At 71.7% G+C, this 110,340-nt stretch carries 108 protein-coding genes and 5 pseudogenes (2 of these 113 running past the window's edge); 51 read left to right on the top strand and 62 right to left on the bottom strand.

What is annotated here, in order from left to right; translation table 11 throughout:
- Positions 1-301, bottom strand: partial view of a TIGR02452 family protein gene (locus tag KV381_RS33805; RefSeq protein WP_218786995.1) — the 5' portion only. The gene continues 521 nt to the left of window position 1, outside the view; the window shows 301 of its 822 coding nt (coding positions 1-301); the start codon lies at positions 299-301; the stop codon falls past the left edge of the window.
- Between the two features lie 146 nt (positions 302-447).
- Between KV381_RS33805 and egtA the strand changes: the two genes are divergently transcribed.
- From egtA to egtD, 4 genes are read left to right on the top strand one after another with little or no spacing between them, the layout of a single operon-like run.
- Entirely contained in the window at positions 448-1,836 is a 1,389-nt protein-coding gene (gene egtA, locus KV381_RS33800) for an ergothioneine biosynthesis glutamate--cysteine ligase EgtA (protein ID WP_030622867.1), read from the top strand.
- Positions 1,833-3,242: an ergothioneine biosynthesis protein EgtB gene (gene egtB / locus KV381_RS33795; protein WP_030622868.1), complete on the top strand. Its 1,410-nt coding sequence runs from the start codon at positions 1,833-1,835 to the stop codon at positions 3,240-3,242. Before egtA ends, egtB begins: the two co-directional genes overlap by 4 nt.
- Positions 3,242-3,997 (top strand): ergothioneine biosynthesis protein EgtC, encoded by a 756-nt coding sequence (gene egtC, locus KV381_RS33790; RefSeq protein WP_218786994.1) that lies wholly within the window; start codon positions 3,242-3,244, stop codon positions 3,995-3,997. The genes egtB and egtC overlap by 1 nt, the downstream gene beginning before the upstream one ends.
- Positions 3,994-4,956 (top strand): L-histidine N(alpha)-methyltransferase, encoded by a 963-nt coding sequence (gene egtD, locus KV381_RS33785; protein WP_030081626.1) that lies wholly within the window; start codon positions 3,994-3,996, stop codon positions 4,954-4,956. The genes egtC and egtD overlap by 4 nt, the downstream gene beginning before the upstream one ends.
- Here egtD and KV381_RS33780 read toward each other — a convergent pair.
- The 3 genes from KV381_RS33780 to KV381_RS33770 form a co-directional block, all read right to left on the bottom strand.
- Positions 4,899-5,798 (bottom strand): 1-acyl-sn-glycerol-3-phosphate acyltransferase, encoded by a 900-nt coding sequence (locus tag KV381_RS33780; protein ID WP_030622871.1) that lies wholly within the window; start codon positions 5,796-5,798, stop codon positions 4,899-4,901. The genes egtD and KV381_RS33780 overlap by 58 nt on opposite strands.
- Positions 5,795-6,640 carry a GNAT family N-acetyltransferase gene (locus KV381_RS33775; RefSeq protein ID WP_218786993.1) on the bottom strand — a complete coding sequence of 282 codons (846 nt, stop codon included), beginning with the start codon at positions 6,638-6,640 and terminating at the stop codon, positions 5,795-5,797. The genes KV381_RS33780 and KV381_RS33775 overlap by 4 nt, the downstream gene beginning before the upstream one ends.
- A 368-nt stretch (positions 6,641-7,008) precedes the next feature.
- A complete protein-coding gene (locus KV381_RS33770; RefSeq protein ID WP_030081620.1) occupies positions 7,009-8,265 on the bottom strand; it encodes an extracellular solute-binding protein in 1,257 nt (418 codons plus the stop codon).
- Positions 8,266-8,468: 203 nt separating this feature from the next.
- Between KV381_RS33770 and KV381_RS33765 the strand changes: the two genes are divergently transcribed.
- Positions 8,469-8,684, top strand: coding sequence for a dodecin (locus KV381_RS33765; RefSeq protein WP_030081618.1), 216 nt, complete (start codon positions 8,469-8,471; stop codon positions 8,682-8,684).
- A gap of 18 nt (positions 8,685-8,702) precedes the next feature.
- Here the strand turns inward: KV381_RS33765 and KV381_RS33760 are convergent, their stop codons facing one another.
- Positions 8,703-9,191: a hypothetical protein gene (locus tag KV381_RS33760; RefSeq protein ID WP_098026502.1), complete on the bottom strand. Its 489-nt coding sequence runs from the start codon at positions 9,189-9,191 to the stop codon at positions 8,703-8,705.
- 77 nt (positions 9,192-9,268) lie between these two features.
- On the opposite strand from KV381_RS33760, the gene KV381_RS33755 reads away from it, so the two are divergent.
- The 3 genes from KV381_RS33755 (at position 9,269) to uvrA (ending at position 13,316) form a co-directional block, all read left to right on the top strand.
- Positions 9,269-10,300 carry an MsnO8 family LLM class oxidoreductase gene (locus KV381_RS33755; RefSeq protein ID WP_030081614.1) on the top strand — a complete coding sequence of 344 codons (1,032 nt, stop codon included), beginning with the start codon at positions 9,269-9,271 and terminating at the stop codon, positions 10,298-10,300.
- Between the two features lie 40 nt (positions 10,301-10,340).
- Entirely contained in the window at positions 10,341-10,775 is a 435-nt protein-coding gene (locus tag KV381_RS33750; protein ID WP_030622878.1) for a nuclear transport factor 2 family protein, read from the top strand.
- 102 nt (positions 10,776-10,877) lie between these two features.
- Complete coding sequence (gene uvrA / locus KV381_RS33745) at positions 10,878-13,316, top strand: excinuclease ABC subunit UvrA (RefSeq protein WP_218786992.1); 2,439 nt, start codon at positions 10,878-10,880, stop codon at positions 13,314-13,316.
- Between the two features lie 74 nt (positions 13,317-13,390).
- On the opposite strand, the gene KV381_RS33740 is transcribed toward uvrA, so the two are convergent.
- Genes KV381_RS33740 through KV381_RS33730 form a run of 3 tightly spaced genes read right to left on the bottom strand, consistent with a single transcriptional unit; the run spans position 13,391 to position 16,789 of the window.
- The gene (locus KV381_RS33740; RefSeq protein ID WP_030081608.1) at positions 13,391-14,137 is read right to left on the bottom strand and encodes a succinate dehydrogenase/fumarate reductase iron-sulfur subunit; all 747 of its coding nucleotides are present in this window, start codon (positions 14,135-14,137) and stop codon (positions 13,391-13,393) included.
- The gene (locus KV381_RS33735; protein WP_086779305.1) at positions 14,134-16,083 is read right to left on the bottom strand and encodes a fumarate reductase/succinate dehydrogenase flavoprotein subunit; all 1,950 of its coding nucleotides are present in this window, start codon (positions 16,081-16,083) and stop codon (positions 14,134-14,136) included. The genes KV381_RS33740 and KV381_RS33735 overlap by 4 nt, the downstream gene beginning before the upstream one ends.
- A 1-nt stretch (position 16,084) precedes the next feature.
- A complete protein-coding gene (locus KV381_RS33730; RefSeq protein ID WP_078611157.1) occupies positions 16,085-16,789 on the bottom strand; it encodes a succinate dehydrogenase cytochrome b subunit in 705 nt (234 codons plus the stop codon).
- Positions 16,790-16,886: 97 nt separating this feature from the next.
- Here KV381_RS33730 and KV381_RS33725 point away from each other — a divergent pair, with 97 nt between their 5' ends.
- Positions 16,887-17,783, top strand: a complete 897-nt coding sequence (locus tag KV381_RS33725) for a LysR family transcriptional regulator (protein ID WP_030081602.1) — start codon at positions 16,887-16,889, stop codon at positions 17,781-17,783.
- 139 nt (positions 17,784-17,922) lie between these two features.
- Here KV381_RS33725 and KV381_RS33720 read toward each other — a convergent pair whose 3' ends face one another.
- The 3 genes from KV381_RS33720 to KV381_RS33710 all read right to left on the bottom strand — a co-directional run bounded on the left by KV381_RS33720 (position 17,923) and on the right by KV381_RS33710 (position 22,133).
- Positions 17,923-20,097: a bifunctional diguanylate cyclase/phosphodiesterase gene (locus KV381_RS33720; protein WP_030081600.1), complete on the bottom strand. Its 2,175-nt coding sequence runs from the start codon at positions 20,095-20,097 to the stop codon at positions 17,923-17,925.
- Positions 20,094-20,912 carry an SAM-dependent methyltransferase gene (locus KV381_RS33715; RefSeq protein WP_030081598.1) on the bottom strand — a complete coding sequence of 273 codons (819 nt, stop codon included), beginning with the start codon at positions 20,910-20,912 and terminating at the stop codon, positions 20,094-20,096. Before KV381_RS33715 ends, KV381_RS33720 begins: the two co-directional genes overlap by 4 nt.
- A 255-nt stretch (positions 20,913-21,167) precedes the next feature.
- Positions 21,168-22,133 (bottom strand): SCO0930 family lipoprotein, encoded by a 966-nt coding sequence (locus KV381_RS33710; RefSeq protein WP_030081596.1) that lies wholly within the window; start codon positions 22,131-22,133, stop codon positions 21,168-21,170.
- 812 nt (positions 22,134-22,945) lie between these two features.
- On the opposite strand from KV381_RS33710, the gene KV381_RS33705 reads away from it, so the two are divergent.
- Positions 22,946-23,710 (top strand): DUF4239 domain-containing protein, encoded by a 765-nt coding sequence (locus KV381_RS33705; protein ID WP_030088965.1) that lies wholly within the window; start codon positions 22,946-22,948, stop codon positions 23,708-23,710.
- A gap of 184 nt (positions 23,711-23,894) precedes the next feature.
- Positions 23,895-24,458: a hypothetical protein gene (locus tag KV381_RS33700; protein ID WP_030088966.1), complete on the top strand. Its 564-nt coding sequence runs from the start codon at positions 23,895-23,897 to the stop codon at positions 24,456-24,458.
- 91 nt (positions 24,459-24,549) lie between these two features.
- Here the strand turns inward: KV381_RS33700 and KV381_RS33695 are convergent, their stop codons facing one another.
- On the bottom strand, positions 24,550-25,032 hold the full coding sequence (locus KV381_RS33695; RefSeq protein WP_030088967.1) for a hypothetical protein: 483 nt from the start codon (positions 25,030-25,032) through the stop codon (positions 24,550-24,552).
- Between the two features lie 326 nt (positions 25,033-25,358).
- Here KV381_RS33695 and KV381_RS33690 point away from each other — a divergent pair, with 326 nt between their 5' ends.
- The gene (locus tag KV381_RS33690; RefSeq protein ID WP_030088968.1) at positions 25,359-26,021 is read left to right on the top strand and encodes a class F sortase; all 663 of its coding nucleotides are present in this window, start codon (positions 25,359-25,361) and stop codon (positions 26,019-26,021) included.
- A 75-nt stretch (positions 26,022-26,096) separates the two neighbouring features.
- Here the strand turns inward: KV381_RS33690 and KV381_RS33685 are convergent, their stop codons facing one another.
- Positions 26,097-26,948: a polysaccharide deacetylase family protein gene (locus tag KV381_RS33685; RefSeq protein WP_030088970.1), complete on the bottom strand. Its 852-nt coding sequence runs from the start codon at positions 26,946-26,948 to the stop codon at positions 26,097-26,099.
- A 163-nt stretch (positions 26,949-27,111) separates the two neighbouring features.
- On the opposite strand from KV381_RS33685, the gene KV381_RS33680 reads away from it, so the two are divergent.
- Entirely contained in the window at positions 27,112-27,573 is a 462-nt protein-coding gene (locus KV381_RS33680; protein WP_030088972.1) for a universal stress protein, read from the top strand.
- Between the two features lie 16 nt (positions 27,574-27,589).
- On the opposite strand, the gene KV381_RS33675 is transcribed toward KV381_RS33680, so the two are convergent.
- Positions 27,590-28,798, bottom strand: coding sequence for a CapA family protein (locus tag KV381_RS33675; protein WP_030088974.1), 1,209 nt, complete (start codon positions 28,796-28,798; stop codon positions 27,590-27,592).
- A gap of 267 nt (positions 28,799-29,065) precedes the next feature.
- Here KV381_RS33675 and KV381_RS33670 point away from each other — a divergent pair, with 267 nt between their 5' ends.
- Positions 29,066-29,638: a sigma-70 family RNA polymerase sigma factor gene (locus KV381_RS33670; protein ID WP_030088976.1), complete on the top strand. Its 573-nt coding sequence runs from the start codon at positions 29,066-29,068 to the stop codon at positions 29,636-29,638.
- Here the strand turns inward: KV381_RS33670 and KV381_RS33665 are convergent.
- Positions 29,572-29,769 carry a zf-HC2 domain-containing protein gene (locus KV381_RS33665; protein WP_030088978.1) on the bottom strand — a complete coding sequence of 66 codons (198 nt, stop codon included), beginning with the start codon at positions 29,767-29,769 and terminating at the stop codon, positions 29,572-29,574. The genes KV381_RS33670 and KV381_RS33665 overlap by 67 nt on opposite strands.
- Positions 29,770-29,881: 112 nt before the next feature.
- Here KV381_RS33665 and KV381_RS33660 point away from each other — a divergent pair, with 112 nt between their 5' ends.
- The gene (locus KV381_RS33660) at positions 29,882-30,397 is read left to right on the top strand and encodes a hypothetical protein (RefSeq protein WP_030088980.1); all 516 of its coding nucleotides are present in this window, start codon (positions 29,882-29,884) and stop codon (positions 30,395-30,397) included.
- A gap of 33 nt (positions 30,398-30,430) precedes the next feature.
- Here KV381_RS33660 and KV381_RS33655 read toward each other — a convergent pair whose 3' ends face one another.
- From KV381_RS33655 to KV381_RS33640, 4 genes are all read right to left on the bottom strand, one after another.
- Entirely contained in the window at positions 30,431-31,621 is a 1,191-nt protein-coding gene (locus KV381_RS33655) for a sensor histidine kinase (RefSeq protein WP_030088982.1), read from the bottom strand.
- Positions 31,618-33,120 carry a cation acetate symporter gene (locus KV381_RS33650; protein WP_030622896.1) on the bottom strand — a complete coding sequence of 501 codons (1,503 nt, stop codon included), beginning with the start codon at positions 33,118-33,120 and terminating at the stop codon, positions 31,618-31,620. Before KV381_RS33650 ends, KV381_RS33655 begins: the two co-directional genes overlap by 4 nt.
- The gene (locus KV381_RS33645) at positions 33,117-33,479 is read right to left on the bottom strand and encodes a hypothetical protein (RefSeq protein ID WP_030622898.1); all 363 of its coding nucleotides are present in this window, start codon (positions 33,477-33,479) and stop codon (positions 33,117-33,119) included. Before KV381_RS33645 ends, KV381_RS33650 begins: the two co-directional genes overlap by 4 nt.
- Before the next feature lie 109 nt (positions 33,480-33,588).
- On the bottom strand, positions 33,589-34,341 hold the full coding sequence (locus KV381_RS33640) for a LytTR family DNA-binding domain-containing protein (protein WP_030088986.1): 753 nt from the start codon (positions 34,339-34,341) through the stop codon (positions 33,589-33,591).
- A gap of 71 nt (positions 34,342-34,412) precedes the next feature.
- Here KV381_RS33640 and KV381_RS33635 point away from each other — a divergent pair, with 71 nt between their 5' ends.
- On the top strand, positions 34,413-35,048 hold the full coding sequence (locus tag KV381_RS33635; RefSeq protein ID WP_030088988.1) for a zf-HC2 domain-containing protein: 636 nt from the start codon (positions 34,413-34,415) through the stop codon (positions 35,046-35,048).
- A 28-nt stretch (positions 35,049-35,076) separates the two neighbouring features.
- Here the strand turns inward: KV381_RS33635 and KV381_RS33630 are convergent, their stop codons facing one another.
- From KV381_RS33630 to KV381_RS33615, 4 genes are all read right to left on the bottom strand, one after another.
- Positions 35,077-35,937, bottom strand: a complete 861-nt coding sequence (locus KV381_RS33630; protein WP_030088990.1) for an Fpg/Nei family DNA glycosylase — start codon at positions 35,935-35,937, stop codon at positions 35,077-35,079.
- 36 nt (positions 35,938-35,973) lie between these two features.
- Positions 35,974-37,341: a wax ester/triacylglycerol synthase family O-acyltransferase gene (locus tag KV381_RS33625; RefSeq protein ID WP_030088992.1), complete on the bottom strand. Its 1,368-nt coding sequence runs from the start codon at positions 37,339-37,341 to the stop codon at positions 35,974-35,976.
- 124 nt (positions 37,342-37,465) lie between these two features.
- The gene (locus tag KV381_RS33620; protein WP_030622910.1) at positions 37,466-39,529 is read right to left on the bottom strand and encodes a SpoIIE family protein phosphatase; all 2,064 of its coding nucleotides are present in this window, start codon (positions 39,527-39,529) and stop codon (positions 37,466-37,468) included.
- A 56-nt stretch (positions 39,530-39,585) separates the two neighbouring features.
- Positions 39,586-40,692, bottom strand: coding sequence for a DUF6777 domain-containing protein (locus KV381_RS33615; protein ID WP_218786991.1), 1,107 nt, complete (start codon positions 40,690-40,692; stop codon positions 39,586-39,588).
- A gap of 171 nt (positions 40,693-40,863) precedes the next feature.
- Between KV381_RS33615 and KV381_RS33610 the strand changes: the two genes are divergently transcribed.
- From KV381_RS33610 to KV381_RS33600, 3 genes are read left to right on the top strand one after another with little or no spacing between them, the layout of a single operon-like run.
- Positions 40,864-41,733, top strand: a complete 870-nt coding sequence (locus KV381_RS33610; protein ID WP_218786990.1) for a YndJ family protein — start codon at positions 40,864-40,866, stop codon at positions 41,731-41,733.
- Positions 41,730-42,242, top strand: a complete 513-nt coding sequence (locus KV381_RS33605) for a DUF1990 family protein (protein ID WP_218786989.1) — start codon at positions 41,730-41,732, stop codon at positions 42,240-42,242. The genes KV381_RS33610 and KV381_RS33605 overlap by 4 nt, the downstream gene beginning before the upstream one ends.
- 22 nt (positions 42,243-42,264) lie before the next feature.
- Positions 42,265-43,716: a lipase maturation factor family protein gene (locus KV381_RS33600; RefSeq protein WP_218786988.1), complete on the top strand. Its 1,452-nt coding sequence runs from the start codon at positions 42,265-42,267 to the stop codon at positions 43,714-43,716.
- A 14-nt stretch (positions 43,717-43,730) separates the two neighbouring features.
- Here the strand turns inward: KV381_RS33600 and KV381_RS33595 are convergent, their stop codons facing one another.
- Together KV381_RS33595 and KV381_RS33590 are read right to left on the bottom strand one after the other, a co-directional pair.
- Positions 43,731-43,907: a hypothetical protein gene (locus KV381_RS33595; RefSeq protein ID WP_218786987.1), complete on the bottom strand. Its 177-nt coding sequence runs from the start codon at positions 43,905-43,907 to the stop codon at positions 43,731-43,733.
- A 360-nt stretch (positions 43,908-44,267) separates the two neighbouring features.
- The gene (locus KV381_RS33590) at positions 44,268-45,752 is read right to left on the bottom strand and encodes an SDR family NAD(P)-dependent oxidoreductase (protein WP_098025782.1); all 1,485 of its coding nucleotides are present in this window, start codon (positions 45,750-45,752) and stop codon (positions 44,268-44,270) included.
- A 245-nt stretch (positions 45,753-45,997) separates the two neighbouring features.
- Between KV381_RS33590 and KV381_RS33585 the strand changes: the two genes are divergently transcribed.
- From KV381_RS33585 to KV381_RS33565, 5 genes are all read left to right on the top strand, one after another.
- Complete coding sequence (locus tag KV381_RS33585) at positions 45,998-46,894, top strand: RNA polymerase sigma factor SigF (RefSeq protein ID WP_030622920.1); 897 nt, start codon at positions 45,998-46,000, stop codon at positions 46,892-46,894.
- Positions 46,895-47,011: 117 nt separating this feature from the next.
- Positions 47,012-48,247, top strand: a complete 1,236-nt coding sequence (locus KV381_RS33580; protein ID WP_373307605.1) for a PP2C family protein-serine/threonine phosphatase — start codon at positions 47,012-47,014, stop codon at positions 48,245-48,247.
- The gene (locus KV381_RS33575; protein WP_218786986.1) at positions 48,237-49,868 is read left to right on the top strand and encodes a CHASE3 domain-containing protein; all 1,632 of its coding nucleotides are present in this window, start codon (positions 48,237-48,239) and stop codon (positions 49,866-49,868) included. The genes KV381_RS33580 and KV381_RS33575 overlap by 11 nt, the downstream gene beginning before the upstream one ends.
- Positions 49,865-50,308 carry a response regulator gene (locus tag KV381_RS33570; RefSeq protein ID WP_030089012.1) on the top strand — a complete coding sequence of 148 codons (444 nt, stop codon included), beginning with the start codon at positions 49,865-49,867 and terminating at the stop codon, positions 50,306-50,308. Before KV381_RS33575 ends, KV381_RS33570 begins: the two co-directional genes overlap by 4 nt.
- A gap of 96 nt (positions 50,309-50,404) precedes the next feature.
- Positions 50,405-50,857 (top strand): ATP-binding protein, encoded by a 453-nt coding sequence (locus KV381_RS33565; protein WP_030089014.1) that lies wholly within the window; start codon positions 50,405-50,407, stop codon positions 50,855-50,857.
- A gap of 16 nt (positions 50,858-50,873) precedes the next feature.
- On the opposite strand, the gene KV381_RS33560 is transcribed toward KV381_RS33565, so the two are convergent.
- On the bottom strand, positions 50,874-51,284 hold the full coding sequence (locus tag KV381_RS33560; protein ID WP_030622926.1) for a RidA family protein: 411 nt from the start codon (positions 51,282-51,284) through the stop codon (positions 50,874-50,876).
- A 142-nt stretch (positions 51,285-51,426) separates the two neighbouring features.
- Here KV381_RS33560 and KV381_RS33555 point away from each other — a divergent pair, with 142 nt between their 5' ends.
- On the top strand, positions 51,427-51,813 hold the full coding sequence (locus tag KV381_RS33555) for a helix-turn-helix domain-containing protein (RefSeq protein WP_030622928.1): 387 nt from the start codon (positions 51,427-51,429) through the stop codon (positions 51,811-51,813).
- Here the strand turns inward: KV381_RS33555 and KV381_RS33550 are convergent.
- On the bottom strand, positions 51,810-53,015 hold the full coding sequence (locus KV381_RS33550; protein ID WP_030622930.1) for a PP2C family protein-serine/threonine phosphatase: 1,206 nt from the start codon (positions 53,013-53,015) through the stop codon (positions 51,810-51,812). The two genes, KV381_RS33555 and KV381_RS33550, sit on opposite strands and share 4 nt — an antisense overlap.
- Before the next feature lie 86 nt (positions 53,016-53,101).
- Between KV381_RS33550 and KV381_RS33545 the strand changes: the two genes are divergently transcribed.
- Positions 53,102-53,617 (top strand): MarR family winged helix-turn-helix transcriptional regulator, encoded by a 516-nt coding sequence (locus KV381_RS33545; protein ID WP_030622932.1) that lies wholly within the window; start codon positions 53,102-53,104, stop codon positions 53,615-53,617.
- A 223-nt stretch (positions 53,618-53,840) separates the two neighbouring features.
- A complete protein-coding gene (locus tag KV381_RS33540; protein WP_030089023.1) occupies positions 53,841-54,203 on the top strand; it encodes an STAS domain-containing protein in 363 nt (120 codons plus the stop codon).
- A 34-nt stretch (positions 54,204-54,237) separates the two neighbouring features.
- On the opposite strand, the gene KV381_RS33535 is transcribed toward KV381_RS33540, so the two are convergent.
- The gene (locus KV381_RS33535; RefSeq protein WP_218786985.1) at positions 54,238-54,942 is read right to left on the bottom strand and encodes a (2Fe-2S)-binding protein; all 705 of its coding nucleotides are present in this window, start codon (positions 54,940-54,942) and stop codon (positions 54,238-54,240) included.
- Between the two features lie 244 nt (positions 54,943-55,186).
- On the opposite strand from KV381_RS33535, the gene KV381_RS33530 reads away from it, so the two are divergent.
- On the top strand, positions 55,187-56,365 hold the full coding sequence (locus KV381_RS33530) for a DMT family transporter (protein ID WP_218786984.1): 1,179 nt from the start codon (positions 55,187-55,189) through the stop codon (positions 56,363-56,365).
- On the opposite strand, the gene KV381_RS33525 is transcribed toward KV381_RS33530, so the two are convergent.
- Both KV381_RS33525 and KV381_RS33520 read right to left on the bottom strand, forming a co-directional pair.
- A complete protein-coding gene (locus KV381_RS33525) occupies positions 56,335-57,678 on the bottom strand; it encodes a transglycosylase family protein (RefSeq protein ID WP_218786983.1) in 1,344 nt (447 codons plus the stop codon). The two genes, KV381_RS33530 and KV381_RS33525, sit on opposite strands and share 31 nt — an antisense overlap.
- Before the next feature lie 223 nt (positions 57,679-57,901).
- Complete coding sequence (locus tag KV381_RS33520) at positions 57,902-58,513, bottom strand: TetR/AcrR family transcriptional regulator (protein WP_218786982.1); 612 nt, start codon at positions 58,511-58,513, stop codon at positions 57,902-57,904.
- Positions 58,514-58,595: 82 nt separating this feature from the next.
- Between KV381_RS33520 and KV381_RS33515 the strand changes: the two genes are divergently transcribed.
- Together KV381_RS33515 and KV381_RS33510 are read left to right on the top strand one after the other, a co-directional pair.
- On the top strand, positions 58,596-59,348 hold the full coding sequence (locus KV381_RS33515) for an SDR family oxidoreductase (RefSeq protein WP_030089032.1): 753 nt from the start codon (positions 58,596-58,598) through the stop codon (positions 59,346-59,348).
- Positions 59,349-59,427: 79 nt separating this feature from the next.
- The gene (locus KV381_RS33510) at positions 59,428-60,531 is read left to right on the top strand and encodes a LacI family DNA-binding transcriptional regulator (RefSeq protein ID WP_098024525.1); all 1,104 of its coding nucleotides are present in this window, start codon (positions 59,428-59,430) and stop codon (positions 60,529-60,531) included.
- An 86-nt stretch (positions 60,532-60,617) separates the two neighbouring features.
- Here the strand turns inward: KV381_RS33510 and KV381_RS33505 are convergent, their stop codons facing one another.
- Together KV381_RS33505 and KV381_RS33500 are read right to left on the bottom strand one after the other, a co-directional pair.
- A complete protein-coding gene (locus KV381_RS33505) occupies positions 60,618-60,962 on the bottom strand; it encodes a hypothetical protein (protein WP_218786981.1) in 345 nt (114 codons plus the stop codon).
- Between the two features lie 260 nt (positions 60,963-61,222).
- Positions 61,223-62,563 carry an ROK family protein gene (locus KV381_RS33500; protein ID WP_030622943.1) on the bottom strand — a complete coding sequence of 447 codons (1,341 nt, stop codon included), beginning with the start codon at positions 62,561-62,563 and terminating at the stop codon, positions 61,223-61,225.
- Between the two features lie 142 nt (positions 62,564-62,705).
- On the opposite strand from KV381_RS33500, the gene KV381_RS33495 reads away from it, so the two are divergent.
- The 5 genes from KV381_RS33495 (at position 62,706) to KV381_RS33475 (ending at position 68,380) form a co-directional block, all read left to right on the top strand.
- Entirely contained in the window at positions 62,706-64,016 is a 1,311-nt protein-coding gene (locus KV381_RS33495) for an ABC transporter substrate-binding protein (protein ID WP_030089039.1), read from the top strand.
- A gap of 11 nt (positions 64,017-64,027) precedes the next feature.
- Entirely contained in the window at positions 64,028-65,041 is a 1,014-nt protein-coding gene (locus tag KV381_RS33490) for a carbohydrate ABC transporter permease (RefSeq protein ID WP_218786980.1), read from the top strand.
- Entirely contained in the window at positions 65,034-65,927 is an 894-nt protein-coding gene (locus KV381_RS33485; protein WP_030089042.1) for a carbohydrate ABC transporter permease, read from the top strand. The genes KV381_RS33490 and KV381_RS33485 overlap by 8 nt, the downstream gene beginning before the upstream one ends.
- Positions 65,928-65,947: 20 nt before the next feature.
- On the top strand, positions 65,948-67,309 hold the full coding sequence (locus KV381_RS33480; protein WP_030089044.1) for a GH1 family beta-glucosidase: 1,362 nt from the start codon (positions 65,948-65,950) through the stop codon (positions 67,307-67,309).
- A 180-nt stretch (positions 67,310-67,489) separates the two neighbouring features.
- Positions 67,490-68,380 carry a hypothetical protein gene (locus KV381_RS33475; protein WP_230543518.1) on the top strand — a complete coding sequence of 297 codons (891 nt, stop codon included), beginning with the start codon at positions 67,490-67,492 and terminating at the stop codon, positions 68,378-68,380.
- A 53-nt stretch (positions 68,381-68,433) separates the two neighbouring features.
- Here the strand turns inward: KV381_RS33475 and KV381_RS33470 are convergent, their stop codons facing one another.
- Positions 68,434-68,889, bottom strand: a complete 456-nt coding sequence (locus KV381_RS33470; protein WP_030622952.1) for a hypothetical protein — start codon at positions 68,887-68,889, stop codon at positions 68,434-68,436.
- 215 nt (positions 68,890-69,104) lie between these two features.
- Here KV381_RS33470 and KV381_RS33465 point away from each other — a divergent pair, with 215 nt between their 5' ends.
- Positions 69,105-69,440, top strand: a complete 336-nt coding sequence (locus tag KV381_RS33465; RefSeq protein ID WP_030622955.1) for a hypothetical protein — start codon at positions 69,105-69,107, stop codon at positions 69,438-69,440.
- A gap of 35 nt (positions 69,441-69,475) precedes the next feature.
- Here KV381_RS33465 and KV381_RS33460 read toward each other — a convergent pair.
- From KV381_RS33460 to KV381_RS33440, 5 genes and pseudogenes are all read right to left on the bottom strand, one after another.
- Positions 69,476-70,688 (bottom strand): annotated as a pseudogene (locus tag KV381_RS33460) (IS110 family transposase).
- Positions 70,689-71,026: 338 nt separating this feature from the next.
- The gene (locus KV381_RS33455) at positions 71,027-71,788 is read right to left on the bottom strand and encodes an isocitrate lyase/phosphoenolpyruvate mutase family protein (RefSeq protein WP_030622959.1); all 762 of its coding nucleotides are present in this window, start codon (positions 71,786-71,788) and stop codon (positions 71,027-71,029) included.
- A gap of 138 nt (positions 71,789-71,926) precedes the next feature.
- Positions 71,927-73,693: a discoidin domain-containing protein gene (locus KV381_RS33450; protein WP_218786979.1), complete on the bottom strand. Its 1,767-nt coding sequence runs from the start codon at positions 73,691-73,693 to the stop codon at positions 71,927-71,929.
- 139 nt (positions 73,694-73,832) lie between these two features.
- The gene (locus KV381_RS33445; RefSeq protein WP_218786978.1) at positions 73,833-74,948 is read right to left on the bottom strand and encodes a DUF1996 domain-containing protein; all 1,116 of its coding nucleotides are present in this window, start codon (positions 74,946-74,948) and stop codon (positions 73,833-73,835) included.
- A gap of 328 nt (positions 74,949-75,276) precedes the next feature.
- Entirely contained in the window at positions 75,277-76,419 is a 1,143-nt protein-coding gene (locus KV381_RS33440; RefSeq protein ID WP_030089053.1) for a S1 family peptidase, read from the bottom strand.
- Between the two features lie 287 nt (positions 76,420-76,706).
- On the opposite strand from KV381_RS33440, the gene KV381_RS33435 reads away from it, so the two are divergent.
- Positions 76,707-77,747 (top strand): SCO7460 family lipoprotein, encoded by a 1,041-nt coding sequence (locus KV381_RS33435; RefSeq protein ID WP_030089055.1) that lies wholly within the window; start codon positions 76,707-76,709, stop codon positions 77,745-77,747.
- Between the two features lie 288 nt (positions 77,748-78,035).
- Positions 78,036-78,614: a GNAT family N-acetyltransferase gene (locus tag KV381_RS33430; RefSeq protein WP_086778468.1), complete on the top strand. Its 579-nt coding sequence runs from the start codon at positions 78,036-78,038 to the stop codon at positions 78,612-78,614.
- Here the strand turns inward: KV381_RS33430 and sigJ are convergent, their stop codons facing one another.
- Positions 78,615-79,553: an RNA polymerase sigma factor SigJ gene (sigJ, locus tag KV381_RS33425; protein WP_218786977.1), complete on the bottom strand. Its 939-nt coding sequence runs from the start codon at positions 79,551-79,553 to the stop codon at positions 78,615-78,617.
- A gap of 99 nt (positions 79,554-79,652) precedes the next feature.
- Here sigJ and KV381_RS33420 point away from each other — a divergent pair, with 99 nt between their 5' ends.
- Together KV381_RS33420 and KV381_RS33415 are read left to right on the top strand one after the other, a co-directional pair.
- Positions 79,653-80,033, top strand: a complete 381-nt coding sequence (locus KV381_RS33420) for a hypothetical protein (RefSeq protein ID WP_030622969.1) — start codon at positions 79,653-79,655, stop codon at positions 80,031-80,033.
- A 112-nt stretch (positions 80,034-80,145) separates the two neighbouring features.
- Positions 80,146-80,964, top strand: coding sequence for an ABC transporter ATP-binding protein (locus KV381_RS33415; protein WP_098026386.1), 819 nt, complete (start codon positions 80,146-80,148; stop codon positions 80,962-80,964).
- Between the two features lie 77 nt (positions 80,965-81,041).
- Here the strand turns inward: KV381_RS33415 and KV381_RS33410 are convergent, their stop codons facing one another.
- From KV381_RS33410 to KV381_RS33395, 4 genes are all read right to left on the bottom strand, one after another.
- Positions 81,042-82,643 carry a carboxylesterase/lipase family protein gene (locus KV381_RS33410; protein ID WP_218786976.1) on the bottom strand — a complete coding sequence of 534 codons (1,602 nt, stop codon included), beginning with the start codon at positions 82,641-82,643 and terminating at the stop codon, positions 81,042-81,044.
- A gap of 97 nt (positions 82,644-82,740) precedes the next feature.
- Entirely contained in the window at positions 82,741-84,216 is a 1,476-nt protein-coding gene (locus KV381_RS33405; protein WP_030089065.1) for a UDP-N-acetylmuramoyl-L-alanyl-D-glutamate--2,6-diaminopimelate ligase, read from the bottom strand.
- Positions 84,217-84,524: 308 nt separating this feature from the next.
- Positions 84,525-84,668 (bottom strand): hypothetical protein, encoded by a 144-nt coding sequence (locus KV381_RS33400; protein WP_158688339.1) that lies wholly within the window; start codon positions 84,666-84,668, stop codon positions 84,525-84,527.
- A 156-nt stretch (positions 84,669-84,824) separates the two neighbouring features.
- Positions 84,825-85,859: a hypothetical protein gene (locus KV381_RS33395; protein ID WP_030089066.1), complete on the bottom strand. Its 1,035-nt coding sequence runs from the start codon at positions 85,857-85,859 to the stop codon at positions 84,825-84,827.
- Positions 85,860-86,096: 237 nt separating this feature from the next.
- Here KV381_RS33395 and KV381_RS33390 point away from each other — a divergent pair, with 237 nt between their 5' ends.
- A complete protein-coding gene (locus KV381_RS33390; RefSeq protein WP_030089068.1) occupies positions 86,097-86,639 on the top strand; it encodes a DUF5709 domain-containing protein in 543 nt (180 codons plus the stop codon).
- Between the two features lie 155 nt (positions 86,640-86,794).
- Entirely contained in the window at positions 86,795-88,234 is a 1,440-nt protein-coding gene (gene gndA, locus KV381_RS33385) for an NADP-dependent phosphogluconate dehydrogenase (RefSeq protein WP_030089070.1), read from the top strand.
- Between the two features lie 30 nt (positions 88,235-88,264).
- On the opposite strand, the gene KV381_RS33380 is transcribed toward gndA, so the two are convergent.
- Positions 88,265-88,681, bottom strand: a complete 417-nt coding sequence (locus tag KV381_RS33380) for a peptidoglycan-binding protein (protein ID WP_218786975.1) — start codon at positions 88,679-88,681, stop codon at positions 88,265-88,267.
- Between the two features lie 270 nt (positions 88,682-88,951).
- Between KV381_RS33380 and KV381_RS33375 the strand changes: the two genes are divergently transcribed.
- From KV381_RS33375 to KV381_RS33365, 3 genes are read left to right on the top strand one after another with little or no spacing between them, the layout of a single operon-like run.
- A complete protein-coding gene (locus KV381_RS33375; RefSeq protein ID WP_218786974.1) occupies positions 88,952-90,058 on the top strand; it encodes a Dyp-type peroxidase in 1,107 nt (368 codons plus the stop codon).
- Positions 90,058-90,855, top strand: coding sequence for a family 1 encapsulin nanocompartment shell protein (locus KV381_RS33370; RefSeq protein ID WP_030089076.1), 798 nt, complete (start codon positions 90,058-90,060; stop codon positions 90,853-90,855). Before KV381_RS33375 ends, KV381_RS33370 begins: the two co-directional genes overlap by 1 nt.
- Positions 90,856-90,887: 32 nt before the next feature.
- Complete coding sequence (locus tag KV381_RS33365; RefSeq protein ID WP_218786973.1) at positions 90,888-92,264, top strand: diaminopimelate decarboxylase; 1,377 nt, start codon at positions 90,888-90,890, stop codon at positions 92,262-92,264.
- A gap of 190 nt (positions 92,265-92,454) precedes the next feature.
- On the opposite strand, the gene KV381_RS33360 is transcribed toward KV381_RS33365, so the two are convergent.
- Positions 92,455-92,661 (bottom strand): hypothetical protein, encoded by a 207-nt coding sequence (locus KV381_RS33360; protein WP_078611318.1) that lies wholly within the window; start codon positions 92,659-92,661, stop codon positions 92,455-92,457.
- 214 nt (positions 92,662-92,875) lie between these two features.
- Here KV381_RS33360 and KV381_RS33355 point away from each other — a divergent pair.
- Positions 92,876-93,642: pseudogene (locus KV381_RS33355) on the top strand (PIG-L deacetylase family protein).
- A gap of 27 nt (positions 93,643-93,669) precedes the next feature.
- On the opposite strand, the gene KV381_RS33350 reads toward KV381_RS33355, so the two are convergent.
- Both KV381_RS33350 and panD read right to left on the bottom strand, forming a co-directional pair.
- Positions 93,670-94,023 carry a GNAT family N-acetyltransferase gene (locus KV381_RS33350; RefSeq protein WP_030622985.1) on the bottom strand — a complete coding sequence of 118 codons (354 nt, stop codon included), beginning with the start codon at positions 94,021-94,023 and terminating at the stop codon, positions 93,670-93,672.
- A gap of 66 nt (positions 94,024-94,089) precedes the next feature.
- Positions 94,090-94,515 carry an aspartate 1-decarboxylase gene (gene panD / locus KV381_RS33345; RefSeq protein WP_030622987.1) on the bottom strand — a complete coding sequence of 142 codons (426 nt, stop codon included), beginning with the start codon at positions 94,513-94,515 and terminating at the stop codon, positions 94,090-94,092.
- A gap of 170 nt (positions 94,516-94,685) precedes the next feature.
- Between panD and KV381_RS33340 the strand changes: the two are divergent.
- Positions 94,686-95,530 (top strand): annotated as a pseudogene (locus tag KV381_RS33340) (IS5 family transposase).
- Between the two features lie 172 nt (positions 95,531-95,702).
- Here the strand turns inward: KV381_RS33340 and KV381_RS33335 are convergent.
- From KV381_RS33335 to KV381_RS33325, 3 genes and pseudogenes are all read right to left on the bottom strand, one after another.
- Positions 95,703-96,300 (bottom strand): annotated as a pseudogene (locus tag KV381_RS33335) (MFS transporter); the annotation flags it as partial.
- A 60-nt stretch (positions 96,301-96,360) separates the two neighbouring features.
- On the bottom strand, positions 96,361-96,825 hold the full coding sequence (locus KV381_RS33330) for an ArsI/CadI family heavy metal resistance metalloenzyme (RefSeq protein WP_218786972.1): 465 nt from the start codon (positions 96,823-96,825) through the stop codon (positions 96,361-96,363).
- Between the two features lie 46 nt (positions 96,826-96,871).
- Positions 96,872-98,239, bottom strand: coding sequence for an NAD(P)-binding domain-containing protein (locus tag KV381_RS33325; RefSeq protein WP_256995208.1), 1,368 nt, complete (start codon positions 98,237-98,239; stop codon positions 96,872-96,874).
- A 238-nt stretch (positions 98,240-98,477) separates the two neighbouring features.
- On the opposite strand from KV381_RS33325, the gene KV381_RS33320 reads away from it, so the two are divergent.
- On the top strand, positions 98,478-98,840 hold the full coding sequence (locus tag KV381_RS33320; RefSeq protein ID WP_103536960.1) for a helix-turn-helix transcriptional regulator: 363 nt from the start codon (positions 98,478-98,480) through the stop codon (positions 98,838-98,840).
- 214 nt (positions 98,841-99,054) lie between these two features.
- Here KV381_RS33320 and KV381_RS33315 read toward each other — a convergent pair whose 3' ends face one another.
- Together KV381_RS33315 and KV381_RS33310 are read right to left on the bottom strand one after the other, a co-directional pair.
- Positions 99,055-99,444, bottom strand: a complete 390-nt coding sequence (locus tag KV381_RS33315; protein WP_218787349.1) for a helix-turn-helix transcriptional regulator — start codon at positions 99,442-99,444, stop codon at positions 99,055-99,057.
- Positions 99,445-99,461: 17 nt separating this feature from the next.
- Positions 99,462-99,791 carry a metalloregulator ArsR/SmtB family transcription factor gene (locus KV381_RS33310; RefSeq protein ID WP_229832930.1) on the bottom strand — a complete coding sequence of 110 codons (330 nt, stop codon included), beginning with the start codon at positions 99,789-99,791 and terminating at the stop codon, positions 99,462-99,464.
- Positions 99,792-100,178: 387 nt separating this feature from the next.
- On the opposite strand from KV381_RS33310, the gene KV381_RS33305 reads away from it, so the two are divergent.
- Together KV381_RS33305 and KV381_RS33300 are read left to right on the top strand one after the other, a co-directional pair.
- On the top strand, positions 100,179-101,300 hold the full coding sequence (locus KV381_RS33305; RefSeq protein ID WP_218786970.1) for a permease: 1,122 nt from the start codon (positions 100,179-100,181) through the stop codon (positions 101,298-101,300).
- Positions 101,301-101,432: 132 nt separating this feature from the next.
- Complete coding sequence (locus KV381_RS33300) at positions 101,433-101,951, top strand: GNAT family N-acetyltransferase (protein ID WP_218786969.1); 519 nt, start codon at positions 101,433-101,435, stop codon at positions 101,949-101,951.
- Positions 101,952-102,031: 80 nt separating this feature from the next.
- Here the strand turns inward: KV381_RS33300 and KV381_RS33295 are convergent, their stop codons facing one another.
- The 7 genes from KV381_RS33295 to KV381_RS33270 form a co-directional block, all read right to left on the bottom strand.
- Positions 102,032-102,853 carry an S-methyl-5'-thioadenosine phosphorylase gene (locus KV381_RS33295; protein WP_218786968.1) on the bottom strand — a complete coding sequence of 274 codons (822 nt, stop codon included), beginning with the start codon at positions 102,851-102,853 and terminating at the stop codon, positions 102,032-102,034.
- Positions 102,846-103,628 (bottom strand): acireductone synthase, encoded by a 783-nt coding sequence (gene mtnC, locus KV381_RS33290; protein ID WP_086777501.1) that lies wholly within the window; start codon positions 103,626-103,628, stop codon positions 102,846-102,848. Before mtnC ends, KV381_RS33295 begins: the two co-directional genes overlap by 8 nt.
- Positions 103,628-104,203: an acireductone dioxygenase gene (locus tag KV381_RS33285; RefSeq protein ID WP_218786967.1), complete on the bottom strand. Its 576-nt coding sequence runs from the start codon at positions 104,201-104,203 to the stop codon at positions 103,628-103,630. Before KV381_RS33285 ends, mtnC begins: the two co-directional genes overlap by 1 nt.
- Before the next feature lie 24 nt (positions 104,204-104,227).
- A complete protein-coding gene (gene mtnB / locus KV381_RS36785; protein WP_256995207.1) occupies positions 104,228-104,890 on the bottom strand; it encodes a methylthioribulose 1-phosphate dehydratase in 663 nt (220 codons plus the stop codon).
- Positions 104,887-105,912 carry an S-methyl-5-thioribose-1-phosphate isomerase gene (mtnA, locus tag KV381_RS36780; protein ID WP_256995206.1) on the bottom strand — a complete coding sequence of 342 codons (1,026 nt, stop codon included), beginning with the start codon at positions 105,910-105,912 and terminating at the stop codon, positions 104,887-104,889. The genes mtnB and mtnA overlap by 4 nt, the downstream gene beginning before the upstream one ends.
- Before the next feature lie 37 nt (positions 105,913-105,949).
- Positions 105,950-107,212 carry an ATP-grasp domain-containing protein gene (locus tag KV381_RS33275; RefSeq protein ID WP_086777499.1) on the bottom strand — a complete coding sequence of 421 codons (1,263 nt, stop codon included), beginning with the start codon at positions 107,210-107,212 and terminating at the stop codon, positions 105,950-105,952.
- A 581-nt stretch (positions 107,213-107,793) separates the two neighbouring features.
- The gene (locus tag KV381_RS33270) at positions 107,794-108,102 is read right to left on the bottom strand and encodes a helix-turn-helix transcriptional regulator (RefSeq protein WP_030622998.1); all 309 of its coding nucleotides are present in this window, start codon (positions 108,100-108,102) and stop codon (positions 107,794-107,796) included.
- A gap of 96 nt (positions 108,103-108,198) precedes the next feature.
- Here KV381_RS33270 and KV381_RS33265 point away from each other — a divergent pair.
- A pseudogene (locus KV381_RS33265) lies at positions 108,199-108,614 on the top strand (arsenate reductase ArsC).
- Here the strand turns inward: KV381_RS33265 and KV381_RS33260 are convergent.
- The 3 genes from KV381_RS33260 to arsB all read right to left on the bottom strand — a co-directional run.
- Positions 108,615-108,995, bottom strand: a complete 381-nt coding sequence (locus KV381_RS33260; RefSeq protein WP_050504725.1) for a helix-turn-helix transcriptional regulator — start codon at positions 108,993-108,995, stop codon at positions 108,615-108,617. It lies immediately after the preceding pseudogene.
- Between the two features lie 88 nt (positions 108,996-109,083).
- Entirely contained in the window at positions 109,084-110,142 is a 1,059-nt protein-coding gene (locus KV381_RS33255; protein ID WP_218786966.1) for an ArsO family NAD(P)H-dependent flavin-containing monooxygenase, read from the bottom strand.
- A gap of 79 nt (positions 110,143-110,221) precedes the next feature.
- Positions 110,222-110,340 carry the end of an ACR3 family arsenite efflux transporter gene (gene arsB / locus KV381_RS33250; RefSeq protein ID WP_030076696.1) on the bottom strand. It continues 964 nt past the right edge of the window, so only the last 119 of its 1,083 coding nucleotides appear in the window; its start codon lies beyond the right edge, outside the window — the gene reads right to left on this strand; it ends in the stop codon at positions 110,222-110,224.

Below are 110,340 nucleotides of genomic sequence, written 5' to 3'. Positions count from 1 at the left end.
GGTAGCCGCCGCCGGGGTTGCGGGCCGAGGCGTAGCTGAGGACGGCGACCCGACCGGGGGCCTCGCCGGTCATCCGGCGGGCCGCGGCGAGGCTGCTCTCGCCGGTGACCTCGAAGTGCGGTGTGCGGTCGGTGTCGAGCGCGGCGACGGGCACCGGGTCCGGTCCGTAGAGCCTGGTGCCGGACAGCGCGGCGGTCACGGCCCGCTCGATGGACACGTCCTGACCTGCCGCGTTGCGATATCGCCCGGCCTCGACGACCGCTTCCGTATCGCGCGCGATGCCGCGCAGCCGCGCGCTCACCGGCGCTCCCCCGTGTGGTGCATACGGGGCATGCTGACGGGGAACGCGGCCTGGGCGCAACCGGATTTTCTTGGCCCGGGGGCACCCTTGTGCGATCTCCGGGTACGGGTTTGGCTGGTAGGTACGCAGCTGCGAAGGAGGCCCTCATGGGCTTGGACATTCCCGGCGCGACCGGCTCGCGCCCGGACGCCGCCCCCCTCGACGAGAGCGGGGCAGAGGATTTACTGCGCGGCATATGTTTCAAGACGGGTCCTCCCCGAACGGTCGGGGTGGAACTCGAATGGCTCATCCACGACCGGGAACATCCGCACCTTCCGGTCGGCCAGGAGCGCCTCGACAGCGCCGTAGAGGCGGTCCGCGCGCTGCCGCTGAGCGCCGCGCTGACGTTCGAGCCCGGTGGCCAGCTGGAGCTCAGTTCGCAGCCGGCCGGCTCGTTGACGGAGTGCGTCGAGACGACCGCGGCCGATCTGGCGGCGGTCCGTGCCACGCTCGGCGCGGCCGGGCTGGCGCCGGTCGGGCTCGGCGTCGACCCGTGGCAGTCGCCGCGCCGCCGGCTGCGCGAGCCCCGTTACGACGCGATGGAGGCCGCGCTGGACCGCGCGGGGCCGGCCGGGCGGGCGATGATGTGCACCTCCGCGTCGGTCCAGGTGTGTCTGGACGCGGGCGAGGAGGAGCCGGGGCCGCTCGGTTTCGGACGGCGCTGGCAGCTCGCGCATCTGCTGGGCGCGGTGCTGGTGGCGGCGTTCGCGAACTCGCCGTTCCAGCGGGGCCGCCGGACCGGCTGGCGCTCCACCCGGCAGTCGCTGTGGGCCGACCTCGATCCGGGCCGGACGCTCGCTCCGGGCTCCGGGCGCGCCCCGCGCGAGGCGTGGGCCGCGCATGTGCTGGACACCACCGTGCTGTGCATCCGGTGCGAGGACGGTCCGTGGGACGTGCCGGAGGGACTCACCTTCCGCGAGTGGATCCGCACCGGGTCGCCGCGCCCTCCGGTACAGGCGGATCTCGACTACCACCTCACCACGCTGTTCCCGCCCGTCCGGCCGCGTGGCCATCTGGAGCTGCGCATGATCGACGCGCAGAGCGGGCCCGACGGGTGGCTGGTGCCGCTCGCCGTCGCCACGGCCCTGTTCGACGATCCGGAGGCCGCCGAGACCGTGTACCGCACCGTGAAGCCGCTGGCCGAGACGGCGGGCGCACCGGCCGCACCGCGCAATCCGCTGTGGACGGCGGCCGCCCGCGACGGCCTCGCGGATCCGGAGCTGCGGGCCGCGGCCACCGTCTGCTTCGGGGCGGCGCTGCCCGCGCTGGAGCGGATGGGCGCGAGCCGGGCGGTGCGCGACACCGTGGCCGCCTTCACCGACCGCTATGTCGCCCGGGGCCGATGTCCGGCCGACGACCTGCCCGATCCGGACGCCCTCACCGATCTCGGCCTGCTGACCGGTTCGAGCATGCCGGTGGGGCCCGACGTGCACGAGGGCCCGCTCCCCGGCCGGCCGACGATCCCGCCGCATCCCGGAAAGGCGGCCTCCGCATGACCGAGCACCGTGAAGACGCCGAGCGCCGCGAGCTCTCCGACGCTTTCGATCCGGCGCAGGCCTCCGGCCCCGCCGCCACCGGTTTCCCCGTCGCTCCCGGCATCGACCCCGAGGCCCTGCGGCGACGTGCCCTCGACGCGCTGCTGGCCGCGCGCGACCGCACCGCGCTGCTCACCGACAGTGTCGACGACGGTGAACTCACCGCCCAGCACTCTCCGTTGATGTCGCCGCTGGTCTGGGACCTGGCACACATCGGCAATCAGGAGGAGCAGTGGCTGCTGCGGGCGGTCGGCGGCCGGGAGGCGCTGCGGCCGGAGATCGACGGGCTGTACAACGCCTTCGAGCACTCGCGCGCCTCGCGTCCCACCCTGCCGCTGCTGGCCCCCGCCGAGGCACGGACGTACGCCTCCGACGTACGGGGGCGGGCGCTGGACCTGCTGGAGAGCGCACCGCTGCACGAGGGCGGACGCCCGCTGGAGCGTGCCGGGTTCGCCTTCGGCATGATCGCCCAGCACGAACAGCAGCACGACGAGACGATGCTGATCACCCATCAGCTGCGGTCGGGCCCGGCAGCGCTCACCGCTCCCGCCCCGCCCGCGCCCGACGACGCCGGGACGCTCCCGGACGAAGTCCTGGTCCCCGGCGGCCCGTTCACCATGGGGACCTCCGCCGAGCCGTGGGCCCTGGACAACGAACGGCCCGCGCACCGGCGCGAGGTGGCGGCGTTCCACCTGGACACCTCACCGGTCACCTGTGGCGCGTACCGCCGCTTCATCGAGGACGGCGGATACGGGGACGCCCGCTGGTGGGCGCCCGAGGGCTGGGCCATGATCCGGGAACACGACCTGGAGGCACCGCTGTTCTGGCGCCGGGACGCGGGGCAGTGGCTGCGCCGGCGGTTCGGGGTGACCGAGCCGGTGCCGGACGACGAACCGGTGCTCCACGTCAGCTGGTACGAGGCGGACGCGTACGCCCGCTGGGCGGGGCGGCGGCTGCCCACGGAGAGCGAGTGGGAGAAGGCCGCCCGGCACGATCCGGCCTCCGGCCGCTCCCGGCGCTACCCGTGGGGCGATGAGGATCCGACGCCGGAGCGGGCCAATCTGGGGCAGCGCCATCTGCGCCCGGCGCGGGCCGGGGCGTATCCGCAGGGGCGTTCGCCCTCCGGGGCGGGGCAGTTGATCGGCGATGTCTGGGAGTGGACCGCCAGCGACTTCCTGCCCTACCCGGGATTCGTGGCGTTTCCCTACCGCGAGTACTCGGAGGTCTTCTTCGGCCCCGGGCACAAGGTGCTGCGGGGCGGCTCGTTCGCCGTGGACCAGGTCGCCTGCCGGGGCACGTTCCGCAACTGGGACCTTCCGGTGCGGCGGCAGATCTTCTCCGGCTTCCGCACGGCGAGGGATGCCTGATGTGCCGTCATATCGCCTATGTGGGCGAGCCGGTGGCGCTCGGCGAGCTTCTGCTGCGACCCTCGCACTCCTTGGTCCGGCAGTCCTGGGCGCCGCGCCGACAGCGCTACGGCACGGTCAACGCGGACGGTTTCGGCGTCGGTTGGTACGCGGACGGCGACCCGGCGCCCGGACGCTACCGCCGCCAGGGCCCCGTCTGGGGCGACGAGACCTTCGCCGATCTGGCCCGGGTGGTCCGCAGCACCGCGCTGCTGGCCGCCGTACGCGACGCCACCGAGGCGGGGGCGGACGGGGAGGCCGCGGCCGCGCCGTACGCCGCCGGGAGGCTGCTGTTCAGCCACAACGGGGCGGTGAAGGGCTGGCCCGGATCGCTCGGCCCGCTCGCCGCCGCCCTGCCCGCCGAGAAGCTGCTGTCGCTGGCCGCCCGTAACGACTCGGCGCTCGTCTGGGCGCTGATCCGGCACCGGACCGACGCCGGGGACGATGTGCCGCGCGCCGTCGCGGAGACCGTCCGCGAGGTCGCGGCCGCCGCGCCCGGCTCCCGGCTGAATCTGCTCCTCACCGACGGGGAGACGATCACGGCGACCGCCTGGGGCGACACCCTCTGGTACCTCACCACTCCGGGCCGCCGCACCGCGGTCGCCTCGGAGCCCTACGACGACGACCCGCTCTGGCGCGAGGTCCCCGACCGCACCCTGCTGGTCGCGACCGCCTCGGACGTCCTGCTCACCCCGCTCAAGGAGCCCACCGCGTGAGTCCCTTCCTGCTGACCCGCACCCTGCCGGTGGACGCGACGGACGCGGCGCTGCGCGCCGACGTCCTCAACGGCCTGACCCGGCACCCCAAGACGCTGCCGCCGAAGTGGTTCTACGACGCCCGCGGCAGCGAGCTGTTCGAGGAGATCACCCGGCTGCCGGAGTACTACCCGACCCGCGCGGAGCGGGAGATCCTGGAGGCGCGTGCCGAGGAGATCGCGGCGGCCTCGGGGGCCCGGACCGTGATCGAGCTGGGCTCGGGGTCGTCCGAGAAGACCCGCCATCTGCTGGACGCCCTCCCGGAGTTGCACAGCTACGTACCGGTGGACGTGAGCGAGAGCGCACTGACCGGCGCGGCCGAGTCGCTGCTAGCCGAGCGCCCCGAGCTGTCCGTCCACGCGCTGATCGCGGACTTCACCGGCGGTCTGGCGCTGCCGGGGACGCCGGGGCCGCGGCTCGTGGTGTTCCTGGGCGGCACGATCGGCAATCTGCTGCCGGAGGAGCGGGCGGCGTTCCTGCGGTCGGTGCGCTCGCTGCTCTCGCCCGGGGACGCGCTGCTGCTGGGCACGGATCTGGTGAAGGAGGAGGAGACGCTGGTGGCCGCGTACGACGACGCGGCCGGGGTGACGGCGGCCTTCAACAAGAACGTCCTGAACGTCGTCAACCGTGAGCTGGGGGCCGATTTCCCGCTCGCCGAGTTCGAGCATCGCGCGGTGTGGAATCCGGCGGACCGGTGGATCGAGATGCGGCTGCGGGCCCGTCGGGCGCTGAGCGTCAAGATCCGCGAGCTGGACCTCGTGGTGCCGTTCGAGGCCGGTGAGGAGCTGCGTACGGAGGTGTCGGCGAAGTTCCGTCAGGAGGACGTCCGCGAGGAGCTGGCCGCCGCCGGTATGCGGCTGGCTCAGTGGTGGACGGATGCGGCGGGGCGGTTCGCCCTGTCGCTGGCCACGGCGGTCTGACGGGGCCGCAGCGGATCCTCGGGTCCGAGGACGGCCGCTCGCGCCCTGCGGGCCAGGGCACGGCGGCCGTCCTCGCCGGGTACGGGGACCGGCGCGAGGACGTCGACCCGGGCGGTGAGCCCGGCCGCGCGCACCACACGCCAGAGCGAGGCGGCGAGCGGATCGTCCCCGACGAACGCCACGGCTCCGGCGGCCTGCCCCCTCGCGTCGGCGGCGGTGGCGGTGGGCCGGGTGGCGCGGTAGGCGATGCGGACCGGCCGGACCGTCGCGCCGGCGTCGATCGCCGCCTGGAACACGGCGGGCCGGAACGCGCCGCCGCCCCGCCCGCACCAGGTGCTGCCCTCGGGGAAGACCACGACCCGGGAGCCGGAGCGCAGGGCCGCCGTGACGGTCCGTACCGCGGCGGGCAGGGTGCGCAGCCGGTCGCGGTCGATGAACAGGGTGCCGCCGAGCGCGGCGAGCGGGCCGAGCAGCGGCCAGTGCCGGATCTCGCGCTTGGCGAGCATCCGGCCGGGCAGCACGGAGGCGATCAGCGGGATGTCGAGCCAGGAGATGTGGTTGGCGACGACGAGTTCGCCGCCGGCGGCGGGTTCCGGCGCGTGCCGCCGGACCGTGACGCGTACGCCGAAGGCCCGGGGAACCGCCCGCGCCCAGCGCCGGACCAGCCGCTCCCGGCGGGTGGCCCCGAGCAGCCGGACCAGCGGCACGCAGGCCACCCCGAGCAGGACCAGGGTGCAGCCGGTCAGCAGCAGGAGCGCGGCGGGCAGCGGGGCGCGTACGGCTCCCGCGTGCCGGGCACAGCCGTCCGGGGTGCACGGGGCGACGGGCAGCCAGGTGCTCATGCCAGCGGGGCCAGGGAGAGGAAGTGGCGCAGGTAGCGCGGGTCCGTGCGGCGCAGCGAGAGCAGCACGTACAGGTCGGCGACGTTGAAGTCGGGGTCGTACGCGGGGGCTCCGCAGATCTGGGCGCCGAGCCGGAGGTAGCCGCGCAGCAGGGGCGGGAGGTCCGCCCGGGAGCCGGCTTCCGGGCCGTGCGCGGAGGAGTCCCAGAGGCGGTGCGGGGTGACCCAGTACTCCTGCGGAGCGAGGTGTCCCGCGCGTACGGTGTTCCAGCTGCGGGCGGCCTGTGCGCCGCCGTCGGCCAGCGGGAGGGAGCAGCAGCCCGCGATCCAGGTGTGGCCGGTGCGCTCCATGTAGCGGGCGAGTCCGGCCCAGACGAGGGCGATGACCGCACCGTCGCGGTGGGCGGGGTGGACACAGGAGCGGCCGACCTCGACGAGGTCGTCGCGGATCGGGGCGAGCCGGGTGAGGTCGAACTCGCTCTCCGCGTAGAGGCGTCCGGCGGCACGGGCCCGGTCCGGCGGCAGCAGCCGGTAGGTGGCGACGACCTCTCCGGTGGCGGTCTCGCGGACCAGCAGGTGGTCGCAGTAGGCGTCGAACGCGTCGCTGTCCAGGCCGGGTTCGGGCCCGTCCAGGCGGGCTCCGAGCTCCCCGGCGAACACCAGGTGGCGCAGGCGCTGGGCCGCGCGTATGTCTTCCTGGCAGGTGGCGAGCGAGACCCGGTAGGCCGGTTCCGGCGCGGCGGCCGGACCGGGGGCCGCGGAACGGGCGGGGATGGTGGCGGGGGCCGGAACGGATGCGGCGGGGGCGGTGGCGGGGAGCGGGGCGACGGGCAGCACGGTCATGGCGGTCTCCGGGGACGGAAGCGGCAGGGTCGCTGCCGGGGCGTCGCGGGAGTGCGACGGCCCGGCCCCTTACTTCTTCCGTCGCCGGCTGGATTCGACGTGACCGCTGTGGGGAGCGGGGATGTGCGACGGCTGAATCCCCAGGGCCGCCCGGCCCCGGGGAGCCGCCGGACCGGGGCAGCCGAGCCTGGGGCCGCCGTCGGCCCGGGGCCGCCGAACCTCTGCGCGGCGTGCACCGGGACGCGGCGCCGCCGGGGCCGCCGTGCCTGCACCGGGCCACCGGGCCTTCGCGGGGCGTGCGCCGAGCCTCGCGGGGCGTGCGCCGGGACGCGGTGCCGCCGCGTCCCCGGCCCGCCGTCCGGGAGGGGTCAGCCGCTGCCGGTGAGCATGGCGGTGATCCGCTCGGAGGCGGCCTTGGCCTCACGGGCCGGGTCGCCGCCCTCCAGCACGGCCGTCATGTAGGGCTTGATCGGGTTCTCCGCCTCGACCCGGGCCCACTGGGACGAGTTGGGGGTGGCGCGGCCCCGGGTGGCGCCTTCCGCCATCGCCGCGGTGCCCTCGTCGCCCTCGATGACATGGGCGAGGCTCGGCTTGTTGGGCACGTAGCTCATGCCCCGGGCGAGCTCCGTCTGCCATTTCTCGCTCGCCAGCGCCTTGACGACGGCGATGCCGGCGCTGCGCTCGTCGGCGTTCTTCGGGACGATGAGGTCGGAGCCGCCGGTGAATACCGAGCCGGGGGCTTTCGCGGTCTTACCGGGAATGGGGAAGTAGCCGAGTTTTCCCTTGAGTTCGGGATTCTTCTGCTCGATGAGCGCGGCGCTGCCCGGCACCGAGATGATCTGCGCGACGTCGCCCTTGGCGAATACGTCGGTCTGCGGGGGCTTCTCCTCGTCGGCGTCCGTCGGGCCGTCGCCGAGCGCCTGGAGTTTCTGGTAGAACTCCATGCCCGCCAGGGCCTCCGGAGTGTCCAGGGCGCCCTGCCAGTCGCCGCCGTTCTCGTCGGCGAGCTCGCCGCCCTCGTCCCAGATGAATCCGGCGAGTACGTACCAGTTCTGACCGGCCAGGTAAATGCCTTGGTTCCCGGCGCTGTTGAGCTTCTCGGAGTCGGCGATCCACTCGGCGCGCGTCTTCGGGACGGAGTCGATGCCCGCCTTCTCGAAGATCTCCTTGTTGTAGATCACCACGCGGTTGGCCGCGTACCAGGGGATGCCGTACTGCACGCCGTTGATGCTGCCGGGCTGGGCCAGACCGGGCAGCCAGTCCTCGCTGCCCAGGTCGCGCATCGACTCCAGGGTCAGATCGCGCAGGCCGCCGCTCTCCGCGTACTGCGCGACCTGCGTGTTCCCGACCTCGATCACGTCCGGGGCGTCGTCTCCCTCCAGTGCGGAGATGACCTTGGGGCCGATACCGCTCCACTCCTGGATCTTGAAGTCCAGCTCGATCGAGGGGTTCTCCTCCTCGTACGAGCGGGTGAACTTGTCCAGGAAGCCGGGCGAGACGCTGTCCTTCATCAGCCAGATCGTCACCGTGCGGTCACCGCTGCCCGAGCCCGATATGTAGCCGCATCCGCCGAGGGCGACGGTTGAGACAAGCGCGATGGCTCCGGCCAGTATGCGGTTCTTCACGTGGTCACCTTCTGCGAAACGGCACGACGAAATCGGGACCCGGTGTGGGGGGATTGCGGGCGGCGCTCGCACGGGTGGTTGGCTGAATTTTGGTATGGACCAATCAGTAGGTCAAGGCGGGCGCCCGTCCCGATGCGCCCCACCCGCCCCCTCGCGGGACCTCACGGATTGGGGCAACGTGGTCACAGGAAAGGAGACAAACAATGGCGAACCACACCTATCGGGTCACCGAGATCGTAGGAACCTCCGAGGAGGGCATCGACGCGGCGATCCGGAACGGCGTCGCAAGAGCGGCGGAAACGTTGCACAATCTCGATTGGTTCGAGATTAATCAAGTTCGTGGCCATATCGAAGATGGCCGAATCGCGCACTATCAGGTCGGCCTGAAGGTGGGCTTCAGGCTCGACGAAAACACCTGATCCGCTTGATCGACCTGATCAGGTGCGCCCCTCGCGTTCCTGCGCGTCCTTCAGCGCCTCCGACGGGTCGGCCCAGCGGGCCCGCACCACGGTAAATCCGGCCACTTCGGCCGCATCGCAGACCAACGCGTCGTCGTCCACGAGCATGCGCACCTGCCCCGTCCGCCCCAGCCGCCGGAGGATGTCCAGCTTCGTCCGGCGTGCGGGGCGCCGGTCGTCGTTGCGCCGCATGAACAGCGTGCCCTCGGGCAGCCCCTGACGGCTCAGCCAGCGCACGGTGTCACGACGGCACCGCTCGGGCCGGCCGGTCAGATAGACGATCTCGCACTCCTCGGCGCTCGCGAGGACCATCCGTACGCCCTCCGGGAGCGGCGGGTCGGCCGGGGCCGCGGCGAAGAATCCGGCCCAGTCGCGTGTGGCGCCCTCCAGGAAGTGCTGCCGGTGGGCGGTGTCGGCAAGGGTGCCGTCCAGGTCGAAAACGGCCAGCGGCCGTGCGTCGTCGTTCACTCCCCCAGCTTAGGAAGCAGTTCGAAGCACCTCGGGAATCCCTGCGGACCGAGCGCGTTGAACAGAGCGTGAGCTCTGTGATCGCCTCGACCCGCTTCTCCGTCCTGGACCGCTCGCGCACCCGTGAGGGGCACGACGCGCCCCGGGCGCTGCGCGACACCGTCGACCTGGCGCGGGAGGCGGAGGCGCTCGGCTTCCACCGCTTCTGGGTCTCCGAGCACCACGGTGTGCCCGGGGTCGCGGGGTCCGCGCCGACGGTGCTGGCGGCCGCCGTCGCCGCCGCGACCTCCACCATCCGGGTCGGCACCGGCGGGGTGATGCTGCCCAACCACCGGCCGCTGGTCGTCGCCGAGCAGTTCGGGGTGCTCGCCTCGCTCTTCCCCGGCCGGATCGACATGGGGCTCGGCCGCTCCGTGGGGTTCACCGACGGCGTGCGCCGGGCGCTCGGCCACGGCAAGGAGGACGCCGAGGACTTCCCCGGACGGCTCACCGAACTGCTCGGCTGGATCGACGGCACGCAACAGGCCCACCCCCGGGTCCACGCCCATCCGGCGGAGGGCCTGCACATCCCCGCGTACGTCCTGGCGATCGGGGAGGGCGCGGCCGTCGCCGCGGCCGCCGGGCTCCCGCTCGTCATCGGCGATCTGCGCGGCCGGGAGAAGGTGCTGCGCGCGATCGAGGTCTACCGCCGCGACTTCCGCCCCTCCGCGCGCGCCGAGCGGCCCGAGGTGATCGTCGCGGGCTCGGTGGCCGTCGCCGGCACCGAGGAGGCGGCCCGCCGGCTGCTCGTACCGGAGGCGTGGGCCATGGCCTACTCCCGTACGCACGGGGACTTTCCGCCGCTGGCCCCGGCCGAACGCGTCGAGGCCCTCACCATGACGGCCAAGGAGCGGAGGCTGTACGAGCAGGGGCTCGACGGCCATGTCCACGGCACCGAGGACCAGGTGGCCGAGCAATTGGAGAAGGCGATCACGGAGACCGGGGCGGACGAGGTGCTCGTCACCACCAGCACGTACGACCGCGAGGCGCTGACGGACTCGCTGCGGCGGCTCGCCCGGATCGCCCGGATCGACGAGCGGGTGCGGCAACGAGGCCTCGACGTCCGATAACCGCCGGACCCGGCCACGAGGAGCGGGAACGCTGGGAGGCATGACCCACTCACCGACGACGGATTCCCGGGCGGTCCTCACCGCCATGTACACAGCCGAAGCCCGCTATCTGGCGGCCGGCGGACCCGGCACCGCCTCTTTCGACCTCCTCGCGCCCTGCTTCGCGCCCGACGTGGTCCTGCACCAGGCGGCCGCGCTCCCGTACGGCGGGGTCTGGCGCGGACACCGGGGGATGGAGCGGTTCTTCCTGGCGATGAGCGACATCTGGGCCATGTTCGAGCTGGTGGAGCAAGACTTCCTGGCCACCGGTGAAATCTCGGTGGTGCACACGATCGTCCGCGCCAGGTCCCGGGCAACCAGGCGGGAGCTGACATTCCCCGTCCTCCAGACCCTCACCGTCCGGGACGGCCTGATCTCCGAGATGCGGCCGTTCTACTGGGACACCGACGCGGTCGTCCGCGCCTGCGCCCCGTGAGGCACGCCGCCGGATCCCGGGCGGCCTCCGTCGGCGCCGACGCCTAGAATCGAACTGTTTGTCCCAAGGCGTCAGAACCCCACCCGTACGGAGCCGAGCCCCATGCCCTCCCCCCACGATCCGTACGTCCGCGTGCGCGGCGCCCGCGAGCACAACCTCAAGGACGTCCAGGTCGACATCCCGCGCGACACCCTGACGGTCTTCACGGGCGTGTCGGGCTCGGGGAAGTCCTCGCTGGCCTTCGGGACGCTCTACGCGGAGGCCCAGCGCCGCTACTTCGAGTCCGTCGCGCCGTACGCGCGGCGGCTGATCCATCAGGTGGGCGCACCGGCGGTCGGGGAGATCACCGGGCTGCCGCCCGCCGTCTCGCTGGAGCAGCGGCGCTCCGCGCCGGGGGCCCGGTCGTCCGTCGGGACGGTCACCACCCTCTCCAACTCGCTGCGGATGCTCTTCTCCCGGGCCGGGGACTATCCACCGGGGGCCGAGCGGCTGGACTCCGACTCCTTCTCCCCCAACACCGCCGTCGGCGCGTGCCCGGAGTGCCACGGGCTGGGGCGGATCCACCGGACGGACGAGGAGCTGCTGGTCCCGGACCCGGCGTTGTCGATCCGGGACGGGGCGATCGCCGCGTGGCCGGGGGCCTGGCAGGGCAAGAATCTGCGGGATGTGCTGGACGCGCTGGGGTACGACGTCGACCGGCCGTGGCGGGAGCTGGATCCGAAGGACCGCGAGTGGATCCTGTTCACCGACGAGCAGCCGGTGGTGACGGTCCATCCGGTACGGGACGCCGGCCGGATCCAACGCCCGTACCAGGGTACGTACATGAGCGCGCGCCGCTATGTGCTGCACACCTTCGCCGACACCAAGAGCCGTTCCCTGCGGGCGAAGGCGGAGCGTTTCCTGACCAGTGCCCCGTGTCCGGTGTGCGGTGGGAGCCGGCTGCGGGCCGAGGCGATGGCGGTGACCTTCGCCGGGCGGACCATCGCGGAGCTGGCCGGGCTGCCGCTGTCCGATCTGGCCGAGGTGCTGTCGGGTGCCGGGGCCGGCGGTGCGGGCGCGGGCGGTGAGGAGACGGCCCGGGTGCTGACGGGCGATCTGCTGGCGCGGATCGGGACGGTGACGGAGCTGGGGCTCGGCTATCTGAGCCTGGACCGGACGGCCCCGACCCTGTCCTCCGGTGAGCTGCAACGGCTGCGGCTGGCCACGCAGTTGCGGTCGGGACTGTTCGGCGTGGTCTATGTGCTGGACGAGCCGTCGGCCGGGCTGCACCCGGCGGACACCGAGGCGCTGCTCGGGGTGCTGGGGCGGCTGAAGGAGGCCGGGAACTCGGTCTTCGTGGTGGAGCACCAGATGGATGTGGTGCGGCGGGCGGACTGGCTGGTGGACGTGGGCCCGCTGGCCGGGGAGCACGGCGGGCGGGTGCTGCACAGCGGACCGCCGGAAGGGCTCGCCCAGGTCCCGGAGTCGGCGACGCGCCGCTTCCTGTTCCCGGAGGGCGGACAGGGGGCCGGGCCGGTACGCCGGGCGCGTACGCCGTCCGGGTGGCTCCGGCTCGGCGGTGTGGAGCGGCACAATGTGCGGGGCGTCGACGCGGCGTTCCCGCTCGGGGTGTTCACGGCGGTGACCGGGGTGTCCGGCTCGGGCAAGTCGACCCTGGTCGGCCAGGTGCTCGCCGGAGTGCTGGCGGACCGGCAGGCGGGCGAGGAGCCCGGTGTGGCCGAGCGGTACTGCGCGGAGGCCACCGGCCTGGAGGCGGTGGACCGGCTCGTCCAGGTCGACCAGAAGCCCATCGGCCGGACGCCCCGGTCCAATCTGGCCACGTACACCGGCCTGTTCGACGCGGTACGCAAGCTCTTCGCGCGGACGGAGAAGGCGCGGGAGCGCGGCTACGGCGCGGGGCGGTTCTCGTTCAACGTGAGCGGCGGGCGGTGCGAGACCTGCCAGGGCGAGGGCTTCGTCTCGGTGGAGCTGCTGTTCCTCCCGAGCACCTACGCGCCCTGCCCGGACTGTCACGGTGCGCGCTACAACCCGGAGACGCTGGAGGTCACCCTCGACGGTCTGACGATCGCTCAGGCCCTGGACCTCACCGTGGAGTCGGCGGCCTCGTTCTTCGCCGGGACGCCGGCCGCCGAGCGTGCGCTGACCACTTTGCTGGACGTCGGGCTCGGATATCTGCGGCTCGGCCAGCCCGCCACGGAGCTGTCCGGCGGCGAGGCGCAGCGCATCAAGCTGGCGGCCGAGCTCCAGCGCACCCGGCGCGGGCACACGCTGTATCTGCTGGACGAGCCGACGACGGGGCTGCATCCGGCCGATGTGGAGGTGTTGATGCGGCAGTTGCACGCGCTGGTCGACGGCGGGAGCACGGTGGTGGTCGTGGAGCACGACATGGCCGTGGTGGCGGGCGCGGACCATGTCATCGACCTGGGGCCCGAGGGCGGGGACCGGGGCGGGCGGATCGTGGCGACCGGCACTCCGGCGGAGGTGGCGCGTGCCGCCGCGAGCCGCACGGCGCCGTATCTGGCCAAGGCACTGCGGCGCTAGGGCGCAGGGGGCGCTGCGGAGCTGATCCCGTACCGCTCCCGGGAGTTCGGAGCCGTACGGGATCAACTCCTCCGTCAGCGGCGGACTTTACGGGTGGCCCGCAGCCACTCCTTGTTCATCGCGGCGATCGAGGGCAGCGGGATGCCCTTGGGGCAGGCCGTGGCGCACTCGCCTGCCAGGGTGCAACCGCCGAACCCCTCGTCGTCCATCTGGGCCACCATGTCCAGGACGCGGGTCTCGCGTTCGGGGGCGCCCTGCGGCAGGACGCCCAGGTGGTTGACCTTCGCCGAGGTGAACAGCATCGCCGAGCCGTTCGGGCAGGCGGCGACGCAGGCTCCGCAGCCGATGCACTCGGCGTGCTCGAAGGCGAAGTCGGCGTCCGGCTTGGGCACCGGGGTGGCGTGGGCGTCCGGGGCGGTGCCGGTGGGGGCGGAGATGTAGCCGCCGGACTGGATGATCCGGTCGAAGGAGGAGCGGTCGACGACCAGGTCCTTGATGACCGGGAAGGCGGAGGCCCGCCAGGGCTCGATGTCGATCGTGTCGCCGTCGGCGAAGGACCGCATGTGGAGCTGGCAGGTGGTGGTGCGCTCCGGGCCATGGGCGTCGCCGTTGATGACGAGGCTGCACGCGCCGCAGATGCCCTCGCGGCAGTCGTGGTCGAAGGCGACGGGCTCGTCCCCGGCGAGGGTGAGTTCCTCGTTGAGGGTGTCGAGCATCTCCAGGAACGACATGTCGGCGGAGATGTTGTCGACTTCGTAGGTGGCCATGGCGCCGGGCTCTTCGGCGTTGCGCTGACGCCAGACGCGCAGGGTGAGCTTCATGCGTAGCTCCGCTGGGTGGGGTGGACGTACTCGAAGACGAGGTCTTCCTTGTGCAGGACGGGGGCGCCGCCGGTGACGGTGAACTCCCAGGCGGCGGCGTAGGAGAACTCCTCGTCGCGCCGTTCGGCCTCGCCGTCCGGGGTCTGGGACTCCTCGCGGAAGTGGCCGCCGCAGGACTCGGCGCGGTGCAGTGCGTCGAGGCACATGAGCTCGGCGAGCTCCAGGTAGTCGACGATGCGATTCGCCCTCTCCAGCGACTGGTTGAACTGTTCGCCGGTGCCGGGGACCTTGATCCGCCGCCAGAACTCCTCGCGGATCTCCGGGATTCTGGCGAGCGCCTTGCGCAGACCGTCCTCGGTGCGCGCCATCCCGCAGTACTCCCACATGAGTTCACCGATCTCCCGGTGGAAGGAGTCGGGGGTGCGGTCGCCGTCGACGGAGAGCAGCAGGTTGATGCGGTCCTCGGTCTCCGCCACCACCTCGGCGACGGCGGGGTGTTCGGCGTCGACGTCCTCGGTGTGCGGGTTGCGGGCGAGGTAGTCGTTGATGGTGGAGGGCAGGACGAAGTAGCCGTCGGCGAGGCCCTGCATCAGGGCGGAGGCCCCGAGCCGGTTGGCCCCGTGGTCGGAGAAGTTGGCCTCGCCGATGGCGAAGAGGCCCGGGATGGTGGTCTGGAGGTCGTAGTCGACCCAGAGGCCGCCCATCGTGTAGTGCACGGCGGGGTAGATCCGCATCGGGACCGTGTAGGGGTCCTCGTCGGTGATCCGCTGGTACATGTCGAAGAGGTTGCCGTATTTGGCCTCGACGGCCTTGCGGCCCATGCGCTGGATGGCTTCGGCGAAGTCCAGGTAGACCCCTTGCCCGCCGGGGCCGACGCCGCGCCCCTCGTCGCAGACGTTCTTGGCGGCGCGGGAGGCGATGTCGCGGGGCACCAGGTTCCCGAAGGCGGGGTAGATGCGCTCCAGGTAGTAGTCGCGCTCGTCCTCGGGGATCTGGTTGGCCGGGCGGGTGTCGCCCTCGGCCTTGGGCACCCAGATGCGGCCGTCGTTGCGCAGCGACTCGCTCATCAGCGTCAGCTTGGACTGGTGGTCGCCGGTGCGCGGAATGCAGGTGGGGTGGATCTGGGTGAAGCAGGGGTTGGCCATGTAGGCGCCGCGCCGGTGGGCCCGCCAGATCGCGGTGGCGTTGGAGTTCATGGCGTTGGTCGACAGGTAGAAGACGTTGCCGTAGCCGCCGGTGGCCAGGACGACCGCGTCGGCGAAGTAGGTGTCGATCTTCCCGGTGACGAGGTCGCGGGCGACGATCCCGCGCGCCTTTCCGTCCACCACGATCAGGTCCAGCATCTCGGTACGGGCGTGGAGTTCGACGCCGCCGGTGGCGATCTGCCGGGACAGCGCCTGGTAGGCGCCGAGGAGAAGCTGCTGTCCGGTCTGGCCGCGCGCGTAGAACGTGCGGGAGACCTGGACACCGCCGAAGGAGCGGTTGTCGAGGAGGCCGCCGTACTCGCGGGCGAAGGGCACGCCCTGGGCGACGCACTGGTCGATGATCTCCACCGAGATCTGCGCCAGCCGGTGGACGTTGGACTCCCGGGCGCGGAAGTCACCGCCCTTGACGGTGTCGTAGAAGAGCCGGTGGATGGAGTCGCCGTCGTTGCGGTAGTTCTTCGCCGCGTTGATGCCGCCCTGGGCGGCCACCGAGTGGGCGCGCCGGGGCGAGTCCTGGAAGCAGAACTGGACGACGTGGTAGCCCTGTTCGGCGAGGGTGGCGCCGGCCGCGCCGCCGGCCAGACCGGTGCCGACGACGATGACGGTGTGTTTGCGCCGGTTGGCGGGGTTCACGAGTTTCGCTTGGAAGCGGCGGGTGTCCCAGCGTTCGTTGACGGGGCCCTCGGGGGCCTTGGTGTCGACGGCGGGCTCGCCCGTGCGGTACTGCGTGTAGTCGGGCATGTCAGCTCACCACTCCGGTCATGACGGCGACGGGTACGGAGATGAAGCCCAGGGTCAGCACTGCCGCGAGGAGGTTGGCGAGGGTCTTCAGGATGCGGTCGCGGGTCGCGTTGCCGACGCCCAGGGTCTGCGCGGCGCTCCAGAAGCCGTGCTGGACGTGCAGACCGACGGCGAGCACCGCGACGATGTAGATGACGTTGCCGTACCAGGTCGAGAAGGTGTCGATGACGTTCTGGTACGGGTGCCCGGCCTCGAAGCTGGTGTGGACGGTGCCGGTCGTCAGGTCGAGGATGTGCCAGACGATGAAGAGCGCGAGGATGATCCCGCCCCAGCGCATGGTCCGGGTGGCGTAACTGGCCCGTGGCCTCTTGTGGACGTACTTGGCCGGGCGCGCCTTGATGTCGCGCCGGCTCAGCTGGTACGCGGAGACGCCGTGCAGCACGACGGCGGCGACCAGCCCCACCCGGACGATCCAGAGCGCCCACTCGTAGTGCAGGATCGGTTCACCCATGGTGCGCAGCCAGTGGGCGTAGCCGTCGAACTCACCGGGTCCGAAGAAGATCTTCAGGTTTCCCACCATGTGGGCGACGAGATACCCGAGCATGATCAGACCGCTCACGGCCATGATCGTTTTCTTGCCGACGGTCGAGTCCCAGAGCGTACGCGTCATCGACGGCCGTCGGTCCGTCCGCGTTGCCAATGCCATGAACCTGACGGTAGGGGCGAAGGGTCCGATCAGTCCAAGACATGGCCCGGCTGATCTCCATAGGCACTGGCTATCGACAGAGGTTATCGTCGGGCTCATGCACTTCCAGCAGCTCACCTACTTCGTGGCCGTCGCCGAGGCCCGGCACTTCACCCGGGCCGCCGAGGCGGTGCATGTCTCACAGCCCTCGCTCTCCCAGCAGATCCGCGCGCTGGAGACGGAGTTGGGCGCGGATCTGTTCAGCCGGGCCCGGGGCAACATCGCCCTCACCGACGCGGGCGAGGCGTTGCTGCCGCTGGCCCGGCGGATCCTCGCGGACGCCGAGACGGCTCGGCAGGAGGTCCAGGAGCTGGTCTCGCTGCGCAGCGGCCGGGTGCGGCTGGGGGCGACGCCGAGCCTGTGCACCGGGCTGCTGCCGGATGTGCTGCGGGCCTTCCACGACCGGCATCCGGGGGTGCGGCTGCTGCTGGAGGAGGGCGGCTCGCACGACCTCGTACGTCAGCTGGCGCGCGGAACGCTGGATCTGGCGCTGGTGGTGCTGCCGCTGCCGGCCGCCTCCCCCGCGCTGACCACGGTGGAGCTGCTGCACGAGGACCTGGTGGTGGTGTCCTCGGCGGCGGAGCCGGCGCCGGGGCGGGGCGGCCGGGTCCGGGTCGCGGATCTGGAGGGGGCGCCGCTGGTGATGTTCCGGCACGGGTACAACCTGCGGGAGCTGACGCTCGCCGCCTGCCGCGCGGAGGGCTTCGAGCCCTCGTTCACCGTCGAGGGCGGCGAGATGGACGCGGTGCTCGGTTTCGTCCGGGCGGGGCTCGGCATCGCCGTGGTGCCGAGCATGGCGGCCCGGCGCGCGGGACCCGACCTGCGCAGGACTCCGCTGGCCGGTGCCGGGCTGCGGCGCACGATCGCGCTGGCGCACCGCAGCGACGTGGCCCCGCCCCGGGCCGCGCGGGAACTCCAGCGGATGCTGCTGGAGCACGGCCCGGACACCGGCTGACCGGGCGGCACGCCGGGCGCGACGGGCCGGATACGTACACGTTCCGCCGGGCGGACGGTCCGGCGGACGGCTCACCGGGCGGGCGAACCGCTGTACGCGGTCCGCCGGGCGGCCTGTCCCCGCCCGGCGACGGCGAAGGTCAGACCGCGTCCGCCAGCAGCAGCGAGTGGATGCGGTCCGGGGCCCCGGGGCGGGCGTAGTACCAGCCCTGGGCGGTGTCGCAGCCGAGCCGTCGCAGCTGCTCGGCCTGGGCGCCCGTCTCCACGCCCTCCACCGTGACGGCCAGCTCCAGACTGTGGGCCAGCGACACGATGCCCTCGACGATCTTCAGGTCGACCGGGTCCGCCGGGTGCTGCTGCATGCCCCGGGTGAAGGAACGGTCCAGCTTGAGCACGCTCACCGGCAGCCGCCGCAGGTTCGCCAGGTTCGAGTAGCCGGTGCCGAAGTCGTCGAGCGCGATGTCGACGCCCATCTCCGCGAGCTGCCGCAGCGGCTTGAGGAGGTCGTCGTCGGCCCCGATCAGCGCGGACTCGGTCACCTCCAGGCAGAGCGCTCCCGGCTCCAGACCGGACCGCTCCAGGACATCGACCGTCTCGGCGACCAGGCGCGGGTGGTGCAGCTGGGTCGGCGAGAGGTTGACGTTGATCCGCAGCGGGCCTCCGTCGCTGTGCCGCTCCTGCCAGAAGTTCGCCTGCCGTACGGACTCCTCCAGCACCCAGCGTCCGAGCGGCACGATGAGCCCGGTGTGCTCGGCGAGCGGGATGAACCGGTCGGGGCCGAGCACGCCGTGCTGCGGATGGCACCACCGTACGAGCGCCTCGGCGCCGTGCACGGTGCCGTCGCCCAGGTGCACCAGCGGCTGGTACTCGATGAAGAACTCGCCCCGGTCCAGGGCGGCCGGCAGCGCGGTGGTCAGCCCGTGCCGGGTGATGGCACGCGCGTCGGCCTCCGCGTCGGCGAGCTGGAAGCGGTTGCCGCCCGCCGCCTTGGCCCGGTACATCGTGATGTCGGCGCTGCGCAGCACCTCGGCGGCGCTGCGCTCCCCGGAGGGCCCCTCGACGACGCCGATCGAGCCGCGGACCGTCAGTTCACGGCCGTCGAGGCGGATGGGGGTGGCGAGCGCGTTCAGGATGCGGCCGGCCAGTTCGTCCACCTGGTCGGCGGTGTCCGGTCCGGTGGTGAGGGCGACGAACTCGTCGCCGCCGAGCCGGGCGACCATCTCGCCGGGCGCCGGCGCACAGCTCTGCAGCCGGTCCGCGACCTCGACCAGGAGCCGGTCGCCGGCCGCGTGGCCGAGGCTGTCGTTGATGGCCTTGAAGCCGTCGAGGTCCAGGTAGCAGAGGCCGAAGCGGATGCCTTCCTGAGCGGCGAGGGCCTTCTCCAGACGTTCGAAGAACAGGGTCCGGTTGGGCAGTCCGGTGAGCGCGTCGTGGGTGGCCTCGTAGCGCAGCCGCAGATTCAGCAGCCGCCGCTCGGTGGTGTCCTCCATCAGCGCGAGCTGGTACTCGGGACGCCCTTCGGAGTCCCGCAGCAGCGAAACGGTGAGGTTGGTCCACAGGACGGTGCCGTCGTTGCGGTAGTACGCCTTCTCGACCCGGTAGTGGTCGCGTTCGCCGCGTACCAGCTCGTCGTAGTACTTCCACACCTGCGGCGAGTCCTCGGGGTGGACCCACTCGTTCACCTTGTGGCTGCGGACGTGGTGCTCGAGACCGCCGAACATCTTGGTGAGGGTGTCGTTGATCTCCAGGATGTTGCCGTCCAGGTCGGCGATGCCGATGCCGATGGCCGCGTCCTTGAAGACCGCGCGGAAGCGTGCCTCGGTGGCGTGCAGGGCCTCTTCGGCGTGCGAGCGGGCGGTCAGCGCCGAGCGGGCGATGGCCTCCTGCTCGGCGAGCGTGCGCTCGCGCAGGGCCGACGTGAAGCCGGCGGCCAGCGTGTGCTGGATCCGGGCGCAGCGGGCCCGGCCGTCCTCGGTGGAGAGCGGTTCCGGTCCGTTGCCGCCGCAGTACAGCACGAGGTAGGAGTCGACGACGCCGAGCGTGGAGCTGAGGGCGTCCGGGTCGGTGCAGTGCGCGTCGATCAGGGCCGCGCCGATCCGCTGGGCGGGCGAGGCGTCGAAGGGGCGGGCGTGCAGGATGCCGTTCAGCTCGCGTGCCAGGGGCAGCAGATGCTCTTCGAACTCCGGCCGGGTGAGGGAGGTGGCGGTCAGGGGGAAGATGGCCCGGCTCCAGATCCTGGCGAATCTCCGGAGCCGGCCTTCCGGGCCGTCTGGTTCCGCGTCCGGTTCCCCGGACGCCTGGGCGGGAATGCTCACGCCTTGCGCCCAACCCCTGCGAAGCCCGAGAAGGCGTACGGGTCCTCCTGCTCGGGCGCCTGCGGGTTGTCGGGCCGCCAGGCGGGCATCGACACGAGCCCCGGCTCGACCATCTCGTAGCCCTCGAAGAACTGACCGATCTCCTCGTGCGAGCGCATGATCAGCGGGTTGCGGATGTTCCGGTAGACGCCGACCGTGCCGGCCGCCTCCTCCTTGGGCATCGGGATGCCCTCGTACGAGGCGTGGGTCAGGACGATCAGGCTGCCGGGGGCCAGCCCCTCGCGCAGTTCGGCGACCGCGGCACGCGGGTCGTCGGCGTCCTCGATGAAGTGGAGCACCGCGACGAGCAGCAGGGCCACCGGGCGGTCCAGGTCGAGCAGTCCGGTGACCTGCGGGTTCGCCAGGATCTCCTTGGGGTTGCGCAGGTCGGCGGCGGCGATCACCGCACGGTCGTTGCCCTCCAGCACCGCCTGGCTGTGGGCGACGGCGACCGGGTCGTGGTCGACGTACGCCACCTTGGCCGCGGGGTCGGCGGCCTGGGCGACCTCGTGGACGTTGCCGAAGGTCGGGATGCCGGAGCCGATGTCCAGGAACTGGTCGATGCCCGAGGCGATGGCGTAGCGGACGGCGCGGCGCATAAAGGCTCGATTGGCCTGCATGATCTTGGGAAGGCCCGGGAGGAACTCCATGGCCTTGCGCGCGGCTTCCCGGTCCACCTCGAAATTGTGCGATCCGCCCAGATAGAAGTCGTACATGCGAGACACGCTCGGCACCGAAATGTCAATGCCCTGCGGTGCCCAGGCGGGACGCTCCATCGATGTCTCCAACAAGTCGCCACGGCGATCCGGCCATGTTCATGGTCAGTGTTGACCAGAGGCTACTGATCGACCGCCAAGAGAGCGAGTGGAAACGGAAATTAGCGATCCGTTATTGGTCACACTCCGCTGGCAACAACGGCCGATCCGTCGCTGCGCGTATGCGGACAGCGACGGACCGGCACTCCGGTCACCGTTTCCCGGTGATTCGGGGCTACTTGGGGCTCCTGGGTGCTTGTTCGGCGGGGCCCGTGATTACTTGGGAGCGCCGACGAGTTTGGAATCGGGAGAAACGGCATACCAGGTGCCGCCGACGCCCTGTCCGTTGGTGTCGCCGGGCTTGGCGTCGCCCGCGAAGGTGTAGATGGGCCAGCAGTCGATGGTCTGCTGCTTGATGCCGTCGGGACGGTCGAAGGTGACGAATCCCTTCGTCGTCACACCGTCCACCGCATTTTTGGCCATGGGGGCCACTACCGGCCACTTCTTGAGGCACTCGCCCGTGCACGCGGTCTTCATCGGCCAGGCGGAGTCCTTGGTGAAGCGGTAAACCGTCATCCCGCGGCCGTCCACCACGATGTCGCCGAGTTCCGGGTCCTTGCGGACCGAAAGACCGGCGGGATCGGCGGGTTCGGCCGCGCCCTCGCTGTCGGCGTTCTTCGCCGCCTTCTTGCCGTCGGGGGCCGCGGCGAACCAGGTGCCGCCGACGCCCTGTCCGTTGACCTGGCCCGGGGCGGTGTCCTTCGCGTACCGGTACATCGGCCAGCCGTCGACGGTGAGTTGACTGGTGCCGTCGGCGCGGCTGACCTCTCCGAGCAGGTCGGCGTCGGTACCGGCCGCGGCGGTGGCGTTGCCCGCGGCGACCACCGGCCAGACCTTGGCGCACTCGCCCTCGCAGGCGGACTTCGGCGGGTTGGCGGTGTCCTTGTCGAAGCGGTAGAGCGTGAAGCCCTCGCTGTCGGTGAGAACCTTTCCGAGCTTCTTGCTGTCCTGGACGGCGAGTTGACCGGCTTCCTTCGGTTCCGTCGCCTCCGCGTCGGCCCCGGAGCCGTATCCCCCGCCGGCCGATCCGTAGCCGCTGTCGGCCGGCTGCTGGGCCGGGGCCGCGTTGCCCACCGCCTGGCCGTTGGGCGATGCGTCTCCCTGCTCCTGACCGCACGCCGTCGTGAGCGTCAACAGAGCCGCGGCGGTGACCGCGAGCGAGGCGTTGCGCCAGGTGTTCATGTCGACTCCCGTGGTGCTTCGTCGTATCGCTTCCGATGACGGCGCGGGACCGCGCCGTTCATGGCCCTAGGTACGGGGCGTCGACAGGGTCGCGTTCAAAGGAGAACCGAGAAGAATTTCGGCGGCCGAAGATCGCGGGGCGAACACGGAAGCGAGCACGGGCGCAAACACGAATGGCCGATTATCCCCACGATCAGGCGAATCATCCGGCGGAACCGCGTGTACCGCAGCGGTGTGGATCATGCTCCCGATCGTGTACGGATCACGCATCGCGCGGCTCACGACGGTCGCCGCACTCCTCTGGCTGACAGCCGTACCGCTGCCCGCGTCCGCCGACAACTGCGCGGTGGCCTCGATCGGGCAGGGCGACGGCGGCTCCTCGGTCGCCGTGGCGGGCGACGGGGGCTGTGTCGCGGTCTCCGAGCCGGAGCCACCTCCGCCACCGCCCCCACCGAAGCCACCGCCCCCGCCTCCACCACCTCCCCCGCCACCTCCGCCTCCGCCACCGCCTCCGCCACCGCCACCGCCACCGCCACCGGTGGTCGAGGAGCCGCCGCCTCCGCCGCCTCCGCCACCCCCGCCGCCTCCGGCGCCCGCACCGCCACCGAAGCCCTCGCCCACGCCGAAGCCCCCGGCACGGACCGAGCCTCCGCAACCCCGGGCCGTCGCCCTGCCGACGTACCGCAAACCGACCCGCAAGCAGCCGAGGAGCGGGCCCTCACTGGTGTCCCTGACGTTGCTCATCACCGCCCCGGCGGTGTTCGCCGTCGCCGTACTGCGGCCGCGGTCAACCCGCTGACCAGGAGAGATGCATGTCCGAATGGCTCGTACTGAGCATTGCCATGGCGTCCGCCTGCGCGGTCGTCCTCACCATCGCCGTCCTGAACAACCGGCGTGTCGGGGATGACGACGACCCGTCCGAGACGCCCGACGTCATCGAGTACATGACGATGATGATCGGCGTGGTCTACGCGATCGTCCTGGGGCTCGCCATCGCCGGGGTCTGGGAGGGCCGCAGCGCCGCCCAGGAGTCCGTACGCATCGAGGCGCAGGCGTTGCACGAGGTGCAGGCGCGGGCCTCCGTCTACCCGGCCGAGGTCCGCGACCGTATCCGGGCGGACGTCGACGCCTATGTCAGCCATGTCGTCCACGACGAGTGGAAGGTGATGTCGGAGCGGAACACGCTCACCGAGCGCGGTACGCAGTTGCTGGACAGGGTGCGGGCCGACGTCACCGACTACGAACCGAAGACCGACCACGAGGGACAGGCGTACCAGCCGTTGGTCGACCAGGTGGCGGCGGCCGACGACGCGCGAAGCTCACGGGGGCAGAACGCCGGGGCGACGATGCCCGGGGTGGTCTGGTTCGGGCTGATCATCGGGGCGCTGGTGACCGTGGGGCTGATCTTCACCCTCCAGATCCGCAGAACCTTCCGCGAACTGCTCCTGGCGGGCCTGTTCAGCGCGCTGATCGCCTTTCTGCTCTTCCTGATCTGGGACTTCGACGCGCCCTTCGGCCGGGGCATCTCGGCCACCGCCGAACCGTTCCTCGACATGTTCCCGGGGGCCGTCCGCTGACCGCCCGCTCCCCCGGCCGGTGAGGCGGTCCGTGAGCCGGCCGGGGGACAGACTGACCCATTCGCCGGACCCCGATCGCGGGCCGGGGGGACCGCTCCTAGCGTGTCGGGCATCGAGGTGCATTTTTCCTGCTATGTGGAAATTGGTTCCGCAGCTGCCCCTCGGGGAACCCGGAGGATCCACCATGCGCGCGATACGTGTCGCACCGCTCGCCCTGCTCGGCGCCAGTGCCCTGACGCTGCTGGCCCCGTCCGCCGCCTTCGCCGCGCCGGACGGGGCCTCCAGCACGTTCAATCCGACGATCAGCCCGTCGGTCATCGCACCGGGCGGCCGCGTCACCCTCGGCGCCGGTGGCTGCACGGGCGAGACGACCGTCAGCTCGGGCATCTTCGACACCGTCACCATCCCGAGCGGCAGCACGACGGCCACCGCCACCGTCGACACGGACGCCCGCCGGGGCGCCGTCTACGCGGTGACGTTCGCCTGCGGCTCCACGGGCACCTCCCGGAACGTCAACCTGACTATCACCGGCGGCGCCACGAACACCCCCACCCCCACGCCGACCCCCACCACGGTCCCGACCGCCAGCTCGACGGCCCTCGTGCCGGGCGGCGTACGCGGTGGCCTCGGCGGAAGCTCCGGCACCACCGACACGGTGGAGGTCGCCGCCGGTGCGGCCCTGGTGGTCACGGCGGCCTCGGGCGCCCTCTACTTCGCACGCCGCCGCTCCGCCGACCGCCGCCACTGACCGCGAGCATGCGGCGCACGACAGTCGCCCCGGGTCCTGATCCAGGACTCGGGGCGACGGGCGTATCGGGCCGGGCGGGAGGTTCGACGCCTTAGAACGCCGCATGGCTCGTCCGCCGGCGCCGGACCAGGAAGACCGCGCCGCCGACGGCCGCCGCGGCCACCAGACCGCCGCCGACCTGCATCTCCACGGAGCTCGGGCCCATCGTGCCGCCGAGCCCGCCCTGCGCGCCGTTGCCGGCGAGCACGGTGAACTTGTGCGTGGCGATCCGGTCGTTGTCGCTGCACTTCACCGAGAGGTGGTACTGCCCCGGCGTGGTGTTGTCACGGACCCGGGCGTGGGCGTAGTTGGTGCCGTCACCCGCGGAGAGGGTGGTCGTCGGGAACGCGTTCGACCAGACCTTGCCGCCGTGACCGCAGCCCTGCGCGGTGATCTTCACCGTGCCGCCCTGGTGGACGGCCTGAGGGTTGACGGCGACGTTGACCGGACCATTGGTGGCTACGGCCATGGGGGCCGCGAGCCCGACGGCCGCGAAAGCGGTCGCGGTGACCGCGAGAGCGCGTGAAGCACGCATCGTGTGAACCTCCAGCGGGAAACGCCCCCGGGGGCTTGTCCCCCGGGCTGGATCGACGAGAACGTCTCCCATGACGAACACTCACCAGACGATCGTCGGCTCGCACTTCGGCACTGCTCCACCCTGGTGACGCGACACGCCGTACGAAAACCCTCGAACCTGACGGATCCGCAGGTCACAGACCGTCAGAACTTTTATCTGCTCATTACTCCGATGGGCAGTCATCCGGTGGACCCCCGGTACCGCCGCCACCCGTTCGCCCCTCTCTGATCGCCGCCCGGACCCGGCGCCCTTAGCGTTCACAGCGTCGCGACGAAGGGAGAACCATGGGCCGGGACTACGCTGGCGCCGAGCGGACCAGACGTGTGCCATGGGGTGCGATCGCCCTGGTGCTGCTCAGCGGCCTCGCCCTCATGCGCAACGGCACGGAGTTCGGGGAGGCGGGCCCGCCGCAGCCCGCCGCGGCCGCCTCGCTGGACCTGGGCAAGGACACGGCGGGACCGCCGGTGGAGGGCGAGCCGGTGCAGCCGCTGCCGTACGCCCCGGCCTCGCGCGTGAAGATCGGCTCCATCGACGTGGACGCTCCGGTCATCGACGTCAATCTGGACGCCAACGGGTGGATCGACGCCCCGCCCGCCGAGGACCCCAACCTCGCCGGCTGGTACCAGAACGGCATCGCCCCCGGCCAGAAGGGCACCGCCGTGGTCGTCGGCCATGTCGACAACATGTCCGGGCCCGCGGTCTTCTACGGCCTCGGCTCGCTCCAGAAGGGCCACCGCGTCGAGGTCTCCCGCTACGACGGCCGGGTCGGGATCTTCGAGGTGTACGGGGTGGAGGTCTTCGCCAAGAACGACTTCCCCGGCGCCCGGGTCTACGGCGACACCGGCCACGCCGAGCTGCGGGTCATCACCTGCGGCGGCGGCTACTCCAAGGCCGGCGGCTACGACGGCAACGTGGTGGTGTTCGCCCGGCTGGTCGACACCCGCTGACCCGGAGCGCCCCAGTGGCTGTACCCCCGGCGGTCCGCCGGGGGCACAGCCGTGTGCGCGCGGGTGCTCCCGGGCTCAGACGCGGTGCGGCACCGTGATGCGGTACCCGGAGTCCAGCAGCCGGGGCAGATAGCGGCGCAGGGCCGCGACGCTCTGCGAACGGTCGCCGCCCGCGTCGTGCGAGAGGACGACGACGCCGGGCGCCGCACCGTCCAGCACCCGGCGGACGATCGTGCCGGTCCCCGGTGTCTTCCAGTCGAGCGTGTCCACGGTCCAGGCCATCGGCTCCATGCCCAACTCGGCCCCGATCTCGAAGGAGTTGCGGTTCCACGCACCGTACGGGGCGCGGTACCACAGCGGCGCGGTCCCGAGCGCCCGTTCCACCACCTCGCTGGTCCGTCCCAGCTCGTCGCGGATCGCGGAGCGCGAGAGCTTCGGGATCAGCGGGTGGGACCAGGAGTGGTTGCCCACCACATGACCGTCGTCGGCCATCTCGCGCAGCAGGTCCGCGTTGCCTTCGGCCATCTCGCCGCAGACGAAGAACATCGCGCGGACCGCGTGCTCGCGCAGGGTCGCCAGGATGCCCGGGGTGTAGCGCGGGTCGGGGCCGTCGTCGAAGGTGAGGACCATCGAGTGCCCGAGTTCGGGAAGGTGCTCGAAGGGCCGGGTGCGCACGGGCGGCCGGGCCGGTCTGTACCGGGGCGGGGTGTTCGCGGTCATGGGGTCGAGCCGGTACGGGGAGGGCCGGCCGCGCACCTGTCCCGGAGGTCCCGCGGCCGCGGCGGGCGGAGTGCCCGCGGTCCGTGCGGGGCGGCTGGGCGTCGACGCCGGATCGGCGGCGATCAGATGCACGGCGGTGGCGGCGCCGAGGCCGAGGGCGACCCTCAGCAGGGTGCGGCGCTCGGGTCCGGTGTGATCACTTCTCATGGCCAACTGCTCGCACGGCCGGACGTCCGCTCCGGCCGTCGACACGGAGCCCGACACGGACGCCGACCGTTTTGTACCCGATCGACGCAGTATGTTCATCTTCCCCGGAGCCCGTCGCCGTCCCGGATCGGCGCCTTCCGGGCGAGCCGATAGCCTCGGTGCCGTGACAGAGCAGCAGCCTCATCAGTTCGAACGCGGTACGGACGGCCCCAAGGTGATCGTCGCGGGGCTCGACGGCTCCGATTCGTCGATGCGCGCGGCGGCCTACGCCGCCGGACTCGCCCGACGGCAGAACGCCATGCTGGCGCTGGTGTACGTCCAGCCGGTCCTGACGGCGGGCGCCGCGCTCGGCGCGCCGGTGGGCGACACCACGGGCGAGGTCGCGGAGGATCTGGCCGCCGAGATCCGCGCGGCGACGGAGCGCTTCAGTGACGCGTGGGACATGCGCTGGGAGTTCCACACCTTCCGGGGCGACCCCTACAACGGCCTGGTGACGGCGGCCGACGAGTTGAAGGCGGACGCGGTGGTGGTCGGGGCCTCGGAGTCGGCCGGGCACCGCTTCATCGGTTCGGTGGCCGTACGCCTGGTGAAGGCGGGGCGCTGGCCGGTCACCGTGGTGCCGTAGGCCCCGCCGCCGACCGCTACTCGCCCATGACGAGCCCGTCGCCCTCCGCTCCCCGGCCGAGCACCACGGTGCGGATGCGGTCGCGGATCTCGCGGAGGTGCTCGGCCCCTTCGCCGAAGGAGTCGAGGGAGGCGTTGAGGTTGACGGCGCGTCCGGTGGCGGTGTCGTACCACTGCGGCACGAACTCCGCCTTCTTCACGGTCCAGCGCTCACCGGGTTTCGCGGGCGGCGCGAAGGTGAAGCGGCCCATCGAGCTCTGGTTGCCGCGCGGGTCCTGGGCCCCCTCGTAGTTGATCATCGCTCCGGCGATCTGGTCGCCCATGCCGTAGACGACCCAGGTGCCGTTGACCTTCTCGTACGCCTGCGGCACATGGGCGTGGGTGCCGATGATCAGGTCGATGTCGGGGCGGCCCCGGTCGGTGGAGGCGGTGAGCCGCCGGGCCAGCTCCTGCTGTTGCGCGTCGGGTTCGTCCTGCCATTCGGTGCCCCAGTGGGCGGAGAGGACGACGACATCGGCGCCGGCGCGCCGGGCCGCCCGGGCCTCCTCGATGATTCTGTGCTCGTCGGTGACGTTGACCGTCCAGGGCCGGCCGGCGGGCAGCGGGATGTCGTTGGTGCCGTAGGTGTACGCGAGGTGGGCGACCTTGGCCGCGCCCTTGCCCGGCCCGGCGGGCAGGATCGTGGGCCGGGCAGCCTCGGCGGCCGTACGGGCGGAGCCCGCGTGCCGGATGCCCGCCTGATCCAGCGCTCCGAGGGTGCGCGAGACGCCCTCGGCCCCGTCGTCGAGCGTGTGGTTGGAGGCGGTGGAGCAGGAGTCGAACCCGGTGGTGCGCAGGGCGGCGGCGACCTCGGGCGGCGACTTGAAGCTCGGGTAGCCGGTGTAGGGGCCGCCCTCCTTCCCGTACACCGTCTCCATATGGCAGAACGCCAGGTCCGCGCCGGAGACGACCGGGGCGACGCCCGCCAGCATCGGGGCGAAGTCGTAACCGGCTCCGTCCGCGTCGGCGGCGGCTTGGTCGATGACGGAGGAGTGCGGCAGGACGTCGCCCGCGGCCAGCAGCGTGAACGGGCGCGGCCCGTCGGCGTCCTGGCCGCCCGCGCCCCGGGCGGCGGCGGGCGGTCCGCTCGGCGCGGGGGCCGGGGGCTGCTGCCCGGTGCAGCCGGTGGCCGCGGCGAGCAGAAGGGCGAGGGCGGCCAGGGCGCCCGGTCGGATGCGCTGCGTCATCTGCTCGACTCCATGTTCGGATGATTACGACCATCCGACTACACAGATCTTCATACCGGATAAGCAACAAGCATTGCCGCATACCTAGCTGAACTGGTCGTACCGGCCGACCCCGACGGCCCTTCGACCGTTCACCGCACCATTCGCCGCACTGAGCGACCGCTCGTCGCACGCCTCGGCGCACCGCCTGTTCCCGCGCCGCCGAATGCGTTCGGATACGCCCGTCGGCAACGAGGCCGTCAGGGGCCTCGGCGGGAGAGGACGTTCATGAACACCACGACGACGACCGACGAGCGGACCCTCGCTGAGTTGCAGCGGGAACACGGCCCCGCCCTGTTCCGCTTCCTCCTCGGCCTGACCTTCGGGGACCGGCAGCGGGCCGAGGACCTGGTGCAGGAGACCCTCGTCCGCGCCTGGCAGCATCCCGAGGCCTTCGACGCGCCCTACGACTCGATGCGGCCGTGGCTGTTCACCGTCGGACGCCGTCTCGCCATCGACGCGCGGCGCTCCCGCCAGGCCCGCCCGGTCGAGGTCAGCGACACGGTGCTGGAGAGCACCCCGGACGCCCTGGACACCGCCGACCGTGCCGTGCGCGCCCTGGACGTCCGCGAGGCGGTCCGCACCCTCAGCCCCGAGCACCGCGCGGTGCTGGTGCAGATCTACTTCCGCGGGCTGAGCGTCGGCGAGACGGCCACGGTGCTCGGCATCCCCGCCGGGACCGTCAAGTCCCGTTCGTACTACGCCCTGCGGGTCCTCTCCCGTACCCTGCCCGGCTACTCCCGCAGGTCCTCGGCCCGGAGCAGCGCCAGCAGGGCGGAGGCCTCGGCCACCTCCACATAGACCCGGGCACAGGCGTCGCAGCCCTGGAGGTGGCGGGCGACCCGGCAGGCCTCATCGGCGTCCAGGGCGTCCAGGACGTACGCGCCCAGCAGCAGGCGCACATGCGGGTCGTCGCCGGGGTCGGCACTCATTCACAGCCTCGTATCTCCTGGGCGATCCTCCCCTTCTGCCCACGCGGGGCGCCCGCCCCCGGTTCAATGCTGCGTGAAGCCCGGTACCGAGCACGGAAAGAGGCGAGACGGGATGCGTCCCGAGGATACGGATGGGACCGGCGGGAACGGGCTCCAGGTACCGATGACCTGGCTGTCCACCGAGTACATCGCCGACGATCTGTTACGGACCGGCGATCTGATGGAACCGTCGACGCTGGAGTTCCGGGCCGGCCGCGACGCGCTCGCGCTGACGATGTTCCTGTGCGCCTTCCCCGGGGACACCTCCGCCGCCCGGGCCCTGCCCGAACGCCGGGTCGACGAACTACGGATGCTCACGGCGTACGAGTGCACCTGGCGCAGCTGGGTCTGCGAGCGGCTGGCGGACGCGGGGCGCCATGCCACGCCCGGCGACCCCGATCTGGCGCTGGCACGGGCGACCTGGCGCTGGCTGGAGGAGACCGAACTGCTCGCGGCGGACCTGGACGCGATCGGCCCCGCCTCCTGGGGCCCGTCGGCCGACGCGGCGGAAGAGGGCGAGGTCCGGGTCTGGACGCCGGCCTGGCAGCTGGGGCTTCCGCTGGGGCATCTGGCCGTCCATCTGTGCTGACGGCTCCTCCTTTCGGAGCTTGAGCCCCACTCCTCAGGAACCGTGCACGCCCGCACGGTACTTGGGCAGCCGCAGCGTGATCTTCATGCCTGCCCCGACCCCGGTCTCGATGACGAGGCCGTAGTCGTCGCCGTAGACCTGGCGCAGCCGCTCGTCCACGTTGAGCAGCCCGATGCCGGTGGACGTACCGCCCTCGCCGCGCAGGATCTGCCGCAGCCGCTCGGGGTCCATGCCCGTTCCGTCGTCCTCGATGACCACCTCGGCCTCCGAACCGGCGTCCAGGGCGCTGATGGTGATCCGGCTGCGGGTGACCGCCCCTTCGAGGCCGTGCTTCACGGCGTTCTCCACCAGCGGCTGGAGACACAGGAACGGCAGCGCGACCGGCAGCACCTCGGGGGCGACCTGGAGGGTCACGGCGAGGCGCTCGCCGAAGCGGGCCCGGACGAGGGCCAAGTACTGGTCGATGGAGTGCAGTTCGTCCGCGAGCGTGGTGAACTCCCCGTGCCGGCGGAACGAGTAGCGGGTGAAGTCGGCGAACTCCAGCAGCAGTTCGCGGGCCTCCTCCGGGTCGGTCCGGACGAACGAGGCGATGGCGGCAAGCGAGTTGAAGATGAAGTGCGGGGAGATCTGCGCCCGCAGGGCCTTGATCTCGGCCTCGATCAGCTGGGTGCGCGAACGGTCCAGCTCGGCCAGTTCCAGCTGGACGCAGACCCAGCGCGCCACCTCCCCCGCCGCCCGGGCCAGCACCGCCGATTCGCGCGGGGCGTAGGCGACGAGCGCGCCCAGGACCCGGTTCTCCACGGTGAGCGGCACGGCGACGGCCCAGCGCAGCGGACAGTCCAGGTCGCCGCAGCCGCTGTCGAAGGCGGTGCCCCGGCCGTTGTCCAGCAGCACCCTCAGATGCTCCATCACCTCCTTGCCGTGGTGCTGCCCGGCGCCGTCCCAGACCAGCACCCGGTCCCGGTCGGTGAGGCAGAGGGCGTCGGTGCCGAGGAGTGAGCGCAGCCTGCGGGCGGAGCGCCGGGCGCTCTCCTCGGTGAGCCCGGCCCGCAGCGGCGGGGCGGCCAGCGACGCGGTGTGCAGGGTCTCGAACGTGGCGTGCTCGACTGGCGTGCCGACGTCACTGGGGCGCAGCGGGCGGGCGGTGCGGCGGCCCAGCCAGAACCCGGTGCCGAGCAGCAGCGCGACCAGCACGACGAGGACGGCGATCGCGGCGCCGGTCACCGTTCCCTCACCGTGCCGCGCGCCGAGGTCAGGGCCTCGGGCAGGTGGAAGCGGGTCATGGCGGCGTTGGTGCCCGGGGGGATCCGCCCCGGGGTGGCGAGCGAGACGAGGATCATCGCGAGGAACCCCACGGGGACGGACCAGACGGCGGGCCAGGCGAGCAGGGCGTGCGGCCAGCCCGGTGGGCGTACGGCTCCGCTGACGGTGATGGCCACCGCGAGGAGCGCGGACCCGCCGCCGAGCAGGAGCCCCGCGACGGCCCCGGGCGGGGTGAGCCGACGCCACCAGATGCCGAGGACGAGCAGCGGGCAGAAGGAGGAGGCGGAGACGGCGAAGGCCATGCCCACCGCGTCGGCCACCGGCACCCGGCTCACCAGCAGGGAACCGGCGAGCGGCACGGCGATGGCGAGGACGGTGGCGAGCCGGAAGTGGCGTACCCCGCGCGAGGGCAGCACGTCCTGGGTGATGACCCCGGCGACCGCCATGGTGAGCCCGGAGGCGGTGGACAGGAACGCGGCGAAGGCCCCTCCCGCGATCAGCGCGCCGAGAAGATCGCCGCCGAGTCCGCCGATGACCCGGGCGGGCAGCAGCAGGACGGCGGCGTCCGCGTCTCCCCCGTACCGCAGTTCGGGTGTGTAGAGCCGGCCGAGCGCGCCGTAGATCGGCGGCAGCAGATAGAAGAGGCCGACCAGGGCGAGGACGGCGACGGTGGTGCGGCGGGCGTCGCGGCCGTTGGGGCTGGTGTAGAAGCGGACGACGACATGCGGCAGCCCCATGGTGCCGAGGAAGGTGGCCACGATCAGCCCGTACGTCGCGTAGAGCGGATGGTCGGCCCGGAAGACGGCGAGCTGGTCGTCGAGGCTGACCCGGGGCCGGCCCTCGCCCTGCCAGGCGAGGACCAGGAAGAGCGCCGGGACCAGCAGGGCGGTGAGCTTCAGCCAGTACTGGAAGACCTGGACGAAGGTGATGGAGCGCATGCCGCCGGCGGCGACGGCGGCCGTCACGACGGTGGCGACCAGGACGTCGCCGAGCCAGCCGGGTGCGCCGGTGAGGATCTTCAAGGTCAGCCCCGCGCCCTGGAGTTGCGGTACGAGGTAGAGCCAGCCCGCCCCGACGACGAGCGCGCTGACCAGGCGGCGGACCTGCCGTGATTCGAGCCGTCCCTCGGCGAAGTCCGGCAGGGTGTACGCCCCCGAGCGGCGCAGCGGCGCGGCCACGAAGACCAGCAGCACCAGATATCCGGCGGTGTAGCCCACCGGGTACCAGAGCATGTCGGGGCCGTGGACGAGGACGAGCCCGGCGACGCCGAGGAAGGAGGCGGCGGAGAGGTATTCGCCGCTGATCGCGGCGGCGTTGAGGCGGGGGCGGACGGTGCGGGAGGCGACGTAGAAGTCGGAGGTCGTACGGGAGATGCGCAGCCCGAAGCCGCCGACGAGGACGGTGGCGAGGACGACGAGGGCGACCGCCACCCAGGACGCCATGTGGTCGGGGGTGCTCACGGGGCGGGGCGGCCCTCCACCAGCCGGGCGAAGTCGCGTTCGTTGCGCTCGGCCCGGCGGACGTACCACCAGGCGGCCAGGGTGAGCGGCGGGTAGGTGGCGAAGCCGAGGACCGCCCAGACCAGGGCGGAGCTGTTCAGCGCGGCGAAGAGAAGCGGAAGGGTGCCCGCGACGAGGGCGAGCACGCCGAAGACGGTGAGCCCGGCGCGCAGCTGGCCGCGCATCAGCGAGCGCACATAGGCGCCACCGAGGGCGGTCTGCTCGTCGATCTCCGACTGGGTGCGGTAACGGGGCAGCGGGCGCACCCGCCGCGGCTCCCCCGTGACCACTTCGCGCCGGGGCGTTGGCTCTGCGGACATGGGCTCGGAGTGTAGGCGTCGGCGGGTGGTGCTGGGAAGGGATCGAGGAAGGTCGCCCCAGGTCAGCGGCGGCCCACCCGGTCCTGCGGCGGCGGGTCCGTGCCGTCGCTCAGCGGCCGCCCTGGCGCATCAGGAGGTCGCGCAGGGCGCGGGTGTGGCGGCGGCTGACGGCGAGCTCGGCCTCGCCGATGCGCACGCTCATGCTGCCCGCGTCCAGGCGCAGTTCGTCGATCCGGTTCAGCGCCACGAGGTGGCGGCGGTGGATCCGGACGAAGCCGCGCGAGCGCCAGCGCTCCTCCAGGGTGGTGAGCGGGATGCGGACGAGATGGCTGCCGCCCGCGGTGTGCAGGCGGGCGTAGTCTCCTTGCGCCTCGGCGTAGGCGATCTCGTCGATCGGGATGAAGCGGATGACGCCGCCGAGCTCGACCGGGATCTGGTCGCCCGCGCTGTCGTGGACCGGTGCGGACCGGTCCCCCACCTGTTCGGCGACCCGGCGGACGGCCTCGGCGAGGCGTTCGCGCCGGACCGGTTTGAGGACGTAGTCGACGGCCTTGAGGTCGAAGGCGTGGACGGCGAAGCCCTCGTGCGCGGTGACGAAGACGATGAGCGGGGGCGCGGCGAATCCGGCGAGGAGCTGGGCGACGTCGAGTCCGGTGAGTCCGGCCATGTGGATGTCGAGGAAGACCACGTCGATGGCGGACGGGTCGTCGGGTCCCGCGTCCACCGCGCCGCCGATGCGGCGCAGTGCCTCGGTCGCCCCGGTGGCGCCCTCGGCGCTGCGGACCCGGGGATCGGCGCGCAGGAGGTAGAGGAGTTCCTCCAGGGCGGGTTGTTCGTCGTCGACGGCGAGTACACGCAGCATGAGGCCGGAGTTTAGGCCGTATCAAGGGCTGTGGCTTGAGTGATGCGTGGCTTGTTCCCGTACCGCAGTACATGCAGACGACCGAACCCCACATCCGGGTGGGGGCCTATGCCCTGGGCGTGCTCGGGAGCACCGACGCCTTCCGGTTCGAGGAGCATCTGGGGGACTGTCCCGGGTGCCGTGAGCGGGCTCGGGAGTTCGCCGGGGTGCGGGACGGTCTGGCGGTGGCGGGGCCGCCGGTGGCCCCGGGGTCCGGGCTCGCGGAGCGTCTGACGGCCGTGGTGGCGGCCGGGCGGCGCAGGGCGGGCCGGCGGCGGCTCGCCCTGGTGGCGGCCGCGGTCGTGCTGGCGGTGGGCGGTCCCGCGTGGGTGGCCGGGTTCTCGGGCGGCCCGGCGGACGGGGCGGACGTGCAGCGGTGGTCCGGGAGCGACGGGGCCTCGGGGGTGGCGGCGGTGGTGACGGCCGCGGGGCGCGAGTGGGGGACGGCGGTGGCGCTGGAGGTGGCGCGGGTTCCGGTGGTGGGGGTGTGCGCGCTGGTCGCGGTGGGCCGGGACGGCAGCGAGGAGACGGTGGGCAGTTGGTCGGCCGGGGGCGCGGGCGAGGGGCCTGTGGAGGTGTCGGGCGGGGCGGCGCTGCGGCCGGAGGGCATCGACCACTTCGAGGTGCGGACGGCGGGCGGGCGGCGGCTGGTGACGGTGACGCGGTGAGCAGGGGGCGCGGTAGCCTGCGGCGCGGCTATTTGAGGAACTTGGAGAGTCTGCGGTCCGCCAGCGGCTTTCCGCCGGTCTGGCAGGTCGGGCAGTACTGCAGCGAGGAGTCGCTGAAGGAGACCTCCAGGATGGTGTCCCCGCAGACCGGGCAGGCCTCTCCGGTACGTCCGTGGACCCGCATCCCGCTCTTCTTCTCGGCCTTGAGCTTCCCGGCCTCCACCCCGCTGGAGCGGGCCACGGCGTCCCGCAGTGTGGTGCGCAGCGCGGTGTGGAGGCGGGTGACGTCGTCCTCGCCGAGGTCGGCGGTCCGTTTGAACGGGGACATCTTCGCGACGTGCAGGATCTCGTCGCTGTAGGCGTTGCCGATGCCCGCGATGAGCGACTGGTCGCGCAGCGCGCCCTTGATCTGTCGGCGCTCCCCCGCGAGCAGCGCGGCGAACGCGTCGCGGTCGAAGGCGTCGGCGAGGGGGTCGGGGCCCAGGCGGGCGATGCCGGGGACCTCCATGGGGTCGTGGACGAGGTGGACCGAGAGGCGCTTCTTGGTTCCCATCTCGGTCAGGTCGAATCCGTCGCCGTCCGCGGTGACCAGCCTCAGGGCGAGGGGGCCCTTGCCGGGGCGGGGCGGGGCGGCCGGGAAGGAGTCCTTCCAGCGGAGCCAGCCGGCCCGGGCGAGGTGGGTGCAGAGGTGGAGCCCGCCCGCTTCGATGTCGAGGAACTTGCCGTGCCGGGCGACCGAGGCGACCCGTTCGCCTTCCAGCGCGGTCAGCGGCGGGTCGTACGTCTTCAGGACACTGATCGCCAGCGGGAGGACGCGGGCGATCTCCTTGCCGACCAGATGGTCGTCGAGGAAGACCCGCAGGGCTTCGACTTCGGGCAGTTCGGGCATGGTTCAAGACTGCCGCAGCCCGCCGGCGGCTGCCTGTCAGGACACCGGCGTGCGGTCCGTGCCGGTGACGACGGCGTACAGCTCGGTGAACTCCTCCTCGACGGCCTCGGCCAGCCGGTCCAGATCGGGCAGCGCCTTGCCGTCGGCCACCAGGCCCACGTGGACCCGCCCGCCGTAGGTGGACAGGGCGACCGCGAGGGACTGGCCCCGGGCCAGCGGCGCCATGGGGTAGAGGGCGGTCAGCGGGCAGCCGCCCAGCGAGAGCGCGGAGCGGGGCAGCGGCACGCTGGTGACCAGCACGTCGAACAGCATCCGGGCCGCGTTGGCCGCCAGCGGTGCGCCGAACCGGTGGGCCAGCGGCGGCAGTTGGTCGGCGAGTACGGCGACGGCTCCGGCGCCCTTGAGCGGGCCGGCCGCCTTGTTGCGGTCCATCGCGGTCCGGACCGCCCGGAGCCGCTCGCGCGGGTCGGCCGCGGTGACCGGCAGGCCGAGCAGATAGGCGGAGAGCCGGTTGCCGGAGGCGGCGGCCCCGCCGGGCCTGCGCCGGGAGACGGGGACCAGGGCGCGCGGGTCGGCGGCGGGCGGCGCCTCGCCGCGCCCGGCCATCCAGCGGCGCAGCGCCCCGGCGACGACGGCGAGCAGGATGTCGTTGGCGGTGCCGCCCTCGGCCCGCCGGATCCGCTGGAGGTCTCCGGCGTCGAGGTCGGCGGTGGCCAGGCGGCGGGTGCCGCTGGAGGGCGCGGTGAAGGCGGACGGGCCCCACAGGTCGAGGCGGCCGGCGCGGACGACGGAGGCGCCGACCCCGAGGGCCCGGCCGACCTCGCCGATCCGCCCGAGCGCCATGCCCGCCATCTCGCGGGGGTCGGGCAGCCAGGAGCGGGGCGGGACGGCGGGGCGCCCCCGGGCAGCGGTGCGGGCGCTGGTGACGGCGGCGATCTCGTCGAAGATCCCGGCCCCGATGGCGACCGCCCGCATCCCGTCGGCCAGGGCGTGGTGCAGCTTGACCAGGACGGCGAACGGCCCGCCGTCCGCCCCGCCGATGAGGTACATCCGCCAGGGCGGCAGGCCCCGGCCGAGCGGTCGCTCCATCAGTTCACCGGCCAGCCGGGTGGCCTCCGCCATGAAGTCGCCGTCGGCCACGACGACGCGTTCGACGTGCCGGTGCACGTCGAAGCCCTTGTCCACCGTCCAGGCCTTGCCGCCGACCGGCAGCAGGACGTCCCGTACGCACATGCGCAGCCGGGGGATGGCGGCGGCGCGGGTCCCGAGCAGGTCGAGAATCTTCTCCGGACCGGCGCCGGGGGCCGGGGCGAAGACGGCGAGCGCGCCCAGGTGCATCGGATGGGCGTCCGATTCGAGGTGCCAGAAAGCCAGATCGAGCGGGGCGAGGAGCTCGGTACCCAACGGGGGCCTCTTGTCGTCGAAGGCGGCAGGGCCGGGGTGCGGCCGGTCCCCCGCAGTCAATCCTTTGCGGTCGGTTACGGTCAAGCACAGACATGTTACGTACTGTTACGTCGACGTGCGGAGTTCAGCGGGCCGGGATGAGGAACTCGCACCAGACGCATTTGCCGCTGCCCCGCGACTCCACACCCCAGACGTCGGCCAGCCGGTCGACCAGCATGAGGCCGCGCCCCGACACCCCGGACTCCCCGGCGTCGCGTCGCCGGGGCAGCGCGCTGGAGCGGTCCTCGACATCGACGCGCAGGCGTCGCTCGGTGCCGGCGAGCACCCGGATCGTCACGACCGCGCCGCCGTCGGTGTGCATGAGCGCGTTGGTGATCAGCTCGTCGGCCGCGAGCTCGATCTCGTCGGCCCGGTCCTTCGCCCCCCAGGCCCGGACCGCGGCCCGGATCATGTGCCGGGACGAGCTCAGCGCCTCGGGGTCGTTCTGGGCGACGTGCTGCTGGAGCCGGCCGCCCGGCTGCGGGGCGTGCGCGGCGCGGCGGCGCAGCAGGAGGACCGCGACATCGTCCTGGCCGCCGCGCCCGTCGACGGCGTCGCAGAGCTGGTCGGCCAGCTTCTGCAGGTCGTGGGGGCCGTTGGTGACGAGGGTGGTGAGCAGCTGCATGCCTTCGTCGAGGTCGGAGCCCGGCAGCTCGACGAGGCCGTCGGTGAACAGGATCATCGTCTGGCCGGGGTCCAGCTCGACCGTGGAGACCGGGTACTCCAGCCGGCCGAACTCCGCCGAGAGGCCGAGCGGCAGGCCACCGTCGGACGGCATCCTGCGGCAGCTGCCGTCCACGTCCCGTACCAGCGGGTCGACGTGTCCGGCGCGGACCACCTGGACGACGCCGGTGGTGAGGTCCACCTCGGCGTAGGTGCAGGTGGCGAAGCGGTCGGTGTCCAGCTCGTGGAGGAAGACGGAGGCGCGCGCCATGACCGTGGCGGGGCTGTGCCCCTCGGCGGCGTACGCGCGCAGGACGATCCTGAGCTGCCCCATGACGGCCGCGGCGTGGGTGTCGTGCCCCTGGACGTCCCCGATGACGGCGCCGACCCGGCCGCCGGGCAGCGGGATCAGGTCGTACCAGTCACCGCCGATGTCGCGGCCGAGGCGGGCCGAGCGGTAGCGGACGGCGACCTGTGCCCCGGGCACGGACGGGATCCGGCGCGGCAGCATCGCCTGCTGGAGGCCCTCGGCGAGGTCGTGCTCCTGTTCGTAGAGCATCGCGCGCTGGAGGCTCTGGGCGATCGAGGTGCCGAGCGCCATCAGGAGGTTGCGCTCGTCGGCGGTGAAGCCCGCCTTGTCCCGGTAGAGGAGGCCGAGCGCGCCGATCGGGCGGGCCTGGGCGATCAGCGGCATATAGGCGGCGGAGGTGATACCGAGGTGGCTGATGTTGGGCCACAGGACCGGGTAGGAGGCGGCGAAGTCCTCGGCGGACTCGATGAAGCGCGGGGACAGGGTGCGGACCACTTCGCTCATCGGGTACTGCTCGTCCACCCGGGTGTACCGGGTGCCGGGGACGTACGCGCCTTCGGGGCCGTCGGCCACGAGGTGGATGCGGCCGGATTCCAGCAGGCCCATGACGAGGCTGGTGGCTCCGAGGTGGGCGAGCCCCTGGGAGTTCTTGAGGACGGCGATGACGTCCTTGACCGTACGGGCGTGGGCCAGCGCGGCGGTGGTGCCCTCGACCAGGCTGGTGCGCTGGCGGCGCTCCTCGTCCAGCTCGCGCCGGGCGGTGGAGTCGGCCAGCTCCTGGGTGGCGTCGCGGACGATCCCGATGATGCGGCGCGGGCGGCCGGTCCCGTCCCGCCGGACGAAGCCCTGGGTGTGGGTCCAGCGCAGGGTGCCGTCGCGCCGCAGGATGCGGAAGTACGCGCCGTAGTTGGTGCGGCCGCTCTTCAGGGCGTGCGAGACCAGCCCGTCCAGCCGCTGGGCCTCGTCCGTGGGCACGCGCGGCGAGAGCGAGGCCGGCCGGTCGTCGTACTCGTCCGGGGTCAGGTCGAACACGTCCAGGGCGGCCTGGTCCATGTGCATGAGGCCGGTGTCGAGATCCCAGTCGAAGCTGCCCATACGGTTCAGGGCGAGGCTGAGGTCCGGGTGGGCGGGCCAGTCGTCGGGGAGTGACAGGGCACCCGCTACCCGATCATCCATATCGGCCACTCTGCCACCATTTGTCAGATTCTTCGACTGGTTCTACGGCGCTCGACTCAGCCGGCGAACACGTCGCCGAGACCCGCCTCCATGGGCTCGTCCGGCCCAATGGGCGCGTCGGGCCCCACGGGCTCCTCCGGCTCGGCGGGGAAGACCTGGGTCGGCTCGGGCGCGACGTCCGGGTCGCCCTCCTCGTAGTCCCACGGCTCCTCGGGCGGCGGGTCGCCGAAGTCGTCGGACGACTCGTCGGGGCCGGGGTCCGTCGGCGCCTGCGGCTCGGAGGGGACCGGGTCGGACGGCGGCGCGTCCGGGGGCGCGGACTCGGTGGACCGGCCGGGCGACGGGAAGAGCAGGTCGGCGTCGGGCTCGAAGGGCGGCGGGTCGTCCGGCGCGCGGTCGCGGCCGCCGCTGTCGCCCATGGCCCGCTCGATCCAGCTGTTGTCGTCGGCGTTCACGATGATGAGGCTGGTGGCCGCCTTGACGCCGGGCTCGATGGCGAGGATGCGCGCGGGGTCGTAGCCGGGCCAGCGCTCACCGCGGTGGGCGACCTTTCCGTCGGCGACCACGGGCGGGCCCAGCGGGTTGCCGCAGGCGCAGCGGACGCGGGGCATCCCCCGGCTGTCGACCAGGACGGCGGTGCCCGCCTGGAGCACGGCCTGGAAGGCGGTGGCCGAGCCGGCGCTGTAGCCGTGGTTGGTGACCTGGGCGTCGGCGCGCAGGACGACCGGGGTGAGGGACTTCAGATAGCCGGGGATCTGTACGGCCTCGATGCCCGCCGCCTCGGCGAAGGCGCTCGCCTTGTCCTTGTCGTCGGTCAGCAGGGTCGTCTGCTGTTCGACGTCGCAGGCGGCGACCGAACGGGTGCCGCCGTAGAGCCCGGGGACGGCGCCGGAGACCGGATGGACCGTCCGGGTGGCGGAGGTCGGTTCGGCGTCCGGTGCGCCGGTGGGGGAAGCGGAGGCCGTCGCCCGCGCCGTGGAGGCGGTGAACGGTCCCGGGCCCGGGGACGCGAGCGGCTGAAGGAGGACGTCCTTGGCCTCGGCGGTGCCCGTGGTGCCCTTGGCCGTCCGGTCGGCGCCGTTGTCGCAGCCGGCCACGGCGAACAGCACTCCGGCGGACAGCGCGGCGAGCGCGGTACGCCGGAAACGTCCTGGTGAGCGCACAGAGCTCTCCTGCCTGTCCCTGGGGAACGAATGGGTGTCACCATCTGTGCCGCACCGGACACGGACCCGCAAGCGGAACGACCGGCCACCACCCCCGTCTTGAACGCGTTCAAGAAACCCTCTACTCTCACTTCCAGAACTTGAACACGTTCAAAGCAGGGGGGGTACGTCGTGTCCGCACTGGTCAACGCCATCGTGATGCTGGGCATGCTCGTCATCGTGCCGGCGGGGCTGCGGCTCTCCGGACGGCAGGAGCTGGAGCGGATCCGCCGGCTCTGGCCCCTCTTCGCCCTACCGGGCGCCCTCGCCCTCTGGCTGCCGCGCTCCACCACGGCCACGGCGCTCGCCTGCTGCTACGCACTGGGCACCGTCCTGCTCGCCCTGCACGCCCCCCGCCGGGCGGTCCGCGCCCAGGACCTCGACCCCGCCGGGATCGCCCTGCTCACCGCACTGGTCACCCCGGCCGTCGCCGCGACCGCCCTGGTCGCCGAGCGTTCGGGGCACGAGCTCTTCGGGTTCGACCTCGGCATCCTCGCGCTGACCGTGCCGCACTTCCACTACGCCGGGTTCGCCGCCGCCCTGATCGCCGGTCTGGTCTGCCGGGTCTCGGACGGCCCGGCCGGCCGCTTCGCCGCACTGAGCGTGCCGGTCGGCACGCTGCTCGTGCTGGCCGGCTACTTCATCGGCGACTGGGCCGAGCTCGTCGGGGCCGTCGTCCTGACCGCCGGGATGTGGACGGTCGGTCTGCTCACCTGGCGCATGGGGCGTGCCGACGGCCGGGACCGGACGACCCGGCTCCTGCTGCTCACCTCCGCCGCCGTCCTGGTGGCGACGATGCTGCTCGCGCTGAGCTGGGCGCTCGGCGAGGCGACCGGGCTGCCCCACCCGACGCTGAGCTGGATGGCCGCCACCCATGGCCTGGGCAACGCGCTGGGCTTCGCGCTCTGCTCGCTGCTGGCCTGGCGGCGCATCCGTACCGAACGAACCGAACGGACCGACCGCACAGCAGGACTCACCCGCACCGGAGGCAGGACCGCATGAGAACCCTCACCTACCCGGAGGTCGGCGCGACCCGCCTCGGCCCGCTCCCCCGGGGCTACCACCACCTCCACCACCGCACCCGGGTCGGCCGGGGCGAGGCGGACTTCGCGGCCGCCGGCGCGGCGATAACCGAATGGCGGATGCACCGCGCGTCCGGCGCTCGGGTGGAGGCCACGGCCCGGCGCGCGGAGCCCGGCGGCGGCGTCCGGGTCTCGCTGGGCCTGGGGCCGCTGCGCTTCACGGCGCCCTGCGAGGTGATCTGGACGGCGTACGGCGAGGACAGCCGCACCGGCTTCGGCTACGGCACCCTGGCCGGGCATCCGGAGCGCGGCGAGGAGAGCTTCGTGGTGGACCTCGCGGACGACGGCACGGTGTGGTTCACAGTGCTGGCCTTCTCGCGCCCGGCCTCCTGGTACGCCCGGCTCGCCGGGCCGCTGGTGCCGCCCGTACAGCTCTGGTACGCCCGCAGGCTCGGCCGTACGCTGCGCCGGATCGTCGCCGCGGGCTGACTCCTGGCCGATACTGGCAGGGATGGAATGGTTCACCGCGGACGGCTACTGGCTGAGCCGGCTGATCTTCCAGCGGGCGCTGGCCGTGGTCTATCTGGTCGCCTTCCTCTCCGCCGCGCTCCAGTTCCGGGCGCTGATCGGCGAGCGCGGCATGCTGCCCGTGCCCGAGCTGCTGCGGCGCACGCCCTGGCGGGCCGCTCCGGGGCTCTTCCGGCTGCACTACTCGGACCGCTTCTTCGCCGCCGTGGCCTGGAGCGGCTGCGCCGTCTCGGTCGCGCTGATCGCCGGTCTCGACGGACTGCTGCCGCTGTGGGGCGGGATGCTGCTCTGGGCGCTGCCGTGGGTGCTGTATCTGTCGATCGTCCAGGTGGGGCAGGTCTGGTACGGATTCGGCTGGGAGTCACTGCTGCTGGAGACGGGGTTCCTGGCGGTCTTCCTCGGTTCCGGCGACACGGCCGCGCCGGTGCTGGTGCTGTGGCTGCTGCGATGGCTGCTGTTCCGGGTGGAGTTCGGCGCGGGGCTGATCAAGATGCGCGGGGACGCGTGCTGGCGCGAGCTGACGTGCCTGGACTTCCACCACGAGACCCAGCCGATGCCGGGGCCGCTGAGCTGGTTCTTCCACTATCTGCCCCGGCCCGTGCACCGGATCGAGGTGGCCGCCAACCACGTCACCCAGCTGCTGGTGCCCTTCCTGCTGTTCACCCCGCAGCCGGTGGCGAGCGCGGCCGCCGGACTGATGGTCCTCACCCAGCTCTGGCTCGTCCTGTCGGGGAACTTCGCCTGGCTGAACTGGCTGACCATCGCGCTGGCGCTCTCCGCGATCGACTGGACCCCGCTGGCCGGTCCGCCGCCGGCCCAGGTCGCGCCGCCCCTCTGGTACGAGGTGGTGGTCTTCGCGGCGACCGCCCTGGTGCTGGTGCTCAGCTACCGCCCGGCGCGCAATCTGCTCTCGCGCCGGCAGGCGATGAACCGGTCCTACGATCCGCTGCACCTGGTCAACACCTATGGCGCGTTCGGCTCCATCAGCCGGATGCGGCTGGAGGTCGTGGTGGAGGGCAGCCCCGATCCGGTGGCGCGCGAGGGCGCCGAGTGGCGGGAGTACGGCTTCCGCGGCAAGCCGGGCGATCCGCGCCGGATGCCGCGCCTGTTCGCCCCGTACCATCTGCGGCTCGACTGGATGATGTGGTTCGCGGCGCTCTCCCCCGCGTACGCCCGCTCCTGGTTCGGTCCGTTCGCCGAGCGGCTGCTGGACGGCGACCGGGACACGCTCCGGCTGCTCGGCCACAACCCGTTCCCCGACGGACCGCCCCGGCGGGTGCGCGCCCGGGTCTACCGCTACCGGTTCACCGGGCTCCGGGAGCTGCGGGCCACCGGATGCTGGTGGCACCGCACCTACGTCCGGGAATTCCTGCGGCCCGTCTCCCGGCCGCTGCCGCCGGAGCGGGAGGGCGGGGGGACGGGCCGCGGGCCCTAGGAGATCCTCGGGGGTCAGTCGATGCCGGGCAGGATGTGCGGCTCGGCGAGGTCGTCCTCGTATCCGGCGAGCCGGATCGGGGCGGACCTCGCCCAGACCTCGATGTTCCGCAGCTGCTCCGGGCGGCCGGGCCGCCCGGCGGTCCGTTCGGCGGGGCGGATTTCGCGTTCGGTCAGTTCCGGTGTCGTCACCGCGCACTCCTCTGTGTCGCGTCACCCAGGGCGTCGCCGACGCTCCGGCACCGATGCCGTCGCGCGACCGCCCTGTGCGGGCAGGGATGGTGATATGTGTCGGTCGCGGTGGCGCCGGTTCGGGGCGGAACAGCGGCCGGGTTTCCGACCGTGTCCCAGGACGGTCGAGGAACCTTCGTGGGCCCCTCGGTGGCGTCCGTTCGCCTCAGCGTAACCAAATGAGCGCCGCCGCGCTCGATAGAACGTGTGCGGTAGGTCACTTTCGGCCACTGTTCACGGCAGAAACCCGGCCCAGGAATCATCCTGAGCCGGGTTTTGGGTCGCCGCGCGGAGTCCGCCGGTCCGGTTGGGCCGTCCGGGCTACCAGTTCGCGGGGGCGTAGTCCTTGAGGAAGCAGCCGTAAAGGGCCTCGCCGCTCTCGCCGCGCACGATCGGGTCGTAGACCCGGGCCGCGCCGTCGACCAGGTCGAGAGGGGCGTGGAAGCCCTCCTCGGCGAGGCGCATCTTGTCCGGGTGCGGGCGCTCGTCGGTGATCCAGCCGGTGTCCACGGCCGTCATCAGGATGTTGTCCTTCTCGAACATCTCCTGGGCGCTGGTACGCGTCAGCATGTTGAGCGCGGCCTTGGCCATATTGGTGTGCGGGTGGCCCGCGCCCTTGTAGCCGCGGCTGAAGACGCCCTCCATCGCCGAGACGTTGACGACGTACGCGTGCTTCGCCGCGGTGGCGGCCATCGCCGGGCGCAGCCGGCTGATCAGGATGAACGGCGCGGTGGAGTTGCAGAGCTGGACTTCGAGGAGCTCGATCGGCTCGACGTCCTCGACCGTCTGGACCCAGCTGTTGGTGTCGTGCAGGTCCGGGACGAGCCCGCCCGCGTCGATCGCGGTGCCCGCGGCGATCCGGGCCGGCGACGCGGAACCGGTGACCAGGGCGAGGTCCGTGACCTGCTGGGCGCTCAGGGTCTCCTTGCGGGCGGCGGGCAGCGCGGCCACCCGGTCGACCGTGCCGCTGCCGAAGGTGCCGATGACCTCGGCCGCCGGAAGCTCACCGGCGGGCAGCGGGGCCGACTCGGCGTTGACCAGCTCGCTGTACGCACCGGGCGAGCGGCGGACGGTCTGGGCCGCGTTGTTGATCAGGATGTCCAGCGGGCCCTCGGCCGCGACCGAGTCGGCCAGCGCGACGACCTGGGCCGGGTCGCGGAGGTCGATGCCGACGATCTTCAGCCGGTGGATCCACTCGTCGCTGTCCTCCATCGCCTTGAAGCGGCGGATCGCGTCGTTGGGGAAGCGCGTGGTGATCGTGGTGTGCGCGCCGTCGCGCAGCAGCCGCAGCGCGATGTACATGCCGATCTTCGCCCGGCCGCCGGTGAGCAGCGCCCGGCGTCCGGTCAGGTCGGTACGGGCGTCGCGGCGGGCGCGGTTCTCCTTGGCGCACGACTGGCAGAGCTGGTGGTAGAACGCGTCGACCTCGACGTACCGCGTCTTGCAGATGTAGCAGGAGCGGGGCCTCTGGAGGATGCCCGCGATCTCGGCCTGGGCGGAGGAGGAGGGCAGCACGCCCTGCGTCTCGTCGTCGATGCGCTCGGCCGAGCCGGTCGCCGTGGCCTCGGTGACGGCCCGGTCGTGGGCGGTCTTCGCGGCGCGGCGCTCCTGGCGGCGACGCTGCTTCACCGTGCGGTAGATCCCGGCGGTGGCCCGGCGGACGGCGATGGCGTCCGGGTGGTCCACCTCGATCCGGTCGAGCTCGTCGAGCACGCTCAGGCAGACGGCCAGCCGCTCCGGGTCGATACCGGGACCGAACTCCTCGATTCCGGGAGCGAGCTCCGGGCTGTCCTCTGTCACCGTCATTGCCGTTCCTCTGTCATCTTCTCGCCGCGGATCGTGGTTCACCGCAGGCCGAAACACACCCCGCCCAAGTTTGCCATGCGCGGGCCACTGCTCCGTTCGAGCGGTGTACGAGCGGCCTCCGGCGGATGAGGGCGCGGAAAGGCCCGCGGGAAAGAACGGGAAAGAAGCGGAAGAAGAGAGGCATGACTTCGCGGGCACCGGGCAGGCGACCGTCCGACACATTGGACAGCAGGGAGGGCGACACCATGACGGCGATGTCAGCGCGAGCCACCGGAACCACGACGCCACTGGGCGACGAGCGGACCGGTGCGCGGACAGCGGACGTCACCGGAGAGCTGCCCTGGGTCGAGGACGCCGGGAAGATCGCCCCGCAGGACGCACGGGCCCTGTCGAAGATCTTCTTCGACCGGCTCCAGGTCCTGGAGGAGGGCACCCACGAGCACCAGTACGCCCGCAACACCCTGATCGAGATGAACCTCTCGCTGGTGCGCTTCGCCGCGTCCCGGTTCCGCAACCGGGGCGGCGACGACACCGAGGACATCATCCAGGTCGGCACGATCGGCCTGATCAAGGCGATCGACCGGTTCGACCTGTCCCGCGAGGTCGAGTTCGCCACCTTCGCCGTGCCGTACATCGTCGGGGAGATCAAGCGGTTCTTCCGCGACACCACCTGGTCGGTGCATGTGCCGCGGCGGCTCCAGGAGCTGCGGGTGGACCTCGCCAAGGCGAAGGAACAGCTCTCCGCCGAGCTCGACCGCGACCCCACCGTCAAGGAGCTGGCCGCCCACCTCGACCTCCCCGAGGAGGAGATCATCGAGGGGCTCGTGGCGGCCAACGGCTACTCGGCCGGTTCGCTCGACACCCCCTCCGCGGACAGCGACTCCGGCCAGGAGCAGCGGGCGTACGCCGATGTCCTCGGCGAGACGGATCCGGCCATGGAGACCGTCGAGAACCTGCACACCCTGGCTCCGCTGCTGGACCAGCTCGACGACCGGGAGCGCCGGATCGTGCAGATGCGGTTCGGGGCTGAGATGACGCAGTCGCAGATCGGCGCGGAGCTGGGTGTGTCCCAGATGCATGTGTCGCGGCTGCTCAGCAGGATCGTCCGGCAGCTGCGCAAGGGGATGAGCGTCGAGGCGTGAGTCAGCGGGTTCCGTCGCTCGCCTATGCTTCCTGACGATCAGGCCGGACGAGCCGCGCCGTCGTCACAAGGGGGTGGAGGGTTGACCGAGTCGCCCGTGGGCACGTCACCGGGTCCTGTGGGCATCTCCGGAATCCCCTCCCAGCAGGCCGGGACGGCGCGACCCGCCGAGGCTCCGCCGTGGAACCTCGACGCGTCGATCCTGCTGGTGGAGGACGACGCGGGCGATGCGCTGCTCGTCGAGGAGATGCTCACCGACAGCGAGCTGGACTCCGCCCTCACCTGGTGCAAGACCCTGGCCGAGGCGCGCGCCTTCCTGGACGCGTCCACCACCCCGGTGTGCGTCCTGCTCGATCTGCACCTTCCCGACGTCCACGGCCTGGACGCCGTGCGCCAGATACTGGAGTCCGACAGCGAGGCCGCGATCGTCGTCCTCACCGGTCTGCAGGAGTCCGGCACCGGGCTCCGCGCGGTCGCCGGCGGCGCCCAGGACTATCTGGTCAAGGGCCTCCTGGACCCCGAGGTGCTGGCCCGCGCGATCCGCTACGCCCTCCAGCGCAAGGAAGTGGAACGGGCCACGGCCGCCCTGCGCGCCAACCGGCTGACCGCCCAGGAGAACGCCCGGCTGGAGCGCGGACTGCTGCCCGTCCCCCTGCTGCGGGACGACCGCTTCCGGGCGCGCGCCCGCTATGAGCCGGGGCGGGTCCACGGGCTGCTGAGCGGTGACTTCTACGACGTCGTGCAGACCTCGGACGGCACGGTGCACGCGGTGATCGGCGATGTCTCCGGGCACGGCGCGGCCGAGGCCGCGCTCGGCGTGTGCCTGCGGGTGGCGTGGCGTACCGCCGTGCTGTGCGGTACGTCCCAGCCCGAGCAGATAGCCCTGCTGGAGGAGATCCTGGTCGCCGAGCGCTCGGACTCGCATGTGTTCGCCACCGTCACCTCGCTGGCGTTCGCGCCCGAGCAGCGGCACGTCCGGATCCTGCGGGCCGGTCACCCCGGCCTGCTGCTGCGCCAGGGCACGGACGTGACCTGGGTGGAGCCCGAGGGCGGGATGGCACTCGGGCTGCTGCCCGGGACCGGCCGGTGGCCGACGGTCGACATTCCGCTGACGCCCGGCGCGGGTCTCGTGCTCTTCACGGACGGGCTCTTCGAGGGGCGCGACGGTCCGGACAGCCGCCTCGGGGAGGAAGGGCTGCTCGCGATGGCCCGGGCCAACGGGCATCTGCCGGCCCGGGCGTTCGTCGACGCCCTGGTGGCGGGCGCCGCCGAGGGGGCCGCGCCCTACGGCGGTCTCGCGGACGATGTGGCCGTGCTGCACCTGGGCTGGGGAGCGGAGTCCGATGAGCGGTGACACGGCGAGGGAACCGGCGGCCGGCGGCCTCGCCGCCCGGCTCTCGGTGCAGAACTGGGTCCATCTCCTGCTCGGCGGCTTCATCGTGGTGGTCTGCGGCTGCCTGGTGATCGGCGGGCTCGTGATGGCGCGGATCTCCGACCGTACGACCGAACTGGTGGACCGTATCCAGCCCGCCAGATCGGCGTCCTTCCAGCTCCAGAACGCCCTGCTGGACCAGGAGACCGGGATCAGGGGATTCGCGCTGACCGGCGACGACTCCTTCCTCGAACCCTACGAGGCGGGCAAGGAGGCCGAGCAGACTCGCCTCGCGCAGGTCCGCCGCCTGGTCGGCCCGGACAACCGGTACGCCGACGATCTCGACGCCATCGCCGCGGCGGCGGAGCAGTGGCGGCGGAGCAAGGCCGAGCCGCTGGTCCGGACGGTCCGGGAGATGGGGCCGAGCGAGGCCGCCACCGCGGCGCAGTTGCAGCGCAGCAAGGCGGACTTCGACCAGCTGCGGCAGGCGTACGGCGACCAGCAGGGCCATCTCGCCGAGGCCCGCGACCAGGCACGGGCCGATCTCGGCTCGTCGCGCACCACCCGCGACCGGGTGCTGATCGCGCTGGTCGCCGTCTTCGTGCTGACCGTGGTCGCGCTGAGCCTGCTGTTCCACCGGGTGGTGGGCGTCCCGCTGAACCGGCTGCGCGGCGCGTCCCAGCGGGTCAGCTCCGGGGCCTTCGGCACCCGGATCGAGATCAAGGGGCCGTCCGACGTCCAGGCCGTGGCCCGGGCGGTGGAGGAGATGCGGCAGCGGCTGGCCGACGAACTCGCCGAGGCGCAGGACCGCGAGACCCTGCTCGCGGAGCAGACGGAGGAGCTGCGCCGCTCCAATTCGGAGCTGGAGCAGTTCGCGTACGTCGCCTCGCACGACCTCCAGGAGCCGCTGCGCAAGGTCGCCTCCTTCTGCCAGCTGCTGGAGAAGCGGTACGGCGACGAGCTCGACGAGCGGGGCAAGCAGTACATCGCCTTCGCGGTGGACGGGGCCAAGCGGATGCAGGTCCTCATCAACGACCTGCTGACGTTCTCGCGGGTGGGCCGGGTGCAGGAGAGCTGGAAGCCGGTCGATCTGGACCAGGCCCTGGACCGGGCCCTGGCCAATCTGAACCTCGCGATCGAGGAGTCGGGGACGGTGATCGAGCGGCCGGAGTCGCTGCCCGAACTCCTCGGGGACGCGACCGCGCTCACCATGGTCTGGCAGAACCTCGTCGGCAACGCGGTGAAGTTCCGCCGCCAGGACGTCCCCTGCCGGATCTCGCTCGACTGCGTACGCGAGGGCGAGGACTGGCATCTGACCGTGTCGGACAACGGGATCGGGATCGCGCCCGAGTTCGCGGACAAGGTGTTCGTCATCTTCCAGCGGCTGCACGCCCGTGACGCGTACGAGGGCACGGGCATCGGCCTGGCGCTCTGCCGGAAGATCATCGAGTTCCACGGTGGCCGGATCTGGCTGGATCCCGAACCGGGCGAAGGCACCCGCATCCACGTCACCCTGCCCGTGGCGCCCGAGGCGCCCACGCACACCACGGCGGAGCTGCTCGCTCCCGCCCTGCTCACCAGCCAGCCGGGAGACCCTTCGTGAACACCCCTGTCCAGCCCATCGAGGTCCTGCTCGTCGAGGACGATCCCGGCGACGAGCTGATGACCCGTGAGGCCTTCGAGGACAACAAGATCCGCAACACCCTGCACGTCGTGCGCGACGGCCAGGAGGCGCTGGACTTCCTCTACCGGCGGGGCGAGTACACCGAGGCCCCCCGCCCCGACCTGGTGCTGCTGGACCTCAACCTGCCGAAGTACGACGGCCGGCAGGTGCTGGAGCAGATCAAGGGCGACCCCGAGCTCTCCCTGATCCCGGTGGTCGTCCTCACCACCTCCTCGGCCGAGGAGGACATCCTGCGCAGCTACAAACTGCACGCCAACGCGTACGTGACCAAGCCGGTGGACCTCGATCAGTTCATCGCGGCGGTGCGCCAGATCGACGAGTTCTTCGTGACCGTGGTGCGGCTGCCCGGACGTGCGTAGGATCGGTCCGGATCTCCTGGAGTGGGATCCTTCGCCAGGGGTAGACGAATGGCGGAAAAGGTCTGCGACCTCAACTCGGCGCCCTGGCTGGAGCACATGAACGAACAGGTCACCTCCCCACCGGAAGACCCGGGTCAGGGGCTGGCTGCCGAGGTACTGCTCAGCGCCGAGGTCTTCGACGGCGAGCCGGGCTGTATCGCGCTGGCCCGTGCGCTCGCCGACCGTTTCCTGACGCGGCTCGCCGTGGAGTGCCTCGCCCGGATCGGCGAGCACACCCGCAGCGACCTCATGCTGGCCGTGAGCGAGCTGGTCACCAACGCCGACCGCTACAGCCACGGTCCCTACCTCCTGGAGCTGGAGGGCAACGCGCAGCGGATCAGCGTCACGGTGTACGACAGCAGCACCGCGATGCCCGTGCTGTACGCCCCCGACCCGTCCCGCCTGGGCGGCCACGGCATGGAGATCGTCGTGGCCCTGTGCGACCGGCTCACGGCCGAGCGGGTGCCGGTGGGCAAGCGGATCCGGGCGGAGTTCCAGCTCAGCACCTGAGCCGGGCCGGCGTCCCTCAGGCGTCGAGCACGGCGGTGGCCTCGACCTCGACCAGGTGTTCCGGGATGTCCAGGGCCGCGACGCCCACCAGCGTGCCGGGCGGTACGGGGGTGGACCCCAGGCGCGCGGAGGCCCGGGCCACGCCCTCCATGAACCGGGGCATCTTCTCGGGCGTCCAGTCCACGACGTACACGGTCAGCTTCGCCAGGTCGTCGAAGGTGCCGCCGACCGCGGCGAGGGCCGTGCCGACGTTGACGTAACACTGCTCGACCTGCGCGGCGAGGTCGTCCACACCGACGGTGGCGCCCTCCGCGTCCCAGGCGACCTGTCCGGCGATGAAGACCAGCTTCGTTCCGGTCGCGACCGACACCTGCTTGTACGCGCCGATCTCCGGCAGTCCGCTCGGGTTCACCAGGGTGATGGCCATACTGCCCGCCTCCTCGTTCCGGGGGTCGTACCCCCATGGTCCACCGGACCGACCGTTCGTCGGTCACTTGTGGTTACTCAGGAACCGTAGGAGAGTGTGAGCTGACATGGAAGAACGCACTTTTCGGTGACGGGGGAACCTGATGGTGACCAAGCAGTTCAGCGGCTCGCCCGAGGACGCGGATCTGCGGCGCGCGGACTCGCTGGCGCGGGAGATCTTCTCCGACGTCGCCAACAAGTGGGCGCTGCTGATCATCGAGGCCCTGGGCGAGGGCACGCTCCGCTTCACCGAGCTGCGGAGCGCGGTCGAGGGCATCAGCCACAAGATGCTCACCCAGAACCTGCGGATGCTGGAGCGCTACGGACTGGTCGAGCGGCGTGTGCACCCCACCGTGCCCCCGCGGGTCGAGTACTCCCTCACGGAGCCGGGGCAGGGCCTGCGCCGGACGGTCCATGTGATGTGCGACTGGACCCATGAGCACCTCACGCACATCGAGGCCTCCCGCCGCGCCTTCGACACCCCTGACTAGCCTTCCCGGCCCTCCCGGCCTTCCAGGCCCTTCTGATCCTCCTGCCGGCCGAACCAGTCCAGGCACAGCACCAGCGCGTCGTCGGGCGTCTCGGTGCCCCGGTACTCGGCCAGTTCGCCGAGCACCGCGCGCGGGACGGTGGCGGCCGGGAGCAGCCGCGTGGACTGGATGGCCCGGGCCAGCATGCGTTCGCCGTACGCCTCGCCGAGCGGGGACACCGCGTCGTAGACGCCGTCGCTGAACAGCAGCAGCCGGTCGCCGGGCTCCACCTGGAACTCCTGGACCGTGTACCGCGACTCCTCGAACATGCCGAGCGGCAGCTGCGCCTCCAGCTCCACACGGCGGACGGTGCGGCCGCGCTGGATCCAGAGCTGCGGCGAACCCGCGTCGACGACGCCGACCCGCCCGGTCGCCAGCTCGAAGCGGAGCAGCAGGGTGGAGACATGGGAGGCGCCGCGGTGCTGGTCGTAGAGGGCCTGGTCGGCCAGGGCCGCCTGGTCCGCGATGCCGATGCCGGCCCGGCGGGCGTTGCGCAGGGCGTTGACGGCGAGATTGGTGAGCAGGGAGGCCTGTATGCCCTCGCCCATACCGTTGGTGACCGCGACGGTCAGCTCGTCGGCGTCCGCCGCCCAGTCGAAGTTGTCACCGTGGATGGCGTACGCGGGCTCCAGCTGGGCCCCGATCGCGAACTCGGCGGCGGTGCACGCGCGGGCGGGCAGCAGCTGCCACTGCATCTCGGCGGCGAGCGTGAGCCGGGTGGTGCGCCGGGCGCGCTGGTAGAGGTCGGTGTCCCGTTCGGCGACCAGGATCTCGTGGCCCAGCAGGTCGGCCATGTGGGTCAGCTCGCCGACCAGCTCCGGGGTGGACAGGGCCTGGGGCAGCCGGACGGTGAGGATGCCGAGCCGCTCGCCGCGTACGGTCACGGGCAGGTGGTGGTCGACGGCGTCGTCGTGCCGGACCTGCTGTTCGCGGGGCTCCTGGCTGCCGAACGCCCGGCCCTCGGGACTGTTGTGCAGGGAGAGCGGCTCACTCTCGCCCTCGGGCCGGTCCAGGGATTTCAGGACCCGCAGACCGTAGTCGGCGAGATGGAGCTCCACCGCGAGCGCCCCGTAGACGCTGCGGAGCTTCGTGCGCAGGGTGGCCAGCAGGGCGTGCGGCGCGGCGGCCCGTACGGCGGCCTCGATGTCCGTTCGTCTGTTCACGGTCTCTCGCGCAATCTTCGTCCTGCGACGTGGTAGGGGCCGGGCCCGGGCTGACAAGCGGGCCTGGCGGGTGACACAGTGGCCGAATGCCCCACCGAGGATTTCGCCCGAGCAGCCGCGAACAGGCGTCCGCCGACGCGGTCGCCGCCTCGGAGCTGCTGGAGGTGCTGTGGGGCCGGGGCCAGGAATCCGCCGCTTCGGGAACCGTATCGCCCTCCCAGCTTCGGGCCCTGCTCGTGATCGAGCGGCAGGAAGGCACCAATCTTCGGGCGCTGGGCGAGGCCCTGGGCTCCAGTGCCCCCTCCGTCAGCAGGCTCTGCGACCGGATGGAGGCGATGGGGCTCCTCCAGCGTGCGCCCAGCCCGACCAGCCGACGGGAGGTGGAGCTGCGGCTGAGTCCGCGCGGCCGAGCCCTTCTCGAAGAGTACCGGGCCCTGCGTGCCGCCGAGCTGAACGCCGTGCTGGAGCGGATGGATCCCGCCGCGCTCGCCTCGCTCGCCGAGGGCCTCGCGGCCTTCCACGCCGCCGCTACGGAGCGTCTTTCCCCGCGCGGGGAAACGGCCGCGACCCCGCTCCGCGGCGATGTCGCCGACAGCGCCTAGCTTCATCCGGCTCCCGCTTCCGCATCCATCGGTCGACCGACCTTCGACGATCACCCGAGCAACCGTCGCGGATCAGATTGTTACCCCATGAGGAATGTTGTCAAATGGCAACTGTTACTTCTATCGTTACCCCCGTACCCCGCCGCGACCAGGGACGGAACGACGCCGACCCGTCCGGCAGAACGGCTCGCCGCTCCCTTCCGACCCGCCCGAGGTGCCTTCCGTGCTTTCATCGCCCAACGAAGACCGAGCCGTCAGAATCACCACCCGCCAGGAGCGGGGAGCTCTGGTCCTCACCGTGTCGGGTGACCTCGATATCGACAGCGTCGCACCGCTGGGCCTCGCTCTGACCTCGGCGGCCGACGACGGCTCCGGCCCGGTCGTGGTGGATCTCTCCGGCGTCGGTTTCGCGGACTCGACGACGGTGAACGTGCTCCTCCAGGGCCACACCGCGCTGGGCGACCGGCTGCGGCTGGCCGCCCCGTCGCCGTTCATGCGACGCCTGATCGACATGATCGGCCTCGACAGCGCGCTGCCTGTCCTGCCGGCCGTGGACGATGCCATCGACGCCGTCCTGCCTTCCTGACGGACCGGCTTCCCGACTGACTGCCTTCCTGACGCTACGGCTGCGCCCGAGCGGGTCCGGGCGCCCGGTCGAACACGCAGTCCCCGCACAGCCCGCCGCCCGGGCATCGCCAGTACAGGCAGCAGCTGCGCCGCCGGAACGCCGGACCGTGCGGGGCGCCGGTGCCGCGCAGCGCCCCGTCGTCGAAGAGTTCGGCCGCCAGCGCGCGGGCCCGGGCGGCCACGTCCGGCCGGTCCTGGGCGCGTGCGTAGGCGACGAGTTCGCGTACGGCTCCGGCCAGCGCGGACCCCGCGTTGCCCCACAGCAGCCGCGGCGAGATGTTCCCGTCGCGCCGGAACGCCTCGGCCAGCGGCACCAGATGCCCGTACTGGACCTCTTCGCGGATCCGGGCCGCCGTGCCGGGCAGCTCCGTCACCTCCGACAGCCACAGGTCCTCCGGCGAGGTGGACGACGGGTCCCAGTGGAGGGCGGCGGGCGGCAGGGCGGGGATCTGCCCGAAGAGCGCGGCCGGGCCCAGGGCTACGGACCAGAGCCGGGCGGCGAGACCGAGATGGGCGATGGAGGCGGCGACCCTGCGCTCGGGGGCCGCGAGACGCGCCGCGACCTTGTCGACACGCGCGGCGAGAGGACCGTTCCCGCCCGCGTACAACCGCTCCAGCGGGCGGTGTCCGCCGCCGGGCACCGGGGTGGTCCGCAGCGCGAAGAATCCACCGACCGACGCCTGTAGCACCAGGTCCATGCCCTGCTCCCCCTCGCTTCCCGGTCGGTCTCCGGCCCGTGTGCGTCGCCGGCGCCGCGGCCACCGGCCGTGTCGTCCTCGCGCCTCACCGTATCCGCCGCGCGACAACTTCTGACGGCTGGGGGCAGCAGGACTACCGTCGGGAGGAGGACGTCGGTCCGCCGGGCGTACTACTGGGGCAGTAGGCCGAAGTGCAGTCTCAAGGACGACGACGTGGGGCCCCGGACGGGACATCGTGGTGTACATGAGCTCCCTTGCGCTGTCCGTGCTGCTGTCACTGGTCTCCGCGGTCGCGTACGCGGCCGGGGCGATCATCCAGGAGCGCGTGGCCGCGACCGGTGACAACGCCTGGCGGTCCCTGGTGCGCAACGGCGTGTGGTGGGTCGCCGTGCTGCTCAACGGGACCGGTGCGGTCCTGCACGTGGTGGCGCTCGCCTACGGGCCGCTCAGCCTGGTCCAGCCGCTCGGCGCGCTGACGATCGTCTTCGCCCTGCCGATGGCGGCCCTGTTCGTCGGGCGGCGGGCGGGGGCGACGGCCTGGCGTGGCGCCCTGATGGCGACGGCGGGACTCGGTGGGCTGCTGGCGCTCACGGGGAACGCCGAGCCGCACACCCTGAACGGTCCCGAGCAGGTGCTGCTGGCCTCGGTGACGTTCGGTGCCGTCGGCGCGCTCGTCGTGCTCGCCCGTACGCTGCGCCGGCCGGTCCTGCGCAGCATCGTGCTGGCCACGGGGGCGGGCGGGGCGTTCGGGATGGCCTCGGTGTTCACCAAGACCGTGGCCGTGGAGTGGACGTCCGGTTCGGTGCGCTCCGGCGCTCTGCCGCTGCTGGTGATCGCGGGGCTCGCGGCGGCGGGCCTGTTCCTGTCCCAGGCCGCCTACCGGGGCGCGGGTCTCACGGCTCCGCTCGCGACGGTGACGGTGGTCAACCCGGTGGTGGCCGCGGCGATCGGCATCACGCTGTTCGGCGAGCACTTCCGCCTCGGCGTCCCCGGCACCGTTCTGGCCCTCTTCTGCGGGGCGGTGGCCGCGGGCGGGCTGATCATGCTGACGCTGGAGCGGATGGGCAAGGAGCCCGCCCAGGAACCCCGGACGCCGACGGGCCCCGCTCCGGTCGACGCCGAGGCGGCAGCGCCCGAGGCGACGGGCCCGGCCGGCGGCTCCGGTCCGAAGGACGCGTCACCCGGCGCGGAGGGGCGGGAGGGCGGACGCCCCTCGCCGTCGCCGGTCGTGCCGGAACGCACACCCGGGCGGCTGCCCGTGGCGCACACGTCGTCGCCCCTGCCGCCGGGACAGGCGGTGCCTCAGGTGGGGTTCGGTGCACCGGGCCAACTCGCGGAGCAGCGCCGGCGGGGCGGGGCCACCCTGCGGCGGCCCCGCTCCGAGCGGACGGTTCAGACCCTGACGCCGCCGGCCCGGAGGTAGGCGAGCGGGTCGACGTCCGAGCCGTAGCCGGGGCCCGTACGGACCTCGAAGTGCAGGTGCGGGCCCGTGCTGTTGCCCGTGGAGCCGGAGCGGGCGATGCGCTGTCCGCCGGATACCGACTGGCCCGCGCGCACATGGAGCGCGGAGAGATGGGCGTACTGGCTGTACTTGCCGTCGCTGTGTCGGATGACGACCTCGTAGCCGTACGCTCCGGCCCAGCCGGCCGAGACGACGTGCCCCGGGGCCACCGACTTCACCGATGTCCCGGTGGGCACGGGGAAGTCCACGCCCGTGTGATAACCGCTGGACCAGGAGCCGGCCTGCCGGTAGGGAGTGCCGGTGCCGGCGGCCACCGGGGCGCTGAAACCGGAGTGCTTCACGGCGCGCTCCGGAGCGGGCGCCTCCTTCTTGGGCGCTTCCTTCCTCGGCGCTTCCTTCTTGGGCTCTTCCTTCTTCGGCGCTTCTTGCTTGGGCGCTTCTTGCTTGGGCGCCGCCTTCTTGGGCGCCTGCTGCTTCGGGGCTTCCTGCTTCGGTACGGCCTTGGGCCGGTCCGCCGAGGGCTTCGGGGCGGTCTGCCGCGCGGGCTTGCCGGAGCTCTTCCCCTCCCCCGCCTTCGGCGCCCGGCTCTGGTCGAGGCTCAGCCGCTGACCGGGGAAGATCAGGTCCGGGTCGCTGCCGACGACGCCGCGGTTGGCCGCGTAGAGGCTCTGCCAGCCGCCGCGCACCCGCTGGGCGGACGCGATCCCGGAGAGGGAGTCGCCGCTCGCGACGGTGTACGAGTCACGCTTGCCCGGCACGTGGGTGGGCGTCGCCTCGGCGGGCCGGGTCTGCGGCTGCCTGGCGGGCGCGCTCTGCGGTGCGGAGGCCTGGACGGGCCGGTTCCCCGCGCTCTGCGTGTCGGGCCCCGCCCCCGGGGCGGCCCCCGGCGCGTCGCCGCCCCGGGTGAGCCCCGCCCGTACCGAACAGGTGGGCCAGGCGCCGGGGCCCTGGCCGTCCAGCACCTTCTCGGCGACGGCGATCTGCTGGTCGCGGGTGGCGAGGTCGGCGCGAGGCGCGTACTGCGTGCCGCCGAAGGCCGCCCAGGTGGAGCCGCTGAACTGCAGTCCGCCGTAATAGCCGTTGCCCGTGTTGACCGCCCAATTGGGGCTGGACTCGCAGGCGGCGACCTTCTCCCAGGTGTCCACCGGTGCGGCGCCCGCCGAGGCCGCGGTGATGAGCGGGAGCGCGATGCCCGCGCCGCCCGCCGTCACCGTGAGCGAGGCACGGTTGATCCGGCTGGGCTGATACCTGCGGTGCCGTCCGTTCGCGGCCATACTTGGCTCCCCCACTGGCTTTGGGACATCTCGCAAGGGGCAACGTAGGTCCGCGTTGTCACTGATCACAAGCAAAACGTGATACTCGGCCGCCCCCGGTCGGTCCGTGGCCGGATTCCGATCCCCGGCGATCGGGCGCGGAGCAGGTCCAGCCGAAGCGACGGACTTTCCTCACTTCCGGACACGAACTCCTGGACATGGACTCCTGGATACGTGCGGGCCCTCATCCCACCTCGCCGGACTCCTCCGGCCAGACCCGCATGGCCACCTCCGCGAGCGTCTCCAGCTCCGCGCGGCTCGCGCCGTCCCGCGCCTGCTGCGACATTCCCTGGATGACGGCCGCCGTACAGCGGGCGAGCGCCGCCGCGTCGGTGTCCGCGGGCAGCACGCCCGCGTCGATGTCCGCCTGGATCCGCCGCCGGAACTCCGTCATGTTTCGCTCGCGTCGGCCGCGCAGGGCCTCCACCACCTCGTCCGACGAGCAGTTCTCGGCGGCGCTGAGCACCATGCAGCCGTGCGGCCGGCCGGCCGCGGTGTACTCCGCCGCCGCCTCGCGCAGCATCCGCGCGAAACCGCGCCGCGCGGTCGGCTCCTCGGCCATGGCACGGTCGCCGAAACCACCGAAGAGGTCCGCGTACGTCTCGACGACCTCTGCGAAGAGGGTGCGCTTGTCGCCGAACGCCGCGTACAGGCTCGGTGCGGCGATGCCCATCACGCGGGTCAGATCCGCGATCGAGGTCGCCTCGTACCCCTGCTCCCAGAAGGTCAGGGTCGCCTTCCGGAGAGCGTCCTCCCGATCGAAGGACCGTGGCCTGCCGCGCTGTTTCGTCGCCATGCTCCCATTCTATAGCGACCGCTAATGAACGTGTTACGGTCACTTCTGTAGCGACCGCTAATCAAAAAAGAGGGGCGGAGCCATGGGCTCACTCACGGGCAGGACCGCACTGGTCACCGGCGGCAGCAGGGGCATCGGACGCGGGATAGCCGAACGGCTGGGACGGGACGGAGCGGTCGTCGGCGTGCACTACGGCACCAACGAGGCGGCGGCCGAGGAGACCGTGGCCGCCATCCGGGCGGCGGGCGGCACGGCCTTCGCGCTCGGCGCGGACCTGGGGGCCCCGGGGGCCGCCGCCGCACTGTGGGCCGCCTTCGACCAGCGCGCGGACGGCCTGGACATTCTGGTGAACAACGCGGGCATCGGCGTCTCGCGCAACTTCACGGAGATCGACGAGAAGGAGTACGACCGGCTGTTCACGGTCAACACCAAAGCGCCGTTCTTCCTCACGCAGTCGGGCCTCGACCGGCTGCGCGACGGCGGACGCGTCATCAACATCTCGACGGGCCTCAGCCACGCGGCGATGATGCCGGACCTGATCGCCTACGCCATGACCAAGGGCGCGGTGGACGTGTTCACGCGGAATCTGTCCAAGGTGCTCGGCGACCGGGGCATCACGGTCAACGCGGTGGCACCGGGCCTCGTGGACACCGACTCCACCACGGACCGGCTGCGCGCCAGCGACGAGGCCTGGGCCGCCGCGGCCGCCCTGTCCACCCTGGGGAGGGTCGGCACGCCGGCGGACATCGCCGACGTGGTGGCCTTCCTCGCCTCGGACGAGGGCCGGTGGATCACGGGCCACTGGATCGACACGACGGGCGGCTCGCTGGCCTGAGACGTGACGCAGGTCCGTCACGGGAGTACCGGGAAGCCGACCGTGGAGAGCGCTCTCCGTTAGTGCTATAAAGGCGCTCATGACGGATGATCTGCGGTCGGCCGGAGCACCCACCCTGGAGGACGTGGCGCGGGCGGCCGGTGTCTCGCGCGCCACCGTCTCGCGGGTCATCAACGGGGTGCGCAATGTCGACCCGGTGATCCAGGAGGCCGTGCGGCACGCGGTCTCCGTGACGGGCTACACCCCGAACCGGGCGGCCAGATCCCTGGTCACCCGGCGGGCCGACGCCGTAGCCCTGGTGGTGTCGGGCGCGGGCGTCGAGCCGGCGGCGGCCGAGGAGGACTCCGACGCCGGGGCCTCCGGGAGGGACGGGACCGGCGATGCGGGGTCGTTCACCGCGCAGGTGTTCGCGGACCCGTTCTTCGGCCGGGTGGTGACCGGGGTGGTCAACTACCTGCGTCCGCGCGGGATGCACCCGGTGCTGATGTTCGCGGAGACGTCACGGGCGCGCGAGGAGGTGGTGGCGTACCTGCGGCAGGGCAGTGCGGACGGGGCCCTGGTCGTCTCGACGCACGCCGAGGACCCGCTGCCCGCCCTGATCGCGGACGCCGGTCTGGCGGCCGTCCTGTACGCGCGCCCGGCGCGGCCGGTCCCGGTCAGCTATGTCGACCTCGCGCACCAGGACGGCGCGCGGCTGGCGGCCGAGCACCTCCTGGGCCGGGGCTGCCGCCGGATCGCGACGATCAGCGGCCCGCTGGACGTACCGGCGGGCCAGGCCCGGTTGACCGGTTTCCGGGACACCATGGCGCGCCACGGGCACCCGTACGTCCCCACCGCCGAGGGGCAGTTCACCCAGGAGAGCGGCGAGGCGGCGATGGAACGGCTGCTGGCGGAACACCCCGACCTGGACGGGGTGTTCGCCGCCAACGACCTGATGGCTCTGGGGGCCTGCCATGTCCTGCGCGAGCACGGCCGCTCGGTGCCGGGGGACGTGGCGGTGGTGGGCTTCGACGACAGCAGCGCCGCCCTGGCCTGCCGCCCGCCGCTGACCACGGTCCGGCAGCCGGTGGAGGGGATGGCCGCCGAGATGACGCGCCTGCTGCTGGACCGGCTGGCCCGGCCGGACGGGCCGGTCACCTCCGTGATCTTCGAACCGGAGCTGGTGGTGCGGGGGTCGGCCTAGGGCTTGCCGTCACATTCCCGCCGTCGCCCGGAGGGGACCGGTCCGGTGGGGCGGCTGCCCGGGACGCGCCGGAGTCGCCGTCCCGATCAGCCCGTTCCCAGCGCGTCCGCCCGCCTCGTCAGTTCTGCCGCGATGTCGTCCCAGTCCGGGCCGTGCAGCCACAGGTTCTCGGCGGCCTCCCTCATCAGCGCCGGTTCGTCCGGTCGTTGCAGAAGCACCAGCCGATAGGCGAGGTTGCGCACCCAGACCGGCAGCAGGCCGTCGACCACGTGCGGGCACAGCTCGCGCAGCATGCCGAGGATCGCGTCCGCGTCCGCGAAGGTCAGCTCCTCGACGAAGTAGTGCTCCCGGTGTTCGCGGCCGCACTCCTGCGTGGGCCGGTTCTCGTCACCGTAGAGACAACGCGCGTGCTCGGTCAGGGTGCTGTGCATGCCCGGACCCTATGCCGCCTCGTCCGCCGGGCAGAGCCCGAGGGCGCCGGGGCGACGCGGGGATGCGGTTCGCCTGCCGGTTCGTGCCGCTTCCGCCGGAGCGCCCGTCGGCCGACGCCCAGGACGCGTGGCTGGGACGGGTGGACCCGCGCTGGGTCGCACCGGGCCGCGCGGGGCGGTAGCCAGGAGGCGGTGGCGCGGGCCGCGGGGCGGCCGACGACGGACCCGCCCGCCCCGGAGCCTTCCGCGCCCGCTCACGCTCAGGTCGTCGATGTCGACGTGCGGTGGCGTTCCCGGACCGCCTGGGCCGCCGTACGCGGCGGTGTGCCGGTGACGCCGGTCGCCGGGCGGCTGCCGCCCCGGGTGAGGAAGTCGGCGAGCGGCAGCGTGGCCGCGCCCACGGTGACCGCGTCCGGGCCGAGGCGCCCCATCTCGATGGTGGTGCGGGCCGCCGCGTGGCGCAGGGCGTACTCGTTCGCGTACCGGCGAATCTCGGGCAGCAGCCGGGGGCCGATGAGCAGGCCCGCCCAGCCGCCGATCAGGATCCGCTCGGGCAGGAAGAGGTTGATCAGATCGGCGAGGGCCGCGCCGAGGCATTCGGCCGTCTCGTCGAGCAGCGCGAGGGCCACCGGGTCCGGGGCGGCGCCCCGGCGTGCCGGGTAGGCGGCGGCGAGCAGGGCCGCCAGCGCGGTCTCGTCGTCGGCGTCCTCGGGCAGCGGTCCGCCCGCCTCGCGCCAGCGCTCGCGCAGGGCCTCCGCGCCCGCGTACGCCTCCAGGCAGCCGATGGAGCCGCAGCGGCACCGTCGGCCGCGCAACTGGACGGTGGTGTGGCCCCATTCGAGGGCGAGGCTGGTGCGGTCCTCGTCGAGGATGTCGCCGTGGTCGACGCAGGCGCCGACGCCCGAGCCGATGAGGGCGATGGCGGCGGCGCCCGCGCCCCGGCCGCCGCCGAACCACATCTCGGCCTGGCCGAGCGTCTTGGCGCCGTTGTCGATGAAGAGCGGCACCTCGGGCGGCACGTCGACCGCCTCGCGCAGCAGCTGCTCGAAGGGGACCGCGCGCCAGCCGATGGTCTGGCCGTGCACCACCGCGCTGCGCGTGCCGTCGGGCCCTTCCGGCCCGTCGCGCTCGATGATGCCGGGTACTCCGATGCCGATGCCGAGGAGCCGGCGCGGATCGGCGCCCGCGTCGCGCAGCACGTCCGCGACACCGGTGCGGACATGGGCGACGATGCGGTCGACGTCGTAACCGTGCTGGGCCAGCAGCCTTTCGGTGCGGGCCAGTTCGGTCAGGGAGAGGTCGAACAGCTCGACCCGGACCCGGGTCTCGCCGATGTCGATGCCGACGAGCAGTCCGCCGTCCGGGGCGACGCGCAGCAGCGTACGCGGGCGGCCGCCGTCGGAGTCGACGATGCCGGCCTCCTCCAGCAGGCCCTCGGCGGAGAGTTCCGCGACGACGTTGCTGATGGATCCTGAACTCAGGCCCGTGACCGGTCCGAGCTCCTGACGGCTCAGCGGGCCGTCGAAATACAACCGTTGCAATACCCTCGCCCGGTTGCCCCGTCGCAGGTCACGCACGGTCCGTCTGTTGCGCTCGGCCATGTTGCTCCTTCCCGTCCAGGAACATACCCCGGTCCCAGGCCTTGACGCGACCTTCTCTCACCTCTTAAATCACGGCATAAATTAAGTCATAGAGGCCGTTCGGTTCCCGAACGCAGCCATCCCCGGAAAGGGGCCACCTCACATGCGTCATGTCAGAGCCGCAAGCGCCGTCACCCTCGCCCTCGCCATCGCCGTAGCCGCCACCGGCTGTGGCGGCGGGACGACCTCGGGCGGCAGCAACGAGTCGCCGAAGACCCTCACCTACTGGGCGTCCAACCAGGGCCCCAGCATCGAGGCCGACAAGGAGATCCTCACTCCCGAGCTGAAGAAGTTCGAGAAGGAGACCGGGATCAAGGTGAAGCTGGAGGTCGTGCCGTGGGCCGACCTGCTGAACCGCATCCTCGCCGCCACCAGCTCCGGTCAGGGCCCGGACGTGCTGAACATCGGCAACACCTGGTCGGCCTCGCTCCAGGCGACCGGCGCGCTCCTGCCGTGGGACGACAAGAACTTCGAGGCGATCGGCGGCCGGGACCGCTTCGTCGACTCGGCGGTCGCCTCGGCCGGCAAGGAGGGCGAGCCGCCCGCCGCCGTGCCGCTGTACTCCCTGGCGTACGCCCTCTACTACAACAAGAAGATGTTCGCCGAGGCGGGCGTCGAGAAGCCCCCGGCCACCTGGGACGAGCTGGTCGCGACCGGCAAGAAGGTATCCAAGGACGGCAAGTGGGGGCTCGGCGCCGAGGGCGGCAACCTCTCCAACAACATCCACCAGACCTTCGTCCTGGGCCAGCAGCACGGCGCCGACTTCTTCGACAAGGACGGCAAGGCGACCTTCACCTCGGACGGTGCGGTCGCGGCGGTGAAGCAGTACATCGACTTCATGGCCAAGGACAAGATCATCGCTCCGGGCAACGCGGAGTACGCCCAGAACCAGTCGCTCACCGACTTCGCCAAGGGCAAGACCGCCATGGTGCTGTGGCAGGCCGCCGCCTCCACCTTCGCCGCCCAGGGCATGAAGCCGGAGGACTGGGGCGCGGCCCCGGTGCCGGTCCCCTCGGGCGTACCGGGTGCGGGCAAGCAGACCAACTCCATGGTCGCGGGCATCAACATGGCCGTCTTCAAGAACACCAAGAACATCGACGGCGCGAAGAAGTTCGTGAAGTTCATGACGAGCGACGCCGAGCAGAAGCTGCTCAACAAGACCTACGGCTCGATCCCTCCGGTCAAGGCCGCACAGGCCGATGCCGCCTTCGGGGCCCCCGACCTCAAGGTCCTCCGCGACACCCTCGCCACCAGCGCCGCCCCGCTCCCCCAGGTCCCGAACGAGTCGCAGTTCGAGACGGCCGTGGGCACGGCGGTCAAGGAGCTGTGGGCGGACGCGGCGGCCGGCCGTCCCGTCACCGACGAATCCGTCAAGGCGCGCCTGGAAAAGGCCCAGCAGACGATGCAGCAGTGAGGCCCTGATCCATGACCGCCACCGTCACCACGGACCCCGAGGTCGACAAGTCGATCGACGCGGGTACGAGCCGGGGCACCGGGGGTGCGCGCAGGAGACTGCCGCGCATCCCCGACCGGATCCGCCAAGGCGGACTGCCCTATCTCCTGCTGCTGCCCGCCGTCCTGCTGGAACTGCTCATCCACATCGTCCCGATGGTCATCGGGATCGTGATGAGCTTCCGTCAGCTCACCCAGTTCTTCATCAACAACTGGGGTGCTGCCCCCTGGACCGGCCTCGACAACTACCGCATCGCCGTCGACTTCGACGCGCCGATCGGCGAGGCCCTGCTCCACTCGTTCTTCGTGACCTGCGTCTTCACGTTCTTCTCGGTCGGGTTCGCCTGGCTGCTGGGCACCGCGGCGGCGATCCTCCTCCAGGAGAGCTTCCGGGGCCGGGGCGTCCTGCGGGCGATCTTCCTCGTGCCGTACGCGCTGCCGGTCTACGCGGCCGTCATCACCTGGGCGTTCATGTTCCAGCGGGACAACGGGCTGATCAACCACGTGCTGCACGACCAACTCGGCATCACCGACGAGCCGTCGTTCTGGCTGATCGGCGACAACAGCATCTACACCCTGATCATCGTCTCGGTGTGGAAGGGCTGGCCGTTCGCCTTCCTGATGCTGATGGCCGGGCTCCAGAACATCCCGCGCGAGCTGTACGAGGCCGCCTCGATCGACGGCGCGGGCATCTGGCAGCAGATCCGCCGGATCACCCTCCCCTCGCTGCGCCCGGTCAACCAGGTGCTGGTCCTCGTGCTCTTCCTGTGGACGTTCAACGACTTCAACACGCCGTACGTCCTGTTCGGGAAGTCGGCGCCGGAGAGCGCGGACCTGATCTCGATCCACATCTACCAGTCGTCGTTCGTCACCTGGAACTTCGGCACCGGATCCGCGATGTCGGTCCTGCTGCTGCTCTTCCTGCTGGTCGTGACGGCCGTCTATCTGTTCTTCACCTCGCGCGGAAGGAAGGGCGCCGATGTCTAGCCTCACGCGGCCGACCCGCACCACCCGGTCGCGGGCCCGCTCGCCGATGGCCGCGCCGCAGTCCTTCCTCTGGACCCGGCGCATCGTCCTGACCCTGCTCGCCGGCTTCGTCCTGCTGCCGGTCTACGTGATGGTCAGCAGCTCGCTGAAGCCACTCCAGGACGTCTCGGGGAAGTTCCAGTGGATTCCGTCCACGCTGACGATCCGGCCGTACTTCGACATCTGGGAGACCGTCCCGCTCGCCAAGTACTTCGTCAACTCGCTGATCGTGGCGGGTTCGGCGACCGTGCTGTCGGTGACGATCGCGGTGTTCTCGGCGTACGCGGTGAGCCGCTACCGGTTCCGGGGCAAGCGGGTCTTCACCGTCACGGTGCTGTCCACGCAGATGTTCCCGGGGATCCTCTTCCTGCTGCCGCTGTTCCTCATCTTCGTCAACATCGGCAACAGCACCGGCGTGGCGCTGTACGGCTCGCGCGGCGGCCTCATCCTGACGTACCTCACGTTCTCGCTGCCGTTCTCGATCTGGATGCTGATCGGCTACTTCGACTCCATCCCCCGCGACCTCGACGAGGCGGCCCTGGTGGACGGCTGCGGACCGGTCCGCGCGCTCTTCCAGGTCGTTGTGCCGGCCGCCGTGCCGGGCATCGTCGCGGTCTCCGTCTACTCCTTCATGACGGCCTGGGGCGAAGTGCTCTTCGCGTCCGTCATGACGAACGACGCGACCCGGACCCTCTCCGTCGGTCTCCAGGGCTACGCCACGCAGAACGACGTGTACTGGAACCAGGTCATGGCCGCCTCGCTCGTCGTCAGCGTCCCGATCGTCGTCGGGTTCCTGCTCCTCCAGCGCTACCTGGTCGCCGGCCTGACCGCAGGAGCCGTCAAGTGACCTCCACAGAAAGGCAGTTCGTGTCCGACCTCACCGCACTCCCGGCGGACTTCACCTGGGGAGTCGCCACCGCCGCGTACCAGATCGAGGGGGCCGTGGCCGAGGACGGCCGCTCCCCCTCGATCTGGGACACGTTCTCGCACACCCCCGGCAAGGTCGACGGCGGCGACACGGGCGACGTGGCCTGCGACCACTACCACCGGGTCCCCGAGGACATCGGCCTGATCAAGCGGCTCGGCGCGGACGCGTACCGCTTCTCCATCGCCTGGCCGCGCGTCGTGCCCGGCGGCGACGGACCGGTCAACAAGGCGGGCCTGGACTTCTACGACCGGCTGGTGGACGGCCTGCTGGAGGCGGGCGTCACTCCGTTCGCCACGCTGTACCACTGGGACCTGCCGCAGGCGCTCCAGGACCGGGGCGGCTGGACCGTACGGGAGACCTCGGAGCACTTCGCCGCGTACGCCGCGCACGTGGTGGAGCGGCTCGGCGACCGGGTCAAGGACTGGGCGACGCTCAACGAGCCGCTGTGCTCGGCGTGGATCGGCCATCTGGAGGGCCGGATGGCACCGGGCCTCACCGACCTGACCGCCGCCGTGCGCGCCTCCTACCACCTGCACCTGGGCCACGGTCTCGCCGTCCAGGCGATCCGGGCGGCCTCCTCGGACGCCCGGGTCGGCATCGTCAACAACCTCAGCCCGATCGAGCCGGCGAGCGGGAGCGAGGCCGACCTCGCCGCCGCTCGGCGCGCCGACGGACACATCAACCGCTGGTGGCTGGACCCGATCCTGGGACGCGGCTACCCGCAGGACATGGTCGAGGAGTACGGCGTCGAACTCCCCGTCCAACCGGGCGACTTGGAGACGATCGCGGCCCCACTGGACTGGCTCGGGCTGAACTACTACTTCCGCCAGATCGTCACCGCCGACCCCGACGGCACCGCGCCCCGGGCCAGGCAGGTCTCCGTCCCCGGCGCCCGGCTCACCCACATGGACTGGGAGGTCCACGCGGAGGGCCTGGAGCAGCTGTTGCTGCGGCTGACCGAGGAGTACGGCGTCGAGCGGATCTTCGTCACCGAGAACGGTTCGGCGTACGAGGACGTCGTCGCGGCGGACGGTTCGGTGCACGACCCCGAGCGCGTCCGCTATCTGGAGGAGCACCTCGCCGCCTGCGCCCGCGCGGTCGCCAAGGGCGCTCCGCTGGCCGGGTACTTCGCCTGGTCCCTGATGGACAACTTCGAGTGGGCGTACGGCTACGACAAGCGGTTCGGGCTGGTCCACGTGGACTACGCGACCCAGCGCCGCACGGTCAAGAGCAGCGGGCTCCGGTACGCGGAGCTGGTCCGGGAGCACACGGAACGCCGGGACGGCCGGACGGCCGCCTGATCCCGCTTCTCCCCTGCTCCTCCCGGCAGCCCTCCGGCCGCGGCGTACTCTCGCCGCGGCCGGATGAGCACTGCTGACCGATCCCGCGCCGAACGCACGGGGCATACGGTGGGCCGCCGCCGCACGGGCCGTACCGAAATGGGTTGTCGCAAGGTTCGGGCGTCGGCGAGGATCCACCCCGTGACGACCAGAAAGGGCCAGGGCGTCCAGACCGCCCTCATGCCCTACGCCCGCCTCCCCCGAACGCACCGCAGTCGCCCCGTCCTGACCAGTACCGTCGATGTCTTCGGCACCGCCCACTGGCTGCTCGGCGAGCATGTTCCGCAGCCCGGCGGCGATGTCCCGCCCTTCGACGCCCTGGTCGTCTCCGTCCATCCCGGTGGCAGCATCGAACTCACCGAGCTGCGCAGCGTACGGGCCCGCTGGCCGCATCTGGACCGCCTGCCCGACGGCGGGTTCGTCGTCGCCGCGTCTCGCGCCCGCCGCTACGAGGACTCCGACCAGGTCCAGGTCTTCGACGTGCTCGGCCGCGAGACCTCGTCCTTCTCCGTCGGGGACGCCATCGAGCACCTGCTCGTGGACGAGGCCGGCCAGATCTGGGTCGGGCACTTCGACGAGAACCCGATCGGAATCCGCCGCTGGAGCGCCACGGGCCGGCCCACCTGGATGTCGGACGACGCCCACATCCCCGGTCTCTTCGACTGCTACGCACTGAACGTGTCGGGCACCACCGCCTGGGCTTGCCCGTACACGGACTTCCCGCTCGTCGAGATACGTCCCGACCGTCGCGAGCGGCCCGTCAGGGTGCGGGAGAACCACGTGCGGGGTGCCAGGGCAGTGGCTGTCCACGGTGAACGAGTGGCCTTCTACGGCGGCTACGGCGAAGAACAGGACCGACTCGCCCACGGCGAAATCACCGGGACATCCGTGGAGCAGACCGACGTCGGCCTGCTCACCCTGTCCGACGGCTCAGTCGCGGGCCGACGACGGGTCGTCGGCCGAGGCAGCAGGATCTACGTCCAGGCCGAACCGTTCACCGAGTGGGGCGTTTTCGACCTCAGCAGCTGCTAGCCGCCCCGGGAGAGACCGGTCCGACCCGGTCGTCTCCCAGCGACCGCACGCCTCTACGGCGCACGGTCCATCGGGTCATCGGCCGCTTCCCCGCCCCGCCAGCTCTTGTCCGCGGCACGCCACCCGGCACGCGCATGGGTCCAGGGCAGGGAGTCGACGGGGTGCAGGCGTGAGTGCCGCATTACCGCGCGCAGGGCGATGAATCCGGGCCCGGTGTCCGGGCGGACGGGCACTCCCGCCGCGAGCTCCTTCGCCGTGGGGAGGGGCGGGCGGTCAAAGTTGACGTTCCGCGGTCCTGCTCCGATCAGCCACAGAAGTATCCCGTCGCTCACCGCCTGCGCACACTCCGCGTCGATGTCCTCCGGGCCGAGCGGATTGACGAAATCGAAGCCGAGCCACCAGTCCGGGAGCGGCTCGAAATCCACGGTGAACCAGGCGAACCCGCCCATACAGCTCGGCCGGGTGTAGCGGACGTGGACGTCGCGGCGGGCCTCGGCGGGGAATCGCATGCCGGAAGCGTGCCCGTTCGACGGACGCCGGGGCAACAGGATTCCAAGGCCGACGTACCGACGCCCCGCCGGGGGGGCCTCTATGTCCTTCGTCAAGGTGTGACCGTGTGCCGCAGTCGGCGACTCTTGAGCACCCCGGCAACCATTCCGGCTCGGCGGGGGTCCTCCATACCAGGCCCCCGCTCGGGGCCATCGGCGCAAGAGGGAGGAGCGTCATGGGGGTCCGCAAGGCAGCGAAAGGCGTCGGCGACTTCCTGGTCGAGACGCTGGGAGAAGCCGTCGCCGAGGTGATCCTCAGCCTGCTCGCCTGTGCCCTGCTCGGCTGTCTGGCTCTGATCGCCTACCTGAGCTGGTCCCTCAGCCCGCGCTTCACCATCGCGGGGGCTGGGCTGCTCAGCCTCCTCCTCGCCCACGGCGCCTGGCAGACCTTCCGTACTCCCGCGAAGGGGCGCCGTCGGGGCCTCGCAGCCCTGACCGCTGTCGGTTTCACTGTGACATCCATGACGGCCCTCTTCCTGCTGCTCTACTCCACAGGATGCGACTGCCTGTGAGGCCGTTCGGTTCAGCTACGCAAGTCCGAGGCCGGTCATGCGGTAGCTGTTTCGGGAACGCGTGACTGGTAGAAGGTGCCGTCGCGGAGCATGGCGAACAGGACGCTGATGCCTTGGCGGGCGAGGCGGAGGAGGGCTCGGGTGTGGGTTTGCCGCGGGCTCGTTGCTTGTCGTAGTAGGTGCGGGAGGCCGGGTCGGCGTTCATGCAGGCGCAGGCGGAGAGGAACATGGCGCGTTAGAGCCGGCGGTTTCCGCCTCGGGGTGCGTGTTCGCCGTGGATGGAGGTCCCGGACTGCTTCGTGACTGGGGCGAGGCCGGCGTAGGAGGCGAGGTGGGCGGCGGTGGGGAAGCTGGTGCCGTCGCCGACGGTGAACAGCAGGACGGCGGCGGTCCTGACGCCGACGCCGGGCATCGACGTCAGGACCTTCGAAAGAGGGTGGGCCGCCAGCAGGCTGTTGATCTGGGCTTCCATCGCTCGGCGCTGGGTGTGGACGGCGGCGAGCTGGCCGGCCAGGGAAGGGATCACGATGCCCAGGGTGCCGGTCCCGGGCACCACCACGATCTGCTCGTCCAGAGCGTCGAAGACCTCGTCGATCAGCCTGGTGGTCATGCGCGGGGCCTTTGGACGGATCAGCTCCACGAGTCTGCGACGTCCGGCTTTGCGCAGGGCGGCCGGGGATCCGTAGCGCTCCAGCAGCCAGGTCACGGCCTGGTGGTCGAGGCGGGGGCCCAGGACGCGTTCCAGGCTGGGGGGGGGAACTGGGTGAGCAGGCCGCGTATCCGGTTGGAGGTGCGGGCGGCCTCGGCGGCCAGGTCCTGGTCGAAGCCGACGAGCACGGTCAGCTCGGCGGTGATCTCGTCGGTCAGCTCCAGCGAGCGCAGGGTGTGCGGCATCGTCCGGGCGGCGTCCGCGATGACGGCGGCGTCCTAGGCGTCGGTCTTGGCCTCGCCCCGGTAAAGGTCGGCGATCCGGCGTATCGCCAGTCCGGGCAGGTAGGCGACCTGGCAGCCCACGTCGCGGGCCACGGTCAGTGGCAGGGCGCCGATGGAGGCGGGCTGGTCCACGATCACCAGCACGGTGCCGAACTTCGCGGTCAGCTTGTCGAAGACGGCCCGCAGCTTGGGCTCGCTGTTGGGCAGCGGCTTGTCGAAGACCTTCTTCCCGCCCGGGGTGAGCCCGTGACCGTGATGGCTGCTCTTGCCGACGTCCAGACCGAGGAACACGCCCACGTCTTCGATCTCGAACATCGTGCCCCTTCCCAGGGGGTGTTGACGGTGCCAGCCTCGGCTCGGGTGTCGTGCTCGCGCATCCACGCTATGCAGACCTGCTGCCCGCGAACTGTCCAGCATTGCGCCGGACCGGACGGTGGCCGGACCTCTGATCAGCGTCTCCGACGAACACTCCCGGACCCGGTGACACCACCCCCCAGGTCATGCCTTCGACAGGGGGACACAGTCATGCCGGGCCCAGAGGCCAGCGGCCCCAGTGCGGAGCCGCGAAATACCTAACGGGGGGAGCGGCTTCGCCTCGCACTGCGAGCCGGTGGCCGATCGGCCACCGGCTCGCAGTCACATCGCGGACACGTCTACGGCGCCCACGGCTTCAGCATGTCCTTCACCGCGTCCGTCAGCGCGAACTGCAGCAGCGGACCGTAGGTGATGCGGCCGATGCCGAGGCGGCGGAAGCGCTCCAGGTCGTGCTTCACGGGATGCGCCGTGGTGTTCACCGGGACGGCGACGGCCTCGGTCACCGCCGCGAGCAGTTCGTCGTTGTCCTGGATCTTCACCGGGTAGACGCTGTCGGCGCCCGCCTGCTCCAGGGCCCGCAGCCGCTCGATCACCTCGTCGAGGACGTCGGAGGGCTTCTCCGCGTGCGCGAAGAGGTCGGTGCGGCCGTTGACCCAGACCGGGACGCCCGCGTCGTCGGCCGCCGCGCGCAGACCCGCGACGTAGCTCGCGTGCTCCTGCGTGCTGCGCACGCGTCCGCCCTCGGAGTGGACGGTGTCCTCGATGTTGAGGCCGACACCGCCGGCCTCGATCAGACCGGCGACGAGCTCCGCGGGCTGCTTCCCGTAGCCCGACTCCAGGTCCACGGAGACGGGGACGTCGACCGCCGCGATGATCGGCCTGACGGCGGCGAGCACCTCCTCGAAGGTCTGGCCCTCCTGGTCCTCGGCCCCCCGGGAGTCGGCGAGGGGGTGGCTGCCGATGGTCAGCGCGGGGAAGCCCGCGGCGACCGCGGTCCGGGCGGACCAGACGTCCCAGACGGTGGGCAGCACCAGCGGCTTGTGGTCGGCGTGCAGTTGCTTGAGGCGTTGAGCGCGCTCAACGGTGGTTCCAAAGTCCATGCCGAAGACGCTACCCCGCATCGCCCGGGAACGACGTGACGAGCCCGCGGCGGCCACGGATGTCCGTGGCCGCCGCGGGCTCCCGCCGCGCCGACAGCGGGGATGGGACGGCGCGGAGGCCTTCCCGGCCCCGCCGGATCAGCTCCGGTAGACGCCGAACTCGTAGAGCGAGTAGCCCCACGGGGTGCCGCGCTCGGTGGCGTTCACCCGGACGTAGCGGGCGTTGCCCGCGACCTCGACGTCGTCGATGCCGCCGTTGCCGGCCGTCTCCGTGTGGACGGTGTTCCAGTCCTGGCCGTTGTCCGAGGTCTGGATCGTGTACGCCTTGGCGTACGCCGCCTCCCAGGCCAGCTGGACGTGGTCGAAGGAGGCGGTCGCCCCCAGGTCGACCTGGATCCACTGCTGGTCGGCCCATTCGCTGGCCCAGCGGGTGTCGAAGGATCCGTCGACGGCGTTGGCCGCCGGGCAGGGGCAGCCGACGCTGTCCGGCTGGAAGGACGAGGCCTCGGCGGGCTTGCCGGATGCCAGGTTCACCCCGCCGACCTGCGGCGGGACCACCTTGAAGGACTTCGTCTCGATCCCGACGTTGCCCTTCCCGTCGGTCGACTTGAGGTAGACCTTCCAGACGCCGAGCCGGTCCGGCGCGGTGACCTCGAAGGTGTCGTCACCCCGGTCGGTGAAGTCCGCGTCCGTCAACTGGCCGCTGTCGTCGATGTACTTGGAGTTGACCAGCACCTGGTGGGTGAGCGCGTCGCCGTCCGGGTCGGAGACGGACGCCCTGAGGGTGAACGGCTTGCCCGCCTCGACGGCGGAGGCGTTGTCGACGGTCATGCCGCTGATGACCGGCGGGGTGTTGTCGCCGGAGGTGTCCGCGCCGTACGCCTCCTTCACCGCGTAGTAGGAGAGCCGCTTCTGGCCCGCGGGGAGCAGGTTGAACCAGACGCCGCCGAAGTCGTACTCGGTGCCGTAGTGGAAGAGCGTCGCCCCGAGCGACACTCCGGGGTGCCCCTGGACGCAGTCCCAGGCGCTCTGGTACCCCTCCGCCTTCGCCACGTCGGTGGGCTCGTCCGGTACGCCGTTGGCGTCGTCCGGCACCTCCCACTCACCGGCGGGCCCGCCCTCGGTGACGATGTAGGGCTTGTCGTAGCCGCCGCTCTCCCAGGTGGCGCGGATGTCGCAGACGGCGTCGTAGGAGTTCACCGCGTACAGGTCGAGGTCGGGCGCGTTCTTCTTGTAGTACGGCCAGGCCCCGGTCCAGGCGTCGGTCGAGGTGACCGGGTGGTTCGGGTCGACCGCGTGGATCTTCTTGGCGATCTCGTTGACGAAGGTGGTGTACGCGTCGCGCTGCTGCTCCAGTTCGTCGCCGCTGTAGCAGTTCTGCAGGCCGAGCACGGATTCGTTGCCGACGTTCCACATGAGGACGCCCTCATGGTCCTTGTAGGTCTCCACCCACTTCGGGAACTCGGCGAGCATGTCGTTCTTGTAGGCGGTGTCCGTCAGGTAGTTCACACAGCCGCCGCTGCCGGGGCCGCCGCCCGGCTGCAGCCAGAACCCGGCGATCACCTTGATGCCGTGGGATGCCGCGGTGTCCAGAAGCGGCTTCGTGGTGGCGTCGGTGCCCCACGTACGGATCGTGTTGACGCCCATCGACTTCACGTCGGGCATGTACTGCCCGGCGTCCGCGACGGACGGACCCCAGGTCAGCCCCTTCACGGTGTACGGGGCGCCGTCCACGGTCAGCTGCCAGGCGCCCTGGGAGCCGGTCACCTTCACCACACTGCCCGCGGCCTGGGCGGTGGGCACCGGAAGGGCGGCCGCCGCGGCGGCCAGGAGCGCGGCGACGGCGAGCCGCGCGGTGGTACGGCCCCGGGAACGGGCCGGTCGTCGGAAACGGGACGTGGTCATGGAGGGAAGGGCTCCTCACGGGAGTGCGGGTGGAGACGGCCGAAGGAACGGGCACGTTTGGGAGAGCGCTCTCCCTCCTGGGCGCGGTGCGCCCAGGAGGGAGACGCGACGGGCGGGGGTGTCGAGGCCAGGGCCGGGGTCAGGGCAGTTCGTAGTTCTCGTCCAGGGCCGCTCCCTCGCCCGGGTTGTTCTCGTCGTAGCCACGGGCGTTGCACTGGAGCGCGCCGACGATGCAGTGGTCGACCAGCGCGTCGAGCGTGGCGTCGTCCCAGGCGTTGAAGAAGTCGTAGTGGAAGGAGTGACCGGTACCGCTGGCCAGTCTCACCTGCGACATGTCACCGTTGACCGGCCACGCCATCTTGAACTCGATCATGGGCAGGGCGACCGGGTGGCTCGGCGGGCAGACGTCCTGGTTGGCCCCCATCACGACCGGGTAGGCCATGTGGGCCTTGTGGTCGGGGGTGTCCAGGTACTTCCCGTCCCAGCAACTGGGCGCCTGCATACGCAGGTTGAGCTGGGTGTCCTGGCTGGTCGGGCAGGCGGCCGGGAAGTCGTAGTTGTGGTAGCTCTCGCCGCACTCGTACCCCTCGACCATGCCGGGGTGGTCGCGGAACTCCTCGGCGGTCTGCGTGGGGCTGCCGACGACGAACCGCAGCCCCTTGGGGAAGGGCCGCACGGTGCGGTAGTCGGTGACTCCGGCCTTGTAGTAGATGGTCTGGGGGCCGGTCGGACGGATCTCCTCGTCGCCGTTGTAGAGGGTCGGCATCCAGTACGCGGACAGGTCACCGGGCGCCAGGCAGGCGGTGCCGCCCGCGCCCAGGGACGCGGTGGTGCTGTTCGCGTTCGTGGTGTCGTTGCCCATGAACGTGTGGTCGTGCGACGCGCCGGCCTGACCGGGGTAGACGATCGGGTCGTCCGGGGCGGTGTGGGTGACCGAGCAGTTGGCCTGGAACTCGTGGAAGTAGCGGTGCGGCGGGATCTCGTCGGACGGCTCCACGCCGGTGACCGGCGGGTCCGCCGGTATGTAGCCGTCGCCGTCGGGGTCGTCGCCGAAGGCCACGGGCTTCGCCGGCGCCATCTTGTGACCCTGCATGACGTGCGAGGCCGCCGCGGGCCGGTCCGACGCGGGCCCGTCCGCCTCGGCGGTGGCCGCCCCGGCGTTCGTGATCGCGGTCAGCCCGAGCGCGACCAGCGCCAGGGCGGCCGCCACGATCAGGACGGACACCAGGGTCGTTCTGTTGAGTCTTGTCACCATAGGGACCTCCATGCCGCTCTTCATCCCTGCACATCGGGTGCACGGTGGGGGGAAAGGGTGAGCTGGACGGTGCGACCGGGAAGAGGCTCCACCCTGCGCGTCACGAGGCCGGCGGACCGCGGGATCATCTGGGAGAGCGCTCTCCAAGGCGGTGCCAGTGTTGCGCCGACGCTGAGAAGGTGTCAATAGCTTGTGAACGATGCGCTGCGCGAGGGGTGTTGGCGCAACAAGGAAACGGCCCCGCACTCCGGCGGGGCCGCTCACTGGTCCTACGTCGTACCGCCGGGGCCCGCTCCGCCGGGGAGGACGGCGGGACGGCTCCCCCGGGTCACGCGGTGTGCAGCCTCAGTCCGTACCGGTTGAGGATCTCGTTGATCGGCTGGTACCAGGTCTCGCCGCCGCTGCTGCAGTTGCCCCAGCCGCCGGAGGTGACGCCCTGGGCCTGGTCGCCGCTGATGAACGAGCCGCCGGAGTCGCCGCCCTCGGCGCAGACGCTGGTCTTGGTCATCTGGTGGACGGCGCCCTGGCTGTAGTTGACGGTCTCGTTCTTGGCGAGGACGCGGCCGCAGTGCCAGTGCGTGGTGGAACCGGAGCGGCAGATCGAGGCGCCGATCGGAGCCTCGTTCGAGCCACGGACGAGCTGGTCCGGAACGGCCCCCCAGCCGAGCACGACCGGGACGGTCCACCAGCCGCTGCCGACGTTCACCCAGGCGTAGTCGTCGCCGGGGAAGGACGAGCCCTGGAAGTTGCCGATGTAGGAGTTGTCCCAGCCGCGGACCTGCTGGCCGGTGCCGCCGCAGTGCCCGGCGGTGACGAAGCCGCCGTGCACGGAGAAGCCGATGGAACAGCGGACGTTGCCCGTGTAGTACGGGTCGCCGCCGACCGTTCCGGCGGCGAAGGTCTGCGGAGCCTGAGCGGTGGTCTTCACCGTGACGGGGCCGGCCTTGCGGGCCTTGGCGACGAAGGCGCGGACATCGTTGTCAGTCTGCTCGGCGGCGACGACGTTCACCACGACACGGCTCGTGGCGGGGTCGACGTGCCAGCTGCTCACACCGGACGGCGCCTTCAGCGCGTCGATCCGCGCCTTGGCGGCGTCGAGGCTCTTGGCCGAGTGCTCGACGAGCCGGGTGTCGGCACCGGTCGCCCGTACGGCTTCGGCCTTCTCGGCGGTGGTGACCGCGATGGTCAGCCTGCCGGTCTTCGCGTCGAGCCAGGAGCCCCCGAAGGCGGAGCCGGCGGCGCGCTGCGCCTTCTTCTCCAGGGCGGTGGCGGCCTTCTCGTCGGCGAGCCGGGTGAGGGCCTGCTTCTCGGTGAGGCCGAGGTCGCGCTGCATCGCGGAGAGCAGGGCGGCGGAGGCGGGGGGTTCGGCGGGGGCGGGCGCGGCGGAGGCGGACACCGGACCGGCGGCGGTCCAGGCTCCGATCACCAGGAGCGCGGACAGACCGGTCCGCAGCAGGGTTGCGTGTCTCAAGGGAGTGACCCTTCCTGTTGTTCCAGCGACGTGGGGGTGGAACGGGAGGCGTCCGGGAGCGCGATCCGATCATGCCTTTGAGAGCGCTCTCAGATGTGCCGTTCCCGGACTGTAGCGGAGTTCAAGAGTCAGGTCCATGCCAATGACAGGAGGTGTGCGGGAGGGGTTCGCGGCGGTGTGCGCACCGGGGTTGAGTAGGCGTACTCATCCGGCCCGCGGAGACTGGTCCTACGGTCACAGGAACACGGGGCAAGACCCGGGGGCAGGACCAGGTGGAGGAGCAGATCATGGCCGGATCACGTCGCCGATGGTGGAGAGCCGCGCTGACCGGCACACTGGCGGGTTCGCTGGTCGTGCTGGTGGGCGCGTGCGGCGTGGTGGACACCAAGGACGACCGCCGGGCGGCGGAGGAACTGGCCGAGAAGCACTTCCCGGGGCAGCTCAGGGCGATCGGAGCACGCACACTCTTCCCGGGCACCGGCGGCTCGGAGGTCACGTTCGCGGTGACCGACGACCGCGACGCCGTGGTCCGGCTCCGCATCGACACGGACCAGGCGGACCAGGGTCTGTGCGACCGCAAGGACTGCGCCGGCGTACTGGCCGAAGCCGTGAAGCGCGGGCGGCAGCAGGCCGCCGACTTCCGTACGCTCAAGGGCGCCTTCGACTCCTGTGGTTACGAGGTCATCGCCCTGGGCACGACCGGCGCCGCGCCCTACGTGGTCGCCGAGCTGACGAACGCCACCGTGACGAAGGTGCTCGGCGAGATCGGGGAGTGCGTCCAGCGCTGGGTCACCGCGAGCGGGGCGGACAGCGCGCTCGCGAAGGGCCGGGCCTCGTACGTGAACGTGGTCTCCCCGTCCGTCGCGGACCGCCGCGACCGGGGCAAGGACTCCTGGCCGACCGTGATGCGGCTGACCCGGACGGACCTGCTGGCCTCGCTCACCAAGCACGCCTATTTCTCGGCGAGTTACGACTTCGAGGCGGGCCGGGTCGACACGACGGGCCGCGCCCGGGTGGTCCGTCCGTTCCGCGAGCGCGAGAAGTTCGGCGAGACGGTGCAGAACGCGGTGAAGGAGCAGCTGCGTGCCACCTACCCCCGGGTGGTCATGAGCACCTATCAGTGGATCTGGCGGCTGGAGCCGGGCCGCGTCGACCGCCAGACCGGCTACGTCCTGTTCTGCCCGGAGCCGGGGGCGCGCGGGCAGTGCGTGAACCCCGACGACGCGGCCCTGGTGACCACGGACGAGCACGGCAATCCGGTGGGGAAGATCCGGCTCGTCCACGACGTACGCGAGGGCACGGGGGCGCTGCGGCTGCCGCCGTACTAGGGGGTGTCTTGTCGATCAGGGTCGGTCAGGCCGCGGCGTCTGGTGCGGTGCATCGCAAGGCGCTGGAACGTCCTCATCGCGAAGCGATTCGGGCGTTTCGGCAACGCCGCGAGGTGCCGTGCCAGGCGTCGCGGACCCGGCCCTGATCGACAAGACGCCCCCTAGGCACGCGGCAGGTTGCCTGGCGCCCGGGATGTCCCCCGTCGGCACGGGCGGACTCCGGACGGCTCGGACCGTGGATGGCACCGGCTGCCACGTGACAGCACCACCCCGTGGCATCGTGGCGCCATGACGATCACGGTCCGCCCGGCTTCGGCCTTCGAGGATGTCCGTACCCTGGTCGGCCCGAAGTCGCCCGGGGCCAACGTCTGCTGGTGCCTGAGCTACCGGGTTCCGTCCAAGCTCAACAACGAGCTCCGTGGTCCGGAGCGCGGTGCGTACGTCGCCGGACTGTGCCGCGCGGAGCCCCCGCCGGGGGTGCTCGCCTACGACGGCGACGAGCCGGTCGGCTGGGCCGCCGTGGCACCGCGCTCGGACACCTCCTTCGCGCGCAGCCGGAAGATCCCGCACGTGGACGAGGTGCCGGTCTGGTCGCTGTGGTGCATCCGGGTGCGCCCCGGTCATCGTAAGAAAGGGATCTCGCACGCCCTGATCGCCGGGGCGGTCGAGTTCGCCCGTGCGCACGGCGCGCCGGCGATCGAGGCATACCCGATCGACAGCGGTGGCGCCGAGGTCGACCTGACGATGGCGTACGCCGGGATCCGGAAGAACTTCGAGCGCGCCGGGTTCACCCATGCCGCCGACACCACCTCGGTGCTGGCCGGCCACCCCCGCGTCCTGATGCGGCTCGACCTGCGCGACCGGTGATCACGGAACGTCCCGGACCTCTTCCTCGGCCGCCCCGAGCGCCGCCCACGGCTGAAGCTTCTCCGGGTTGCGGACCACCCAGATCCGGACGACCCGCCCCTCCGCGACATCGAACGAGGCCACGGTCACGACGGCACCGTCGCGCAGGGCCACGAGGCCCGGCGCCCCGTTGACCGTACGTTCCAGGAGTTCGAGGCCGGGCGCCCGGTCGGCGATGGCGACCATGTACGGGGCGATGCGCGTGCCCCCTTCGATCGGGCGCAGGGCCGCGCCGACCAGGCCGCCGCCGTCGGCGGTCATCACGGCGGCCGGGTCGAGGAGGTCGACGAGGGCCGCGATGTCCTTGTTCTGCCAGGCCTCCTTCACGCGCCGCACGGCGTCGCTCCGCACGTCCGCCGGCACCGGGGCCGGGGCGTCGGGCACCCGCCGCCGGGCGGAGGCCGCGAGCTGCTTGCAGGCGGCGGGGGTGCGGCCGAGGACCTCGGCGATCTCGGCGAAGGGGTAGCGGAAGACGTCGTGCAGGACGAACGACACCCGCTCGGCGGGGGTCATCGTCTCCAGGACGACGAGGAACGCCATCGTCACCGATTCGTCCTGGACGATCCGGTCGGCGAGATCGGCGGGGTCCGAGCCCTGGCCCTGGCCGTGGCCGCCCGGGCCGGGCAGCGGATCGGGCAGCCACGCGCCGACATACCGTTCGCGCCGGACCCGCGCCGAGCCGAGCACGTCCAGGCAGATGCGGCCGGTCACCGTCGTCAGCCAGGCGCCGGGCGACACGATCTCGTCCCGGCGGCTTCGCGGCAGCGCGTACCAGCGCGCGTAGGCCTCCTGCACGGCGTCCTCGGACTCGGCCAGCGATCCGAGCAACCGGTAGGCCACATTGATCAGTTGGCCGCGTTCACCGGCTATGCCCTCGATGCCCGCACGTGCCGCCCCCATGTTCCGACCGCCCCTCGCCTTACCTTTCGCGGGCCCGCGTCGTCGGGCTGGTGAAACCCTATCGATCAACCGCCCACGGGCGGTGAACGGGAGTGTGGCATGACCACCCAGGCGACGACACGGCGCGGCTCGCACAGCTCGCACGGCTTCTCTTTCGTGCGGATCGCGATCGCTCTGCAGACCCTGACGATCTTCCTTCAGGCGGTCTCGTCCGGACTGCTGATGACCACGGCCTACGGAGAGGTGCTGCACAGCGTCGGAGCGCGCGTGATGTACGGGGCGTCGATGCTGTACGTGCTCGCGGCGGTGCTGGCCTGGAAGCCGGGCGGCGGCTCGCCCCGGCCCGTGCTGCACGCGTCCGGCTTCCTGGCCCTGGCCTCGGTCCAGGTCGCGGTCGGCATCGCGCACATCCCGGCGGTCCATCTCCCGCTGGGCGTCCTGATGTTCGGGCTGAGCGTGCTGGCCCTGGCACGGCGCTGAGGACGGCGGGAGGACCGTACCGTGTCCGCGATGCAGTCACCCACGCAGGTCATTGCCGTCTACAGCTACCCTCCGTGCCGTGGACATCGAAGCGAACGGGCCGGAGGACGGCATGGACGGGAACACCGGCAACGGTCACGGGCGCGTCGTCGCCGCCCTCGACGGCGTGAGCATGCGCCGCCACGCCACCGGCCAGGTCATCCTCGACGGCATCGACTGGACCGTCCGGGCCGGCGAACACTGGGCGCTGCTCGGGCCCAACGGGGCCGGCAAGACCAGCGTTCTGCGTCTCGTCGGCGCCACTGCCTTCCCCACCACCGGCACGGTCGACGTCCTCGGCCACCGGCTCGGCCGGGTCGACGTACGGGAACTGCGCGCCCGCATCGGCCATGTCTCCACCTCCCAGCGCGTCCCGGGCGACCTGACCGGGCACACCACGGTCCTCACCGGCCACAGCGGCACGATCCAGCCGCTGTGGAAGGCGTACGGCGACGATGTGCGCGAGCGCGCCCACGCGTTGCTCGCCGAACTCCGGATCAAGGAGCTCGCCGACCGCCCGTACGGCGTCTGCTCGGGCGGCCAGCGCGCCCGGATCCTCATCGCCCGGGCGCTGATGGCGGACCCGGCCCTGCTGCTGCTCGACGAGCCGTTCAACGCGCTCGACCTGCCCTCGCGCGAGGACCTCATCGACACCATGCGCCATCTCGCCCTGAACCGGCCGGAGTTGTCGACGGTGACCGTCACCCACCACGTGGAGGAGCTGTCCCCCGCGATCGGTCACGCCCTGCTTCTGCGGGAGGGGCGCGTCCTCGCGGACGGTGCGGTCGAGGACGTGCTCACGGAGGAGCGCATGACCGCCTGCTTCGGCCGCCCCATCGAGGTGACCCGGCACGCGGGCCGCTGGCTGGCCCGCTCGGGCGGCTTCGCGTAGGCGGGACCGCCGCGCCGGACCGTACGGCGTGCGCCGGCGGGCACGAAGGCCCGCGGTCCGCTGCCGGGTGGTGGCCCTCAGGGCGCCAGGAGCGGCAGGCCCGCCGTACGCCACAGATCGCGGAGCCCGCCCGCGGCACCGCGTCCGTGCTCCTGCCGGCCCCCTTGCCGCTCCTCCGCCGTACGCCAGACCCGCACCGCCGCCCCGCTCCCGGCAGGCCCGTCGAGCGCGTCCCAGCCCGGGTCGCCGTGCGCGGCGAAGTCGGCCCAGGCGCGGGTCATATGCCGGGAGAGCTCCTGGTCGGCGGCGCCGGGCGGGCCGCCGACGAGGAAGTGGACGCTCTCCTCGTGAAGGTTGCCGAAGGCGAACGGGACGTCCGCGCAGTGCCAGGCCCGCACCCGTCGCCCCATGTGGTCCCGGCGACGGTCGAAGCGGGCGAGGAAGGCGCGGCCGCCTGCCAACGCGTGGGCCTCGGCGAGGCGGGTGCTGTACTCGGCGAACAGAAGGCCGGAGCAGAGGGACAGGTAGACGTCGAGGACCGGAGCGTCGGGCAGAAGCTCGCGGTGGCCCTCGACGAGTGCGGCCGGGAGCCCGAAATCGGCGGCGAAGGCGGCCAGTTGCTCCTCCGTCGTGACCTTCGCGCTGCTGCCGACCGCGTCCAGGAGCCAGTACTCCTCCGTGGTGTGGCAGACCAGCAGCTCCACCGTCCCGCCGGCTCCGGCCGCCAGTGCCTCCAGCGGGTCGGCGGTCAGCAGAACGCCGTCGGCGACCGGTCCGTAGATCGCCGGGTCGTAGTGGCGCTGCCCCGAGCCGGGGTCCTGTGCGTACCGTGCGCAGACCCGGTCGGCGGCGGCCACGAGGACCTCGGGCGGGGCGGCGAGCAGCCCGGCGCGGGTGGCGGGCACGCCGGCCGCCTCGGCGACCTCGGCCGTGGTGCGGGCCGCCTGCTCCACCGTGGCGAAGGCGTTGACGGCGCTGTGCAGGACGGCGCGGCGGAACAGGCCGCGCGCCCGGTCGGCCACCGTCAGGCAGGCCACGGAGGTCGCGCCCGACGACTGCCCGGCGAGGGTGACCCGGTCGGGCGAGCCGCCGAACGCGGAGATGTTGTCGCGGACCCATTCCAGGGCGGCGATCTGGTCGAGCAGGCCGCGGTTGTCGGGGAAGGAGGCGCTGCTGCCGTCGGCGACGGGGGCGGGTCCGCCGCGGCCTTCGGCCGGGGTGGGTCCGTCACGGTCTTCGGCGGCGGGCACATGGCCGAACCCCTCGAAGCCGATACGGCTGTTGAGCGTGACGACGACCAGTCCCCGGCCCGCCAGCGCGGTGCCGTCGAAGTCGGGCTGGGCGGAGGACCCGAAGACGTACGCGCCACCGTGGATCCAGACCAGCACGGGCAGGTCGCCCGGTCCGTCGGCGGGCGTCCAGATGTTCAGCGTGAGGATGTCCTCGTCACCGGGCGACCAGACCGGCGCGCCCGGCAGTTCGGCCGACTGGGGTGCCACCGGCCCGAAGGCCGGGCAGTCGCGTACGCCGTCCCAGGGCTCGGCCGGCCGCGGCGCACGGAACCGGAGGTCGCCGAACGGCGGGGCCGCGTACGGGAGTCCGCGTACGACGACGATGCCGCGATCCCGGGCGGCGCGCCGCCCCCGTACCGCCCCGGCCTTCGTCGTGAAGACGTCCACGGCTCCCGCTCCCCCCGCTCCTGCCCGTCCGTCGTTCGGCGCGGCCGCGCCATCATTCCAGGTCAGCGGCGGCCCGCACGAACGGATTGATCGCGGACTACCCGCCGATCAGCTCGCGCACGGTGGCCATGTCGCTGAACGGCAGCAGCTCGCCCCGGACACTCTGGTGCGGTTCGCTGCCCTTGCCCGCGATGAGCACGATGTCGGCCGGACCCGCCTCCGCCAGCGCTGCGGCGATGGCCCGGCGGCGGTCGATGATCCGCTCGAACGGCGTCCCGGTCGACGCGATGCCCGGGGCGATCTGGTCGAGGATGGCTTCGGGGTTCTCGTAGCGCGGGTTGTCGGAGGTGAGGACGCACAGGTCGGAGTGGGCTCCGGCGATGGCGCCCATCTCGGCGCGCTTGGTGGTGTCGCGGTCGCCGCCGCAGCCGAAGACGGTGATGACCCGGCCCCGGGCGAAGCCGCGGATCGTGGTGAGGACCTTGTTGAGGGAGTCCGGCGAGTGGGCGTAGTCCACGATCACCGAGGTGCCGTCGGGGGTGTGAAGGCGTTCGAAGCGGCCGGGAATCTGCGGCATCCGCTCCAGCGCGTCGACCAGCCCTGCCAGGCCGTGGCCGAGGAGGTGACAGGCGGCCACCGCGGCCAGCGCGTTGGAGACCGAGAACCGGCCCGGCGAAGGGATCGCCGCCGGGTACTTGCGGCCGTCGTGGTGCAGGGTGAACCGGGTGCCCGAGGCGTCCACGGTGAGATCGCTCGCGCGGTAGTCCGCTTCGCCGTCCAGCGCGTACGTGGTCACGGCATCGGGCATCAGCTCCCGGATCCCGGCGCCCACCGGGTCGTCGGCGTTGACCACGGCGCGGCGGCACAGGCCCTGGAACAGCCGGAGTTTGGCGTCCCGGTAGTTCTCCATGGTGCCGTGGTCGTCGAGGTGGTCCTGGGTGAGGTTGGTGAAGACGCCGACGTCGATGAACGTACGGTCCAGACGGTGCGTCAGCAGCCCCATCGAGGTGGCCTCCAGGACGACACTGCCGGTGGTCCGGTCTCGCATGTGCCCCAGCAGGTACTGGAGATCGGGTGATTCCGGGGTGGTGAGCACCGAGGGCGGCATCGGGATGGGCTCGTCCCCGATGCGGCTGCCCGCCGTTCCGATCACCCCGACCCGGGTGCCCTCGGCGAGCCGCAGCACCGACTCGGTCATGTACGACACGGAGGTCTTGCCGTTGGTGCCGGTGATGGCGATCAGGTCCATCGCCCGGCCCGGTTCGCCGAAGTAGCGCGAGGCGAGGACGGCGGCGGCCTTGCGGACGTCGGGGACGCGTACGGCGCAGGCGTCGCCCAGGGGCGTGGGCAACGGCGGGGCCTGTTCGTCGACGAGTACGGCGACCGCGCCGCGAGCGACGGCCGGGGCGACGGCGTCCGGACCGCCGGCCGCGTGGCCGGGCACCGCGGCGAAGACGGAACCCGGAGTGACCCGGTCCGCGTCGAACGTCGCACCGGCGGTGACGTCCGTGCGGTCGGGGGTTCCCCGCAGCACGTGGTGGGCCTGCCCGGACAAGAGGTCGCTCAGCTTCACGATGATCCCTTCGAGTGCGACGCCGGCAAGGTGGTGCGGCCGTCGCCGTGAAGCAGCCCGGGCAGGTGCGCCGTAGGCCGCGTGGTGCTGTGGAGCCGATCGTGGAACGCGCGCGTCCGGCGAACGCCGGAGCTACGGTGTGCCCCGGCGCTCAGCGGGCCGGAATGGTGGTGCCGGTGAGGAGACAGCGGGCCGGGAGCGATGACGCCGTCGTCGGCGACGCCGGATACGGCGGTCGGAAACCGCCGCGCCTATGGCGGATGTGTCGCCGGTGGATCGGTGGGCCGCCGGCGAATCGCTGTGGATCGCTAGCCGTGGCCGTGCAGTGCGGTACGGCCCGTTCCGGGCGCCGCGTCGGCGGGTGCCGGGGGCACGGCCGCGCGGGCGGTGGCCGGGGGCAGCGCGGAGACGGCCCTGAGCGGGCATGTCCTCGGTGCGGCGCTGCGTCCCATGGGCCGAGTGTACGGGGCAGGGGAAGGGGCCCGGTCCGCCCCGAGCGGAGCGGACCGGGACGGAGACCGACGCGGAGATGCGACGGGGACCAGGGGCAGGACCGGGGCCGCGTCCGGACTCGGTCGGACAGTCCCGTCAGGGGGCGTCGGGAGTCGTCAGGGTGTGCTGTCGATGAGCCGGACGGTGCCGAGGATCTTCCGCACGGTCGGCTCCGGCACCTCGTCGTCGACGCCCCGTACGCCGACGAAGGTCCAGGAGACCGTCTCGCCCGCCGGGTTCTCGAAGGCGAACGCGGTCGCCTTGCCGTCGTAGGAGCAGCCGCCCGTCCGGCCGACACCGGTCGAGGTGGCCGTCGCCACGCTCCCGGTGATGCCGGACCGCGTCGTGAACGGCTTCGCCGCCCCGGTGGTGACCTTCTCCTTCGACGGCTGGGCGTAGCTGCCGTAGACCCACAGGCGGGCGTTCTCCCGGGCCGCTTCGGCGGTGCTTCGGGCGTCCGGCTCGCCCCGGGAGCCCGCGGAGGCCAGCGGAGTGTCCTCCTGGGTGCCGTTGCCGTCGTCGTCGGACCGGCACCACTTCTCCTGGAGGATCGCCGGGGCCGAGAACCCGACGAGCGGCATCTCCTCGGGGTCGTCGTTCTCGGCGACGTAACTCACCCAGCCGGTCGACTTGAGCGCCCACTGGACGGGCACGTCGAAGGCGATGCCGCGCTTGGGGTTGACCACGGTCTTCCAGCCGGGTACGAGGGGCGCGGGCCCGTTCTCGGCACCGCCCCGGGCCTCGCCCGGGGACGCCGACGGTGACACGGTGTCCGTCCCGGTGGGTCCCGCGACCGGCTTCCCGTCGTCCTCGTCGCCGCCGAGCACCAGGAATCCGGTGATTCCGGCGGCGATGACGACGGCCGCGGCCGCGACCACGGCGATGACCGAGCTACGGCGGCTGCCGCCGGGCGGGGGCGGCCCGGAGGAAGCGGTCCGCGCGCTCCAGGGGGCGGACGCGGGCTGCCCGGCAGGTTCGGTGCGCGCGTCCCACGGAGCGGTCCCGGCTCCCGCGTACGGCGGCTGCCCGCCGGCCTGCTGTCCCTGCGGAGGCCACCCGTACGGCTGCTGCCCCTGGCCCTGTCCGTACGGCTGCTGCGGCTGACCCTGCTGGTGGTGATCGCCCCCGGGCGACTGCTGTCCGTTCCCCATGGGAGATCACCCTATGCCCGGCCGTTCGACGATTCGAACAGCCTGTGCCCGGACTCCCACGAACTCCTCGCTTCTGCGGCGAACCGGCCGCGACCTGCGTACGGACCGGTTCGCACCGCCCGAGCCCGGCTCCGGAAACCGATCTTCCCTTTGCGGCCGGAGCGGGACGGGAGTGGAATTGCGTACAGGGGACAGGAGAACCCGTCACTCCCGGAGGACCGGAGGAAAGGACGCGCCATGAGCGACACCGACTGGGGGGACGACGTCTACCAGCCCCAGGAACCCGAGGCTTCCGATCCCGACGAACAGCTCGGCGCCGAGGACACGCTCATGGATCCGTCCGGCACCGGCGACCCCCTGGACGAGGGGTATTCGCCGCCGGACCGCCCGTGGGTGGTCGACGGACTCGGCACCACGGCCGACGAGCGGAACACAGGGGAGTCCCTCGAAACGCGGCTGACCAGGGAAGTGCCCGAGCCGGACGGTTCCGCCGGCGACGGTGTGGGCGATCTGGTGGACGGCGACGGAGAGCCCTGGGACGACGAGGTGGGCGTCGCCCGCGCCGGGCGGCTCACCCAGCAGGCCGACGGGCGCGTCCCGGCCACCCTCACCGCCAGTGACGTGGGCATCGACGGCGCGGCGGCGTCGGCCGAGGAGGCCGCGATGCATGTGATCCCCGAGCCGGGGGACGACGACGCGCTGCTGGAGGCCGGCCCGCCGCCCGCCGCCCCCGGTTCCGGCCCCGCCGGCGGCGGCACGGCAGCCCCGCCGCCGTCCTGAGCTGACCGGTCGGCGAGCGCCCGCCCCTGAACGCGGCGGTCCCCGGGCCCGTACTCCCCTGACCGAAGCGCACACCGGCCCCCACGCACTCCCCCGTACCGCACCCACCGCACCCACCGCACGCACGGACGTACTCGCACCCCAGGAGCGCACCAATGAGCGGCACCGCCCAGATCGGCGTCACCGGACTCGCGGTCATGGGCCGCAACCTGGCCCGGAACTTCGCCCGCAACGGCTTCACCGTCGCCGTGCACAACCGCACCACGTCCCGGACGGACGCCCTGGTCGAGGAGTTCGGCGACGAGGGCACGTTCGTGGCCGCGCACACGCCCGAGGAGTTCGTCGCCGCGCTGGAGCGGCCCCGGCGTCTGGTGATCATGGTGAAGGCGGGCGACCCCACCGACGCGGTGATCCAGGAGTTCGCGCCGCTGCTGGAGGAGGGCGACGTCATCATCGACGGCGGGAACGCCCACTTCGAGGACACCCGCCGCCGTGAGAAGGAACTGCGCGAGCGCGGGATCCACTTCGTCGGGGTGGGGATCTCCGGTGGCGAGGAGGGCGCGCTGAACGGACCGAGCATCATGCCGGGCGGCTCGGCGGAGTCCTACGCGTCGCTGGGGCCGATGCTGGAGAAGATCGCCGCGCAGGCGAAGGACGGCACGCCGTGCACCACGCACATCGGTCCGGACGGCGCGGGCCACTTCGTGAAGATGGTGCACAACGGCATCGAGTACGCGGACATGCAGCTGATCGCCGAGGCGTACGACCTGCTGCGCGCGGTGGCCGGGTACTCCCCCGCGCAGATCGCCGACGTCTTCCGTACGTGGAACACCGGCCGGCTGGATTCGTATCTGATCGAGATCACGGCGGAGGTCCTCGCCCATACGGACGCGGCGACCGGGAAGCCGTTCGTCGACATCGTGCAGGACCGGGCGGAGCAGAAGGGCACCGGGCGCTGGACCGTACAGATCGCGCTCGACCTCGGGGTCCCGGTGTCGGGCATCGCGGAGGCGGTCTTCGCCCGCTCGCTGTCCGGCCACGCCGATCTGCGGGAGGCGGCCCGCGGTCTCCCGGGGCCCACCCCGAAGCCGCTGGACGGGGCGGCGGCAGCGGCGTTCGCGGACCAGGTGGAACAGGCCCTGTACGCCTCCAAGGTGGTCTCGTACACGCAGGGTTTCCACCAGATCAGGGCGGGCGGCGAGACCTACGACTGGGACATCGATCTCGGCTCGGTGGCGGCGATCTGGCGGGCGGGCTGCATCATCCGGGCGGCGTTCCTCGACCGCATCCGCGCCGCCTACGACTCCCGGCCCGACCTGGTCAGCCTGCTCTCCGACAAGGAGTTCGGGCAGGAGATCGGCGCGGCGCAGGACGACTGGCGGGCGGTGGTGGCCGAGGCCGTACGCCAGGGCGTGCCGACCCCGGGCTTCGCCGCCGCGCTCTCGTACTACGACGGGCTGCGCGCGGACCGGCTGCCCGCGGCGCTCACCCAGGGCCAGCGGGACTTCTTCGGGGCGCACACCTACCGGCGTACGGACCGGGAGGGCTCGTTCCACACGCTCTGGGGCGGCGACAGGACCGAAGTGGAAAGCTGACCTGTCCGCGCCCGGGTCCGGCCCGCGGGCTCAGCAGTAGAGCCGTCGCAGATAGGGCCACGTCTGCTGACCGACCTTGCCGTCCTCGGCCAGGGTGGTGCGGCAGGCGTAGTTGACGCCCTTCTGGAACTTCTTCGCCGCGGCCTGGGAGTTGCGGCCGAAGATGCCGTCGATCGTCCCCGGGTTGTGGCCCTGGTACCAGAGGAGGCACTGGGCCTCCTTGCCGGCGGCGGTCACCTGCGAGGTGGAGGGGACGACCGTGGTTCCGTCGTAGTAGCCGGCCGAGAGCCGGCCGGCGGCGCTCATCTTCACGTCGCACGGGTAGGCCGCGGCAGCGGCGGCGCCTGTCTCGGCCGCGGCGGCGACGCCGCCGGCGGCCGTGCCTCCCAGCAGGACGAGGGAGGCGAACACGATCGCGGTGCGCCTGCGGGGTGCGGTGAGTGCCATGGAAGGGCTCCTGAAAGGGTGCGTGGTCGGCATCCGCGGCCATGGGTGCCTTGCCCGGTCGGGCACACCCGACTGTCCTGTGAACACGGCTGTCCCGGGTACCTCGAACAGTTCAGGTTGCGCGTCCGCCGATCGTCGGCCGGCGGCCCGTCGCCGCTGACCCGCACGGTCCACCCCGGGTGCGGCCGGACCCAGGGCGTGGCTTAGTGGCTGCGAGTCCTGTTCGTCGTTCGTCGAAGCCCCGTTTCACCGTCGTAGTGGAGTGCGCGCATGCCCGACGCCGTGCCTGACCCCGTCTCCGTCCAGCCCGTCGTGGCGCCGTTGACCAGCGCGGCGCTGTTCCTGGTCGGCACGATCGAGCCGGGCGGCGAAGGCGCGGTGCGGGACGTGCTGCCGGATCTCGCGGCCGTCGCCCGGTCGCTCGGGTTCCGGTACCCGGACTCCGGCCTCGCCTGTGTGGCGGGCTTCGGCTCCAGCGCCTGGGACCGGTTGTTCGCGGGGCCCCGCCCCGCGCACCTCCACCCGTTCCCGGAGCTGCGAGGGCCTCTGCACCACGCCCCGGCGACCCCGGGTGACGTGCTGCTGCACATCCGGGCCGAGCGGATGGACGTCTGCTACGCGTGGGCGGCCCAGTTGCTCGACAAGCTCGGCGGGGCCCTGCGGATCGTGGACGAGACGCACGGCTTCCGCTACCTCGACCACCGGGATCTGCTCGGCTTCGTGGACGGTACGGAGAACCCGGTCGGCGACGACGCCCGTTCGGCGGCGTTGGTCGGCGCGGACGACGACCCGGACTTCGAGGGCGGCAGCTACGTCGTCGTGCAGAAGTATCTGCACGACCTGACGTCCTGGAACGCGCTCTCCGTCGAGGAGCAGGAGCGCGTCATCGGCCGCACCAAGCTCGACGACGTGGAGTTCCCCGACGAGGACAAGCCCGCCGACTCCCACCTCGCGCTCAACACCATCACCGACCCGGACGGCACCGAACGCGACATCCTGCGGGCGAACATGCCGTTCGGGAGCTTCGGGAAGGGCGAGTTCGGTACGTACTTCATCGGGTACGCCGCCGATCCCGACGTGACCGAGCGGATGCTCCGCAACATGTTCCTCGGCGATCCGCCCGGGACGCACGACCGCATCCTCGACTTCTCCACCGCGGTCACGGGCTCGCTCTTCTTCGCCCCTCGCGCCGACTTCCTCGACGCCCCGCCGCCCCTGCCCGCCCCGGCCCGCTCCGGGGACCGGCCGGAACCGGTGCCCGTGCCGGTCCTGCAGGAGCCGGGACCCGCCCCTGCCTCCGCCCGGCAGGAGCCGGTCGCGGCCGGCCCCGACCACGGTTCGCTGCGCATCGGCAGCCTGCAAGAAAGTGCCCAGTGATGAACAATCTGCACCGCGAACTCGCACCGGTCACCCCGTCCGCCTGGGACGAGATCGAGGAGGAGGCCCGCCGCACCTTCCGCCGCCATGTCGCCGGCCGCCGGGTCGTGGACGTGTCCGATCCGGACGGCCCCACGCTGTCCGCCGTGGGCGACGGCCATCTGCGCGACATCGATCCGCCCACCCCGGACGTGGTGGCGCGGGCCCGCACCTCGATGCCGGTCATCGAGTGGCGGGTTCCGTTCACGGTGACCCGTCAGGCCGTGGACGACGTGGAGCGCGGCTCCGCCGACAGCGACTGGCAGCCCGTCAAGGACGCGGCGCGCACCTGTGCGTTCGCCGAGGACATGGCGATCATCGACGGGTACGGGGCGGCCGGGATCACCGGCCTGCGGGACGGTTCCTCGCACGAGCCGCTGCCGCTGCCCGCCGACGCGCGGGACTATCCGGTGGCGGTCAGCCAGGCCGTGACGCGGCTGCGCCTGGCCGGTGTCGACGGACCGTACCGGCTGCTGCTCGGCGCGGACGCGTTCACCGAGGCGGCCGAGACCTCGGACCACGGGTATCCGGTCAAGACGCATCTGAGCCGCCTGGTGGACGACGAGATCCTGTGGGCGCCCGCGGTCAAGGGCGGGGTGCTGCTCTCCACCCGGGGCGGAGACTTCGAACTCTGCCTGGGCCAGGACCTGTCGATCGGCTACGCGGACCACGACGCCACCAGCATCCACCTCTACTTCCAGCAGGCCTTCACCTTCCGGATGCTGACGCCGGAGGCCGTGGTCGGTCTGATCGCCTGACCCCGGGGGCAGCCATCAGGGACGCTGGCCGTATGACGCAGACGACTTCCGCACCCCACCACGAGGACGGCACGGCACCACCCGCCGCCCGCTTCGACGCCGTCGTCGAAGCGGCCGTCCGGCAAGGACTGCTGGGCGAGGGCGGCCCGGTCGCCGGATTCATCGACACGGAGGGGGTGCGTGCCTCCGTCGGAGCCCTGCACGACGCCTTCGCCGCCACACCCGGGGTACTGCACACCTTCGCGGCCAAGGCCTGCTCCCTGATCCCGGTGCTGCGGCTGCTCGCCGACTGCGGCATGGGGTGCGAGGTGGCCAGCCCCGGTGAACTGCGCCTCGCCCTGGAGGCCGGGTTCCCCGCGTCCCGCATCGTCCTGGACTCCCCCGCCAAGACCCGCGAGGAGATCCGGTTGGCGCTCGCCCTCGGCGTGGCCGTCAACGCCGACAGCCTCGACGAACTGCGCCGCGTCGACGCCCTCCGGAACCCGGGCACCGCCTCGGTGCTCGGGCTGCGGGTCAACCCTCAGGTCGGCGGTGGCGCGATCGGGGCGATGAGCACGGCGACGGACACCTCGAAGTTCGGGGTGGCGCTGCGCGATGCGGGGGCCCGCGAGGGGATCGTGACGGCCTTCCGGGAACGGCCGTGGCTGACCCGGCTGCATGCCCATGTGGGCTCCCAGGGCTGCCCGTTGGAGCTGATCGCGGCCGGGGTGGCGCAGACGTACGAACTGGCCGAGGAGATCAACGCGACGCTGGGCGTCCGGCAGGTCACCAGTCTCGACATCGGCGGCGGACTCCCGGTCAACTTCGCCGACGAGACCGTGCACCCCACCTACGCGGACCATGTGGCGGCCCTGACGGCGGCCGCCCCCGGCCTCTTCTCCGGGCGCTATGCGCTGGTCACGGAGTTCGGCCGGTCGCTGCTGGCGAAGAACGGGTTCATCGGGGCCCGGGTGGAGTACACGAAGGACGCCGGGGGCCGCCGTATCGCGCTCACCCACGCGGGAGCGCAGACCGCGACCCGTACCGTCCTGATGCCCGAAGCCTGGCCGTTGCGGATCGGGGCGTTCGGCCCGGACGGCACGCCGAAGGGCGGCCCGGTGCTGGCGCAGGACATCGCGGGACCGTGCTGCTTCGCGGGCGACGTGGTGGCGTACGGCAGAGAGCTGCCGGAACTGGCCCAGGACGATGTGGTGGTGCTGTACGACACCGGGGCGTACTACTTCTCCACCCCGTGGGCGTACAACAGCCTCCCGCGGCCGGCGGTGTACGGGTTCCGGGTGGCGGCGGGGGCGGGGCGCGACAGGGCTGCGGTGACGTTCGCGACGGTGCGGGACGCGCAGTCGATGGACGCCATCGCAGCGGAGAGCGGTCTCGCGCACGCGGACGCGCTGGTCGAGCGGAGCGACTGAGCGGGGCGCCTGAGCGGGACGGATGCCCGGGAAGGATGCCCGGGACGGATGCCTGGGGCGGACTTCTGGGAAACGTACCGCCGCCCGGCGCCCCGGCGCCCCTCGGCTTTATCGGGGCGGGCCGGGAAGCGCCGGGCGACGGTCGGTCATCACCACCGGGGCCGGCACCGTCTCCGGTACCGGCCCTCGCTCACGTCCCGGCGGGCTGGGGCTCGGGTTCCGGATCCGGTACGGGGTCGGGGCCCGGCGGCTGCGGGATCGGGTCGGGCGCGGGGCCGGGCGGCACGGGCCCGGGACCCGGCGGCACGGGCGGCGGACCGGGCACCGGAGTGGGCGGGCCCGGTACGGGCGGAGGCGTCGGCGAGGGCGGTACGGGGTCGGGGTACGGGTGGGTCATCGCGATCCTCCACAACGGCACGAAAAGGACAGATGGAGCTTTCCTCCACCGTCTCCCGGTGCGGCTGCCCGCGCCTGCCGAGTCCACACATGCGCCCGGCGACGGCGGTGCGTGCGGCCGTGTGCCGACCCGGCCGGACCGGGCAGAACTCCGGCAGGGCTCCCGGCCCCGTCCGGGATCCACGACCGGCACCGTCGACACGAAAGGCGTCCCCATGCCTCTGCCGAGCATCCTCGCCGTCCACGCCCGGACGACGAGTCCTTGTTCTGCGGAGGCGTACTGGCCCGGCACGCGGCGGCCGGCGCCCGCACGGCGGTGGTCACCGCGACCTGGGCGCGGGGCACCCACCGGGCCGCCGAGCTGGCCCGGGCCCTGGACGCCCTGGGCGCGGGCGCTCCGCGCCTGCTCGGCTACGCGGACGCCCGGGTACCGGAGTCGGCCCCGGGCAGGCCCCGGTTCCTCGACGCTCCGCTGGACGAAGCCGTGGAGGCGGTGGTCGGCCACATCCGGGACGTCCGGCCGGAGGTCGTGATCACGGGGGACGCCTACGGAGGCATGACCGGCCACCCGGACCACGTACACGCCCACCGGATCACCGCGCTGGCGGTCCGGGCCGCCGGGCTCCCCCAGTACGGTCCGCATGCCGGGGATGCCTGGCAGCCGAGCGCCCTCTACCTCGCCACGCATCCCCGCTCGGCGGCCGTTCCGGTGGGTGGACGGCTGGCCCGGGCGGGCACCCCGGCCGGCGCGCTGTACTGCTCGGAGGACGCGTGGATCACCACGACGGTCGACGTCGGCCCCTGGCTCCCGCAGAAGCTCGCCGCGATCCTCGCCCACCGCAGCGAGGTGGAACGAGGGGCGGCACCGGGCCGAATCGCCGCTCTGCCTCCGGCGGTTCAGCGGGAGGTGCTGGGCACCGAGTGGTACATCCGCCAGGACCTCACGCCCCGGAGCGGGTCCGCCACGGAGCTGAGCGCCTGACGGGCGCGTGCGATGCGGACGGAGGGCTCAGAACAGCTCAGGATGGTGCCTGAGCTGCCGCTCCGCCTCCCGCACCAGCTCGCCCGGCGCCGCGGGCGCCTCGTCGGGGTGGCGCTGCGCCCACTTCGCCGCGTACGGGCACAGCGGCACGACGGGCACGCCCTCACGGGCGGCCATGGCGTAGAACTCCCTCACGAGCGCGCCCGCGATGCCCTTGCCCTCGTGTTCGGGCCGGACCACGGTGTGCACGGCCACGAGCGCGCCGGGAGCCGGGTCCATGACGAAGTACGCGATGGTCCCGGCCGACGTGCCGTCCTCGTACGCCACGAGGTTGCCGTGCTCCCGGTCGTCCCTGATCTCCACTGCCGCGTTCTCCGCCATGGTTCCTGCCCTCTCGTTCGTGGACCGCGCACCACCGTGCTCGTCACGGAAGCGCGGACGACGGCCTCAGCCGCCCGGGACGACGGCCTGCGGGCTCCGCTCCGTACGGCTCCCGGGAACCGGCGCCGAGGCGTCGTCACCGAGTGCCACGATCCGGTTGTCCGCGTCCACGTGCACGACCCGCGGCACGAGTGCACGGGCCTCGGCGTCGTCGACCTGCGCGTAGCTGATCAGGATGACCAGGTCACCGGGGTGCACGAGGTGTGCGGCCGCGCCGTTGATCCCGATGACACCGGAGCCGCGCTCGCCCTCGATGACGTACGTCTCCAAGCGGGCGCCGTTGTCGATGTCAACGATATGGACCAACTCGCCGGGCAGCAGGTCGGCGGCCTCCATCAGGGCGGCGTCGATCGTCACGGAACCGACATAGTGCAGGTCGGCCTGGGTGACGGTGGCCCGGTGGATCTTGGACTTGAACATGGTTCGCATCACTGCGGTACTCCTGGGCTAGGCTCCCTGCCTGCTTTGTGCAGGTCAAGGGCGGTCCCGACTGTACACCGGGACGCGCCGAACGATGTTTGTGCGGAAAATCGCTCCGGTCGAGCTGGACAGCTTCCTGTCTGGGGTGTCCCTTAGGCGGTGTCTTCAAATGATCATCGTTGGTGGATCATGGTGTCGTGATACGTCGTCATGAACTGTCTGATGCTGAGTGGGAGTTCGTCCGGCCGTTGCTGCCCGTGTCGTTGCGGGGGCGGAAGCGGCTGGATGACCGCAGGGTCCTGAACGGGATCGTGTGGAAGTTCCGGACCGGGACGGCCTGGCGGGATGTGCCCGAGCGCTACGGGCCGTGGGCCACGCTGCATACGCGTTTTCGCAGGTGGGCGGCGGACGGGACGTTCGAACGGATGCTGCGGGCCGCGCAGGCGAGGGCCGACGCGGCGGGCGACATCGAGTGGCTGGTGTCGGTCGATTCCACGGTCGTCCGGGCCCACCAGCATGCTGCCGGGGCTCGAAAAGGGGGCTCTGCGACCCGGCCCTCGGCCGGTCCAGGGGCGGTCTGACCAGCAAGGTGCACCTGGCCTGCGACGGCCGGGGCCGTCCGCTCGGCTTCGTCGTGACGGGCGGCAACACCAACGACTGCACCCAGTTCACCGCCGTGATGGACGCGATCAGGGTGCCCGGATCGGCCCCGGCCGTCCCCGCGTCCGGCCCGATCACGTCCTGGGCGACAAGGGCTACAGCTCAAGGCGATCCGCACCTGGCTCCGCCGCCGCGGCATCCCCACACGATTCCCGAGCGGGCCGACCAGATCGGCAACCGGGCCCGGCGGGGCAGCCGCGGTGGCCGCCCGCCGGCCTTCGACCGCGAGGCCTACAAGCACCGCAACGTCGTGGAGCGGTGCTTCAACCGTCTGAAGCAATGGCGCGGCATCGCCACACGCTACGACAAGACCGTCCAGTCCTACGAAGCAGCCGTCACCCTCGCCTCACTCCTGATGTGGGCGTGACATTTGACGACAGAACCTAGTAGCGGCGCCTGTTGGGACGACCGCCCCGGATCGCGCGGGGACTCATGCTGACCGAATGCTGACTTGCCTGATGGCCCATCGGGCATGCGGAAGCCCGTGCATACGGACGTCACCGACACTGTGCCGAGATCGTCGGCCTCGATGATCAGGATCATTCCCTTCCTCGTACGGATGTCGCCGTGGCCACGATCGCGGACGCCGCCGCGAGGCCGGCAAGCACTCCGCACAACTCCCGGTAGCCGCCCAGAATTGAGGCGAGAGTGGCTGCAGCGAAGGGCGCGAGAGCGGAGGCTGTCATGGCGGGGGCGCTGAGGAGGGCGGAGAGCCGACCGTAGTGCTGTGTGCCCCAGCGGTCGGTGATGGCGGCGGCCTGGAGGAGGGTGAGGATGCCGCGGACCGTGCCGGCCGCGATCGACACCGCGGTCACCAGGCTGTACGGGTAGACGGTACGGCCGAGGGTCCGGCCCGCGCCGCCCAGGCCTAGCGCCCAGGCCGCTTGGGCTGTGGGGTATCCGCGTTCGAGCAGGAGGAACGGTCGGCTTCGGGCTACGGCGCTCGGGCTCTCGGCGGTATCGATGGGGAGCTGTGAGGGCGATTGCGAGGGCCGGGATCGTGACGGCGGCGAGGATCGCCGCCAGCACGAGATAGGTCTCGCGCCACGACAGGTGGTCGGCCAGCGCAGCGGTGAGCGGGGCGAAGACGGTGGAGGCGAGGCCGCCGGCGAGGGTGACGATCGTATGGCGCGGGGCCGCGACCGGTCCCCTGCTCCGGTCGCGGCCCGACGGGTATGAAGGTCGGCCGCTGAGAGATCAGCAGCATCCGCCGGCGGCGACCGGTTCCCTCGCATCGCTGTCGGTAGTGGCGGTGCGGGCGCAGCAGGTGCTGCCCTGCTGCTTGGGCAGGGTGTCAGCGTCGGCCTTGACGACGTACACCTCCCACGGTTCGCGGCCGGGGCCATGGACCCACACCTTGTCCTGGAGGGCGTAGCAACAGGTCGTGTCGTTCTCCTCCGTCGTTGCCAGACCCTCCTCGTCCAGCCGGGCGGTGGCCGCGTGAACCGCCTCGGTGGTGCCGACTTCCACGCCGAGGTGGTCCAGGCGGGTGTCCTCGTTCTCTGCACCTTCGATGAGGACGAGCTTGAGCGGCGGTTCCGCGATGGCGAAGTTGGCGTAGCCCTCACGGAGCTTGGCCGGTTCAGCACCGAAGAGCTTCGAGTAGAAGGCGACGGATGCCGCCAGGTCGGGAACGCGCAGGGCGAGCTGTACGCGGGACATCGTGATCCTCCAGTTGTGGGTGGGTGAATGGGTTGGACGGGCAGGGTCAGCAGCCGCCGGAGGCGGCCGGGGATCCGACGCCGGTCTGGAGCGCCGCCGGGGTCGCGCAGCAGCCACCGCCGCCGGTCGAGGTGTCGGTGGGGTGGTCGAAGAGGCCGGCACCGCCGCAGACGCCGGTCTCGGGGAGTACGAGTTCGACGCGCTCGGCGGACTCGTGGTCGCCGGCGATGGCAGCGACGACCGAGCGGACCTGCTCGTAGCCGGTGAGCGCCAGGAAGGACGGAGCGCGGCCGTAGGACTTCATCCCCACCAGGTGCACGCCCTCCTCCGGGTGGGCCAGTTCCTTCACGCCGTGCGGGTAGACGGTGCCGCAGGAGTGCTGGTTCGGGTCGATGAGCGGAGCGAGCTCGACAGGGGCCTGGAGCCGCTCGTCGAGTCCCAGACGCAGTTCGCCGAGGAAGGTCAGGTCGGGGCGGAAGCCTGTCAGGACGATGACCTCGTCCACGGGGTCGAGCCGACGGCCGTCCTCGGCGACCAGAACCAGGCGCTCGCCGTCGCGCTCGATCGCGTCCGTGCGGAAGCCGGTGACAGCGTCCGCGTACCCCTCGTCGACCGCGGCCTTGGCCGCGAGGCCGAGGGCGCCACGGGCCGGGAGCTGGTCAGCGCTCCCTCCGCCGAACGTGCGGCCCGAGATACTGCGCCGCAGGATCCAGGTCGCACGGGTGTCCGCGCCGTCCCGGGACTTCGCGAGGGCGGCGAGCGAGGCGAGCGCCGTGAAGGCCGAGGCTCCGGACCCGATGACGGCGGTGCGCCTGCCCGCGTAACGGGTGCGCACAGCAGGGTCCTTGAGGTCGAAAACCCGGTAGGAGATCCGCTCCGCCGCTGCACGTTCGCCGAGGGCCGGGAGTCCGTCGCCGCCTGCCGGGCTCGGAGCGGACCACGTACCGGAGGCGTCGACCACGGCCCGGGCGAGGACGCGCTCTTCGCGGCCGTCGCCGTATTGGATGTGCACGGTGAAGGGCTGCTGGTCACGGTCGGCGTCGACCACACGGTCCCGGCCCGTGCGGGATACGCCGGTGACCCGCGCGTCGAGCCGGACCCTGTCGCCGAGGACGTCCGCGAGCGGTTGGAGATAGGCGGCGGCCCAGTCCCCGCCGGTCGGGTAGGTGTCCGCGTCGGGCTTCACCCAGCCGGCCGGGGCCAGGAGCTTCTCGGAGACCGGGTCGATCACCTCGCCCCATGCGGAGAAGAGCCGCACGTGGGACCACTCCCGAACGGCCGCTCCCGCCTGGGCGCCGGCCTCGAGCACCAAGGCTTCCAGCCCACGGTCGACGAGGTGCGCGGCAGCGGCCAGGCCGACGGGTCCGGCTCCGATGACCACGACGGGCAGCTGGTCGGCGGCGGTGACGTTCACGACTCTTCCCCTTTGATTCGACATTCGTCGATCTCTTGCGCTTTCAGCATGGCACTTGATTCGACAAGCGTCAACATAGACATTCATCGAATTCACCACTTCGGGTGCCCGCCGACCGAGCAAGGCCACCCGACCGGACCGGGCGGGCGCCGGGAGGCACAGCCGGAACGAAACCGGGTGCGGCTCAGGGCGCAGCGGAGCCTCGGACTGCTGATTCGACGTGTGTCAACATAGATATATGTCGAACGTGAAAATGCTGCCGATGCTGGAGCCCGACATAGAGCCCTGCTGCCCGCCTCTGCATGAGCGGCCGCTGACCGCCAAAGAAGCCGAGCGAACCGCTGTCATGTTCAAGGCACTGGGCGACCCGGTCCGGCTGCGACTCTTCTCCTCCGTCGCCTCGCACGAAGGCGGCGAGGCCTGCGTCTGCGACATCTCCGATGTCGGCGTCTCCCAGCCCACGGTCTCCCACCACCTGAAGAAGCTGAAGGAAGCCGGGCTCCTCACCTCGGAACGGCGGGGCACCTGGGTGTACTACCGCGTCGAGCCCACCGTCCTCGCGGCCATGGGAGCCCTCCTCGCCAAGGACGCCTCGGCCTGAGAGGCTCCGAAGCACGGAGCCAAGCACGCTGGCCTCGGAATTCGCCCACACCTTCAACCCGCACCCTGACGCACAGGGACGGGGCGTTACGTCAGGGGCCCGGAAGGCTCGCATCGACTACCGCGGCCAAGCGCAGGCGTACGGATGCTCACAGACAGTCGCGCCACGGCAGAACGGCACCGCCGCCCGGACGCGAGGACAGCGACGCCGGACGTCAGGAGACCTGGACGGCCGGAGCGATCTCTTCCTTGCCGGCCTTCTCGGTGTCGGCGAGAAACTCGCCGAGCGCAGCCAGGACGCCCGGCGCAGGGCGGTAGTACACCCAGGTGCCGCGCCGTTCCGAGGTGAGCAGACCCGCTTCCCGGAGCTTCTTCAGGTGGTGGCTGACCGTCGGCTGGGAGACGCCCACGTCGGCTATGTCGCAGACACACGCCTCACCGTTGGGATGCGACGCCACTCTGGACAGGAGGCGGAGCCGGACGGGGTCGGACAGCGCCTTGAACATCGCCGCCATGGTCTCGGCGTCCCCTTCGGACAGCGCGGCGGTCACGATGGGCGGGCAGCAGGCAGTGGCGGTCGCACCGGACATGTGCGGGGTCGGCATGGTCAAGGGGCCGGCCCTCACGCCGAGGCCGCGGGGCGGCCCATGACTGCGTCGGCGGCGCTGGGGAAGCAGGCCACGCAGGCGACGTTGATGGAGTAGAGCATCGAGGTCCCCTGGCGCTCGCGCAGGACGAACCGCACGTCGGCGAGCAGCTTCAGGTGATGGGACACCGTCGACTGCCCGACGCCCATCCGGTCCACGATCTCTCCGACGCTCATCGGCCCGGTCGCCAGGGCGAGGAGATTGAGGATCTGCACGCGGGTGGGATCGGAGAGGGCCTTGAACCAGGTTGCGTAGGACTCGGCCGTGGTTCGGTCGATCAGCTGGGCATTCATCGTACCGCTCATGATCCATCGATGTTATTCGATGACCACCCGCGACGGCAAGGCTCGCTCCGCGCAGACGGAGTTCACGAAGAGCCCACGGAGGCCCGCCGACAACCGGAACCGCTGACGTGCGGGACTGCGCAGGCACCACATGAAAGGTGTCTACATCGGTTCGACCTGGGAACAATACCCACTCCCTGCTGACCGCCGCCGAAAGTGCAGGACACTCCTTCGGTGCGACGAGGGACACGGGATCCCCATTGCCGGAGCTCTCTTTAATCGTCTATCATCGATATTCGATAAAAGGGGATGCCGACCGAGCCTCCCCCACGCGGCTCGGCACGTCCCTCGTACGTACCTTCACGGCGCCGCTCCCCTCATGTGTCACCGTCTCAGAGAGGTTCACCTGTGGACGAACTGCTGGCCCTTGGCCGGTTCATCCTGTTCGAGGTGCTGCACTATCTCCCGTGGTTCCTGGTCGCCATCGTCCTGGGAATCGCCGTACAGCGTCTGTCGATCGACGTGGTCGCGCGCCGCAGCTTCGCCCACGGGCGCAGGGGCGTCCTCGGCATCGCCATCGTCACGGCCGTCGGAGCGTTCAGTCCCTTCTGCTCCTTCACCGTGATCCCGCTGATCCGCCGCTTCCTGATGGCCGGCGTTCCGCTCTCGGCGGTCATGTCGTTCTGGATCGCCTCCCCCTCCATGGACCCGGAGATCTACGCGCTCTCCGCCGCCCAGCTCGGGATCCCCATCGCCACCGCCCGCCTCATCGGTGCCCTGGTACTGAGCTTCGGCGCGGGGCTCATCGTCCTGGCGCTCGAGCGGCGTGGGCGGTTCGCCGATCCGCTGCTCGAGTCCACCGAGGAGAAGACGGCCGCGAAGACCTGTTCGCAGGAGACGGTGACCGTTCCCGAAACCGCGTGCTCGACGGCGAAGGCGACCGTCCCCGAGCCCGTGACCGTCGGTGCTGGTGGCGCGGGCGGTGGGGCATCCGAGGGCGGCTGCGGAAGCGCCGCGCAGGAGATCGAGCCCGCGGCCGGTGGCTGCTCCACAGCAGCCCGGAACGACGCGGAGGACGACGGCACCCCGTGGCGCGTACTCGTGCGGCGCGACATCAAGAACCTCCGCGCCGGCGAGATCCTGAAGGAGATCGTCAGCGACTCTCTGATCCTGGGCAAGTGGCTGCTGCTGGCCATCGTCCTCGAGGCCCTGATCGTCCGCTACGTCCCCACTGATGTCGTCTCGGGCATCCTCGGCACGGACGGCGTCCTCTCCGTCCTGGTCGCCGGGTTCATCAGCGTCCCCCTCTACCTCAACGGCGTCGGCGCCATCCCGGTCGTCGAGGGCCTTCTGGACCAGGGCATGGTCGGGGCGGCGGGTGTCACCTTCCTCCTCGGCGGTGCCATCACGACGATCCCGGCCATGGTGGCCGTCAAGAGCGTCGTCAAGGCGAAGGTCTTCGTCTTCTACCTGGGCGTGGGCCTCCTCGGCAGCGTGGGCATCGGTCTCGTCACCCTGCCCCTGCTCTGACCCGGTACTCCTCCTCCCACCCCCAACCCACGCTCCTGCGGCAACCCCCGACGCCGCAGGAGCGTCGCCGTACCCGCTGACGAACGGCGTGCGTGCCCCTTCTGCGGGAGCGCACCGAGGCAAGGAGCACGTATGACCGCATCGCTGCACCCGGACCCGGGCATCACCCTGGTTCCGATGACCGACGACCACGCCTCGGCCGTCATGGCCATCTACCAGCAGGGCATCGACGAGGGCAACGCCACGTTCGAGACCACCGCGCCGCCGTGGAGCGCGTTCGACACCGCCAAATTGCCGGCGCACCGGTTCGTGGCGCTGGGGAAGGAGGGGCGGGTGGTCGGCTGGACGGCGGTGTCGCAGGTCTCGACGCGACCCGCGTACGCGGGGGTCGTCGAGCATTCCGTGTACGTCTGTCCCACGGCGCGCGGAACCGGCGTTGGACGCACACTTCTGGAGGCTCTGATCGTCTCCACGGAGAAGGCGGGCTTCTGGACGATCCAGGCAGGCATCTTCCCCGAGAACGCGGCGAGCCTGGTTCTGCACGAGTCCTTGGGGTTTCGCGTCCTGGGCCGGCGGGAGCGCGTGGCCCGCCACCACGGCGTCTGGCGCGACGTCCTGCTCGTGGAGCGCCGCAGCCCCGTCGTCGAATGACCGATGCCGGTCACCACGGTGACCGGCATCAGCCCGGGTGTTCCTGAACGGTACGGCTGCGGCCCGTACCGACCGCCGTGTCAGGGGAGCTCGAACGGCAGGTCCATCCCGTCCAGCGCCGTCGCGCACGCGCAGACCCGCTCGCGGTCCAGGAGCGGGACGGTCTTCAGGACCAGGCTCTTCAGGCGTTCCACGTTCGCCGCGAACACACGGAACACCTCGTCCTGCGAGACGCCTTCTCCGCGCTCCACACCGGCGTCGTAGTCCGTGACCAGGGCTATGGAGGTGTAGCAGAGGGCGAGCTCACGGGCGAGTACCGCTTCGGGGTGCCCGGTCATGTTGATCAGGGACCAGCCTGCCGCGGCGTACCACTGGGACTCGGCCCGGGTGGAGAACCGTGGCCCTTCAACGGCCACCATCACTCCCCCGTCGTGGACATCGGCGCCGGCCTCTCCCGCTGCCTTGAGCACCGCCGCCCGTCCCGACGCGCAATACGGGTCGGCGAACGACACGTGGGTGGCGCCGTGCTCGTAGTACGTCTGGACGCGGCCGGCGGTCCGGTCGACGAGCTGGTCGGGGAGGACGACGCTTCCGGGGCCGAGAGACCTGCGCAGCGAACCTACCGCGCAGGGCGCGAGGACCTGCCTCACTCCCAGCGAACGCAGTGCCCACATGTTGGCGCGGTAGTTGATGCGGTGCGGCGGGAGTTCGTGGTGGCTGCCGTGCCGGGGCAGGAAGGCCACTCCGCGGTCGCCCACGGTGCCGATGAACACCGCGTCGGAGGGTGAGCCGTAGGGGGTGGTGACCTCGACGCGCTGTACCGACTGCAGGAGTTCGTAGAAGCCGCTGCCCCCGATGACCGCGATGTCGGCCTTCGGCGTCGTGTCGGACGGATCACTCATGGCTTGGGTCCTCCTGCGTGTGCGTGTCGACCGGCGGCGTCGACGTACCCGGGCCGGGTCGGGAAACGAGTGGGGTGAGCGAGGCGACGGTCTTGTGGCCGGTCACTGCCGAACGTTCGTCGTCGGGACGGCACACCGCGACCGTCTGCCAGCCGGCCTCGGCCGCGGCGTCGAGCTCGGCACCGACGTCGCTGACGAACAGCAGGCCGCCGGGCGCGTGTCCCAGACGTGCCGCGATCGCACGGTAGGAGTCGGTGGCCGCCTTGGGGCCGGCTGTCGTCAGGTCGAAGTAGCCGTCGAGCAAAGGGCGCAGATCGCCGTGGGCCGTGTGGCCGAACCAGTCCCGCTGCGCGGCCACGGAGCCGGAGGAGTAGATGAAGCGGTCTGTGCACTGCGTCTTCCAGTGCTGCAGGGCGGGCGGTACGTCCGGGTACACGTGACCGTACAGCTCACCTGCCGCGTAGCCATCGGCCCAGATCAGGCCCTGCAGCGTCTTCAGCGGCGCCGCCTTCACATCTGCGTCGGCCCACTGCTCCAGGAGTGCGAGAGCACTCGCCTCGTCGTGGGCAGCCCCGGTGTGGGCGGCGACCGCGTCAAGGATCTGCCGCCAGGGTGTTGTGCCGCGGTGCGCGGCGAGCCAGGGAGCGATCCGTCGGCGGGCGTAGGGGAAGAGGACGTCACGGACGTGGCCGAGGGAGCCGGTGGTCCCCTCGATGTCGAGAACGACGGCCCGCAGCCCGTTGTCGGGGACTCGGCCCGGACGGCTGCGCGTCATCAGCCCTCCCGCAGTAGCGCGTCTAGGCGGGGGAAGCCATCGGCGATGGGCTCCTGGGTGAAGTCGCCCACCCAGCCGTCCTCCTTCTCGAAGAACCGGATGGCGCAGAAGTCCGGTACGGGTCCCATGTCGAACCAGTGCCGGGTGCCGGCCGGGACCGACAGCAGGTCTCCGGCCTCGCAGACCACGGCGTACACGCGGTCCTCCAGGTGCAGGTAGAAGCAGCCGGTGCCGTGGGCGAAGAACCGGACCTCGTCCTCGGCGTGCCGGTGCTCGTCGAGGAACGTCGACCGGGCCTTGGCCGCGCGCTCCTGCCACTCCGCTCCCTCCTCGGGGTGGAGGCGGGCGACATCGACGAGGCTCAGCTTCTGGCGGGCGCACAGTTCGTCGATCTCCGCCCGGTAGGCGTCGAGCAGTTCCTCGGACGCCGTCTGCGGCGTGGCCTGTGCGCGCAGCGGCCAGCGGGTGAAGGAGACCGACCTCTCGCGCAGGGCCTGTGCGATGGTCTCCTCGTCCCGCGTGTGGAGCAGTACGGTGTCCGGTGCGTCGTCCGGCATGATCTGCAGCAAGGTCATGGTGTGGTCCTGTCCTCGAGTTCTTCAGGAACGGGAGACGTGCAGCTCGGTCCGGGAGATCACGAGCAGCTGGCAGAGCGACTCGAGGCATTCGAGCCGGTTCTTCGCCTGGCCCAGCGATTCGCCCCACGTGGTGATGCCGTGATCGGCCAGAAGCAGCCCGGGCGGACCTTCCCGGTCGGCCCCGAGATGGGCGGCGACGTCGTCGGCGATCCGGTCGACCTCGGGCCAGTTGGGGAAGACCGGCAGGTCGGTGAAGGTCGGGTTCTTCAGCCCCAGTCCCTTGAGCAGCTCGAAGCGTTCCAGTCGTACCGAGGCAACGGCGTCCAGGGCGGCGGCACGGTGGGCGACGACCGTGGCATACGGGGAGTGGACGTGGATGACGGCGCGGGCTCCGGTGACGCGGTAGACCGCCGCGTGGATGGAGGTCTCCGCCGAGGGGCGGTCCTGGACGGAAGGAGACGCCCGGCCGGTAAGGGCGTCGACCTCCACCACGTCCCGGGCGGTCAGTTCGCCTTTGTCCCGGCCGCTCGCCGTGATCAGCGCCCGGTCGGGATCGTCGGGCAACCGCATGGAGATGTTGCCCGACGTACCCGGCATCCATCCGCGCTCGTACAGGGTGCGGGAGATGTCGGCCAGCTGCTGGGCGGCCTGCTTGCCTGCGGCGGTGGACGGCGCGTAGCTCATGCCCTTACCTCGGATCCGTGGTGGACACCGTGCTCGGAGACGATCGCGGTGATCAGGGAAGCCGGGGTGACGTCGAAGGCGGGGTTGTACGCGCGCGTACCGCCTGGCGTGGTGCGGATCCCGCCGTAGCTGGTCACCTCGTCCGCGTCACGTTCCTCGATGACGATGTCCCGGCCGTTGACGAGGGACCTGTCCCACGACGACTCGGGGGCGACGACGATGAAGGGGATGCCGTGGTGGGCGGCGGCGATCGCCAGTCCGTAGGTGCCGATCTTGTTGGCCACGTCCCCGCGCGCGGTGATCCGGTCGGCTCCGACGAGGACGCAGTCCACGAGCCCCTGGCTCATGGCCGCGGCTGCCGCGCTGTCGACGCAGACGCGGTGTGGCACACCGGCCTCCTCCAGTTCCCAGGCCGTCAGTCGTGCGCCCTGCAGGAGTGGACGGGTCTCGTCGACGAGGACCTCGGTGACCCTTCCGGCGTCGGCGAGGGCGAGGATCGTGCCGAGGGCGGTGCCCACGGCCGCGGTCGCGAGCCGTCCGGTGTTGCAGTGGGTCAGGAGTCGCAGGGGTCGCTGCGGACAGCGGTCCTCTACGGCCTGGATCGCGTGGGCGACCATCTGCCGGTTGACCACCCGGTCCTCGTCGATCATGGCGGTGGCCTCGGCCAGGACCGCGTCCGGGCCGTCGGCGAGCCTTCCGAGGGCTCGGTCGACCGCCCAGGCCAGGTTGACTGCCGTCGGGCGGGCGGCGACGAGCCGCCGGGCGTCGGCGTGCACGGCCTGCTGCCCGCCGCCGGTGACGTCCGGCGAGCAGTGGGTGTACGCGGAGAGCGCGACGCCCAGGGCGCCCGCGAGCCCGATGGAGGGCGCGCCCCGTACCGCGAGCGTCGCGATGGCGGTGATGACGTCGTCCACGGTGTCCAGGCGCAGAAGCCGTCTCTCGTGGGGCAGCGAGCGCTGGTCGAGGGTGACGATCGCGTTGTCGTCCCAGCGCAGTGACGGCTGGTCGGAGGGCTTGCTCACGGGCGGCGGCTCCTCGGGGCCTGAATGGTGCAACCGGTCAGTCGGTCAGGGGACGCGACCGCAGTTCGATCAGCGTGGGCCCGGCCTCCACGTCGGCGGTCACCTGCTCGGGGTCCTCGCCGACGGCGATGACGTAGCCGTAGCGGTTCATGTACGCCCGGGGCGGAAGTGCCAGCCGGGTGCCGGGGCCGGCCGTCGCGACCGCGCTGTGCACCGTGGGCCCGAAGAGGTCGGTGCGGACGACCACTTCGACCGCCTCGCAGTCGCGCTCCGGGTAGAGGAACCTGATGGCTGCGTTCTTCTGCGCCTTCGGCGCGGTGTCGGGGGTGAGCCCGGCCGCCACGTGAGCAGCGGCGACGGCGGTATCGGTGCCGGTCGCGAGCATGCCGATGAGGGGAATGAAGTCGCCGCCGAGGCGCGCGTTGATCTCGACGAGGCGCGGCCCCTCGGGGGTGAGCTTGAACTCGGTGTGAGTAGCACCGCGTTCGAAGCCGAGCGCCTTGTGGATGCGGTGCAGTTGGTCCAGGAGTTCGGCGTCCTGCAGGAGGGGGTCGGTGGCGTCGACGGTGTGGCCGGTCTCCTCGAAGTACGGGTCCATGCCGGTCTGCTTGCGTGCCACGATCATGGGGGTGCACACGCCGTCGACGACGACCGCGTCGATGCTGATCTCGGGTCCGGTGAGGTACTCCTCGACCAGGACGTCGGCCTCGTAACGGGGTACTCCGGGCCAGTTGGCGGAGCTCGCCGCCTCGAACGCCGCCTCTACGGCGTCGCCGTGGTCGGCCCGGACGACACCGAGACTGCCGGCGAGACCACGGGCCTTGACCACCACCGGGTAGCCGGTCGCGTCGGCGGCACGGCGTGCCTCGGCCGCCGTGGAGACCGGGGTGCAGGCCGGCTGCGGCACGTCGGCCGCCGAGAGCCGTGCCCGAGTGGCCGCCTTGTCACGGCAGGAGAGCACCGCGTCGGGCGCGCTTCCGGGCAGGCCGAGGGCTTCGGCGAGGCGCGCGGCGGCGTGCACGAGGGACTCGTCGTAGGTGAAGACCCCCGCGACCGGCAGCTGTTGCATGACCTTCTTCGCCTCGACGAGGAGGGCGTCGAGGTCCTTGGTGTCGAGGAGCGAGGTCCCCTCCATGTACGGCAGTTGCCAGCTCGGCTCGTACGCGTCGAGAAGCCACAGGCGGAAGTGGCGCGAGACGGCCGCCACGATGTACTCCCGATAGCGGCGGTCACCGCTGCCCATGAGGAGCAGGACCGGTGCCTCGGTGACGGGCGAGTGCGGGCGGGGCGTGGCGGCCATGGCGGGAACCTTTGCGTCGACGTGTGGTCGGGGCCGGGGCGGGCCGACGGAGCGGGGTGGAGCCCAGATCGGCAACGGCGCTGTTCGGCCGACGGCCGGAACCCTGCCAGCGTCAAGCGATGTATGTCAATAGATCGATGAATGGCTGAAGGTGCCCACCTTCCTCGGCGTCACCGCCGCACGGCACACCTGCCCCGATTCGCTCACGTCTGGGGGTGCGAAAGACGGCCAGGTTACCCGGGGTGGCCATTCGCGCAGATGAAACCTGTAAAAGGCGAGAGCGATCAGGTTCGTCTTGCGACGCCAGCAGATTCCGCCGCCAGGGTCGCGGGAGGCTCTGGGCTGTGTTGACGCACGGCGCATTTCAATCGGTGGCCATCGATGATGCAGAGCGACAGAGGACACCTGATATCCCTTCCCCCACTCGGTCACCGCCACGGTCAAGTCACCTGCACCGGGGTCGCGGGAGGCGCTCGGAGGGGGTAACGTTCGCGCCCGGATCGAGATCCTCAGCCCATGGCGTCAGGGGCGAGTGGACGTCGAGACGGCGGGGACGCTCCGAAGGTGAAGCGGCCGGACTTTCAACCGCAAGGCCGCCGGGCCGCAGGGGTTTCGCACCCTCCTTCGGCCAGGCCACCGAGGAATGTGGCCAGATCGGCCAGTGCCTCGGGCCTCAGCCGGTAGTAGGTGAAGCGCCCACAGGGCTCGGTCTCCACGACGCCCGATTCCCGGAGAACCCGGAGATGGTTGGACAGGTTCGTCTGCCGCGCGCCGGTCTCCTCGACGAGATGAGTCGTACACAGCGACTCGCGGGCGAGCAGGCACACGATGCGAAGCCGCAAAGGGTCCGCCAGGGCCCTCAGCAGTTCCGCGTTCACCGACGTCAGCATGCCCCGATCGTGACACACCAAGTACAACGTGTATCGACCGTCCGACTTTCAACGCCTTTCCACAACAACCCATTTGAGGAGACGCAGGTGTCCCGGATGCCCTCCGTCCTGTTCGCATGCATGCACAACGCAGGCCGGTCCCAGATGGCCGCCGCATGACTTCGCCACGTGGCCGGCGACCGGATCGAGGTCCGTTCGGCGGGCTCCGCGCCGGCCTCGGCGGTCAACCCGGCGGCGGTAGAGGCGATGCGTGAAGTCAGCATCGACATGTCCGCGGAGGTCCCCAAGATTCTCACCACGCGGATGCCGCCAGCGAGTCGGACGTGTGCGTCACGATGGGCTGCGGGGACACCTGCGAGGTGTTTCCCGGCAAGCGCTACCCCGACTGGAAGCTGGACGACCCGGCCGGGCAGGGCGTGGACGCGGTGCGCCCCATCCGTGACGCCATCAGGGGCCTCGTCGAGGATCTCATCGCAGCGATGGACGTGACTCCGGCGCACGGAACCGGATGATCAGTACGGCGAGCAGTCGATCCCCCGGGGGAAGGCCTGCTTCCTGAGCTCCTGCAAGGCATCCCAGCGAATCGAGAACCAGGCCCACGTTCCTCGCTGCTCACGGCGCAGCAGCCCCGCGGTGGTGAGGATCTTCAGGTGCCGGCTCACCGTGGGCTGCGCCAGGTCGAGCGACTCGGTCAGGTCGCAGACACAGAGCTCGCCTGCCGGCGAATGATCGATGAGGTGGACGATCTGGAGGCGAGTCGGGTCGGCCATCGCCTTCAACTGGACAGACAGCGTCTCGACTTCGTCGTGGCCGATGAGAAGCCCCGGGGAGCAGGGCACACAGCGCTCCTCGCTCACGTCCTCGATCGGTATGCCTGCCAACGGAGTTGCCATCCGGACACCATACGAGCCGACAAGATCGCATGGCGAACCAGAGGAGTGATATCCGTCAGGCGTTCACCGTTCGTTCACCCGCGGCACGTCAGCGCAGGAGGGCTGCGATGGACCGCGCGGCCTCGCGTGCGGGACGGCCGACGCCGACAAGGGTCGCTGAGGCCGGCCCGGTCCAGTCGCCGTACCCGAGCAGATGAAGGCGGGGCTCTTCGAGAGCCTCTGTCCCCCAGGTGGGGATGTGTCCGCGCGGACCGCGTAGCCCGAGTGGGGCAAGGTGGGCGAGAGCGGGACGGAAGCCGGTGCACCAGATGATCGCGTCAGCCTCGGCCCGCGTCCCGTCAGCCCACTCGACGCGGGTCTCCGTCACGCGCGTGAACATCGGCTGCGACGTGAGGAGGCCCGCGTCGCGGGCTTCGCGTACGGGCGGAACGGCGACGATGTCACCGAGGGAGGCGACTCCCCCGCCGTCGGTGCGGCCTTCGTCGAGGGCGCGGCGGCGGGCCGTGGCGTGGTCGAAGAGGGCGCGGCCGTCGATGTCGTCGGCCAGGAACCGTGCGGGCCGCTGAGTGACCCAGGTGAGGTCGGTGTCGTACGCGAGATCGGCGGCGATCTGCGCTCCGGAGTTCCCGCCGCCGACGACGATGACCCGCATTCCGGCGAACTCACCTGGGGTGCGGTACTCGACGGTGTGAAGCTGCCGCCCCAGAAATGAGCCACGGCCCGGGACAGAGGGAAGGAACGGCCGTGACCACGTTCCGGTGGCACTGACGACGGCGCGGGCGCGCCAGACACCGGAATCGGTCTCGACGCGAAGGTACTCTCCGTCGCGGCGGACCGCCTCCGCGCGAACGAGCCGCTGCACGGGGAGCTCGTAGCGCTGCTCGTAGTCGGTGAGGTAGTCGACGACATGGGCGGCCTCGGGATACGTCTCCCCCTGTTGTGGCGCCATGAGGCGACCGGGCAGGGAGGAGTACGCGGCCGGCGAGAAGAGGTGCAACGAGTCCCACGCGTGTCGCCAGGCCCCACCCGGCGCGGGCTGCGCGTCCAGGACGGCGAAGTCGAGGCCGCCGAGGCGGCGCAGGTGGTATCCGACGGCGAGTCCCGACTGGCCACCGCCGATCACGACGACATCGAGTGCCTTGCTCATCTCCTCGCCTTTCCCTTCATACGGCTGCGCCTCGCCCCCGCGGAGAGGCGAGGCGCAGAGTAGCGTTTGGGCGGGGCTACTACTGGGCGGGGGCGAACTTCCTGCGCCAGGCCAGCGACACGTACACGAGCGCGACCAGGACCGGGACCTCGATGAGGGGGCCGACGACTCCGGAGAGGGCCTGGCCGGAGGTGACGC

This window comes from Streptomyces sp. WY228 (genome assembly GCF_019287315.1).
GTDB lineage: Bacteria > Actinomycetota > Actinomycetes > Streptomycetales > Streptomycetaceae > Streptomyces > Streptomyces caviscabies.
The sequence above is the reverse complement of the archived record's forward strand: the minus strand, read 5'-3'. Positions and strand labels throughout refer to the sequence as shown.

Bases quoted from the DNA above. Each gene is read 5' to 3' on its own strand.
- KV381_RS33740 (WP_030081608.1), bottom strand. From the start codon at position 14,137: ATGAAGCTCACCCTGCGCGTCTGGCGTCAGCGCAACGCCGAAGAGCCC.
- KV381_RS33380 (WP_218786975.1), bottom strand. From the start codon at position 88,681: ATGGCACTCACCGCACCCCGCAGGCGCACCGCGATCGTGTTCGCCTCC.
- sigJ (WP_218786977.1), bottom strand. From the start codon at position 79,553: ATGGGGGCGGCACGTGCGGGCATCGAGGGCATAGCCGGTGAACGCGGC.
- KV381_RS33560 (WP_030622926.1), bottom strand. From the start codon at position 51,284: ATGGCCATCACCCTGGTGAACCCGAGCGGACTGCCGGAGATCGGCGCG.
- KV381_RS33455 (WP_030622959.1), bottom strand. From the start codon at position 71,788: ATGGACTTTGGAACCACCGTTGAGCGCGCTCAACGCCTCAAGCAACTG.
- KV381_RS33525 (WP_218786983.1), bottom strand. From the start codon at position 57,678: ATGGCCGCGAACGGACGGCACCGCAGGTATCAGCCCAGCCGGATCAAC.
- KV381_RS33630 (WP_030088990.1), bottom strand. From the start codon at position 35,937: ATGCCCGAACTGCCCGAAGTCGAAGCCCTGCGGGTCTTCCTCGACGAC.
- KV381_RS33375 (WP_218786974.1), top strand. From the start codon at position 88,952: ATGCCCGACGCCGTGCCTGACCCCGTCTCCGTCCAGCCCGTCGTGGCG.
- KV381_RS33590 (WP_098025782.1), bottom strand. From the start codon at position 45,752: ATGACGGTGACAGAGGACAGCCCGGAGCTCGCTCCCGGAATCGAGGAG.
- KV381_RS33420 (WP_030622969.1), top strand. From the start codon at position 79,653: ATGACCACCCAGGCGACGACACGGCGCGGCTCGCACAGCTCGCACGGC.
- KV381_RS33545 (WP_030622932.1), top strand. From the start codon at position 53,102: ATGCCCCACCGAGGATTTCGCCCGAGCAGCCGCGAACAGGCGTCCGCC.
- KV381_RS33780 (WP_030622871.1), bottom strand. From the start codon at position 5,798: ATGAGCACCTGGCTGCCCGTCGCCCCGTGCACCCCGGACGGCTGTGCC.
- KV381_RS33470 (WP_030622952.1), bottom strand. From the start codon at position 68,889: ATGCGATTCCCCGCCGAGGCCCGCCGCGACGTCCACGTCCGCTACACC.
- egtA (WP_030622867.1), top strand. From the start codon at position 448: ATGGGCTTGGACATTCCCGGCGCGACCGGCTCGCGCCCGGACGCCGCC.
- KV381_RS33300 (WP_218786969.1), top strand. From the start codon at position 101,433: ATGACCGCATCGCTGCACCCGGACCCGGGCATCACCCTGGTTCCGATG.
- KV381_RS33260 (WP_050504725.1), bottom strand. From the start codon at position 108,995: ATGGCAACTCCGTTGGCAGGCATACCGATCGAGGACGTGAGCGAGGAG.
- KV381_RS33645 (WP_030622898.1), bottom strand. From the start codon at position 33,479: ATGTCCGCAGAGCCAACGCCCCGGCGCGAAGTGGTCACGGGGGAGCCG.
- KV381_RS33535 (WP_218786985.1), bottom strand. From the start codon at position 54,942: ATGGACCTGGTGCTACAGGCGTCGGTCGGTGGATTCTTCGCGCTGCGG.
- KV381_RS33750 (WP_030622878.1), top strand. From the start codon at position 10,341: ATGACCCACTCACCGACGACGGATTCCCGGGCGGTCCTCACCGCCATG.
- KV381_RS33490 (WP_218786980.1), top strand. From the start codon at position 64,028: ATGACCGCCACCGTCACCACGGACCCCGAGGTCGACAAGTCGATCGAC.
- KV381_RS33330 (WP_218786972.1), bottom strand. From the start codon at position 96,825: ATGTCCCGCGTACAGCTCGCCCTGCGCGTTCCCGACCTGGCGGCATCC.
- KV381_RS33415 (WP_098026386.1), top strand. From the start codon at position 80,146: ATGGACGGGAACACCGGCAACGGTCACGGGCGCGTCGTCGCCGCCCTC.
- KV381_RS33370 (WP_030089076.1), top strand. From the start codon at position 90,058: ATGAACAATCTGCACCGCGAACTCGCACCGGTCACCCCGTCCGCCTGG.
- KV381_RS33270 (WP_030622998.1), bottom strand. From the start codon at position 108,102: ATGCTGACGTCGGTGAACGCGGAACTGCTGAGGGCCCTGGCGGACCCT.
- KV381_RS33430 (WP_086778468.1), top strand. From the start codon at position 78,036: ATGACGATCACGGTCCGCCCGGCTTCGGCCTTCGAGGATGTCCGTACC.
- KV381_RS33575 (WP_218786986.1), top strand. From the start codon at position 48,237: ATGAGCGGTGACACGGCGAGGGAACCGGCGGCCGGCGGCCTCGCCGCC.
- KV381_RS33365 (WP_218786973.1), top strand. From the start codon at position 90,888: ATGACGCAGACGACTTCCGCACCCCACCACGAGGACGGCACGGCACCA.
- mtnC (WP_086777501.1), bottom strand. From the start codon at position 103,628: ATGACGCGCAGCCGTCCGGGCCGAGTCCCCGACAACGGGCTGCGGGCC.
- KV381_RS33295 (WP_218786968.1), bottom strand. From the start codon at position 102,853: ATGAGTGATCCGTCCGACACGACGCCGAAGGCCGACATCGCGGTCATC.
- uvrA (WP_218786992.1), top strand. From the start codon at position 10,878: ATGCCCTCCCCCCACGATCCGTACGTCCGCGTGCGCGGCGCCCGCGAG.
- KV381_RS33640 (WP_030088986.1), bottom strand. From the start codon at position 34,341: ATGCTGCGTGTACTCGCCGTCGACGACGAACAACCCGCCCTGGAGGAA.
- KV381_RS33555 (WP_030622928.1), top strand. From the start codon at position 51,427: ATGGTGACCAAGCAGTTCAGCGGCTCGCCCGAGGACGCGGATCTGCGG.
- KV381_RS33670 (WP_030088976.1), top strand. From the start codon at position 29,066: ATGAACACCACGACGACGACCGACGAGCGGACCCTCGCTGAGTTGCAG.
- KV381_RS33775 (WP_218786993.1), bottom strand. From the start codon at position 6,640: ATGACCGTGCTGCCCGTCGCCCCGCTCCCCGCCACCGCCCCCGCCGCA.
- KV381_RS33285 (WP_218786967.1), bottom strand. From the start codon at position 104,203: ATGACCTTGCTGCAGATCATGCCGGACGACGCACCGGACACCGTACTG.
- KV381_RS33710 (WP_030081596.1), bottom strand. From the start codon at position 22,133: ATGAACACCTGGCGCAACGCCTCGCTCGCGGTCACCGCCGCGGCTCTG.
- KV381_RS33715 (WP_030081598.1), bottom strand. From the start codon at position 20,912: ATGGAGCGTCCCGCCTGGGCACCGCAGGGCATTGACATTTCGGTGCCG.
- KV381_RS33450 (WP_218786979.1), bottom strand. From the start codon at position 73,693: ATGACCACGTCCCGTTTCCGACGACCGGCCCGTTCCCGGGGCCGTACC.
- KV381_RS33665 (WP_030088978.1), bottom strand. From the start codon at position 29,769: ATGAGTGCCGACCCCGGCGACGACCCGCATGTGCGCCTGCTGCTGGGC.
- KV381_RS33360 (WP_078611318.1), bottom strand. From the start codon at position 92,661: ATGACCCACCCGTACCCCGACCCCGTACCGCCCTCGCCGACGCCTCCG.
- KV381_RS33510 (WP_098024525.1), top strand. From the start codon at position 59,428: ATGACGGATGATCTGCGGTCGGCCGGAGCACCCACCCTGGAGGACGTG.
- KV381_RS33635 (WP_030088988.1), top strand. From the start codon at position 34,413: ATGCAGACGACCGAACCCCACATCCGGGTGGGGGCCTATGCCCTGGGC.
- KV381_RS33705 (WP_030088965.1), top strand. From the start codon at position 22,946: ATGTCCGAATGGCTCGTACTGAGCATTGCCATGGCGTCCGCCTGCGCG.
- KV381_RS33730 (WP_078611157.1), bottom strand. From the start codon at position 16,789: ATGGCATTGGCAACGCGGACGGACCGACGGCCGTCGATGACGCGTACG.
- KV381_RS33505 (WP_218786981.1), bottom strand. From the start codon at position 60,962: ATGCACAGCACCCTGACCGAGCACGCGCGTTGTCTCTACGGTGACGAG.
- KV381_RS33350 (WP_030622985.1), bottom strand. From the start codon at position 94,023: ATGGCGGAGAACGCGGCAGTGGAGATCAGGGACGACCGGGAGCACGGC.
- KV381_RS33400 (WP_158688339.1), bottom strand. From the start codon at position 84,668: ATGGGACGCAGCGCCGCACCGAGGACATGCCCGCTCAGGGCCGTCTCC.
- KV381_RS33735 (WP_086779305.1), bottom strand. From the start codon at position 16,083: ATGCCCGACTACACGCAGTACCGCACGGGCGAGCCCGCCGTCGACACC.
- KV381_RS33495 (WP_030089039.1), top strand. From the start codon at position 62,706: ATGCGTCATGTCAGAGCCGCAAGCGCCGTCACCCTCGCCCTCGCCATC.
- KV381_RS33700 (WP_030088966.1), top strand. From the start codon at position 23,895: ATGCGCGCGATACGTGTCGCACCGCTCGCCCTGCTCGGCGCCAGTGCC.
- KV381_RS33765 (WP_030081618.1), top strand. From the start codon at position 8,469: ATGGCGAACCACACCTATCGGGTCACCGAGATCGTAGGAACCTCCGAG.
- KV381_RS33315 (WP_218787349.1), bottom strand. From the start codon at position 99,444: ATGCCGACCCCGCACATGTCCGGTGCGACCGCCACTGCCTGCTGCCCG.
- mtnB (WP_256995207.1), bottom strand. From the start codon at position 104,890: ATGAGCTACGCGCCGTCCACCGCCGCAGGCAAGCAGGCCGCCCAGCAG.
- KV381_RS33585 (WP_030622920.1), top strand. From the start codon at position 45,998: ATGACGGCGATGTCAGCGCGAGCCACCGGAACCACGACGCCACTGGGC.
- KV381_RS33275 (WP_086777499.1), bottom strand. From the start codon at position 107,212: ATGGCCGCCACGCCCCGCCCGCACTCGCCCGTCACCGAGGCACCGGTC.
- KV381_RS33675 (WP_030088974.1), bottom strand. From the start codon at position 28,798: ATGACGCAGCGCATCCGACCGGGCGCCCTGGCCGCCCTCGCCCTTCTG.
- KV381_RS33465 (WP_030622955.1), top strand. From the start codon at position 69,105: ATGGGGGTCCGCAAGGCAGCGAAAGGCGTCGGCGACTTCCTGGTCGAG.
- KV381_RS33725 (WP_030081602.1), top strand. From the start codon at position 16,887: ATGCACTTCCAGCAGCTCACCTACTTCGTGGCCGTCGCCGAGGCCCGG.
- gndA (WP_030089070.1), top strand. From the start codon at position 86,795: ATGAGCGGCACCGCCCAGATCGGCGTCACCGGACTCGCGGTCATGGGC.
- KV381_RS33530 (WP_218786984.1), top strand. From the start codon at position 55,187: ATGAGCTCCCTTGCGCTGTCCGTGCTGCTGTCACTGGTCTCCGCGGTC.
- egtB (WP_030622868.1), top strand. From the start codon at position 1,833: ATGACCGAGCACCGTGAAGACGCCGAGCGCCGCGAGCTCTCCGACGCT.
- KV381_RS33255 (WP_218786966.1), bottom strand. From the start codon at position 110,142: ATGAGCAAGGCACTCGATGTCGTCGTGATCGGCGGTGGCCAGTCGGGA.
- KV381_RS33690 (WP_030088968.1), top strand. From the start codon at position 25,359: ATGGGCCGGGACTACGCTGGCGCCGAGCGGACCAGACGTGTGCCATGG.
- KV381_RS33660 (WP_030088980.1), top strand. From the start codon at position 29,882: ATGCGTCCCGAGGATACGGATGGGACCGGCGGGAACGGGCTCCAGGTA.
- KV381_RS33320 (WP_103536960.1), top strand. From the start codon at position 98,478: ATGTCGAACGTGAAAATGCTGCCGATGCTGGAGCCCGACATAGAGCCC.
- KV381_RS33620 (WP_030622910.1), bottom strand. From the start codon at position 39,529: ATGGATGATCGGGTAGCGGGTGCCCTGTCACTCCCCGACGACTGGCCC.
- KV381_RS33600 (WP_218786988.1), top strand. From the start codon at position 42,265: ATGGAATGGTTCACCGCGGACGGCTACTGGCTGAGCCGGCTGATCTTC.
- KV381_RS33395 (WP_030089066.1), bottom strand. From the start codon at position 85,859: ATGGGGAACGGACAGCAGTCGCCCGGGGGCGATCACCACCAGCAGGGT.
- KV381_RS33445 (WP_218786978.1), bottom strand. From the start codon at position 74,948: ATGGTGACAAGACTCAACAGAACGACCCTGGTGTCCGTCCTGATCGTG.
- KV381_RS33485 (WP_030089042.1), top strand. From the start codon at position 65,034: ATGTCTAGCCTCACGCGGCCGACCCGCACCACCCGGTCGCGGGCCCGC.
- KV381_RS33685 (WP_030088970.1), bottom strand. From the start codon at position 26,948: ATGAGAAGTGATCACACCGGACCCGAGCGCCGCACCCTGCTGAGGGTC.
- KV381_RS33520 (WP_218786982.1), bottom strand. From the start codon at position 58,513: ATGGCGACGAAACAGCGCGGCAGGCCACGGTCCTTCGATCGGGAGGAC.
- egtC (WP_218786994.1), top strand. From the start codon at position 3,242: ATGTGCCGTCATATCGCCTATGTGGGCGAGCCGGTGGCGCTCGGCGAG.
- KV381_RS33605 (WP_218786989.1), top strand. From the start codon at position 41,730: ATGAGAACCCTCACCTACCCGGAGGTCGGCGCGACCCGCCTCGGCCCG.
- KV381_RS33695 (WP_030088967.1), bottom strand. From the start codon at position 25,032: ATGCGTGCTTCACGCGCTCTCGCGGTCACCGCGACCGCTTTCGCGGCC.
- KV381_RS33515 (WP_030089032.1), top strand. From the start codon at position 58,596: ATGGGCTCACTCACGGGCAGGACCGCACTGGTCACCGGCGGCAGCAGG.
- KV381_RS33390 (WP_030089068.1), top strand. From the start codon at position 86,097: ATGAGCGACACCGACTGGGGGGACGACGTCTACCAGCCCCAGGAACCC.
- KV381_RS33565 (WP_030089014.1), top strand. From the start codon at position 50,405: ATGAACGAACAGGTCACCTCCCCACCGGAAGACCCGGGTCAGGGGCTG.
- KV381_RS33500 (WP_030622943.1), bottom strand. From the start codon at position 62,563: ATGGCCGAGCGCAACAGACGGACCGTGCGTGACCTGCGACGGGGCAAC.
- KV381_RS33435 (WP_030089055.1), top strand. From the start codon at position 76,707: ATGGCCGGATCACGTCGCCGATGGTGGAGAGCCGCGCTGACCGGCACA.
- KV381_RS33310 (WP_229832930.1), bottom strand. From the start codon at position 99,791: ATGAGCGGTACGATGAATGCCCAGCTGATCGACCGAACCACGGCCGAG.